The organism is Actinomycetospora chlora (genome assembly GCF_039542135.1).
GTDB classification, from domain to species: domain Bacteria; phylum Actinomycetota; class Actinomycetes; order Mycobacteriales; family Pseudonocardiaceae; genus Actinomycetospora; species Actinomycetospora chlora.
The window spans coordinates 1-115,343 of the sequence record NZ_BAABHO010000005.1 but is presented as its reverse complement, the minus strand read 5'-3'; the positions used below and the strand labels follow the sequence as shown (position 1 = coordinate 115,343).

At 75.6% G+C, this 115,343-nt stretch carries 105 protein-coding genes, 1 pseudogene and 1 riboswitch (1 of these 107 running past the window's edge); of the genes and pseudogenes, 74 read left to right on the top strand and 32 right to left on the bottom strand.

Features of this window, described 5'->3' with window-relative positions:
- Positions 1-1,105, top strand: the 3' portion of a protein-coding gene (locus ABD994_RS04705; protein ID WP_345411270.1) for an MFS transporter. 95 nt of this gene lie to the left of the window's left edge; 1,105 of the gene's 1,200 nt are visible here — the last part of the coding sequence; its start codon lies beyond the left edge, outside the window; the stop codon is at positions 1,103-1,105.
- On the opposite strand, the gene ABD994_RS04700 is transcribed toward ABD994_RS04705, so the two are convergent.
- Both ABD994_RS04700 and ABD994_RS04695 read right to left on the bottom strand, forming a co-directional pair.
- Positions 1,106-1,759 (bottom strand): response regulator, encoded by a 654-nt coding sequence (locus tag ABD994_RS04700; protein ID WP_345411269.1) that lies wholly within the window; start codon positions 1,757-1,759, stop codon positions 1,106-1,108.
- Complete coding sequence (locus ABD994_RS04695) at positions 1,756-2,961, bottom strand: sensor histidine kinase (RefSeq protein WP_345411268.1); 1,206 nt, start codon at positions 2,959-2,961, stop codon at positions 1,756-1,758. The genes ABD994_RS04700 and ABD994_RS04695 overlap by 4 nt, the downstream gene beginning before the upstream one ends.
- 145 nt (positions 2,962-3,106) lie before the next feature.
- Here ABD994_RS04695 and ABD994_RS04690 point away from each other — a divergent pair, with 145 nt between their 5' ends.
- Positions 3,107-3,595 carry a hypothetical protein gene (locus ABD994_RS04690; RefSeq protein WP_345411267.1) on the top strand — a complete coding sequence of 163 codons (489 nt, stop codon included), beginning with the start codon at positions 3,107-3,109 and terminating at the stop codon, positions 3,593-3,595.
- Here the strand turns inward: ABD994_RS04690 and ABD994_RS04685 are convergent.
- On the bottom strand, positions 3,592-4,302 hold the full coding sequence (locus ABD994_RS04685) for an IclR family transcriptional regulator (protein ID WP_345411266.1): 711 nt from the start codon (positions 4,300-4,302) through the stop codon (positions 3,592-3,594). The two genes, ABD994_RS04690 and ABD994_RS04685, sit on opposite strands and share 4 nt — an antisense overlap.
- Positions 4,299-4,751 carry a hypothetical protein gene (locus ABD994_RS04680; RefSeq protein ID WP_345411265.1) on the bottom strand — a complete coding sequence of 151 codons (453 nt, stop codon included), beginning with the start codon at positions 4,749-4,751 and terminating at the stop codon, positions 4,299-4,301. Before ABD994_RS04680 ends, ABD994_RS04685 begins: the two co-directional genes overlap by 4 nt.
- Positions 4,752-4,824: 73 nt before the next feature.
- Between ABD994_RS04680 and ABD994_RS04675 the strand changes: the two genes are divergently transcribed.
- From ABD994_RS04675 to ABD994_RS04665, 3 genes are all read left to right on the top strand, one after another.
- Positions 4,825-5,919: a mandelate racemase/muconate lactonizing enzyme family protein gene (locus tag ABD994_RS04675; protein ID WP_345411264.1), complete on the top strand. Its 1,095-nt coding sequence runs from the start codon at positions 4,825-4,827 to the stop codon at positions 5,917-5,919.
- A 78-nt stretch (positions 5,920-5,997) separates the two neighbouring features.
- Positions 5,998-7,161, top strand: coding sequence for an iron-containing alcohol dehydrogenase family protein (locus ABD994_RS04670; RefSeq protein WP_345411263.1), 1,164 nt, complete (start codon positions 5,998-6,000; stop codon positions 7,159-7,161).
- Between the two features lie 304 nt (positions 7,162-7,465).
- Positions 7,466-8,623, top strand: a complete 1,158-nt coding sequence (locus ABD994_RS04665; protein WP_425550019.1) for a fatty acid desaturase family protein — start codon at positions 7,466-7,468, stop codon at positions 8,621-8,623.
- A gap of 12 nt (positions 8,624-8,635) precedes the next feature.
- Here ABD994_RS04665 and ABD994_RS04660 read toward each other — a convergent pair whose 3' ends face one another.
- Positions 8,636-9,844 carry a PucR family transcriptional regulator gene (locus ABD994_RS04660; RefSeq protein WP_345411260.1) on the bottom strand — a complete coding sequence of 403 codons (1,209 nt, stop codon included), beginning with the start codon at positions 9,842-9,844 and terminating at the stop codon, positions 8,636-8,638.
- 97 nt (positions 9,845-9,941) lie between these two features.
- On the opposite strand from ABD994_RS04660, the gene ABD994_RS04655 reads away from it, so the two are divergent.
- The 22 genes from ABD994_RS04655 (at position 9,942) to ABD994_RS04550 (ending at position 32,703) form a co-directional block, all read left to right on the top strand.
- Complete coding sequence (locus ABD994_RS04655) at positions 9,942-11,192, top strand: alpha/beta hydrolase fold domain-containing protein (RefSeq protein ID WP_345411259.1); 1,251 nt, start codon at positions 9,942-9,944, stop codon at positions 11,190-11,192.
- A 38-nt stretch (positions 11,193-11,230) separates the two neighbouring features.
- Positions 11,231-13,282: a threonine--tRNA ligase gene (gene thrS / locus ABD994_RS04650; RefSeq protein WP_345411257.1), complete on the top strand. Its 2,052-nt coding sequence runs from the start codon at positions 11,231-11,233 to the stop codon at positions 13,280-13,282.
- Positions 13,282-13,845, top strand: a complete 564-nt coding sequence (locus ABD994_RS04645; protein WP_345411256.1) for an HIT family protein — start codon at positions 13,282-13,284, stop codon at positions 13,843-13,845. Before thrS ends, ABD994_RS04645 begins: the two co-directional genes overlap by 1 nt.
- Positions 13,842-14,504 carry a phosphatidylinositol phosphate synthase gene (pgsA, locus tag ABD994_RS04640; RefSeq protein WP_345411255.1) on the top strand — a complete coding sequence of 221 codons (663 nt, stop codon included), beginning with the start codon at positions 13,842-13,844 and terminating at the stop codon, positions 14,502-14,504. Before ABD994_RS04645 ends, pgsA begins: the two co-directional genes overlap by 4 nt.
- Positions 14,501-15,391, top strand: coding sequence for a phosphatidylinositol mannoside acyltransferase (locus ABD994_RS04635; RefSeq protein ID WP_345411254.1), 891 nt, complete (start codon positions 14,501-14,503; stop codon positions 15,389-15,391). Before pgsA ends, ABD994_RS04635 begins: the two co-directional genes overlap by 4 nt.
- A gap of 469 nt (positions 15,392-15,860) precedes the next feature.
- Positions 15,861-16,532, top strand: coding sequence for a hypothetical protein (locus ABD994_RS04630; RefSeq protein WP_345411253.1), 672 nt, complete (start codon positions 15,861-15,863; stop codon positions 16,530-16,532).
- Positions 16,533-16,542: 10 nt separating this feature from the next.
- On the top strand, positions 16,543-17,748 hold the full coding sequence (locus ABD994_RS04625) for an ROK family transcriptional regulator (RefSeq protein WP_345411252.1): 1,206 nt from the start codon (positions 16,543-16,545) through the stop codon (positions 17,746-17,748).
- A gap of 134 nt (positions 17,749-17,882) precedes the next feature.
- Positions 17,883-18,722, top strand: coding sequence for a trehalose-phosphatase (gene otsB, locus ABD994_RS04620; protein ID WP_345411251.1), 840 nt, complete (start codon positions 17,883-17,885; stop codon positions 18,720-18,722).
- 31 nt (positions 18,723-18,753) lie between these two features.
- A complete protein-coding gene (locus tag ABD994_RS04615; RefSeq protein ID WP_345411250.1) occupies positions 18,754-21,408 on the top strand; it encodes a glycoside hydrolase family 65 protein in 2,655 nt (884 codons plus the stop codon).
- Entirely contained in the window at positions 21,405-22,154 is a 750-nt protein-coding gene (locus ABD994_RS04610; protein WP_345411249.1) for an HAD family hydrolase, read from the top strand. Before ABD994_RS04615 ends, ABD994_RS04610 begins: the two co-directional genes overlap by 4 nt.
- Positions 22,151-23,137 carry an ROK family glucokinase gene (locus tag ABD994_RS04605; RefSeq protein ID WP_345411248.1) on the top strand — a complete coding sequence of 329 codons (987 nt, stop codon included), beginning with the start codon at positions 22,151-22,153 and terminating at the stop codon, positions 23,135-23,137. Before ABD994_RS04610 ends, ABD994_RS04605 begins: the two co-directional genes overlap by 4 nt.
- Positions 23,134-24,597, top strand: a complete 1,464-nt coding sequence (locus tag ABD994_RS04600) for a sugar porter family MFS transporter (protein WP_345411247.1) — start codon at positions 23,134-23,136, stop codon at positions 24,595-24,597. Before ABD994_RS04605 ends, ABD994_RS04600 begins: the two co-directional genes overlap by 4 nt.
- Before the next feature lie 145 nt (positions 24,598-24,742).
- On the top strand, positions 24,743-25,912 hold the full coding sequence (locus ABD994_RS04595) for a glycosyltransferase family 4 protein (protein WP_345411246.1): 1,170 nt from the start codon (positions 24,743-24,745) through the stop codon (positions 25,910-25,912).
- Positions 25,909-26,973, top strand: coding sequence for an NUDIX hydrolase (locus tag ABD994_RS04590; protein ID WP_345411245.1), 1,065 nt, complete (start codon positions 25,909-25,911; stop codon positions 26,971-26,973). Before ABD994_RS04595 ends, ABD994_RS04590 begins: the two co-directional genes overlap by 4 nt.
- 97 nt (positions 26,974-27,070) lie before the next feature.
- On the top strand, positions 27,071-27,973 hold the full coding sequence (gene pdxS, locus ABD994_RS04585) for a pyridoxal 5'-phosphate synthase lyase subunit PdxS (protein ID WP_345411244.1): 903 nt from the start codon (positions 27,071-27,073) through the stop codon (positions 27,971-27,973).
- A 35-nt stretch (positions 27,974-28,008) separates the two neighbouring features.
- Positions 28,009-28,506, top strand: coding sequence for a hypothetical protein (locus tag ABD994_RS04580; RefSeq protein ID WP_345411243.1), 498 nt, complete (start codon positions 28,009-28,011; stop codon positions 28,504-28,506).
- 22 nt (positions 28,507-28,528) lie between these two features.
- A complete protein-coding gene (locus ABD994_RS04575) occupies positions 28,529-28,984 on the top strand; it encodes a hypothetical protein (protein ID WP_345411242.1) in 456 nt (151 codons plus the stop codon).
- A gap of 88 nt (positions 28,985-29,072) precedes the next feature.
- Positions 29,073-29,867, top strand: coding sequence for an SDR family oxidoreductase (locus tag ABD994_RS04570; protein ID WP_425550018.1), 795 nt, complete (start codon positions 29,073-29,075; stop codon positions 29,865-29,867).
- A gap of 16 nt (positions 29,868-29,883) precedes the next feature.
- Positions 29,884-30,504 (top strand): pyridoxal 5'-phosphate synthase glutaminase subunit PdxT, encoded by a 621-nt coding sequence (gene pdxT, locus ABD994_RS04565; protein ID WP_345411240.1) that lies wholly within the window; start codon positions 29,884-29,886, stop codon positions 30,502-30,504.
- A 57-nt stretch (positions 30,505-30,561) separates the two neighbouring features.
- Positions 30,562-31,071, top strand: a complete 510-nt coding sequence (locus ABD994_RS04560; RefSeq protein WP_345411239.1) for an SRPBCC family protein — start codon at positions 30,562-30,564, stop codon at positions 31,069-31,071.
- 10 nt (positions 31,072-31,081) lie between these two features.
- Complete coding sequence (locus ABD994_RS04555) at positions 31,082-32,179, top strand: LLM class flavin-dependent oxidoreductase (protein ID WP_345411238.1); 1,098 nt, start codon at positions 31,082-31,084, stop codon at positions 32,177-32,179.
- Entirely contained in the window at positions 32,176-32,703 is a 528-nt protein-coding gene (locus tag ABD994_RS04550) for a winged helix-turn-helix transcriptional regulator (RefSeq protein WP_345411237.1), read from the top strand. The genes ABD994_RS04555 and ABD994_RS04550 overlap by 4 nt, the downstream gene beginning before the upstream one ends.
- Here the strand turns inward: ABD994_RS04550 and ABD994_RS04545 are convergent, their stop codons facing one another.
- The 3 genes and pseudogenes from ABD994_RS04545 to ABD994_RS04535 form a co-directional block, all read right to left on the bottom strand.
- On the bottom strand, positions 32,704-33,180 hold the full coding sequence (locus tag ABD994_RS04545) for an SRPBCC family protein (protein ID WP_345411236.1): 477 nt from the start codon (positions 33,178-33,180) through the stop codon (positions 32,704-32,706).
- Positions 33,181-33,249: 69 nt separating this feature from the next.
- Positions 33,250-34,629 (bottom strand): PQQ-dependent sugar dehydrogenase, encoded by a 1,380-nt coding sequence (locus ABD994_RS04540; protein ID WP_345411234.1) that lies wholly within the window; start codon positions 34,627-34,629, stop codon positions 33,250-33,252.
- 114 nt (positions 34,630-34,743) lie between these two features.
- Positions 34,744-35,259 (bottom strand): annotated as a pseudogene (locus tag ABD994_RS04535) (PaaI family thioesterase); the annotation flags it as partial.
- Positions 35,260-35,432: 173 nt separating this feature from the next.
- Between ABD994_RS04535 and ABD994_RS04530 the strand changes: the two are divergent.
- From ABD994_RS04530 to ABD994_RS04520, 3 genes are read left to right on the top strand one after another with little or no spacing between them, the layout of a single operon-like run.
- Positions 35,433-36,194, top strand: coding sequence for a YebC/PmpR family DNA-binding transcriptional regulator (locus ABD994_RS04530; RefSeq protein ID WP_345411233.1), 762 nt, complete (start codon positions 35,433-35,435; stop codon positions 36,192-36,194).
- A gap of 3 nt (positions 36,195-36,197) precedes the next feature.
- The gene (locus tag ABD994_RS04525) at positions 36,198-36,704 is read left to right on the top strand and encodes a GNAT family N-acetyltransferase (RefSeq protein WP_345411232.1); all 507 of its coding nucleotides are present in this window, start codon (positions 36,198-36,200) and stop codon (positions 36,702-36,704) included.
- The gene (locus tag ABD994_RS04520) at positions 36,701-37,690 is read left to right on the top strand and encodes an endonuclease/exonuclease/phosphatase family protein (protein ID WP_345411231.1); all 990 of its coding nucleotides are present in this window, start codon (positions 36,701-36,703) and stop codon (positions 37,688-37,690) included. Before ABD994_RS04525 ends, ABD994_RS04520 begins: the two co-directional genes overlap by 4 nt.
- Here ABD994_RS04520 and ABD994_RS04515 read toward each other — a convergent pair.
- Both ABD994_RS04515 and ABD994_RS04510 read right to left on the bottom strand, forming a co-directional pair.
- Positions 37,674-38,756, bottom strand: a complete 1,083-nt coding sequence (locus ABD994_RS04515) for a DNA glycosylase AlkZ-like family protein (protein ID WP_345411230.1) — start codon at positions 38,754-38,756, stop codon at positions 37,674-37,676. The two genes, ABD994_RS04520 and ABD994_RS04515, sit on opposite strands and share 17 nt — an antisense overlap.
- Positions 38,753-39,019 (bottom strand): acylphosphatase, encoded by a 267-nt coding sequence (locus ABD994_RS04510; protein ID WP_345411229.1) that lies wholly within the window; start codon positions 39,017-39,019, stop codon positions 38,753-38,755. Before ABD994_RS04510 ends, ABD994_RS04515 begins: the two co-directional genes overlap by 4 nt.
- Before the next feature lie 35 nt (positions 39,020-39,054).
- On the opposite strand from ABD994_RS04510, the gene ABD994_RS04505 reads away from it, so the two are divergent.
- Positions 39,055-39,672 (top strand): alpha-ketoglutarate-dependent dioxygenase AlkB, encoded by a 618-nt coding sequence (locus ABD994_RS04505; protein WP_345411228.1) that lies wholly within the window; start codon positions 39,055-39,057, stop codon positions 39,670-39,672.
- Here the strand turns inward: ABD994_RS04505 and ABD994_RS04500 are convergent, their stop codons facing one another.
- On the bottom strand, positions 39,673-40,182 hold the full coding sequence (locus ABD994_RS04500; RefSeq protein WP_345411227.1) for a nuclear transport factor 2 family protein: 510 nt from the start codon (positions 40,180-40,182) through the stop codon (positions 39,673-39,675).
- Between the two features lie 170 nt (positions 40,183-40,352).
- Here ABD994_RS04500 and ruvC point away from each other — a divergent pair, with 170 nt between their 5' ends.
- The 9 genes from ruvC to ABD994_RS04455 all read left to right on the top strand — a co-directional run bounded on the left by ruvC (position 40,353) and on the right by ABD994_RS04455 (position 50,557).
- A complete protein-coding gene (gene ruvC, locus ABD994_RS04495) occupies positions 40,353-40,919 on the top strand; it encodes a crossover junction endodeoxyribonuclease RuvC (RefSeq protein ID WP_345411226.1) in 567 nt (188 codons plus the stop codon).
- A gap of 53 nt (positions 40,920-40,972) precedes the next feature.
- On the top strand, positions 40,973-41,749 hold the full coding sequence (locus tag ABD994_RS04490; protein ID WP_345411225.1) for an alpha/beta fold hydrolase: 777 nt from the start codon (positions 40,973-40,975) through the stop codon (positions 41,747-41,749).
- An 85-nt stretch (positions 41,750-41,834) separates the two neighbouring features.
- Complete coding sequence (gene ruvA / locus ABD994_RS04485; protein WP_345411223.1) at positions 41,835-42,443, top strand: Holliday junction branch migration protein RuvA; 609 nt, start codon at positions 41,835-41,837, stop codon at positions 42,441-42,443.
- Positions 42,444-42,493: 50 nt separating this feature from the next.
- Positions 42,494-43,552 (top strand): Holliday junction branch migration DNA helicase RuvB, encoded by a 1,059-nt coding sequence (ruvB, locus tag ABD994_RS04480; protein ID WP_345411357.1) that lies wholly within the window; start codon positions 42,494-42,496, stop codon positions 43,550-43,552.
- A 69-nt stretch (positions 43,553-43,621) separates the two neighbouring features.
- A complete protein-coding gene (yajC, locus tag ABD994_RS04475; RefSeq protein WP_345411221.1) occupies positions 43,622-44,059 on the top strand; it encodes a preprotein translocase subunit YajC in 438 nt (145 codons plus the stop codon).
- Between the two features lie 102 nt (positions 44,060-44,161).
- Complete coding sequence (gene secD / locus ABD994_RS04470) at positions 44,162-45,910, top strand: protein translocase subunit SecD (RefSeq protein WP_345411220.1); 1,749 nt, start codon at positions 44,162-44,164, stop codon at positions 45,908-45,910.
- The gene (gene secF, locus ABD994_RS04465) at positions 45,907-47,319 is read left to right on the top strand and encodes a protein translocase subunit SecF (protein ID WP_425550014.1); all 1,413 of its coding nucleotides are present in this window, start codon (positions 45,907-45,909) and stop codon (positions 47,317-47,319) included. The genes secD and secF overlap by 4 nt, the downstream gene beginning before the upstream one ends.
- Positions 47,316-47,852: an adenine phosphoribosyltransferase gene (locus tag ABD994_RS04460; protein ID WP_345411219.1), complete on the top strand. Its 537-nt coding sequence runs from the start codon at positions 47,316-47,318 to the stop codon at positions 47,850-47,852. The genes secF and ABD994_RS04460 overlap by 4 nt, the downstream gene beginning before the upstream one ends.
- Positions 47,853-48,199: 347 nt before the next feature.
- Positions 48,200-50,557, top strand: coding sequence for a RelA/SpoT family protein (locus tag ABD994_RS04455; RefSeq protein ID WP_345411352.1), 2,358 nt, complete (start codon positions 48,200-48,202; stop codon positions 50,555-50,557).
- Between the two features lie 12 nt (positions 50,558-50,569).
- On the opposite strand, the gene ABD994_RS04450 is transcribed toward ABD994_RS04455, so the two are convergent.
- Positions 50,570-51,853, bottom strand: coding sequence for an AI-2E family transporter (locus ABD994_RS04450; RefSeq protein WP_345411218.1), 1,284 nt, complete (start codon positions 51,851-51,853; stop codon positions 50,570-50,572).
- An 86-nt stretch (positions 51,854-51,939) separates the two neighbouring features.
- On the opposite strand from ABD994_RS04450, the gene pyk reads away from it, so the two are divergent.
- Both pyk and ABD994_RS04440 read left to right on the top strand, forming a co-directional pair.
- Positions 51,940-53,358: a pyruvate kinase gene (gene pyk, locus ABD994_RS04445; protein WP_345411217.1), complete on the top strand. Its 1,419-nt coding sequence runs from the start codon at positions 51,940-51,942 to the stop codon at positions 53,356-53,358.
- A gap of 9 nt (positions 53,359-53,367) precedes the next feature.
- Positions 53,368-54,540: a MalY/PatB family protein gene (locus tag ABD994_RS04440; RefSeq protein WP_345411216.1), complete on the top strand. Its 1,173-nt coding sequence runs from the start codon at positions 53,368-53,370 to the stop codon at positions 54,538-54,540.
- A 40-nt stretch (positions 54,541-54,580) separates the two neighbouring features.
- On the opposite strand, the gene ABD994_RS04435 is transcribed toward ABD994_RS04440, so the two are convergent.
- Entirely contained in the window at positions 54,581-57,529 is a 2,949-nt protein-coding gene (locus ABD994_RS04435; protein WP_345411215.1) for an FAD-binding and (Fe-S)-binding domain-containing protein, read from the bottom strand.
- 71 nt (positions 57,530-57,600) lie between these two features.
- Here ABD994_RS04435 and ABD994_RS04430 point away from each other — a divergent pair, with 71 nt between their 5' ends.
- The 3 genes from ABD994_RS04430 to ABD994_RS04420 are packed head-to-tail and all read left to right on the top strand — an operon-like array spanning position 57,601 to position 59,187.
- Positions 57,601-58,056, top strand: a complete 456-nt coding sequence (locus ABD994_RS04430) for a CoA-binding protein (protein WP_345411214.1) — start codon at positions 57,601-57,603, stop codon at positions 58,054-58,056.
- Positions 58,053-58,565 (top strand): STM3941 family protein, encoded by a 513-nt coding sequence (locus ABD994_RS04425; protein WP_345411212.1) that lies wholly within the window; start codon positions 58,053-58,055, stop codon positions 58,563-58,565. The genes ABD994_RS04430 and ABD994_RS04425 overlap by 4 nt, the downstream gene beginning before the upstream one ends.
- A gap of 10 nt (positions 58,566-58,575) precedes the next feature.
- On the top strand, positions 58,576-59,187 hold the full coding sequence (locus tag ABD994_RS04420) for a protein-L-isoaspartate(D-aspartate) O-methyltransferase (RefSeq protein ID WP_345411210.1): 612 nt from the start codon (positions 58,576-58,578) through the stop codon (positions 59,185-59,187).
- Positions 59,188-59,228: 41 nt separating this feature from the next.
- On the opposite strand, the gene treZ is transcribed toward ABD994_RS04420, so the two are convergent.
- A complete protein-coding gene (gene treZ, locus ABD994_RS04415; RefSeq protein ID WP_345411209.1) occupies positions 59,229-60,950 on the bottom strand; it encodes a malto-oligosyltrehalose trehalohydrolase in 1,722 nt (573 codons plus the stop codon).
- A 129-nt stretch (positions 60,951-61,079) separates the two neighbouring features.
- Here treZ and ABD994_RS04410 point away from each other — a divergent pair, with 129 nt between their 5' ends.
- Positions 61,080-66,152 (top strand): ATP-binding protein, encoded by a 5,073-nt coding sequence (locus ABD994_RS04410; RefSeq protein WP_345411208.1) that lies wholly within the window; start codon positions 61,080-61,082, stop codon positions 66,150-66,152.
- On the opposite strand, the gene ABD994_RS04405 is transcribed toward ABD994_RS04410, so the two are convergent.
- Together ABD994_RS04405 and ABD994_RS04400 are read right to left on the bottom strand one after the other, a co-directional pair.
- Positions 66,149-66,787 (bottom strand): response regulator transcription factor, encoded by a 639-nt coding sequence (locus ABD994_RS04405; RefSeq protein ID WP_345411207.1) that lies wholly within the window; start codon positions 66,785-66,787, stop codon positions 66,149-66,151. The two genes, ABD994_RS04410 and ABD994_RS04405, sit on opposite strands and share 4 nt — an antisense overlap.
- Positions 66,784-68,901: a sensor histidine kinase gene (locus ABD994_RS04400; RefSeq protein ID WP_345411206.1), complete on the bottom strand. Its 2,118-nt coding sequence runs from the start codon at positions 68,899-68,901 to the stop codon at positions 66,784-66,786. The genes ABD994_RS04405 and ABD994_RS04400 overlap by 4 nt, the downstream gene beginning before the upstream one ends.
- A 156-nt stretch (positions 68,902-69,057) precedes the next feature.
- Between ABD994_RS04400 and ABD994_RS04395 the strand changes: the two genes are divergently transcribed.
- From ABD994_RS04395 to ABD994_RS04375, 5 genes are all read left to right on the top strand, one after another.
- A complete protein-coding gene (locus ABD994_RS04395; protein WP_345411205.1) occupies positions 69,058-69,780 on the top strand; it encodes a hypothetical protein in 723 nt (240 codons plus the stop codon).
- A 104-nt stretch (positions 69,781-69,884) separates the two neighbouring features.
- Positions 69,885-70,925, top strand: coding sequence for an aldo/keto reductase (locus ABD994_RS04390; protein WP_345411204.1), 1,041 nt, complete (start codon positions 69,885-69,887; stop codon positions 70,923-70,925).
- Between the two features lie 74 nt (positions 70,926-70,999).
- Positions 71,000-71,776, top strand: a complete 777-nt coding sequence (locus ABD994_RS04385; protein ID WP_345411203.1) for an alpha/beta fold hydrolase — start codon at positions 71,000-71,002, stop codon at positions 71,774-71,776.
- Between the two features lie 83 nt (positions 71,777-71,859).
- Entirely contained in the window at positions 71,860-72,039 is a 180-nt protein-coding gene (locus ABD994_RS04380) for a hypothetical protein (RefSeq protein ID WP_345411202.1), read from the top strand.
- A gap of 7 nt (positions 72,040-72,046) precedes the next feature.
- Positions 72,047-72,937, top strand: a complete 891-nt coding sequence (locus ABD994_RS04375) for a ferric reductase-like transmembrane domain-containing protein (RefSeq protein WP_345411201.1) — start codon at positions 72,047-72,049, stop codon at positions 72,935-72,937.
- A gap of 137 nt (positions 72,938-73,074) precedes the next feature.
- Here ABD994_RS04375 and nhaA read toward each other — a convergent pair whose 3' ends face one another.
- The 3 genes from nhaA to glgX are packed head-to-tail and all read right to left on the bottom strand — an operon-like array spanning position 73,075 to position 79,548.
- Entirely contained in the window at positions 73,075-74,946 is a 1,872-nt protein-coding gene (nhaA, locus tag ABD994_RS04370; RefSeq protein ID WP_345411200.1) for a Na+/H+ antiporter NhaA, read from the bottom strand.
- A gap of 19 nt (positions 74,947-74,965) precedes the next feature.
- Entirely contained in the window at positions 74,966-77,332 is a 2,367-nt protein-coding gene (treY, locus tag ABD994_RS04365) for a malto-oligosyltrehalose synthase (RefSeq protein WP_345411199.1), read from the bottom strand.
- Entirely contained in the window at positions 77,329-79,548 is a 2,220-nt protein-coding gene (gene glgX, locus ABD994_RS04360) for a glycogen debranching protein GlgX (RefSeq protein WP_345411198.1), read from the bottom strand. Before glgX ends, treY begins: the two co-directional genes overlap by 4 nt.
- Positions 79,549-79,690: 142 nt before the next feature.
- On the opposite strand from glgX, the gene ABD994_RS04355 reads away from it, so the two are divergent.
- Genes ABD994_RS04355 through ABD994_RS04335 form a run of 5 tightly spaced genes read left to right on the top strand, consistent with a single transcriptional unit; the run spans position 79,691 to position 84,061 of the window.
- Positions 79,691-80,119 (top strand): HIT family protein, encoded by a 429-nt coding sequence (locus ABD994_RS04355; protein WP_345411197.1) that lies wholly within the window; start codon positions 79,691-79,693, stop codon positions 80,117-80,119.
- Complete coding sequence (locus tag ABD994_RS04350) at positions 80,116-80,742, top strand: histidine phosphatase family protein (RefSeq protein WP_345411196.1); 627 nt, start codon at positions 80,116-80,118, stop codon at positions 80,740-80,742. The genes ABD994_RS04355 and ABD994_RS04350 overlap by 4 nt, the downstream gene beginning before the upstream one ends.
- Complete coding sequence (locus ABD994_RS04345; protein ID WP_345411194.1) at positions 80,739-81,413, top strand: TMEM175 family protein; 675 nt, start codon at positions 80,739-80,741, stop codon at positions 81,411-81,413. The genes ABD994_RS04350 and ABD994_RS04345 overlap by 4 nt, the downstream gene beginning before the upstream one ends.
- 40 nt (positions 81,414-81,453) lie before the next feature.
- Complete coding sequence (locus tag ABD994_RS04340; protein ID WP_345411193.1) at positions 81,454-83,148, top strand: MFS transporter; 1,695 nt, start codon at positions 81,454-81,456, stop codon at positions 83,146-83,148.
- Positions 83,149-83,188: 40 nt separating this feature from the next.
- The gene (locus tag ABD994_RS04335; protein ID WP_345411192.1) at positions 83,189-84,061 is read left to right on the top strand and encodes an SMP-30/gluconolactonase/LRE family protein; all 873 of its coding nucleotides are present in this window, start codon (positions 83,189-83,191) and stop codon (positions 84,059-84,061) included.
- Here the strand turns inward: ABD994_RS04335 and ABD994_RS04330 are convergent.
- Positions 84,049-84,288 (bottom strand): DUF2630 family protein, encoded by a 240-nt coding sequence (locus tag ABD994_RS04330; protein WP_345411191.1) that lies wholly within the window; start codon positions 84,286-84,288, stop codon positions 84,049-84,051. The two genes, ABD994_RS04335 and ABD994_RS04330, sit on opposite strands and share 13 nt — an antisense overlap.
- Before the next feature lie 10 nt (positions 84,289-84,298).
- Positions 84,299-86,494: a bifunctional lysylphosphatidylglycerol flippase/synthetase MprF gene (locus ABD994_RS04325; RefSeq protein WP_345411190.1), complete on the bottom strand. Its 2,196-nt coding sequence runs from the start codon at positions 86,492-86,494 to the stop codon at positions 84,299-84,301.
- A gap of 173 nt (positions 86,495-86,667) precedes the next feature.
- Here ABD994_RS04325 and ABD994_RS04320 point away from each other — a divergent pair, with 173 nt between their 5' ends.
- The 5 genes from ABD994_RS04320 (at position 86,668) to ABD994_RS04300 (ending at position 92,007) form a co-directional block, all read left to right on the top strand.
- The gene (locus ABD994_RS04320) at positions 86,668-87,585 is read left to right on the top strand and encodes a cation diffusion facilitator family transporter (RefSeq protein WP_345411189.1); all 918 of its coding nucleotides are present in this window, start codon (positions 86,668-86,670) and stop codon (positions 87,583-87,585) included.
- Positions 87,586-87,623: 38 nt separating this feature from the next.
- Positions 87,624-88,196, top strand: a complete 573-nt coding sequence (locus tag ABD994_RS04315; RefSeq protein WP_345411188.1) for a hypothetical protein — start codon at positions 87,624-87,626, stop codon at positions 88,194-88,196.
- 94 nt (positions 88,197-88,290) lie between these two features.
- Positions 88,291-88,390, top strand: a riboswitch (guanidine-I (ykkC/yxkD leader).
- 50 nt (positions 88,391-88,440) lie between these two features.
- A complete protein-coding gene (locus ABD994_RS04310) occupies positions 88,441-89,601 on the top strand; it encodes an agmatinase family protein (protein WP_345411187.1) in 1,161 nt (386 codons plus the stop codon).
- Positions 89,598-91,082, top strand: coding sequence for a sodium:solute symporter family transporter (locus ABD994_RS04305; protein WP_345411186.1), 1,485 nt, complete (start codon positions 89,598-89,600; stop codon positions 91,080-91,082). The genes ABD994_RS04310 and ABD994_RS04305 overlap by 4 nt, the downstream gene beginning before the upstream one ends.
- A 424-nt stretch (positions 91,083-91,506) precedes the next feature.
- A complete protein-coding gene (locus ABD994_RS04300) occupies positions 91,507-92,007 on the top strand; it encodes a helix-turn-helix transcriptional regulator (protein ID WP_345411185.1) in 501 nt (166 codons plus the stop codon).
- Between the two features lie 53 nt (positions 92,008-92,060).
- Here the strand turns inward: ABD994_RS04300 and ABD994_RS04295 are convergent, their stop codons facing one another.
- From ABD994_RS04295 to ABD994_RS04285, 3 genes are read right to left on the bottom strand one after another with little or no spacing between them, the layout of a single operon-like run.
- Positions 92,061-92,903, bottom strand: coding sequence for an alpha/beta fold hydrolase (locus ABD994_RS04295; protein WP_345411184.1), 843 nt, complete (start codon positions 92,901-92,903; stop codon positions 92,061-92,063).
- Between the two features lie 17 nt (positions 92,904-92,920).
- Positions 92,921-94,516: a Na+/H+ antiporter gene (locus tag ABD994_RS04290; protein ID WP_345411183.1), complete on the bottom strand. Its 1,596-nt coding sequence runs from the start codon at positions 94,514-94,516 to the stop codon at positions 92,921-92,923.
- Positions 94,517-94,525: 9 nt separating this feature from the next.
- Positions 94,526-95,770 carry an APC family permease gene (locus ABD994_RS04285; RefSeq protein ID WP_345411182.1) on the bottom strand — a complete coding sequence of 415 codons (1,245 nt, stop codon included), beginning with the start codon at positions 95,768-95,770 and terminating at the stop codon, positions 94,526-94,528.
- A gap of 80 nt (positions 95,771-95,850) precedes the next feature.
- Between ABD994_RS04285 and ABD994_RS04280 the strand changes: the two genes are divergently transcribed.
- Positions 95,851-96,801 (top strand): cation diffusion facilitator family transporter, encoded by a 951-nt coding sequence (locus ABD994_RS04280; RefSeq protein WP_345411181.1) that lies wholly within the window; start codon positions 95,851-95,853, stop codon positions 96,799-96,801.
- Here the strand turns inward: ABD994_RS04280 and ABD994_RS04275 are convergent, their stop codons facing one another.
- Positions 96,802-97,764: a GlxA family transcriptional regulator gene (locus ABD994_RS04275; RefSeq protein WP_345411180.1), complete on the bottom strand. Its 963-nt coding sequence runs from the start codon at positions 97,762-97,764 to the stop codon at positions 96,802-96,804.
- 110 nt (positions 97,765-97,874) lie between these two features.
- Between ABD994_RS04275 and ABD994_RS04270 the strand changes: the two genes are divergently transcribed.
- From ABD994_RS04270 to ABD994_RS04240, 7 genes are all read left to right on the top strand, one after another.
- Positions 97,875-98,447, top strand: a complete 573-nt coding sequence (locus tag ABD994_RS04270; protein ID WP_345411179.1) for a hypothetical protein — start codon at positions 97,875-97,877, stop codon at positions 98,445-98,447.
- Positions 98,448-98,540: 93 nt separating this feature from the next.
- Positions 98,541-98,843 (top strand): urease subunit gamma, encoded by a 303-nt coding sequence (locus tag ABD994_RS04265; protein ID WP_345411178.1) that lies wholly within the window; start codon positions 98,541-98,543, stop codon positions 98,841-98,843.
- The gene (locus tag ABD994_RS04260) at positions 98,840-100,912 is read left to right on the top strand and encodes an urease subunit alpha (RefSeq protein WP_345411177.1); all 2,073 of its coding nucleotides are present in this window, start codon (positions 98,840-98,842) and stop codon (positions 100,910-100,912) included. Before ABD994_RS04265 ends, ABD994_RS04260 begins: the two co-directional genes overlap by 4 nt.
- Positions 100,912-101,385 carry a methylated-DNA--[protein]-cysteine S-methyltransferase gene (locus ABD994_RS04255; protein ID WP_345411176.1) on the top strand — a complete coding sequence of 158 codons (474 nt, stop codon included), beginning with the start codon at positions 100,912-100,914 and terminating at the stop codon, positions 101,383-101,385. The genes ABD994_RS04260 and ABD994_RS04255 overlap by 1 nt, the downstream gene beginning before the upstream one ends.
- Positions 101,382-102,110: an urease accessory protein UreF gene (locus ABD994_RS04250; RefSeq protein ID WP_345411175.1), complete on the top strand. Its 729-nt coding sequence runs from the start codon at positions 101,382-101,384 to the stop codon at positions 102,108-102,110. The genes ABD994_RS04255 and ABD994_RS04250 overlap by 4 nt, the downstream gene beginning before the upstream one ends.
- Position 102,111: 1 nt before the next feature.
- Positions 102,112-102,774, top strand: a complete 663-nt coding sequence (gene ureG / locus ABD994_RS04245; RefSeq protein WP_345411350.1) for an urease accessory protein UreG — start codon at positions 102,112-102,114, stop codon at positions 102,772-102,774.
- Positions 102,732-103,508, top strand: coding sequence for an urease accessory protein UreD (locus ABD994_RS04240; RefSeq protein ID WP_345411174.1), 777 nt, complete (start codon positions 102,732-102,734; stop codon positions 103,506-103,508). The genes ureG and ABD994_RS04240 overlap by 43 nt, the downstream gene beginning before the upstream one ends.
- Here the strand turns inward: ABD994_RS04240 and ABD994_RS04235 are convergent.
- The gene (locus ABD994_RS04235; RefSeq protein ID WP_345411173.1) at positions 103,463-104,776 is read right to left on the bottom strand and encodes an ICP22 family protein; all 1,314 of its coding nucleotides are present in this window, start codon (positions 104,774-104,776) and stop codon (positions 103,463-103,465) included. The two genes, ABD994_RS04240 and ABD994_RS04235, sit on opposite strands and share 46 nt — an antisense overlap.
- Before the next feature lie 85 nt (positions 104,777-104,861).
- Positions 104,862-105,179 (bottom strand): hypothetical protein, encoded by a 318-nt coding sequence (locus tag ABD994_RS04230; RefSeq protein WP_345411171.1) that lies wholly within the window; start codon positions 105,177-105,179, stop codon positions 104,862-104,864.
- Between the two features lie 8 nt (positions 105,180-105,187).
- On the opposite strand from ABD994_RS04230, the gene ABD994_RS04225 reads away from it, so the two are divergent.
- Positions 105,188-105,988 (top strand): (2Fe-2S)-binding protein, encoded by an 801-nt coding sequence (locus tag ABD994_RS04225; protein ID WP_345411170.1) that lies wholly within the window; start codon positions 105,188-105,190, stop codon positions 105,986-105,988.
- Here the strand turns inward: ABD994_RS04225 and ABD994_RS04220 are convergent.
- Positions 105,985-106,719: a M50 family metallopeptidase gene (locus tag ABD994_RS04220; protein ID WP_345411169.1), complete on the bottom strand. Its 735-nt coding sequence runs from the start codon at positions 106,717-106,719 to the stop codon at positions 105,985-105,987. The two genes, ABD994_RS04225 and ABD994_RS04220, sit on opposite strands and share 4 nt — an antisense overlap.
- 103 nt (positions 106,720-106,822) lie before the next feature.
- Here ABD994_RS04220 and ABD994_RS04215 point away from each other — a divergent pair, with 103 nt between their 5' ends.
- Positions 106,823-108,274, top strand: coding sequence for an MFS transporter (locus tag ABD994_RS04215; protein ID WP_425550017.1), 1,452 nt, complete (start codon positions 106,823-106,825; stop codon positions 108,272-108,274).
- Positions 108,275-108,347: 73 nt separating this feature from the next.
- On the opposite strand, the gene ABD994_RS04210 is transcribed toward ABD994_RS04215, so the two are convergent.
- From ABD994_RS04210 to ABD994_RS04200, 3 genes are read right to left on the bottom strand one after another with little or no spacing between them, the layout of a single operon-like run.
- The gene (locus ABD994_RS04210; protein ID WP_345411167.1) at positions 108,348-109,358 is read right to left on the bottom strand and encodes an aminotransferase class V-fold PLP-dependent enzyme; all 1,011 of its coding nucleotides are present in this window, start codon (positions 109,356-109,358) and stop codon (positions 108,348-108,350) included.
- Positions 109,359-109,374: 16 nt separating this feature from the next.
- Positions 109,375-109,821, bottom strand: coding sequence for a DUF4396 domain-containing protein (locus ABD994_RS04205; protein WP_345411166.1), 447 nt, complete (start codon positions 109,819-109,821; stop codon positions 109,375-109,377).
- Positions 109,808-112,129 carry a heavy metal translocating P-type ATPase gene (locus tag ABD994_RS04200; RefSeq protein WP_345411165.1) on the bottom strand — a complete coding sequence of 774 codons (2,322 nt, stop codon included), beginning with the start codon at positions 112,127-112,129 and terminating at the stop codon, positions 109,808-109,810. Before ABD994_RS04200 ends, ABD994_RS04205 begins: the two co-directional genes overlap by 14 nt.
- Positions 112,130-112,846: 717 nt before the next feature.
- On the opposite strand from ABD994_RS04200, the gene ABD994_RS04195 reads away from it, so the two are divergent.
- Entirely contained in the window at positions 112,847-113,707 is an 861-nt protein-coding gene (locus ABD994_RS04195) for a serine hydrolase (RefSeq protein ID WP_345411164.1), read from the top strand.
- A 59-nt stretch (positions 113,708-113,766) separates the two neighbouring features.
- Complete coding sequence (locus tag ABD994_RS04190) at positions 113,767-114,048, top strand: metal-sensitive transcriptional regulator (RefSeq protein ID WP_345411346.1); 282 nt, start codon at positions 113,767-113,769, stop codon at positions 114,046-114,048.
- Between the two features lie 3 nt (positions 114,049-114,051).
- On the opposite strand, the gene ABD994_RS04185 is transcribed toward ABD994_RS04190, so the two are convergent.
- Positions 114,052-114,426 carry a hypothetical protein gene (locus tag ABD994_RS04185; RefSeq protein WP_345411163.1) on the bottom strand — a complete coding sequence of 125 codons (375 nt, stop codon included), beginning with the start codon at positions 114,424-114,426 and terminating at the stop codon, positions 114,052-114,054.
- Between the two features lie 346 nt (positions 114,427-114,772).
- Between ABD994_RS04185 and ABD994_RS04180 the strand changes: the two genes are divergently transcribed.
- A partial coding sequence (locus ABD994_RS04180) for a DUF222 domain-containing protein (protein WP_345411162.1) occupies positions 114,773-115,343 on the top strand: 571 nt, incomplete at its 3' end.

Below are 115,343 nucleotides of genomic sequence, written 5' to 3'. Positions count from 1 at the left end.
CGCCGCGGTGGCCAACATCTACTACGCGCAGCCGCTGCTGCACACGATCGGCGAGGCCTTCGGCGTCGGCGACGGCACCGCCGGGCTGCTGGTGACCGCGTCGCAGGTCGGGTACGCGACGGCGCTGGCGCTGCTGGTGCCCCTCGGCGACCTGCTCGAGCGGCGGCGCCTGGTCTCCGTGCTGCTCGCCGCGTCGGCCGTGTCGCTCGCGCTGGCCGCCGGCGCGCCGTCGTTCGCGCTGCTCGCGGCCGCGGTGGCGCTGGTCGGGGTGACGTCGGCGGTGGCGCAGATCGCCGTGCCGCTCGCCGCGTCGCTGGCGGGCGACCACGAGCGGGGCCGGGTGGTCGGCACCGTCATGAGCGGGCTCCTGCTCGGCATCCTCGGCGCCCGCACGATCGCGGGCTTCGTCGCCGAGGTCGGCGGGTGGCGCTGGGTGTTCGGCGTGGCGGCCGGGGTGATGGTGCTGCTCGCCGTCGTCGTGCGGTTCGGGCTGCCCCGCATCACACCCACCGAGTCGACGACCTACCCGCGGCTGCTGCGCTCGGTGCTCGGCCTCGTGCGCCGCGAGCCCGAGCTGCGCCGCCGGATGGCGCTCGCCGCGGTCGGCATGGGCTGCTTCACGATCCTGTGGACGGCGATCGACTTCCTGCTCTCCGCGCCCCCGTACGGCTACGGCCCGGCGATCGTGGGCCTGTTCGGGCTCGCGGGCCTCGCCGGCGCGGCGATGGCGCCGCTGGCCGGGCGCCTCGCCGACCGGGGTCACGGCACGGTCGTCGTCACGGTCGGGCTGGTCGTGCTGCTGGCGAGCTGGGCGCTGCTCGGGCTCGGTGGGGCGTCGATCGTCGCGCTGATCGCGGGCGTCGTCGTGCTCGACCTCGCCCAGCAGAGCCTGCAGATCAGCCACCAGAGCGTGATCTACGCGCTGGCCCCGCAGGCCCGCAGCCGCGTCACGACGGCGTTCGTCACCTCGGCGTTCCTGGGCGGCACGCTCGCCTCGGCCGCGGTGTCGCTCGTCTACCCGGCGTGGGGCTGGACGGGCGTCTGCGTCCTCGGTGCCGCCGTCGCGGTGCTCGGCCTCGGGATCTGGTTCCTCCCGCGCACCTGATCACCGCGCGATGCCGTGCCGCCAGGCCCACGCGACGAGGGCCGGGCGCCCGTCGACGCCGAGCTTGGAGATCAGGTGGTTGACGTGCGTCTTCACCGTCGCCTCGCTGACCACCAGCCGGGTGGCGGTCTGCTGGTTGGACAGGCCCTGGGCGACGAGGCGCAGCACGTCGACCTCGCGGGCGGTGAGGCCGTCGGCGATCCCCGCGGACGGGTCCGGCGGTGCCGCCGCCGGCGCCCCCGCCAGCTCGACGAGCCGGCGCTGGACGGACGCGTCGAGCACCGAGCCCCCGGCCGCGACGGTCCGGATCGCGGCGACGAGGGCCTCGCCGGTGGTGTCCTTGGTCAGGTAGCCCGCCGCGCCCGCGCGCAGGGCCGGCAGGACGGCGTCGTCGTCGGCGTAGGTGGTGAGCACGAGGACGCGCACCTCGGGGGCCCCGGCCCGCACCGCCGCGGTGACCCCGGCGCCGTCCAGGCCCGGCATCCGCAGGTCGACCAGCGCCACGTCGGGGCGCACGGCGAGCACGAGCGACACGGCCTGCGTGCCGTCGGCCGCCGCGCCCACGACGTCGAGGTCGTCGGCGGCGCCGAGGAGCAGCGCGAGCCCGTCGCGGACGACGGCCTGGTCGTCGGCCAGCACCACGCGGACGGTCACGGCACCCGCTCCGGGGCCAGCACCCGCAGGGTGACCTGCCAGCCGGACCCGTCGTGCCCGGAGTCGAGGGAGCCGCCCAGCAGCGCGGCCCGCTCGGCCAGGCCCGCGAGCCCCTGACCGCCGCCGACGTCCGCCGGCCCGGTGGCGCCGGCAGCCCGGCCCTCGTCGGCCACCCGCACGACCAGGCCGTCCCGGGCGTCGACGGTCACCGCCGCCGTGGCGCCCGGGGCGTGGCGCCCGGCGTTGGTCAGGCCCTCCCGCACCGTCGCGACCGCCGCCTCCCGCCACGGCGCCGGGCAGGCGTCGAGGTCGCCGTGCACGGTCAGGCTCGCGCCGTGCTCGCGGGCCAGGCGCTCGACGTCGGCCGCGGACGCGTGCGGCGCCCGCAGCGCGGCGACGGCCTCCTTGGCCTCGGCCAGGCCGGTGCGGGCGAGGTCGGCGGCGCGGTCGACCTGGGCGATCACCGGGTCGTCCTCGGCGGAGCGCCGGGCCAGCACCGCCCGGATGCCCTGCAGGTGCAGCGAGAGCCCGGAGAGGGTGTGGGCGAGGACGTCGTGCAGGTCGCGGGCGATGCGGGCCCGCTCCTCGGCCGCCGACGACGCGGCCGCCGCGGCGATCTCGGCGCCGCGCAGCGCGTCCCGCTCGGCGAGCAGGGCGACGACGCGGACGTGCTCGCGGTGGAACTCCGCCCGGCTCCACGCGCGGGACGCCAGCAGCGGCACCCCGACGGCCGCCAGCAGCGCCCACGGGCTCGCGGACACGGCGAGGACCACGGCGGCGACCAGCACCGTCAGGACGGCGGCGAACAGGGCGACGACGCGCCGGTCGCCGACCAGCCGGGCGATCATGGTGGCCGCCACGAAGGCCGACGCGTACCCGAGCCCGCGCGGCTCGACGAGGACGGCGGCGAGCCCGCTCAGGGCGGTGACGGCCAGCAGGGCGACCCGCCGCGCGGCGCCGCGTCCGGAGACGACGTCCGGGTCGCGGTCGGCGGCCACCGCCGTCACCGCGCCGGCCAGGACGAGCCCCGCGGCGCCCAGCGCGGCGCCGGTCAGCGGCCACAGCGACGCGGCCGCGAGCAGCAGCCACATCAGCGGCCGCGCCCCGCGCCGCCACCCGCTGCCGTCCGCCGGGGCCGGCACCCCGACGGTCGGCAGCCCGCGCGGCACCGTGCCCGCGACCGGCTCTCCCCGTGGCTCCACCCCGCCGAGTCTGGCCCCGCCGGCGCCCGCGCACACCCGTCCTCCACCCCGTCTCCACCCGCGGGTGGACGCCCGCGCCCACCCGCGGGGGCGACCGTCGACGCCGTCGGCCGGCGACCCCGCCGGCCCGGGAGGGAGGACGGGGATGGACGGGACGCTCTCGGCGGTCATCGGGATCGCGGTGCTGGTGTGGGTGGTCGTCAACCAGGTGCGGGCCCGGCCGCTGAGCGCGCGCCGGATGCGGATCGCCGGGATCCTCGGGGTGGTCGGCCTCGTGCAGCTGGTCGGCGCGGCCGCCGCGGGACCGGTGCCGGCGCTCGGCTGGGTGCTGCTGCTGGCCGGGCTGGCGATCGGCGCGCTGCTCGGGGGCATCCGCGCCGGGACGGTCCGGCTCTGGGTACGCGACGGCGTCGTCTGGACCCAGGGGCACGCGGCGACGGCGGCGCTCTGGGTCGTCGGGATCGCCGCGCACGTCGGTCTGGACCTGCTGGCCCGGGCCGTCGCGCCCGGTTCGGCGACGATCGACGGCGCGAGCGTCCTGCTCTTCGTGGCCGTCAGCCTGGGTGTCCAGGGCGTCGTCACCGCCCGGCGGGCCGCAGTGCTGACCGGCGACCGTCCGACGGTCCGGGTCTAGGCGCCCAGGAGCGCGGAGAGGTCCGACGCGGAGGCCGCGGTGGCCGCCGCGTGGGCCTGCAGGTGGGGACGCAGCCGCGCGGCCGGCCCGGACACGGTCAGGGCCGCGACGACGCCGCCGTGGAACCCGCGGACCGGGGCGGCGGCGCCGGCGAGGGCCGGGTCGAACTCGCCGTCGACCACCGCGTACCCGGCGTCCCGCACGGCGGCGAGCAGGCCCGCGTCGGCGCCGACGGCGCGGGCCGCGGCGCCGTCGCGCTCGGCGCGCAGGACGCGGCCCGCGGACGTCGTCGCGGCCGGGATCACGACGACGTCGAACCGCGCGCGCAGCGCCCCGCCGCCGGCCGCGGCGGTCAGCAGCGTCGCCACCCGCAGGCCGTGCAGGCGGCAGAGGTGGGCGTCCTCGCCGGTGCGGGCGGCCAGCGCGACGAGCGCCGGGCCGGCGGAGCGCACGAGCCGGGCCTCGGTGGTGCCGGCGGCGAGGGCGTAGAGGCGCCAGCCCAGGGCGTAGCGCCGGGAGCGGTCGTCGCGCTCGACGAGCCCCTCGGCCTCCAGCGCCGCGAGCGCCCGGGAGACCTGGCTCGTCCCGCGGCCGGTCAGCGCGGCCAGCCGGCCGACCCCGAGCCCCGCGGCCCGCGCCTCGGGCGTGGCCAGGGCGGAGAGCAGGTCGGCGTCGCGGCGCAGCCCCGCCGAGCGCGGCCCGCTCACGCGGCGAGCCCGATCATCACCAGCGCCACGGCCCCGCCCAGCGTCCACGCCGCCGTGCGCCACCAGTTCGTCCGCACCAGCCGGGCGTGCACCGCGGGGTCGAAGCCCCGGGCCAGCCGCTGGTGGCACGGCACCGAGACGCCCACCGTCACCGCCACCGTCGCGGCCCCGCACAGCCCGGCGACGAGCGCGGCCCCCAGCGGCACCCCGTCCGGGCGCCACACCAGCAGCACCGCGCACGTCAGGCCCTGCACCGCCCACGGCCCGCCGACGAGCCATCCCATGAGCCGGGTGTGGCGGGCGTGGACGGCGATCCAGTCCGGACCCACCATCTGCGCGAACCCGGGGTAGACGAGCAGCTGGATCACCCAGACCAGCCCCGTGCAGTACCACACGGCGGCCGCGTGGACCCCGAGCAGCAGCTCGCCCACCAGCGGATTTGCGCTCACCGCACCGATTCTTGCCGAGGTCGGGCCCGCGCGCCTTCACTGGCCGTCGTCCACCGTCGAGAGCCGGGACACCGTGAAGATCACCGACATCCGCCTCGAGCACCGCGAGACCGTGCTCGACCCGCCGTGCCGCGCGGCCTGGGACCCCGAGCCGCGCGGCCGCTTCGCCGCCACGATCGTCCACGTCGAGACCGACGAGGGCGTCGTCGGCGTCGGCTCCGGCGACACGATGGCCGGCTTCGACGCGTACCGCGAGCTCTTCCTCGGCACCGACCCGCTGGCCACCGAGCTCCAGGTGCGCCGCATCGAGTCCGTCGGCTTCCACGCCGGGCGCTTCTGGCCCCTCGAGGCCGCGCTCTGGGACGTGGTGGGCCAGGTCGCCGGCCTGCCGGTGGCGACGCTGTTCGGCGGCGTCACCGACCGCCTGCCCGTCTACGCCTCCTGGTGCTCGGAGCAGCCGCCGCAGCGCCGCGCCGACGACGCGGTCCGGCTGGTGGAGCAGGGCATCCGGGCGGTCAAGGTGCGGGCCCACCCGCGGCGGCTCGACCAGGGCGTCGCCACGGTCGCGGCGATGCGCGCGGCGGTCGGCGACCGGCTCGACATCATGGTCGACCTCAACCAGGCCTGGCGGATGCCCGGCGACGTCACCGAGCCGCTCGAGCTCGCCGCGGTCCGCCGCGTGGTGCGCCGGCTGGCCGAGTACGACGTCGCGTGGGTCGAGGAGCCGCTGCCCTACGCCGACGCCGAGGGCCACCGCCTGCTGCGCGCCGACAACCCGGGCCTGCGGATCGCGGCGGGGGAGATGCTCGACTCGCTGCCCGCGACCCTCGCGCTGCTCGAGGCCGACGCGCTGGACGTCTACCAGGCCGACGTCGTGCTCGCCCTGGGCATGACCCGCGCCCGCCAGCTCGCCGAGGCCGCCCGCGCCCGCCACCGGCGCTTCACCCCGCACACCTGGACGAACGGTCTCGGGCTGCTCGCGAACCTGCACGTCGCGGCCGGTGTCGGCGCCGGGCCCTACCTGGAGTTCCCCGACGACCCGGCCGGCGGCTGGACCCCGGAGCGCCGCGACTTCCTGCTCGCCGAGCCGCTCCGTCCCGACCCGGACGGCATGCTGGTCGTGCCCGACGCCCCCGGCCTGGGCGCCGTGCTCGCCGACCGGCCCTAGAACGGCGGTCCCGGCTCCTGTCCCCCCGGGAGCCGGGACCGTCACCCACCCTCCACCCACCCCTCAGGGAGCGCGGGCATGACCACGACGGACACCGGGACCCCGTGCGCCGGCGTGGCCGCCGGCACCTTCCTCTCCGGCCCCGGGCCGGTCGTGGACTTCGGGCCCGGCGCGGTGGCCCGAATTCCCGGCCACCTGGCCGACCAGGGGGCGCGGCGCGTGCTGGTGGTCACCGACCGCGGCCTCCGCGCCGCCGGCGTGGTGGACGCGGTCCTCGCGCCGGTGCGCGCCGCAGGGGTCGCGGTCGAGGTGTTCGACGACGTGCGCGGCAACCCGGCCGTCGACGTCGTCGAGCGCGGCGCGGGGCACGCCCGCGACCTGGGGATGGACGCCGTGCTCGCCCTCGGCGGCGGGTCGAGCCTGGACGCGGCCAAGGGCATCGCCCTGCTCGCGCCGACGCCCGGGGCGCGCGCCGACGGCACCGGCACCCCGCCGGTCGCGGGGCTGCCCGTGGTCGCCGTGCCCACCACGGCCGGAACCGGGGCCGAGACCAACGGGTTCGGCGTGCTCGAGGACCCGGCGACGCGGCAGAAGGTCTACTGCGGCGACGCGAGCGTCGTGCCGCGCGTCGCCGTCCTCGACCCGGAGCTGACCCACGGGCTGCCCGCGGCCCCGACGGCGGCCACCGGCGTCGACGCGCTCGTGCACGGCCTGGAGTCGCTGGCCTCCCGGGGCCGCGACCCGGTCTCGGAGGCGTTCGCCGCCGAGGCCGTCCGGCGGGCCTGGGCGTGGTTGCCGACGGCGGTGGGGGACGGGAGCAACCCCCGGGCGCGGGCGGAGATGCTCGTCGCCGCGCACCTGGCCGGGCAGGCGCTCACGCGCAGCGGGCTGGGCCTCGTGCACGGGCTCGCGCACAGCCTGAGCCTGCACACCGGCGCGGTCCACGGCGTCGCGCTGGCCGCGGTGCTGCCCGAGGTCGTCGGCTGGTCCCTCGACGCGGATCCGGCCGGGTGGGCGCGGGCGGCCGAGGCCGCCGGGCTGCCCGGCGCGTCCGCCCTGCCCGAGGCCCTCGCCGGCGTGCTCGACGCCGTCGGCACCCGGGTCTCGGTGGCCGACCTCGGGGCGGTCCCCGCCCAGCACGAGGCCCTCGCGCGGACGGCGCTCGCCGACCCCGTCACCCGCAACGCCCCGCGGCACCCGTCGTCGGTCGACGAGGTCGTGGCCCTGCTCGGGCGCTGCTGAGGGCCTTACCTGAGCGTCCGATGTGAACCGTCGGGCCCCGGCGTCCGGATTTTTGGTTGTGCAACAGGTTTGGCCGCGGAGTCCTCGCTGCGCGCGTAGAGCCGCCCCGAGGCCGGTACCTACCGTCGGGAGCGTGATCGACCCGTGGGCCCGCACCACCCGGCCCGTGGCCCGCCGCTCCCCCCGGACTCCCACAGGAGGCCCTGTGACCGTTCTCGACGAGACCATCCCCGACCACGTCACGCGCATCAACGAGGCGAAGACGCCGACGGGACCCGGCCGCCCGGGTGCCAGCACCGCGCACATCACCCCGTCGACCGAGCACCTCTCCGTCGAGGACATCGAGCGGCTCGGGGCCGAGCTCGACGCCATCCGCGAGCGCGTCATGTCCTCGCTCGGCGAGGACGACGCCCGCTACATCCGTCGCGTCATCCGCGCGCAGCGGGGCCTCGACGCCGTCGGTCGCATCCTGCTGCTCGGCGCGCTGTTCCCGCCGGCCTTCCTGGCGGGCACCGCGTCGCTCGCGCTGGCCAAGATCCTCGAGAACATGGAGATCGGCCACAACGTCCTGCACGGCCAGTGGGACTGGATGCGCGACCCGGAGATCAACTCCACCACGTGGGAGTGGGACCACGTCTCCACCGCGCGCAGCTGGCAGCAGACGCACAACTACCTGCACCACACGTACACGAACGTCCACGGCAAGGACCGCGACATCGGCTACAACGTGCTCCGGGTCGACCCGGAGCAGGAGTGGAAGCCGATCTACCTGTTCCAGACGATCACCAACGCCGGCCTCGCCATGATCTTCGAGTGGGGCATCGCGGCGTTCGACCTCGAGCTGGACCAGATCCAGCGGGGCGAGGCGACCTGGGCCGACAAGCTCCCCGAGCTCAAGAAGATGGGGCGCAAGGCCGGCAAGCAGGCCCTGAAGGACTTCGTCATCTTCCCGGCGCTCTCCGGGCCGTCGTTCGTCCCCAACCTCGTGGGCAACGTGCTGGCCAACATCGTGCGCAACATCTGGTCCCACGCCGTGATCTTCTGCGGGCACTTCCCGGTCGAGGTGGAGACCTTCGACGAGGAGCGGCTGGAGAACGAGTCGCAGGCCGAGTGGTACGTCCGGCAGATGCTGGGCTCGGCGAACATCGAGGGCTCGGTCCTGCTGCACGTCATGACCGGGAACCTGTCGCACCAGATCGAGCACCACCTGTTCCCGGACATGCCCTCGCGGCGCTACCGCACCATCGCGCCCGAGATCCGCGACCTCTGCCGGCGCTACGGCCTGCCGTACCACTCGGGGCCGATGTGGAAGCAGTACGGCGGCGTGCTCGCCAAGATCGCGCGGCTGTCGTTCCCGGGCGGGCACCAGCGCACCATGAAGCAACGGCTCAAGGCGCTGCCGCTCGGCCGCCGCCGCGCCGAGTCGGTGGGCGCCCGCCGGGACGCGGCCCTGGCGGCCTGACAGCCCGAGCGCTCAGCCCTCCGCGAGGCCCGGTCCGCCGGCGCGGAGGGCGAGCGCGACCTCCAGGCGGCCCACCGGGTCGTCGAGGACGCCCGCGAAGGCCTCCTTGAGGCGCGCGAGCCGGTAGCGCACGGTCTGCGGGTGGACGTGCAGGCGCGTGGCCGCCTCGGCGATGTCGCCGTGGGCGTCGAGCCAGGCCGTCAGCGTGCTCACGGCACGGTCGCGCGCCGCGGCCGTCATGCGCCGCAGCGGCTCGAGACGTTGGGCCACGAGGTCGGCGGTGAGCGTGACGTCCGCGTGCAGCAGCAGGGCGAGCAGGTGGTCGTCGGCGCGGACCAGGCCCTCGCCCGGCACGTGCCCCTCGAGGTGCAGGGCGTACGCGGCGCGGGCCCGCGTGACGGTGCGGGCCACCTGGTCCGTGCCCACGGCCGGGCCGAGCACCCCGCTGGTGCCCCGCAGGGCGTCGGCGAGGGCGTCGAGACGGCCGGGACCCTCGGGGTCGGGCACGAAGACGATCCCGAGACGGTCGACCACCGACGCCGCCACGTCCGGCGGCAGCCGACGGCAGACGATCCCCAGCGACTCCTCCGGGAGCACCAGCGCGGCGAGCGCCCGCGGAGCCGGCCACCCGACCTCGCGCGCGAGCGCCTCGACCTCCGCGGCCTCCGGCGGCGGGGTGCGGCACAGGCGCTCGACCAGCGCGTGCTGGCGGGCCTGGCGGGAGCCCGCGGCGAGCGACTGCTCGTAGGCGTAGCCGGACACCGACGCGGCCGCGAGCTGCTCGATGTAGGCGAACAGCGCCTCGGCGAGGCGGAAGATGGCGTCGGGCTCGAGCTCGTAGTCGTCGCTCGCGGCCGCGATGCGCCGCCACAGCACCCGCGACCCGATGCGGTAGGCGCTCTGCAGGGCGTCCATCGTGCGGCCGTGGCGGTGCTCGACGCGGCCGAGCTCGAAGTAGACGGCGGTGTCGGGCAGCGCGTCGTCGGTACCGAGCAGGTCGAGGAACTGGTCGAGCGCCACCGACACGCCCAGCCGGATCCGGCGGCCGAACTCGCCGTCCATGGACAGCGAGTACTCGGCGACCTCCGCCCGGACCGTCGCGATGATCTCGTCGCCGGCGTCGAGCACGACCGGCCGCAGCCGCAGCCGCGCCTTCTCCGGCACCTCGGCCCACGGATGACGGCGCGAGGCCCCGCTGGCTGCGCACCCACCGTCGCTCACGGGTCCAGTGTCGCAGGATCGCGGGCGGGCGCCAGGCTCGGCGTGACGCGGCCCCCGTCACGCACACCCGCGATCCGGCGGGGACGACAATGATCGCGTGACCAGGTCCTCGCGGCGGTGGCTGCCCCCGTGGGCGAGGGCCCCCGGCGCGCGGACGTCGCTGGCCGTCGGGACGCTGGGGCTGCTCGTGGCCGGGTCGGGGCTGCGGCCGCTGACCCGGCGCTGGCCGGCCGCGGTGCTCGGCAGCCTGCTCTCCTCGACGGCCACCGAGACGCCGCGGGCCACCGCCCTCGTGCTGGGTACCGGCGCGGCGGTGGCCGTGCGCCGCGGCGCGGCGCGCCACCCGGCCGGCCGGGTCGGTCTCGGGGCGGGGGCACTCGCGCTGGCCGTGCTCCTCGGGCTCGACCGCGGGGCCCGGGCGGACGCCGCGGGCCTCGAGGACGCCCTGCGCGCCGAGCTCGGCCCGGTGGAGCTGCCCGCCCGCGGCCGCGTGGTCGGGTCGCTGCTCGCGCGCCGCCGCTACGCCTCGGCCCGTGACGTGCCCTACGGGCCCGACCCCGTCGCCAACCTGCTCGACGTCTGGCGCGATCCCCGCCTGCCCGACGACGCCCGGGCCCCGGTGCTGCTGCAGATCCACGGGGGCGCGTGGTCGTCGGGGAGCAAGGCCGCCGACGCCCACCCGCTGATGGCGGCGATGGTCCGGCGCGGCTGGGTGTGCCTGTCGGTCGACTACCGGCTGGGCCCCGCCGAGCGCTGGCCGGCCCAGATCGTCGACGTCAAGCGGGCCCTGGCGTGGACCCGCGCGCACGTCGCCGAGTACGGCGGCGACCCGGCGCGCATCGCCATCACCGGCGGCTCGTCCGGCGCGCACCTCGCGGCGCTCGCGGCGCTGACGCCGGGGGCGTGGCAACCGGGGTTCGCCGACGCCGACACCTCCGTCGCCGCCGCCGTCTGCCTCTACGGCATCTACGACCTCACCACCGACGACGGCAGCGGCACCCTCGACGAGCTGCTCGCCGAGACGCTCATGCCCACCCCGCTGGGCGAGGACTCCCACCCTTACGTCGCCGCGTCCCCGTCGGCGCGGGTGCACGCGGGCGCGCCGCCGTTCATGGTGCTGCACGGCACCGGCGACGCGATCGTCGTGCCCGCTCAGAGCCGGGCGTTCGTCGCGCGGCTGCGCGCGGTGTCGCGGGCGCCCGTGGTGCACGCCGAGCTCGCCCACGCCCAGCACGGCTTCGATCTCGTGCCGACGGCCCGCACGCTGGTCACGGTGCGGGCGGTCGCGGCCTTCCTGGAGACGGTCGTGGGAGGCGGGGTCGGCCGGGGCCCCCGCGCCGATCGTTAGGCTCGTGGGACCACTGCTCGACCCCGGGAGTCACCGTCGTGTCCTCGCTCGCCGCGCCCCACCCCACCGCCCGCGTCAGCGTCCGGGTGACGGCGGGCACCACCGCGGGCCAGGCGGTGCGCGAGGCCGGACTCCCGTCGTCCGGTCCCGAGGCGGTCGTCGTGGTCCGCGACGCCGACGGCGGGCTGCGCGACCTGTCCTGGGCGCCGGACACCGACGTCGAGGTCACGCCCGTGGCGGCCGACACCGAGGCCGGGCGCTCGGTGATCCGCCACTCGGCCGCGCACGTGCTCGCCCAGGCGGTGCAGCAGCTGTTCCCCGAGGCCAAGCTGGGCATCGGCCCGCCGATCACCGACGGCTTCTACTACGACTTCGCGGTCGACCGGCCGTTCACGCCCGAGGACCTCGAGGCCCTCGAGAAGGCGATGCGCAAGATCATCAAGGCGAAGCAGCGCTTCGTGCGCCGCGAGTACGCCTCGCTGGACGACGCGCGCGCCGAGCTGGCGTCCGAGCCGTTCAAGCTGGAGCTCGTCGACCTGAAGGGGACGGTCGACACCAGCGAGGTCATGGAGGTCGGCGAGGGCGACCTCACGGCCTACGACAACGTGCACGCCCACACCGGCGAGCGCGTGTGGGGCGACCTGTGCCGCGGCCCGCACATCCCCACCACCGGCTACATCCCGGCCTTCACGATCCTGCGCTCGTCCGCGGCGTACTGGCGGGGCGACCAGCGCAACGCCGCGCTCCAGCGCATCTACGGCACGGCGTGGGAGAGCCAGGAGGCCCAGGACGCCTACCTCGAGCGGGTCGCCGAGGCCGAGCGCCGCGACCACCGCCGCCTGGGTGCCGAGCTCGACCTGTTCAGCTTCCCCGACGAGATCGGCTCGGGGCTCGCGGTGTTCCACCCCAAGGGCGGGATCATCCGCAAGGAGCTCGAGGACTACAGCCGCCAGCGCCACGCCGAGGCGGGCTACGAGTTCGTCAACACCCCGCACGCCACCAAGGGCGAGCTCTTCCAGGTCTCCGGTCACCTCGACTGGTACCGCGAGGGCATGTTCCCCGCGATGCACCTCGACGCGGAGTACGACGACGCCGGCGAGCTGAAGCGCCAGGGCGTCGACTACTTCCTCAAGCCGATGAACTGCCCGATGCACAACCTGATCTTCCGGTCGCGTGGGCGGTCCTACCGGGAGCTGCCGCTGCGGCTCTTCGAGTTCGGCACCGTGTACCGCTACGAGAAGTCCGGCGTGGTGCACGGGCTCACGCGCGCCCGCGGCTTCACCCAGGACGACGCGCACATCTACTGCACGCGCGACCAGATGCGCGGCGAGATCCGTTCGCTGCTGCAGTTCGTGCTCGACCTGCTGCGTGACTACGGGCTGGACGACTTCTACCTCGAGCTCTCCACCCGCAACCCGGAGAAGTCGATCGGCTCCGACGAGGCGTGGGAGGAGGCCACCGAGGTCCTGCGCGAGGTGGCCGAGGGCGCGGGGCTCGACCTCGTGCTCGACCCGGGCGGCGCCGCGTTCTACGCGCCGAAGATCTCGGTACAGGCCAAGGACGCCATCGGGCGCACCTGGCAGATGTCGACCATCCAGGTCGACCTCATGCTCCCGGACCGCTTCGAGCTGGAGTACACCGCGCCGGACGGCTCCCGCCAGCGACCGGTCATGATCCACCGCGCGCTCTTCGGGTCGATCGAGCGCTTCTTCGGCGTCCTCACCGAGCACTACGCGGGGGCGTTCCCGGCGTGGCTCTCGCCGGTGCAGGTCGTGGGCATCCCGGTCTCGGGGGACCAGAGCGAGTACGTCGCGGGCATCGCGGCCCGCCTGCGCGCCGAGGGCCTGCGCGTCGAGGTCGACGACTCCGACGACCGGATGCAGAAGAAGATCCGCAACCACACGCTCCAGAAGGTGCCGTTCCTGCTGCTGGCCGGGGGCAAGGACGCCGACGCCGGCGCCGTCTCGTTCCGGTTCCGCGACGGCTCGCAGCGCAACGGGGTGCCGGTCGACGACGCCGTGACGGCGCTGGTCGACTGGGTGCGGCGCCGGGAGAACGCCTCGCCCGACGCGGAGAAGTTCACGCCCTGATGTCCGAGGACGTCACGAGGGACGCGCAGGACCTCGACGAGCTCTGGGGTGCCGGGACCCCGGACGGCTTCCGGCGCCTCTGGGCGCCGCACCGCATGGCCTACATCGCGGGGGAGCAGGGCACCGGCCAGGTCGAGGGCGGCGGCTGCCCTCTGTGCCGGATCCCGACCCTCGACGACGCCGACGGTCTCGTGCTGCACCGGGGCGAGCGCGTGTACGCGGTGCTCAACCTGCACCCGTACAACCCCGGGCACCTCATGGTCGTGCCGTACCGCCACGTGGCGGGGCTCGACGAGCTCGACACCGAGGAGTCCGCCGAGCTCGTCGGCGTCACCCAGCAGGCGGTGCGGGCGCTGCGCACGGTCGCCGCGCCCCACGGCTTCAACGTCGGCATCAACCTGGGTCACGTCGCCGGCGGCTCGCTCGCCGACCACCTGCACCAGCACGTCGTGCCCCGGTGGGGCGGCGACGCCAACTTCATCACGGTCATCGGCCAGACGAAGGTCATCCCGCAGCTGCTGGCGGAGACCCGCGGCCGGCTCGCGGAGGCGTGGGGCACGTGATCAACGAGTGGGCCCGGGCGGCGATGAGGGGCGGGATCGAGCCGACCGCCGCCTGGCTGGTCCGGCGCGGGGTGCACCCGGACGTCGTGACGGTCGCCGGCACCGTCGCGTCGACGGCCTCGGCGCTGCTGCTCATCCCCACCGGGCACCTGTTCGCGGCGTCGCTGGTCGTGTGGGCCTTCGCGATGCTCGACGTGCTCGACGGCGCCATGGCCCGCGCGCGGGGGGTGAAGAGCCCGTTCGGCGGGGTGCTCGACTCCGTCGGCGACCGCCTCGTCGACGGCGCCGTCTTCGCCGCCATCGCCTGGTGGGCGTTCTCGGTGGACCGGCCGCTGCTCGCCGCCCTCGCCCTGGTCTGCCTCGTCGCGGGGCAGCTGATCTCCTACATCAAGGCGCGCGCCGAGGCCGCGGGCCTGCGCGCCGACGGCGGCATCGTCGAGCGGGCCGAGCGGCTCATCCTGGGCCTCGGGGGCTGCGGGCTCACCGGGCTCGGGGTCCCGTACGCCCTGGACGTAGCGCTCTGGCTGCTGACGGTCGGCTCGCTGGTCACCGTCGGGCAGCGGGTGCTGGCCGTGTGGCGCAGCGCCCGCGACCAGTACGGCGCGGCCACCGGCGTCACCGACCAGGCCCCGACCGACCACCCGGAGGCCGCCGGGTGACGACCACCGCGGAGCGGGCGGGCGATCTCGGCTACGCGGCGGGCTGGCGCCTCGTGCGCGCCGTCCCCGCACCGCTGGCGCGCTGGGCCTTCGACCACGGCGCCGACCTGGCCGCGCGCCGCGGCGGCCCGGGGGTGCGGCGGCTGCGCGGCAACCTCGCCCGCGTCCGTCCGGACGCGGACGCCGACGAGCTCGACGCCCTCACCGCCGCCGGCCTGCGCTCCTACGCGCGCTACTGGCGCGAGGCGTTCCGCCTGCCCGCCCTGGACCACGAGGCGATCGTGCGCCGTCCCGTCGTGGAGGGCCGGGAGCACCTCGACGCCGCCCTGGCCACCGGCCGCGGCGCGGTCGTGGCGCTGACCCACTCGGGCAACTGGGACATGGCCGGGCTCTGGCTCGTCGCCCACTCCGGGCGCTTCACCACCGTGGCCGAGCGGCTGAAGCCCGAGTCGCTCTACGAGCGCTTCGTGGCCTACCGGGAGTCGCTCGGCATGGAGATCCTGCCGATGACCGGCGGCGAGGCCCCGGTCCGCGGCCTCGTCCGGGCCCTGCGCGCGGGACGTGTGGTGTGCCTCGTGGCCGACCGCGACCTCTCCGCCCACGGGGTCCCGGTGACCTTCTTCGGCGCGCCGTCCTCCATGCCGCCGGGCCCGGCGGCCCTCGCCGCCGCCACGGGCGCCGCCCTGCTCCCGGTGGGGCTGTGGTTCACCGACGACCCCGTCGAGGGCGAGGGCTGGGGCTTCCGCATCCACCCGCCGGTGCCCGTCCCCGACCGCGCCGCGATCCCCGCCGCGACCCAGCGCCTCGCCGACACCTTCGCCGCCGACATCACCGAGCACCCCACCGACTGGCACATGCTCCAGCGCGTCTTCCGCGACGACCCCTGACACCTCTCCAGAACGATCTCCCCACCGTGCCGCGAGCGCGAGGACGCTGGCGGCACGCCCGGGAGATCGAACCGGCGAGCTGCCCGAGGGTGGAACCGTCGGCGGTCGGGCTGCGTCGAAACCCGCATGGAGCTCGATCAACCGTTCCGCGGGTCCGAGGCCGTGGCCCGCGGGATCGTGAGCAAGGCCCGGCTGCGCGGGCCGGAGTTCGTGTCCCTCGGGCACGACGTGTACATCGCGGCCGGCACCGTGGTGGACCTGCCGGGCGAGGCGCGCGCCGCGGTGCTGCGCCACCCCGACGGGGTGGTCACGGGCACCACGGCGGCCGCGCTGCTCGGCGCGACGGAGGCGGTGGCCGACGTGGGCGGGACCGGGGCTCCCGTCGAGCTCCTCGTGCCCGGCGCCGGGATCCGTTTCGCGCGGCGGCGTCGTCGTGCGCCGGGCCGCGTTCCCGCCGGACGAGGTGGTGATGGCACCGGGCGGAGGACCCCTGCCGCTGACCTCGCCGGCCCGGACGATCGTCGAGGTCGCGCGCCGCCTGAGCACCGTCGACGCCGTGGTCGTCGCCGACGCGCTGTGCCGGCGCGCCGGCGTCGGGCCCGCCGACGTCGTCGCGCTCGCCGACCGGCACAGGGGGGAGCGGGGGATGGCGCGGGTGCGGGCGGCCGCGGCGCTGATCGACCCGCGGTCGGACACCCCGCGGCGCACCCGGGTGCGGATCGGCGTCCGCCTCGCGCGGCTCGCGCCCCCGCAGGCCGCCGTGCTCGTCCGGGCGCCCGGCACCGGGGAGGTCCTCGGCGCGCTCGACCTGGCGTGGCCGGACCGGCGGGCCGGGGCGCTCGTCGACCGCCACCCCGAGATCGCCTGGTACTGCGCCGAGGCGCTCGGTGCGCGGGGCTGGGACGTCGTCTGCCTCGGGGGCCAGGGGGCCGACACCGTCGAGCACGTCGTGTCGCGGGTCGCCGCCCTGCTGGCACGGGTGGCCCGCCGGGAGTGGCGCGACGTGCCCGATCTGCGGGGCCGTGTCCCGCGGCGTCCGGCTGCTCCGCGGACGTACCCCGCGGCGGGTGCTCCGGCCGTTGCCGGTGCCCGTTCGACCGTTCGACGGATGGGTGACGTGGACCACACACGGGCGAGTTAGTATTCATCGCATGAACACGGCGGTGCGTCCCGGCTCGCCGGCCGGGCTGCGCGACGCCAACCGGCGACGGGTGCTGGACACCGTCCGGGAGGCCGGGGCGCCGACCCAGGCGGAGATCGCCGCGAGCACCGGCCTCGCCCCCGCCACCGTGTCCAACATCGTGCGCGACCTCGGTGCGGCGGGGCTGCTGGAGGCGGGCGACGAGGTCCGGGGCGGGCGGCGCGTGCGGGCGGTGCGGCTGGTCCGCGGGGCCGGGCTGGTCGCGGGCATCGACTTCGGGCACCGGCACGTGCGGGTCGCGCTGGCCGACCTCGCCGACCCCGCGGCCGCGGCCGGGCACGCCGACCCGCCCGCGTGCACCGAGGTGCGGGCCGACCTCGGCGAGGAGCACGGCGTCGACGACGGCCTGGCAACGGCGGCCCGGATGCTCGACGAGGTGGTCGCCCGCGCCGGTGTGCGGCGGGCGGCGCTGCGCGGTGCGGTGGTGGGCCTGCCGGCGCCGCTGGACGTCGCCACCGGGGTGGTCGGGGCGTCCGGGGTGCTGCCCGGGTGGGTGGGCGTCCCGGTGGCCGGCCGGGTCACCGAGCACCTCGGCGTGCCGAGCTGGGTGGACAACGACGCGACGCTCGGCACCCTCGCCGAGCAGCGGTGGGGCGCGCTGCGGGGCGTCGACGACGGCCTGTTCCTCAAGCTCTCGGACGGTGTCGGCGCCGGGATGGTGCTGGCGGGGCGCCTCTACCGCGGACCGGACGGGACGGCCGGGGAGATCGGCCACGTCGCCGTCGACCCGGGGGACCGGTTCGCCGCGGTCTGCCGCTGCGGGCACCGCGGCTGCCTGGAGACGCTGGTGTCGACGCGCACGGTGACCGCGATGCTCGAGCCCCTGCTCGGCGGCCCGCCCACCGTCGCCGACGTCGTCGCCCGCGCCCAGGAGGGCCACGCCCCGGCCCGGCGGGTGCTCGCCGACACCGGCCACCACGTCGGCGCCGCCCTCGCCGGCCTGTGCACGGTGCTCACCCCGCGGCGGATCGTCGTCGGCGGGGAGCTCGCCCAGGCCGGCGACCTCCTGCTCGCCCCGCTGCACGCCGCGCTCGAGGCCGCGGCGCTGCCCGGCACGACCCGCACGGCGACCGTCGTGACGGCCGGGCTCGCCGAGCACGCCCCCGTCCTCGGGGCCCTCGCCCTGGCCTTCGACCGGTGTGCCCTGCGGACCTGAGGTCCACCTGGCGCGCGTACCCCGCGCGCGAGAAGATCACGTCGTTGTGTTCATCCGTTGACGACGTTCGGACGCCGCCTTAGCCTGTGGCTCGCATCACACGACAACGGCGCCCGGAGATGCGGAGGCCCCTGGTGACCGTTCCCCCCGCGACCACGACGGCGGACCGGTTGCCGCACGCCCTCGACGCCGCCGCGGTGGCCGAGCGGCTCGCCGGCCGGCGCCCCGCGGTCTTCCTCGACTACGACGGGGTGCTCACCCCGATCGTCCCGCGGCCCGAGGACGCGATCATGACCGACGACATGCGCGGCATCGTCCACGCGCTCGCCGGCCGCTGCCCGGTCTGCGTGGTCTCCGGGCGCGACCGCGGGGTCGTCGCCGAGCTCATGGGCCTCGACGACCTGATCATCGCGGGCAGCCACGGCTTCGACATCCACGACCCGCAGCGCGGCGTCATCGAGCACGAGGCCTCGCGCGGGTGGGAGGACCTCGTCGCCGAGATCACGCGCCGGGTGACCGACGGCGCCGCGGAGATCGAGGGCACCCAGGTCGAGCCCAAGCACGCCTCGGTCGCCCTGCACGACCGCCACGTCGCCGACGCGGACCGGCCGCGGGTCGAGGCGCTGGTCGAGGCTGTCCTGGCCGAGCACCCGGGGCAGCTGCGCGTGACCCCGGGCAAGTTCGTCCACGAGATCCAGCCGAAGATCGACTGGAACAAGGGCAAGGCCGTCGACCACCTCATCGACGTCCTGGACCTCGACCACCCGGACGTCGTGCCGATCTACCTCGGCGACGACATCACCGACGAGGACGCGTTCCGGGCACTCGCGGCGCGCGGTGGTGATCACCGCGAGCCCGGTCTGGGCATCCTCGTGATCGACCCGGCCGACGCCGCGGCCCGGGAGACCGCGGCGACCGCCGTCCTGTCCACCGTCGACGAGGTCGGCCGCTTCCTCGACGGTCTCGCCCGATGACCCCGACACACCCAGGAGTACGGAGCACCCCGTGACAGCGACCGACACGGTCCCCGACCCGACCTCCGACGCCGGCGACGTCCTGCCCGGCGGCGCCGTCGCCGGCGACTTCACGCTGACCTGGACCGGTCTCGAGCCCGACGACGAGGGCCTGCGCGAGGCCCTCACCAGCACCGGCAACGGCTACTTCTGCACCCGCGGCGCGGCCGAGTGGGAGGACACCGACGCGCCGAGGCACTACGCCGGCACCTACGCCCACGGCGCCTACAACCGCGAGACGACGATCCTGGGCGGGCGCCCGGTGCTCAACGAGGACCTCGTCAACCTGCCGAACTGGCTGGTCCTCAAGCTGCGGATCGAGGGCGAGGAGGCCATCCGCCTCGACAACGTCGAGGTGCTGGACTACCGCCACTCCTACGACATCCGCACGGCGACCGTCAGCCGCGAGTTCCGCTTCCGCGACCGCGCGGGCCGGGAGACGACCCTGCGCAGCCGGCGCTTCGTGTCGATGGCCCACAGCCACCAGGCGGCGATGGAGTGGACGGTCACCGCCGAGAACTGGACGGGCCGGATCGGGATCGTCTCGGCCATCGACGGCCGCGTCGACAACACCATGGTCGCCCGCTACCGCGACCTCGAGGGCCGCCACCTCGATCCCGTCACGCCGCGCACGTTCGGTCCCGAGATCATCGCGCTCAAGGTGCGGACCCGGCAGTCGAACCTCTACGTCTCCGAGGCCGCCCGCACCCGGGTCTACCGGGCCCGCGGCCGCGGCTGGGAGAAGGTCGAACCCGCCCGCACGCTCCACCAGATGAACGACTACATCCAGCAGGTCCTCGACCTCGACCTCACCGAGGGCGAGACCGTGCGGGTCGAGAAGATCGTGTCGTTCTTCACCAGCCACGACAACGCGATCACCGAGACGCTCACCGCCGCGGGCCGCCACGTCGAGCGCTACCCGGACTTCGCCGGCTGCTACGACGAGCACCTCGCCGCCTGGGACGAGTACTGGGACGTCGCCGACGTCGAGGTGCCGCACGAGCCGCGCATCCAGCTCCTGCTGCGCTTCCACATGGCGCACGTGCTGCAGGTCTGCTCGCGGCACACCGCCCGCCACGACGCCGGGGTCCCCGCCCGCGGGCTGAACGGCGAGGCCTACCGCGGCCACGTCTTCTGGGACGAGCTCTACGTCTACCCGTTCCTCAACTACCGGCTGCCCGAGATCACGCGCGGCCTGCTGATGTACCGCTACCGCCGCCTCGCCGAGGCCCGCGCGGCGGCGGAGGAGTCGGGCTACCGCGGCGCGATGTTCCCGTGGCAGTCGGGCAGCGACGGCACCGAGGAGACGCAGGTCGTCCACCTCAACCCGCTGTCGGGCCAGTGGGACCCCGACCACTCGCACAACCAGCGCCACGTCAACGCGGCGATCTTCTACAACGTCTGGCAGTACTACCAGGCCACCGACGACCTCGAGTTCCTGCGCGACTACGGCGCCGAGCTGATGCTCGAGATCGCGAGGTTCTGGGCGTCGATCGCCCACAAGAACACGAACACCGGGCGCTACGAGATCCACGGCGTGATGGGGCCCGACGAGTTCCACGAGCGCTATCCCGGCGCCGAGGACGGCGGGCTGCGCAACAACGCCTACACCAACGTCATGGTCGCGTGGATCTGCGCGACCGCGCCGAAGGTCCTCGCGCTGCTGCCCAAGAGCCGCCGCCGCGTGCTGCGCAGCCGTCTCGGGATCACCGACGACGAGATCGCGCGCTGGTCGGAGATGGCCACGTCGATGGTCGTGCCGACCCACCGTGACGCCGACGGCAAGCCGGTGATCACCCAGTTCGAGGGCTACGAGTCCCTCGAGGAGCTCGACTGGGAGGGCTACCGGTCGCGCCACAGGAACATCCAGCGCATGGACCGCATCCTCAAAGCCGAGGGTGACGACCCGGACCGCTACAAGCTCGCCAAGCAGGCCGACGCGGTCATGCTGTTCTTCCTGTTCTCCGACGGCGAGCTGCGCGAGATCCTCTCGCGGCTGGGCTACGACGCCATCGCCGGCGACGACGACCTCGCCCGCCGGACCATCGCCTACTACGACCGGCGCACCTCGCACGGCTCGACGCTCTCGCTCGTCGCGCACGCCGCGGTGCTGGCCGGCATCGACCCCGAGAGCTCCTGGGAGCGCTTCCTCGTCGCCGTCGAGTCCGACATCGGCGACGTGCAGGGCGGCACGACCAAGGAGGGCATCCACATGGGGGTCATGTCGGGGACCCTCGACCTGCTCCAGCGCGCCTACCTCGGCGTCGGCGCCCGCGACGGGGTGCTGAGCTTCGCGCCGCGCCTCACGCTGCGGCTCGACGGGCTCGCGCTCTCGCTGGTCTTCCAGGGCACGACGCTGCGCGTGCACGTCGCCGACGGGTCCCTGACCGTCGCGGTCCAGACCGAGGGCTTCAGCCACCCCGTGCGGATCGGCCTGGGCGACGAGGTCCGCGAGCTCGGCGCGGGCCAGGAGTGGACGGTCCCGCTCGGCCGCGACGGGCGCGTCACGGACGGGTCCGGCGCGGCGGTGTCGGCGGCGGTGACGCCGCCGGCCGCGACGGACGGCGCGACGGGCGGGAACGGCGACGGGCCCCTGCAGGGGTCGGCCACCAGCGGCGAGCACGACCACGGAGGGAACGGCGCATGAGCGGGTTCAAGGGAGCGATCTTCGACGTCGACGGCGTCCTCGTCGACTCGCCCCACGAGGAGGCCTGGCGCGAGTCGTTGCGCGAGCTCATGGAGGGCCCGTGGTCCGACATCGTCGCGCAGACCAGCTACGCGCCGGAGAAGTTCACCCCGGCGCTCTACCACGAGCGCATGTCGGGCAAGCCGCGCAAGGCCGGCGCCACCGCGGCGCTCGAGTACTTCGGGGTCCCCGACATCGACCGCCGCGTGCAGGAGTACGGCGAGTACAAGCAGGAGATGATCGTGAGATTGATCTCCGAGGGAAGGTTCTCGGCCTACGACGACGCTGTGCGGTTCGTGCTGAAGGTCAAGGACTCGGGCATCCCGGTCGCGGCCGCGTCCTCCTCGAAGAACGCCAAGATGTTCCTCGAGAAGATCGACCTCTCGCGCTTCGGCGGGTCCGGCAACCTGCACCAGGTCTTCGACGTGGACGTGTCCGGCCGCGACTTCGCGCAGGGCAAGCCGCACCCCGAGATCTTCCTGACCGCGGCGAAGGAGCTGGGCGTCGACCCGGCCGACGCGTTCGTCTGCGAGGACGCGACCAACGGCATCCAGGCGGCGAAGGCCGGCGGCTTCGGCGGGCTCGGCGTCTCGCGCGCCGACGACGTCGAGGCGCTGCGGGCCGAGGGGGCCGACCTCGTCGTCACGTCGATGGACACCGTCGACGTCGACGCCCTGTCGCGGCACGAACTGGTGGAACAGCGGTGACGGGGGAGGGCGAGCTGACCGTCGGCGTCGACGTCGGCGGCACCAAGATCGCGGCCGGCGTCGTCGACGAGGCCGGCAAGCTGCTGGCCTCGACGCGGCGCGAGACGCCGGCGACGGACACCCACCTCGTGCTCGAGGCCATCGGGGACGCCGTCCGGGAGCTGCGCAGCCACCACGCGATCGCCGGGGTGGGCATCGGCGCCGCCGGGTTCGTCGACTCCGGGCGCGCCAAGGTCCTCTTCGCGCCCAACCTCGCGTGGCGCGACGAGGACCTGCGCGACGAGCTCTCGGGCCGCCTCGACATCCCGGTGGTCGTGGAGAACGACGCCAACGCCGTGGCCTGGGCCGAGTCGCGCTTCGGTGCGGGCCGCGACCACGACGACCTCGTCGCGATCACGATCGGCACCGGCGTCGGCGGCGGGATCATCACCAATGGTCGGCTGCTGCGCGGCGGCTTCGGCGTGGCCGCGGAGATCGGCCACATCACGATGGTGCCGTACGGGCGCCGCTGCGGCTGCGGGCTGCAGGGGTGCTGGGAGCAGTACGGCTCCGGGCGCGCACTGCTGACCGAGGCCCTGGAGATCGCCCGCCACTCGCCGGCCTTCGCGGCCGGCCTGATCTCGGCCGCCGGCGGGGACCCGAACGCGATCACCGGTGAGCTGGTGACCACGTGCGCCCAGCAGGGCGACGTCGCCGCGCTGCACTGCTACGACGAGATCGGCCGCTGGATCGGCCTCGGACTCGCGCAGCTCGCGGCCGTGCTCGACCCGACGCTGTTCGTCATCGGCGGCGGGGTCTCCGCCGCCGGCGAGCTGCTGCGCAGCCGGGTCGAGGAGACCTTCCGCGCGAACCTCACCGGACGCGGGCACCGGCCCGTCGCCGAGGTGCGGCTCGCCGAGTTGGGATGGGAGTCCGGCATGGTCGGCGCGGCCGACCTGGCGCGGACGAGTCATGACAGTGCCGTTCCGGGGAGTGACCGATGACCAGCGAACCAGGATCCACACCGGGATCCACACCGGGGCAGCCCGGATCCAGGGAGAAGACGACCGCCCAGGCGATCCTGATCTCCATCGTCGCCGCGGTCGGCGGCTTCCTCTTCGGCTTCGACTCGAGCGTCATCAACGGCGCGGTCAAGGCCATCAACTCGCAGTTCGGCCTGGAGAACAGCCCGCTGCTGTCCGGCTTCGCCGTCGCCGTCGCGCTGCTCGGCTCGGCGGTGGGCGCGTGGTTCGCCGGGCCGGCGGCCGACCGCTACGGCCGCGTGCGCGTCATGCTGATCGCCGCCGTCGCGTTCGCCGTCAGCTCGGTCCTGTCCGGCCTGGCGTTCGCGGTCTGGGACCTGATCCTCTGGCGGTTCATCGCCGGCATCGGCATCGGCATCGCCTCGGTCATCGCCCCGGCGTACATCGCCGAGATCGCCCCCGCCCGCATCCGCGGCTCGCTGGCCTCGCTGCAGCAGATGGCGATCGTGCTCGGCATCTTCGTCGCCCTGCTCTCGGACGCCCTGCTGCAGTACAGCGCCGGCGGTGCGGCCAACGAGCTCTTCCTCGGCGCCGAGGCGTGGCGCTGGATGTTCATCGTCGGTGTCATCCCGTCGGTGATCTACGGCCTCCTCGCGCTGCGCATCCCGGAGTCGCCGCGCTACCTCGTGGCCAAGGGCCGGCTCGACGAGGCCGGCGTGGTGCTGGGCCGGGTCCTCGGGACCTCGGCCGACGCCGTCCAGCACAAGGTCCAGGAGATCGCCGAGAGCCTGCGCCGGGAGGACAAGCCGAGCCTGCGTGACCTCCGCGGTCACGCCGCGGGGCTGCGCCCGATCGTCTGGGTCGGCATCCTGCTGTCGGTCTTCCAGCAGTTCGTCGGCATCAACGTCATCTTCTACTACTCGACGACGCTCTGGCAGGCGGTCGGCTTCTCCGAGAACGACTCGTTCATCGCGTCGGTCATCAACGCGCTGATCAACGTCGTCTCGACGATCGTCGCGATCATCATCGTCGACCGGGTCGGCCGGAAGCCGATGCTGCTCGGTGGCTCGGCCGGCATGGTCGTGACGCTCGCCGTCATGGCCGTCGCGTTCTCGCAGTCCGTGCTCACGGTCGGCGCGGACGGCAAGGAGAGCCCGAGCCTGCCCGGTGTGTGGGGGCCGGTCGCCCTCGTCGCGGCCAACCTCTACGTGGTCTCCTTCGCGGTCACCTGGGGACCCGTCGTGTGGGTGCTGCTCGGGGAGATCTTCCCGAACTGGCTGCGGGCCGCCGCCCTGGCCGTCGCCGCGGCGGCGCAGTGGATCGCGAACTTCATCGTGACCGTGTCGTTCCAGGCCCTGGCGGACCTGAGCCTCACCTTCGCGTACGGCCTGTACGCCCTCATGGCCCTGTTGTCCTTCTTCTTCGTCATGCGGTTCGTGCAGGAGACGAAGGGCAAGGAGCTCGAGGAGATGGTCGGCTGATCCGACCCTCTGCCGGGACGAACGCGCCGTTCGCTGCGTCGGGAGCAGCGAACGGCGCGTTCGTGTCCCGGGGTCGGGCGCCGTTCGGCCGAACGCCCGCCGCCGCACGGGGAGCGCACGCGCCCTCAGTACGCTGGCCCGCGCCATGCGCATCGGGATCGTCTGTCCGTACTCGCTGGACGTCGCGGGCGGGGTCCAGGCGCACGTCCTCGACCTCGCGCGGGCACTGACGGGTCTCGGGCACCACGTCGACGTGCTCGCGCCGGCGGGGCGCGACACCCCGGTGCCGGCCGGGGTGACGCGGGCCGGGAAGGCCGTCGGCGTCCCGTACAACGGTTCGGTCGCGCGGCTGACGTTCGGGCCGGTCTCGCTCGCACGTGTGCGGCGCTGGTTGCGCGACGGCCACTTCGACGTCCTGCACGTCCACGAGCCGACCGCGCCGAGCCTGTCGTTCCTCGCGCTGGTCGTCGCCGAGGGGCCCGTGGTGGCGACGTTCCACACCTCCACCCCCCGCTCGCGCACGATGACGTTCTTCGAGCCGGTGCTGCGCCCGCTGCTCGAGCGCGTGACGGCGCGGATCGCGGTGTCCCCGCTGGCGCGCCAGGTCTACGTCGAGCACCTCGGCGGCGACGCCGTCGAGATCCCCAACGGCGTGGACGTCGCGGCCTTCGCCGGGGCCGCGCCGCTCCCCGGCTACTCCCGCCACGGCGACGGGGCGACGGTCGGCTTCGTCGGGCGCTACAACGAGCCGCGCAAGGGGATGCCGCTGCTGCTCGAGGCGCTGCGCCCGCTGGCCGCGCGGCGGGCGGACCTGCGGCTGCTGGTGGTCGGCCGGGGCGACGAGGACGAGCTGCGGGAGACCGCGGGCCCGGAACTCGCCGGCCGCATCGAGCTGCTCGGCGCCGTCGACGAGCCCACGAAGGCGTCGATGCTGGCGTCGGTCGACCTGCTCGCCACCCCCAACACCGGCGGCGAGAGCTTCGGGGTGGTGCTGGCCGAGGGCATGGCGGCCGGGGCGCCGGTGGTCGCCAGCGACATCGACGCGTTCCGCCGGGTGCTCGGCGAGCCGCCGGCCGGGGTGACGGTGACCAGCGGCGACGCGGGCGCGTGGGGCGCCGCGATCGCCGCCCTGCTCGACGACCCCGCCCGCCGCGAGGCCCTGCGCGGCGCGGGCGGCGAGCGCGTCGCCGCGTTCGACTGGTCGGTGGTGGCGGCGGCGGTGCTGCGCGTCTACGAGGTCGCGGTCGCCGCCGACCCGCGACGGGTGGGGGCCGGCGGGACGCTCTCCGCCCCGGGCCTACGGTCGTCCCCGTGACGCTCCTGGGCCCCTCCGGTGTCCTGTTGATCATCGTCGTCACCGCGGTCGTGCTGCTGGTGGTCGTCACCGCGGCGGTCATGGTGGCGCGGGCCCGCCGCCTGGACCGCCTGCACGTGCGCACCGACGCCGCGACGGCCGCGCTCGCGGCGGTGCTCGACCGGCGGGCGGCGGTCGTCCGCGCGAGCGCCGCGACGGCCGGCCCCGTGGCGCTGGCCGACGCCGACCGGCGGGCCCTGCGCGCGGCCGCCCGCGCCGCCGCGGCCGGCGGCTCGGCCGGTGGCTCGACGGGCGGGCACGTCCCCGACCTCGAGCGCGAGGCCGCCGAGAACGACCTGACCCGCGCGCTCGCGCCGCTCGACACCGCCGCGCTGCCCGCCGACCTCGCCGCCGAGCTCGCCGACGCGAACGCGCGGGTGTCGGTGGCCCGGCGCGTCCACAACGACGCCGTGCGGGACACCCGGGCGCTGCGCGGTCGGCGGATGGTGCGCTGGCTGCACCTCGCGGGCACCGCGCCGGTGCCGCGCTACTTCGAGATCGCCGAGCCCGGCCCGGACGGCGTCCACGCCGCGGCCCCGGCCGTGCGCTCGGCGCAGGACGCGGTCCGGGTGGTCGTCGTCGACGGGGACCGCCGGGTGCTGCTGTTCGAGGGCGTCGACCCGGCGCGGCCCGCCGAGTCGTTCTGGTTCGCCCCGGGCGGCGGCATCGCGGCGGGGGAGGAGCCGGTGGACGCCGTCGTCCGCACCCTGCGGGAGGAGACCGGCCTGACCGTCGAGCCCGGCAGCGTCCGGGGCCCGCTGTGGGTGCGCGAGGTCGTGTTCGAGGCCGGCGGCGTCACGTACGCCGGCCGGGAGCTGTTCCACGCCGTGCCGGTGCCCTCCGGCGACGTCGACACCAGCGGCTTCACCGAGCACGAGTCGCGCACCGTGCGCGGGCACCGCTGGTGGACCCCGGCCGAGCTCGCCGTGACGCTCGACGTCGTGCACCCGCACCAGCTGCCCGACCTGCTCGCCGACCCCCACGCCCTCGAGCCCGGCACGGTCCCGCTCGCGATCCACTGACCGGCCCGGACGTGCACCGCGTCACGGCAGCCGACCCCGTCGCGGTCGTACGATCGTCGGTGGACGTCGACGTCGTACGCATCCGGAGGACCACACCGTGACCAGGCCCGAGCCCGTCCCCGCCACCGGCACCGGAGGGGTCAAGCGCGGCCTCGCCGACATGCTCAAGGGCGGCGTGATCATGGACGTGGTCACGCCCGAGCAGGCGAAGGTCGCCGAGGACGCCGGCGCCGTCGCCGTCATGGCCCTCGAGCGCGTGCCCGCGGACATCCGCGCCCAGGGCGGCGTGGCCCGCATGTCGGACCCGGACATGGTCGCCGGCATCGTCGAGGCGGTCTCGATCCCCGTCATGGCCAAGGCCCGCATCGGGCACTTCGTCGAGGCGCAGGTGCTGCAGTCGATCGGCGTCGACTACGTCGACGAGTCCGAGGTGCTCACGCCCGCCGACGAGGCCCACCACATCGACAAGTGGGCGTTCACCGTCCCCTTCGTCTGCGGTGCGACCAACCTCGGCGAGGCGCTGCGGCGCATCGGCGAGGGCGCGGCGATGATCCGCTCCAAGGGTGAGGCCGGCACGGGCAACGTCGTCGAGGCCACGCGGCACATGCGCGCGATCCGCTCGGAGATCCGGGCGCTGTCGCGGATGGACGCCCAGGAGCTCTACGCGGCGGCCAAGGAGCTGCGCGCGCCGGTGGCGCTCGTGCAGGAGGTCGCCGAGGCCGGGCGCCTGCCGGTGGTGCTGTTCACCGCGGGCGGCATCGCCACCCCGGCCGACGCCGCGATGATGATGCAGCTGGGCGCCGAGGGCGTGTTCGTGGGCTCGGGCATCTTCAAGTCCGGCGACCCGGCCCGCCGCGCCGAGGCGATCGTGCGGGCCACGACGTTCCACGACGACCCCGACGTCATCGCCAAGGTCTCGGCGGGGCTCGGCGAGGCGATGGTCGGGCGCACGACGGCCGACATGCCCGAGCACGAGCGGCTCGCCACGCGCGGGTGGTGAGCGGCGGTCGCGGGGCCGCGTGGGACCATCGGTCCGTGAGTGCTGCCGATCCCGAGGCGCGCACCGAACAGCTCCGCGCCGTCGAGCCCACCCCGGCACCCCCGGTGCCCCCGCGCCCGCGCCGCCGGCCCGCCGACGACGCTCCCGAGGTCGAGGAGCCGGCGCAGCGCAACGGCATGGGCCTGCCGGCCCTGGTGCTCGGTCTGCTCGCCGCGGCGACGTGCTGGACGGGCTGGGCGGGCGTCGTCCTGGGCCTGCCCGCGATCGTCGCGGGCTACCTCGGCGCGCGGCGCGCGTTCCACAACCTGGCCACCGACGGCGCGTCGTCCCTCGGCGGCCTCGTCACCGGCCTGATCGGGCTCGTGGTGGGCGCGATCGTCGTGTGGCCGACGCTGTTCGGCACCGGGCAGTTCGGCGACGGCCTGACGCTCGACCAGTGCATGGCCCAGTCGACGTCCGCGCGCGAGATGCACATGTGCAAGTCGCAGCACCTGCAGGAGTTCAACCAGCGCTACCCGAACGCGGCGGAGTAGCGGTCGGTGGCACGATGCCGCCATGACGTCCGCCTCACCTCCGGCCCGCCAGGGCGCCGACCCGCGTGAGCGCGACGGCGGGCTCGGCACCGGCGCTCTCGCCCTCGGTCTCGTCGCCACCGGCACGGGCCTGACCGCCGCGCTGTGGTCGGGGATGGACTGGCTCGCCTGGACGGCCCTCGTGCTGGGGCTCCTCGGCCTGGTGGTCGGCTTCATCGGCGCGCGCCGCGCGTTCCACGATCCGCACCGCAACGGCGCCATGTCGCTCAGCGGGTTCGTCCTCGCCCTGATCGGGCTGATCATCGGGGCCTGGCTGGTCGTGCCGGCGCTGCTCGGCATCGGCACGTTCGGCGAGGGCCTCACGCTCGACGAGTGCATGGCGCAGGCGCAGGGCCAGCACGAGGAGCGGATGTGCGCCTCCCAGCACATCGACGAGTACCGCGCCCGCTACGGCGACCCGGGCGGCAGCGGGGGTTAGCCGGACCGGTGCATGCCCGGCGCCCCGATCGGTGACCCCCGGGGGCGTGACGGGACACCAGCAGGAGCACCCCGGGTTCGAGCACCGGATGACCCCGCCCGCCGACTGCGGCGAGGAGAGCTACCGCGGTAGCGGCCGGCTCGCCGGCAAGGTCGCGCTGATCACCGGCGGGGACAGCGGCATCGGCCGGGCCGTCGCGATCGCGTTCGCCCGGGAGGGTGCCGACGTCGCGTTCGGGCACCTGCCGGCCGAGGAGGCCGACGGCAAGGAGGTCGAGCGCCTGGTCGGCGAGGCCGGGCGGACCGCCGTGCGCCTGCCCGGCGACCTCACCGACCCGCAGGCGTGCCGCGACCTCGTCGCCCGCACCGTCGAGGCGTTCGGCCGGATCGACGTGCTGGTCAACAACGCCGCGTTCCAGATGGTCCGCGCGCGCCTGGAGGACGTGCCCGACGAGGAGTGGGACCGCACGGTCGCGACCAACCTCGACGCGCTGTTCCACGTGACGAAGGCGGCGCTGCCGCACATGGGGCCGGGCGGGTCGATCGTCAACACGACGTCGGTGAACTCCGACAACCCGCCGCCCGGGCTCATCGCCTACGACGCCACGAAGGCCGGCATCGCGAACTTCACCGCCGCCCTCGCCCGGCAGTACGGCGACCGCGGCATCCGGGCGAACAGCGTCGCCCCGGGCCCGATCTGGACGCCGCTCATCCCGGCGACGATGCCTGCCGAGGACGTCGCGGGGTTCGGTCAGGACACCCCGCTGGGCCGGCCCGGCCAGCCCGTCGAGCTCGCGCCGGTCTACGTCATGCTCGCCTCCGACGAGGCCAGCTACGTCTCCGGTGCCCGGATCGCGGTCACGGGCGGGACGCCGATCCTGTGATTCCTACACTGGAGGCGTGAGCACCCCCGTCGGCGTCCTGGCCCTGCAGGGCAACGTCCCCGAGCACCTCGACGCGCTGCGCGCCTGCGGCGCGGAGGCGCGCCCGGTGCGCCGGCCCTCGGAGCTCGCCGACGTGGCGGGCCTGGTGCTGCCGGGCGGGGAGTCGACGACGCTGTCGAAGCTGCTCGAGGCCGTCGAGCTGCTGGAGCCGCTGCGCGAGCGCCTGCGTGCCGGGATGCCGGCGTTCGGCTCCTGCGCGGGCATGATCCTGCTCGCCCGCGAGGCCATCGACGGCCGCCCGGACCAGCACCAGCTCGGCGCGCTCGACATCACCGTGCGCCGCAACGCCTTCGGCCGCCAGGTGCAGTCGTTCGAGGCCGACCTCGCCGTCACCGGCGTGGCCGGCGGGCCCGTGCGCGCGGTGTTCATCCGGGCGCCGTGGGTGGAGTCGACCGGGCGCGGCGTCGAGGTGCTCGCGCGCGTCCCGGGCTCGGTGCGGGGCGAGGCGTCGGGCAAGGTCGTCGCCGTCCGCCAGGGCGCGGTGATGGCCACGGCGTTCCACCCCGAGCAGACCGGCGACGCCCGCCTGCACGACCTGTTCCTGCGCCGCGTGCGGGAGTACGCGGCCGCGAGCTGATCCCTCTGCACGCAGGTCTGGGTGTCGGGAGTGGACCCAGGTCGGTACGCTGCGGCGATGCGCTACGCCGATGGCCCCACCGTCGAGGCCGCCGTCCACGTCGACGCGCCGCCGGCGCGGGTGTGGCCGCTCGTGTGCGACATCCACCTCGTCGCCGAGACCTCCGAGGAGTTGCAGGAGGCGCACTGGCTCCCGGCCCCGGAGGGTCCCGGGGACGGCGCGACGCCCGCCGTCGGGCACCGCTTCCGGGGACGGAACTCCCATCCGAAGGCGGGGGAGTGGGAGACGGTCTCGACGGTCGTCGAGTGCGACGAGGAGCGCCGCTTCGCCTGGGCGGTGATGGACACCGAGAACCCCACGGCGCTGTGGCGCTTCACCCTCACCCCGGCCGACGGCGGTACGGAGCTGCGGCAGTGGGTCCGCATGGGACCGGGCCGGTCGAACCTGAACGCGGCCATCGAGCGCATGCCCGACAAGGAGGAGCGCATCGTCGCCGGTCGCTGCCGGGAGTGGCAGCAGAGCATCGAGCGGACCCTGGCCGGGATCAAGGAGCGCGCCGAGTCGTGAGGCGGAGCTGATGCGCACCGCGACCACCGTCGAGGCGTCCGGGGCGCCGTGGGGCGAGACGGTCGACCTCGTCGTCGAGGCCGAGCGTCTCGGGCTCGACGTGTGCTGGGTGGCCGAGGCCTGGGGTTCCGACGCGCCGTCGCCGCTGGGCTTCCTCGCCGCGCGCACCGAGCGGATGCTGCTCGGCTCGGGTGTCGTGCAGGTCGGCACGCGCACGCCGGCGCTGATCGCGCAGACCGCGCTGACGCTGCAGGCGATGTCGGAGGGCCGCTTCCTGCTGGGCCTGGGCAGCTCCGGCCCGCAGGTGGTCGAGGGGCTGCACGGCGTCCCGTTCGCCCACCCGCTCGGGCGGATGCGCGAGACCGTCGAGGTCGTGCGGCGGGTGATGGCGGGGGAGAAGGTCACCTACGACGGCCGCCACGTGGTGCTGCCGCTGCCCGGCGGCGAGGCGCGCCCGATGCGGGTGTCGGTGACGGCCGAGGAGCCCGTCCCGATCTACCTCGCAACGCTCTCGCCGCGGATGCTGCGGCTCACCGGCGAGGTCGCGGACGGCTGGCTGGGCACGAGTTTCGTCCCCGAGGGCGCCGCCGCCTCCCTCGAGCCGCTCGCCGCCGGGGCCGCGGCGGCCGGGCGGCGGCTCGCCGACCTCGACCTCTGCCAGGGCGCCGAGGTCGCGTTCGCCCGGGACCCCGACGAGCTCGCGGCGATGCTCGACGCGCGCCGCGCGGGCCTGGCGTTCAGCCTCGGCGGGATGGGCTCGGCGAGCCGGAACTTCTACCACGACGCCTACGCCCGCCAGGGCTTCGCCGACGTGGCCGCCGAGGTGCGCTCGCTCTGGCAGGAGGGGCGCCGCGACGCCGCGGCGCAGGCCGTCCCGCGGGCGATGGTCGCGGCCACGACGCTGATCGGCACCGAGGACGGTGTCCGCGAGCGCCTGCGGGCGTGGCGCGACGCCGGGATCACCACGGTGCGGCTCTACCCGGCGGGCGCCGACCTCTCCGAGCGGTTGGACACGCTGGGGCGGGCGATCGAGCTGGTCCGCGACACGGAGCGTCAAGGGGAGCACGCCGATGGGGGAGCTGGAGCCATCGGGGACGGTGTGGGATGACCGAGGCCCTGCGCTGGCGCGACCTCGACAGCAGCACGTGCTCCATCGCCCGCACGATGGCCGTGCTCGGCGAGCCGTGGACGGTGCTCGTGGTGCGCGACCTGCTGCACGGCGTGCGCCGGTTCGACGACCTCGTCGCGCACCTCGGGATCGCGCGGACGGTGCTGACCCGCCGGCTGGCCGTGCTCGCGGAGAACGGGCTGGTGGAGACCGCGGAGTACCGCGAGCCGGGCCGCCGGACGCGGCGGGAGTACCGGCCCACCGCGGCGTGCCTCGAGCTGCGGCCGGCGCTCATGGCGCTGATGGCGTGGGGCGACCGCCACCGCGGTGACGGCGACGGCCCGCCCGTGGTGGTGCGCCACGAGGGCTGCGGGGAGCCGGTCGAGCTGGTGGCGGAGTGCGCCGCGGGTCACCGCCTCGGCACGCAGGACCGGGTGCGCAGCACGCCGGGGCCGGGGGCGCGGGTCTCGGGCACGCAGCGGAGCGGAGCTGCCCCGGCGGCGCGGCCCGCACCCCCGGAGTGATCACTGTGCGGCGTCGGCGACCTTGTCGATCGTCTGCGCCATCTGCTCCTCGGTGACCATCGGGAAGAAGCCGCGGAACTGGTCGTCCTCGACGCCGCTCCAGTCGTAGACCTGCGTGACCTCGGTGCCGTTGCCCGACGGCTCGAGCCGCCAGGTCCAGGTGTGACCCTTGGCGGTGACGTCGCCGAGCTTGTCGGTGTAGCCGTCCAGCGGGTGCAGCTGCGGCGCCCAGCCGATCTCGCGGTCCTGCTCGTAGGCCGTCACGGTGTTGAGCATCTGGTAGTCGCCCAGCGCGTCCTGGCGCATGTTCATGACGAACTGGTCGCCGACGCCGCTGACGGTCGCGTTGCCGTCGACGCCCTGGAGCATCCCGGCGCCGTCGAACTCGTGGTGACGCCCGGGCTCCGCGAGGATCGCGAAGATCCGGTCGGGCTTCGCGTCGACGGTCCGGGTGACGGTCACGCTGTCGTCGCTCATGGGTCCCTCCGCTGGGTCAGGTGTCGCCCGTCACGTGCCCGGCGCACCGATCCACCAAACGGTTGGGCCCTATCGGCCGGGCGGCGCCAGCCGGTAGACGGCGTCGGCGCCGTCGTCGCTGACGTAGACCGCGCCGTCGGGACCCTGGACGGCGGCCACGGGGCGTCCCCAGCGCGACCCGTCGGGACCCTGGAAGCCGCCGACGAGGGTGCGCTGGCCGTCGAGCGTGCCGCCCCGCCACGAGTAGAAGGACACCTCGGGGGCGCGCGGGGTCTGGCGGTTCCACGACCCGTGCACGCCGACGAGCGCGCCCTGGCCGTAGGGCGCCGGGAGCGTGCCGAACGCGAGCCCCAGCGGGGCCGAGTGGGCCCCCATGGTCTGCTCGATCGGCGTGAGCGACCGGCAGTCGAGGGCGCGTCCGTCGGCGTTGGTCTCGGCGTCGGCGACGAAGGGGACGTCGGACGGGTCGATCGCGCTGTTCGGCACGCCGGGGTTCACGTCCGGGTCCGGGTTGCAGTACGGCCAGCCGACGTCGCGGCCCGGGTAGAGCCGGGCGAGCTCCTCGGGCGGGTGGTCGTCGACGTAGTCGGGGATGACGCGCCCGCGCGCCGAGCCGTCGTCGTCGCCGTAGGGGCGGTCGTACGGGAACGGGATGTTGTCGCGGTTGTTGACCGCGGTCCAGACGGCGCCGTCGGGGGCGATCGCGAGGCCGGTGCCGTTGCGCACGCCGCGGGCGTACGGCTCGGCGGGCCCGCCGCCCGGCGGCACCCGCAGGATCGACGCCCGTTGCGGCGTCGACTCGCGGTCCTGCGGGGAGACGTTGCCGGTGGAGCCCACCGACACGTACACCGAGCCGTCGGGGCCGACCGCGACGCTCTTGAGGGCGTGCGCGTACGCGCCGCGCAGGTCCGGGCTGCGGGCATCGGGCAGGTCCTCGACGATCGTCGTCGGGTCGCCGAGGGTCCCGCCGGAGTACGGGTAGGAGCGCACGGCGTTGCTCTCGGCGACGTAGAGGGTCGAGCCGACGAAGGTCAGGCCGTGGGGCTGGGTCAGGCCGCTGACCAGCGTCGTGCTGGTGGGGCCGGACGGGCCGGGGACGAGGCGGACGACCTCGCCGGACCCCGGGCGCGAGACCAGCAGCGCGCCGTCGGGGGCGAACGCCTCGAGCCGCGCGCCGGGGACGCGGGCCCACACGGCGATCGACCAGCCGCGGGGGACGAGGGCCTGCCGGGCCACGTCGAACGGCTCGGCGGTCATGCCCGCCGGCACCGTGACCGGCGTCGGGACCAGGCCCTCGGTGGCGGCGCCCGAGGGTGCCGGGCCCTCCCCGCCGGTGGGGCCGGCGGACGCCGTGCGGGCCGGGTCGGGGGGCCCGGTGGGCGGTCCGGGCGGTGGGTCGGCGGCCCCGCCGCACGCGGCGGCGAGCGCGAGGAGCGCCGCGGCCGCCACCGTCAGCAGGGATCGGCTCCGTCTCCCGCCAGCCATGCCGCCTCTTCGCCTCGACGCCGGGGACCGCGGCCAGCGCACCACACCGCGACGATCACCGCTCGCCCGGGCCCCGGATCACCCGCGCAGGATCAAACAGCTCGACGTCGCCTCGGCGACCAGCCGCCCGGCCCCGTCGACGAGCTCCGCGCGGGCCAGCGCGGTGCTCCGGCCGGCGTGCACGACGTACCCGGTGGCCCGGCTCGTGCCGGAGTCCGCGGTGAGGCGGCGCAGGAACTTCACGTTGAGGTCGAGGCTCGTGTAGGCGACGTCGGCCTCGAGCGTCGAGTGCACGGCGCACCCGGCGGCCGAGTCGAGCAGCGTGGCGTAGATCCCGCCGTGCACCGAGCCGATCGGGTTGTAGTGGTACTCGGCGGGCTCGACGGTGAACACGACGCGGCCGGGCTCGACGGACTCCACCGCCGCGCCCACGAGCGTCATGATCGGCGGCGGCGGGAGCGTCCCGTCGGCCATGGCCCGCAGGAAGTCCAGGCCGCTGCGGCCGGTCGCGGCGGCCGCGAGGTCGCGCGGGTCGGACCAGTGGTGGGTGCGCTCGCGCGTCGTGGTGTCCACGGGGCTCCTCGGGCCGGGCTGGGTATCTGATCGGGACCCAGATGTCCCCGCACCGTACCGTCCCGTCCGCCGTCGGGGGACCTCGGTAGACTGGACCGTCGGAAGCGTGCGCGGCGGACACCGCCACCAGCGCCGGCCGGGGTGCGGCCACGACCATCCCGGGAGCGGTGCGTGCGAGACGAAGGGCGGGAACGATGAGCGGCCACTCCAAGTGGGCGACCACCAAGCACAAGAAGGCCGCGATCGATGCGAAGCGCGGCAAGATGTTCGCCAAGCTGATCAAGAACATCGAGGTCGCGGCGCGCACCGGCGGCGGCGACCCCGCGGCCAACCCCACGCTCTACGACGCCATCCAGAAGGCGAAGAAGACGTCGGTGCCCAACGACAACATCGACCGCGCCGTCAAGCGCGGCTCGGGTGCCGAGGCCGGGGGCGCCGAGTACCAGGCCATCACCTACGAGGGCTACGCCCCGGGCGGCGTCGCGGTGCTCGTCGAGTGTCTCACCGACAACAAGAACCGCGCCGCCGGCGAGGTCCGCACGGCGATGAACCGCAACGGCGGCGCCATGGCCGACCCGGGCTCCGTGGCGTACCTGTTCAACCGCAAGGGCGTCATCATCGTCCCGAAGGCGCAGGGCGGCGGCGAGCTCGCCGAGGACGACGTGCTGCTCGCGGTGCTCGAGGCCGGCGCCGAGGAGGTCAACGACTACGGCGAGAGCTTCGAGGTGCTCACCGACCCGTCGGACCTCGTCGCGGTGCGCAGCGCGCTGCAGGACGCGGGCCTGGACTACGACTCGTCCGAGGTCTCGTTCGTGCCGACGATGAACGTCGAGGTCGACGCGGACGGCGCGCGGAAGGTCCTGCGGATCATCGACGCGCTCGAGGACTCCGACGACGTCCAGAACGTCTACTCGAACTTCGACGCCTCCGACGAGGTCATGGCCGAGGTCGGCTGACGGATGTCGCCCGCGCCGTGCGTCGTGGCCGTGCTGGGCGCGGCCGACGCGGGCGAGGCCCTGACCGTCCAGTACGCGGCGTACCTCTCGGAGGCCCGCCGCTACGGCACCACCGAGATCCCGCCGCTGCGCGAGTCGGTCGCCGAGCTCGCGGCCGATCTCCAGCGCCCCGACGTGCGCGCGTTCGGCGCGTGGACCGGGCCGCGGCTGATCGGGTCGGTGCGGCTGCGCGGCTGTGACACCGGCGGGGGGGTCGGCACCGGCACCGGGTGCGTCGAGCTCGCCCGCTACTCCGTCGCCCCGGACGCCCAGGGGCACGGCGTCGGCCGCGCCCTGATGGAGCGGGCCCACGCCGAGCTGGCCGCGGGCGACGTGACGTGGCTGGTCACCGGCGCGCGCAGCGACGAGAACCTGCGGCTCTACCGCCGCGCGGGCTACGAGGAGACCGGGCGCCTGACCGACAGCGCGGGCGTCGAGCTCCTGCGGATGGAGCGGCTGGCCCCGCGGTGAGGTCCCGTGCCCTGAGCGGCCTGGCGTGGCTCGCCGCGATCGCCGTCGCCGGGTGGGCCGTGCTCTGGCTGTGGGCGCCGTCGTGGTCGCAGACGGTGTTCGTGCTGCTGCCGCTGACCCCGCCGGTGACGGCCGTGGCGGTGCTGGTGGCGGCGGTGACCCTGCTGCTGCGCCGCTGGGCCGCGGGGGCGCTCGCCCTCGCCGCGGCGGTCGTGCTCGCCGCCGTCGTCGTCCCGCGCGCGGTGCCCGACGGCGACCCGGTGCTGCGCCCCGGCCCGACCACCGGGCCGGTCGTGGTGGCCACGGTGAACATGCAGTTCGGGCGGGCGGACCCCGCGGCGATCGTCGCGCTGGTGCGGGAGCAGCGCGTCGACGTCCTCGGCCTGCAGGAGGTCACGCCCGGGGCCGAGGAGGCCCTCGACGCGGCCGGTCTGGGCACCGAGCTGCCCTTCCGCGCGTCGATGGCGCGCGAGGGCGCGGGCGGCACCGCGCTCGCCGCCCGCCACCCGCTGGCGCCGTCGGGGCTGGTGCTCCGGCCCGGGGTGTTCACGCAGGTCACGGCCCGGGTGATGGCCCCGCCGGGGCCCGTCGACGTCGTCGTCGCGCACCCGGCCGCGCCGGTGTTCCGCGGCGACCCCGAGGGCTGGGCCCGCGAGATCCGCGACCTGCCCGCCCCGGCGTCCCTCGACGGCCCGCCCCGGCTGGTCATCGGGGACCTCAACGCCACGCTCGACCACCGGCCGCTGCGGGAGTACCTCGCCACCGGGTGGCGGGACGCCGCGGGCGAGCGGGGCGCGGCGCTGGACGGCACCTGGCCCACGGACGCGCCCGTGCCGCCGTTCGCGGCCATCGACCACGTCCTGCTGTCCGGGCCGGCGTCGGCCGTCGCGGTGGCGACCCACCGCGTGCCGTCGACCGACCACGAGGGGCTCGTGGTGACCGTGCTCGTCCCGCGGCCGGGGACGGTCGTCAGCCCGGGCGCCTGAGGACCCGGCGCCAGACGGCCCGCTCGCCGTCGAGGTCGCCGAGCGTCCCGTCGAACGGCGAGACGGTGCCGTCCTCGAGGTCCCACGTGCCCACGACACGGCCGTCGTCGACCACCACCGGCGCGATCCAGCCGGCCGTGCGGCTGACGTCGCGGCGGCGGTCGGGCGGGACGACGTCGGGGTCGGCGGTGCCCGCGCCGAGCACGTACGGGTCGAACGGGCCGAGCAGCCGCAGGCCGACCGGCGCCGCGGCCGCCAGGTCGTCGAGGTCCTCGGTACGGGCGTGGCGGGTCTCGCCGTCGACCTCGACGCGGGTGAGCGTCCCGTCGGCGACCAGCGCGTCGAACCAGCCCCGCAGCCGCGCCTTCCTCGTCCCGCCGCGCAGCAGCCAGGCGTCGAACGCCTCGGGGGTGGCCGGGCCGTGCGCGGCGAGGAAGGCCGGGATCACCGTGCGGGCGGCGGTGTCGGGGTCGGGGAGCCCGGGCCAGCCGGGCAGCGCGCGGGCCGGGCTGGTGAACGTCACGCGCCGGCCGTCGGGCGGGCCGTGGCAGAGCAGCCCCTGCCAGGCCAGCGGCTTGAGCACGGTCCCCCAGCCGGAGCCCAGCGCGCCGGACAGGTCGACGTGGCCGCTGTGCGCGACCAGGGCGGCGCCGAGCTCCTCGCGGGTCAGCGGCTCGCCGGCGAGCGCCTCGACCACCGCCGTCTCCAGGGCCCGCATCTGCTCGGCGGTGGCGAACTCGCGCTGCCAGGAGCCCTTGTCCCACGAGCGGGCCGAGGCCAGCAGCGCGAGCAGGGCCGGGGCCTGGTCGGCGGCCAGCAGGTGCAGCGTGCCGCGCGCGGCCCACGTGCGCACGAGCGTGCCCGCCGCGAGCGCCGCGTCGACGGCCCCGTCGTCGGCCGTGCCCGTCGCGGTGCGGGAGGCGACGGCCTGCGCCGCCGCCGACGGGACCTGGGCCTGGACGCCGAGCAGCCGGCGGGCGATCCCGACCGGACCGTCCCCGTCGCGGTCGGCGAGGAACTGGCGGCGCAGACGGAACCGCCGGACCTGGGCGGTCGTGGGGTTCACGCCTGGTCGAACGACCGCAGCCCCTGCGGCTCGGTCTCGGTGACGTCGACGCCGTCGACCCGCGCCTGGGGGGAGCCCTCGCGAGCCCACGCGACCATCATCTCGACGGCCTGGTCGTCACCCTCGACGACCATCTCGACGGTGCCGTCGTCGCGGTTGCGCACCCACCCCGCGACGCCGAGGTCGCCCGCGGTGTCCTGCGCGCTCTGGCGGTAGAAGACGCCCTGCACGTGCCCGTGGACGACGAGGTGCCTGCTCTGCATCGCGCTCCTCCTCGAACGTGTGTTCTACTGGATCGGTGACCGCCGCGTGGACGCCCTCGCTCTTCGGGGGCGACGAGGCGCAGCCCCCGGCGGTGGATCCGGCGGTCGTCCCGCGTCGCATCGTGCTGGACGAGCGCTCGTGGGTCGACCTGGCCCCGGACTGGCTCGCGGGCGCCGACGCGTGGTTCGACGCGATCGTGGCCGACGCGCCGTGGGGTCAGCGGCGCCGCCGGATGTACGACCAGGACGTGATGGAGCCCCGGTTGACGTGCGGCTGGCGCATCGATGAGGCGCCGGACCCCATGCCGGCCGTCGCCGCCGCGCTCTCGGAGCGCTACGGCGTCCGGTTCGACCGCGTGGGGTGCAACTTCTACCGCCACGGCGACGACTCGGTGGCCTGGCACGGCGATCGCGTGCGGTTCACCCACGCCGCCCCGATCGTCGCGATCGTGTCGCTGGGGGCGCCGCGGCGCTTCGGGCTGCGGCCGGTGGGCGGGGGCGCCTCGACGCGGCTGACGGTCGCGGGCGGCGACCTCCTGGTCATGGGCGGGCGCTGCCAGCACGACTGGCAGCACACCGTGCCCAAGTGGCCCGGTGCCGGCCCGCGCGTCAGCGTCACGTTCCGGCACGACGACCCGGGCCCGCGGCCGTAGCTAGATCGGGATCTCGCTGGTGTCGCCATCGGGTCGCGGGCCGTGCAGCCGGCGGTCCTCCTCGGCGATCCGCAGGTCGTTGATGCTCGCCTCGCGGCGGCGCATGAGGCCGTTCTCGGCGAACTCCCAGTTCTCGTTGCCGTAGCTGCGCCACCACTGGCCGGCGGCGTCGCGACACTCGTACTGGAAGCGCACGGCGATGCGGTGGCCGCCGAAGGTCCACAGCGACTTGCGCAGCACGTAGTCGCGCTCGCGCTCCCACTTGCGGGTCAGGAAGTCGACGACCTCCGCGCGCCCGGTGACCCACTCGTCGCGGTTCCGCCACACGGTGTCGAGCGTGTACGCCAGTGCGACCTTCTGGGGGTCGCGGGTGTTCCACGCGTTCTCGGCGGCGAGGACCTTCGCCCGCGCCGACTCCTCGTCGAACGGCGGGAACGGCGGTCGGGGCTCCTCGGTCGGGCTGCTCACGGGTTCGCTCCTCCTCACGCGCGGGCGGGTCGCGATCAGCATGCCGAGTCGGACGTCCGCGCGGGGCGCCGGGTGATCAGGTCGCCCCCACGGTCACGGGGGAGATCGACAGCGACCGTGGGGGCGGGGTGACCACCACCGCAGGCCCGGGACACGCCGGGGGAGGGGGACGACGGCCTGAACGGGGCCGGGCGCCGCGTAGCGTCCCGGCCATGCGGGTGCTGGGCGTCGACCCCGGGCTGACGCGCTGCGGCCTCGGCGTCGTCGAGGGCAGCGGCGGGCGGGCCGTGCGCGCGCTGGCCGTCGACGTGGTCCGCACCCCGCCCGAGGACGCGGTCGCCGACCGGCTCGGCGCCGTCGCCGACGCCGTCGAGGCGTGGATCGCCCGGCACCGGCCCGACGTCGTGGCCGTCGAGCGGGTCTTCGCCCAGCACAACGTGCGCACGGTGATGGGGACGGCGCAGGTCGGCGGGGTGGTCGCGCTGATCGCGGGCCGCGCCGGGCTGCCGGTCGCGTTCCACACGCCGAGCGAGGTCAAGGCGGCCGTCACGGGCTCGGGGCGGGCGGGCAAGGAGCAGGTGACGGCCATGGTCACGCGGGTGCTGGCGCTGGAGACGGCGCCGCGTCCCGCCGACGCCGCCGACGCCCTCGCGCTCGCGGTCTGCCACTGCTGGCGCGCCCCGATGATCGCGCGCATGGCCGAGGCGGAGGCGCGCGCCGCGGAGGTGGCCAAGCGCCACCGCGCGCGTCTCAAGGCCGCCCAGAAGGCCGCCCGCTGAGCCGCACCGAGCACGTCACCTCCGCCGACGGCACGCGGATCGCCGTCGAGTCGGTGGGGCAGGGCCCGCCGCTGGTGATCACGACCGGCGCGCTGCAGGGTCGGGCGAGCGTCCGGGTGCTGGCGGCGGCGCTCGCCGACCGGGCGACCGTCCACGTCTGGGACCGGCGTGGACGCGGCGACAGCGGGGGCACGCCCGACCCCGCGGTCGACCCCCTCGGGCCGGGCGGCGACGCGCTCGTGGCCGCGGAGGTGGCCGACCTGGCCGCCGTCACCGCCGCGGCCACCGACCGGGCGGGCGGCACCCCGGGGCACTACGCCCACTCCGCCGGGGCGGCGCTCGCCCTCGAGGCGGTGATGCGCGGCGTGCCGGCCGCGCGCGTCGTGGCCCACGAGCCGCCGTGGCGCCTTCCCGGCCCGCCCGCCGATCCCCGGGACGCGCTGGCCGCGGTCACCCTCGCCGCCCTGCGCGACGGCCGCCCGGGCGACGCGGCCGCGACCTTCCTCGGCGGCTTCCCGGCCGCCGCGCCGGCTCCCGTGGAGCGGCTGCGCACCACCCCCTTCTGGGCCGGCACGGTCGCGCTCGCGCCCTCGCTGCCCCACGACGTCGCGCTCGTCGTGCGCGACGTCCTGCCCGCCGATCGGCTCGCCCACCTCGCCGTCCCGCTGCTCGCCCTCGACGGCGGGGCGAGCCCCGCGTGGGTGCGCGACGCCGTGGCCGCGCTCGCCGCGGCCGTGCCGGGTGCGCGGCACCGCACCCTGCCCGGCCAGGAGCACTTCGTGGTCCCGTCCGTGCTGGCGCCGGTGCTCGCGGAGTTCCTGCTCGGGTGACGGGGCGCGGCGGTCCCCGGGGTCGTCGGGGGTGGCCGGTAGCCTTCGAACGCGTGTTCGCTCGGAGCGACGGGAGGGTCGTGCGGTGATCTCGTCGGTGCGCGGGGAGGTGCTGTCGCTCGGGCTGGACCACGCCGTCGTGGAGGTCGGCGGCGTCGGGCTGGCCGTGCAGGCCACGCCGTCGACGCTCGCCCGGCTGCGCCGCGGCCAGCCCGCCCGGCTCGACACCGCGCTGGTGGTGCGGGAGGACTCGCTGACGCTCTTCGGGTTCGCCGACGCGGCCGAGCGCGAGATGTTCCTGCTGCTGCAGACGGTCTCGGGGGTGGGGCCGCGGGTCGCGCTGGCCACGCTCGCGGTGCTCGACCCGGCGGCGCTGAGCCACGCGCTGGCCGACGGCAACCTCACGACGCTCATGAGCGTGCCGGGCATCGGGCGCAAGGGCGCCGAGCGCCTGGTGGTCGAGCTGCGGGACAAGGTGGCCCCGCCCGGCGCGGCGGACGCCGCCGACGGCGCGGCGCCCACCAGCCCGGTCGCGGCCGGCACGCTGCGCGACCAGGTGGTCGAGGCGCTGGTCGGGCTCGGCTTCGCCGCCAAGCCCGCGGAGAAGGCCGTGGACGAGGTGCTGGGCGCCGACGGGTCCGCCGACTCGTCGGCGGTGCTGCGGGCCGCGCTGTCGAGGCTGGGGCCGCGGTGAACGGAGACGAAGCGCAGCGGAGCTCGACCCGGGACGCTGCGGACGATCCCCTGACCGAGGACCTCGAGCGCGCGCTGGCGAGCACGGCCGGCGACGGCGAGTCCGACCTCGAGAACCGCCTGCGGCCGGCCCGGCTCGAGGAGTTCATCGGCCAGCCGCGGGTGCGCGAGCAGCTCGACCTCGTGCTCCAGGGCGCGATGCGCCGCGGGCGCCCGCCGGACCACGTGCTGCTCTCCGGCCCACCCGGCCTGGGCAAGACGAGCCTCGCGATGATCATCGGGCACGAGCTCGGCAGCGCCGTGCGCATCACGTCCGGCCCGGCGCTGGAGCGGGCGGGCGACCTCGCGGCGATGCTGTCCAACCTCGTCGAGGGCGACGTCCTGTTCATCGACGAGATCCACCGCATGGCCCGGCCGGCGGAGGAGATGCTCTACCTCGCGATGGAGGACTTCCGGGTCGACGTCGTCGTCGGCAAGGGGCCCGGGGCCACGTCGATCCCGCTGGACGTCGCACCGTTCACGCTGGTCGGGGCCACGACGCGGGCCGGGGCCCTGACGGGCCCGCTGCGCGACCGGTTCGGCTTCACCGGCCACATGGAGTTCTACGAGCCGTCCGATCTCGAGCTGGTGCTGCGCCGCAGCGCGCTGATCCTCGACGTCGACCTGCGCCCGGACGGCGGCCGCGAGATCGCCGGGCGCTCGCGCGGCACGCCCCGCATCGCGAACCGCCTGCTGCGCCGCGTGCGCGACTACGCGGAGGTCCGCGCCGACGGGGCGGTGACCCGCGACGTCGCCCGCGCCGCCCTGGCGGTCTACGACGTCGACGAGCTCGGGCTCGACCGGCTGGACCGCGCCGTGCTCGGCGCCCTCGTGCGCTCGTTCGGCGGCGGCCCGGTCGGCGTCTCCACGCTGGCGGTCGCGGTGGGGGAGGAGCCGGGCACGGTCGAGGAGGTCTGCGAGCCCTACCTCGTGCGCGCCGGGATGCTCGCCCGCACCCCGCGCGGCCGGGTCGCGACGCCCGCCGCGTGGCGCCACCTCGGGCAGGAGCCGCCGGACGCGGGGTCCGACCAGCGGGACGACGAGCGGGGCCAGGGGACCCTGTTCGGCTGAGCTGGCAGACTCGGAATCGGACACACGCGGGGCGCTCCACGGTCGCGCCCGCCCGGTGAACGGAGAACGATGGACCTGATCTTCCCGCTGCTCATCCTGCTCATGATCGGGCTGGTGTTCTTCTCCAGCCGGCAGCGCAAGAAGCAGGAGGCCCAGCAGCAGAGCCTGCAGAACGCCCTGAACGTGGGCGACGTCGTCGTCATGACCTCCGGCATCAGCGGCACCGTGGTCGATGTCGACGACGAGCGCACCATCGACGTCGAGATCGCGCCCGACGTCGTCACCACCTGGCTGCGCGCCGCGGTGCGCGAGAAGCTCGTGGGCGAGGAGAACGTCGTCGAGCCCGAGGAGATCGAGGACGCGGACGTCGTGCCGCAGTCGTCGGTGCCCACCGAGTCGACGCCGGTCGTCGACGCCGGCACGAACGGGTCGGGCACGGCGAAGGCGGACATCGCGGCGGACAACGCGGACACCTCGTCCGACTCCGCCGCGCGCCGCACGTCCTGACCCCTCGAGGGGCGGGGCGGCGCCGGGAGCGCCGGACCCGGCGCACTACCCTCGGGTCCAACCCCTCGGCCGACCCCTCACGACCTCCTGGAGCAACGCAGCGTGGCCCCTCCGACCGTCCGCTTCCGGCCCGGGCGCTACCTCGCCGCCTTCGTGGTGATCGTGGCCGCGCTCTACGGCCTGGTGTTCTTCACGGGGGACGGGTCGCCGACGCCGAAGCTCGGCATCGACCTGCAGGGCGGGACGCGGGTGACGCTCACGGCGCGCACCGAGACCGGGGCGCCGCCGACCACCGACCAGCTCAACCTGGCGCGCCAGATCATCGACCAGCGCGTCAACGGGCTCGGCGTCAGCGGCGCCGAGGTGGTGCAGGACGGCAACAACCTCGTCATCACCGTCCCGGGCACGGGCGGCGACCAGGCGCGCTCGCTGGGCCAGACGGCGCGGCTGTACTTCCGCCCGGTGATCGGCGGGCCGATCCCGGCCGGGCCCCAGCAGCCGGGCCAGCCCGGTCAGCCCGGTCAGCCGGGTCAGGAGAGCGCGCCGCCCGGACAGTCCGGCACCGGCGCCGGGACGCCCGGCCAGACGCCGGGGGGCCAGAGCGCGCCCATCGGTCCGCGCCAGCAGCCGCCGCCCACGCCCCCGCCCGGCGGTGACGGCGGCGGGACGTCGCAGGACCCGCGCCAGGCGCAGGCCATCGCCGAGGCGAAGGCGACGCGCCAGAGCGAGGACCCTGCGGTGCAGGAGCAGGCCGCCCTGGCGCTGAACTGCCAGGTCGAGGACCCGCTGCGCGGCTACGACGACCCGGGCAAGCCGCTCGTCGCGTGCAACCGCGAGGGCACCGAGAAGTACCTGCTCGGTCCGTCGATCCTCTCGGGCACCGACGTCGCCAGCGCGACGCCCAACCCGAACCCGCAGGGCGTCGGCTGGGTGATCAACCTGGCCTTCAAGGGCGGCCAGCCGGCGACGACGTGGGCGGACTACACCAGCGCCAACGTCAACAACTCCAACGCGGTCGTGCTCGACTCGCAGGTGGTCTCGGCGCTGCGCATCGTGCAGCCCCTGCTCGACGGCAACGCCCAGATCTCGGGCAACTTCAACCAGGGCTCGGCCACCGACTTCGCCAACGTCCTGCGCTACGGCTCGCTGCCGCTGTCGTTCGACACCTCCGAGGCGCAGACGGTGTCGGCGACGCTCGGGCTCGCGTCCCTGGAGGCCGGGCTCATCGCCGGCATCGTCGGGCTGGCGCTGGTGTTCGTGTACTCGCTGTTCTACTACCGCGCCCTCGGCGTGCTGACGATCCTGTCGCTGATCCTGTCCGGGCTGGTCGTCTACGCCGTGCTCGTGCTGCTCGGGCGCGGGATCGGCTTCACGCTCGACCTCGCCGGCGTCGCCGGGTTCATCGTCGCGATCGGCATCACGGCCGACTCGTTCGTGATCTTCTTCGAACGCATCAAGGACGAGGTGCGCGAGGGCCGGAGCTTCCGGTCCGCGGTGCCACGGGGCTGGATCCGGGCCAGACGCACGATCCTGTCCGGCGACGCGGTCAGCTTCCTCGCGGCGGTGGTGCTGTACGTGCTCGCCGTCGGCCAGGTCAAGGGCTTCGCCTTCACCCTGGGCATGTCCACCGTCCTCGACCTCGTCGTGGTGTTCCTCGTGACGCACCCCCTGCTCGCCCTGGCGTCGAACTCGCGCCTGTTCTCCAGCCCCGCCTGGTCCGGTCTCGGCGAGGTGGTGCGCGACGTGCCCGGCCCGCAACGGGGCTCCGGGCCGCCGAAGGCCGGGGCGCGACGCGCGCCCGCGAGCCGGGCCGGCGCCGGGTCCGCGCGCACCCGTGGGGGTGCCCGGTGACCCGCCCGACCGGTCGCCGCGCCGCGGGACGCCGCCGCGCCGAGGACCGTGCCGACGACCGTGTGGACGAGCTCGACGACGAGGTGCTCGACACCGAGGACGCGGCCGACGACCCGGAGCTCGACGCCGACGTCGACCCCGACGACGCCCCCGAGGACGAGGACGCCGCTCCCCGGCGGGGCGCCGCCCGCCGGACCCGCCGCCCGAGCCGGCTCGACGCCCTGTACCGCGGCAACGGTGGGCTGGACATCGTCGGCCGGGCGAAGACCTGGTACCTGGTGTTCGGCATCGCGGTGCTCATCTGCGTGCTGTCGATGGTGTTCCGCGGCTTCAACTTCGGCATCGACTTCGAGGGCGGCACCAGCGTCCAGATGCCCGCCGCCGGGGCGAACGGCCCGATCGTCACCGAGCAGGTCGAGCAGACCTACGACCAGGCGCTGGGCTTCCCGGCGACGTCGGTGCAGTCGGCCGGCCAGGGCACGTCGGCGACGATCATCATCCGGTCGGAGCGTCTGGACATCGGGCAGGTCGTGGCCCTGCGCCAGGCCCTGTTCGACCGGTTCCAGCCCCTGGGCACCACCGGCACCCCCGACCCGCAGGCGATCTCCGACAGCGCCGTGAGCGCCAGCTGGGGTGGCGAGATCACCCGCCAGGCGATCATCGCGCTCGCGGTGTTCCTCGTGCTCGTCACGATCTACCTGTCGTTCTACTTCGAACGCCGGATGGCGTTCGCGGCGCTGATCGCGCTGGCCAACGACATCATCATCACCGCCGGCGTGTACTCCCTGGTCGGCTTCGAGGTCTCGCCCGCCACGGTCATCGGCCTGCTGACGATCCTGGGCTTCTCGCTCTACGACACCGTCGTCGTGTTCGACAAGGTCCGCGAGAACACCCGCGGCCTGCTCGGGCTCACGCGGCGCACCTACGCCGAGGCCGCGAACCTCGCGGTCAACCAGACGCTGATGCGCTCGCTCAACACCTCGCTCATCGCGGCGCTGCCGCTGATCGGGCTGTTCGTGGTGGGCGTCGTGCTCCTCGGCGTCGGCGTGCTCGGCGACCTCGCGCTCGTGCAGCTCGTCGGCACGATCGTCGGCGCGGCCTCGTCGGTGCTGCTCGCGACGCCGATCGTCGTCGACCTCGCGATGCGCGACCGCCGGTGGAAGCAGCAGGCGCAGAAGGTCGAGGCGCGGCGTGCCAAGACGGCCCGCCGGGCCGCCGGCGACGACACCGCCGCGGAGAACGGCACGAGCGGGCCGGCCACCGACGTGCTGGACACCCGCGAGGTGGCGGCGGCGGGGGCGGGCCGGTCCGGGGGCACCCCGCCGACCGGGCGCGGCGCGTCCGCCCCGCGCCCGGGCGCCCGCCCCGCGGGCAAGACGAGCCGGCCGTCGGGCAAGCGGCGCCGGTGAGCGTCCCGACCCCGGCGGCCGACCTCGAGCGGGTCACCGGCCTGCTGCGCGACGTCCCGGACTTCCCGTCGCCCGGCATCCGCTTCTGGGACCTCAGCGCCCTGCTCGCGGACGGCGGCGGCCTGGCCGCCACCACGCGCCTGCTCGCCTCGGCCGCCGACGACGCCGACGTCGTCGTGGGCATCGAGGCGCGCGGGTTCCTGCTCGGCGCGGCGGTGGCGCACGCGCTGGGCGTCGGGGTCGTGGCCGTGCGCAAGCAGGGCAAGCTGCCGATGGTGGCGGCCACGCGGTCCTACGACCTCGAGTACGGCTCGGCGACGCTCGAGCTGCCCGCCGAGGTGCTGCGGCCCGGGGCGCGGGCGCTGCTCGTCGACGACGTGCTGGCCACCGGCGGCACCGCGGCGGCCGCGGCCGAGCTCGTCGAGGGCGCCGGTGCGCAGGTCGCGGCGGTCGCGGTCGTGCTCGAGCTGCCGGCGCTGCACGGGCGCGAGCGGCTCGACGGGCACCCCGTGCACGCGCTGCTGGCGCGCTGAGCGACCGCTCGTCCGCTCCCCGCGCGGTGGCTGACGGCCGCCGGACCGCCCGTCGCGACACGATCTCCGGCGCGATCCCGTCACCCACGCAGACCGATGGTGGGCGACCGATCGCCCGATCGGCCCCCGACCGTCCGGACACGCCGGTCCGCCGGGGATACCCTGGATGGATTCCGGACGTGCCGCGGGTGCCGGCCCGTCGCCCGTCCGGGAGGGAGGGACGACGCGTGAGCCAGGACGTCAGCCCGGACGTCGCCGCGGGCGCACCTCGCGCGGCCGAGGTCGCCCCCGAGGTCGCCCCCGGGACCGCCCCGACGGCCACCGGCGAAGCCTCCCGCGACGACGCCGTGCTCGACGCCGCGGGGCTCTCGCCGGCGCCGCCGGTGAGCGCCACGCGCCCGCCGTCGGCCACCCGCCGGGTCCGCGCCCGCATCGCGCGGCGCATCACCGCCCAGCGCTCGGGCGCGGTCAAGCCGGTGCTCGAGCCGCTCGCCGCGGTGCACCGCGAGCTGCACCCGTCGGCGGACATGGCGACGCTGCAGCGGGCGTACGACACCGCGGAGCGCTTCCACGACGGCCAGATGCGCAAGAGCGGCGACCCCTACATCACCCACCCGCTGGCCGTCGCGACGATCCTCGGCGAGCTGGGCATGGACACCACGACGCTGGTCGCGGCCCTGCTGCACGACACCGTCGAGGACACCGACTACGCGCTGGACAAGCTCTCGGCCGACTTCGGGGCCGAGGTGGCGCACCTCGTCGACGGCGTCACCAAGCTGGACAAGGTCCAGCTCGGGGCGGCCGCCGAGGCCGAGACCATCCGCAAGATGGTCGTCGCGATGGCGCGCGACCCGCGGGTGCTCGTCATCAAGCTGGCCGACCGGCTGCACAACATGCGCACGATGCGCTTCCTCAAGCCGGAGAAGCAGGCCAAGAAGGCCCGCGAGACCCTCGAGGTGCTCGCGCCGCTGGCCCACCGGCTGGGGATGTCGACGGTCAAGTGGGAGCTCGAGGACCTCGCGTTCGCGATCCTGCACCCCAAGCGCTACGACGAGATCGTCCGCCTCGTCGCCGACCGCGCGCCCAGCCGCGACACCTACCTGCGCAGCGTCATCGACGAGGTGTCCGGCCAGCTCACCGAGGCGCGGGTGAAGGCCGAGGTGCTCGGGCGCCCGAAGCACTACTACTCGATCTACCAGAAGATGATCGTCAAGGGGAAGGACTTCGACGACATTCACGACCTGGTGGGCGTGCGCGTGCTCGTCGAGGACGTCCGCGACTGCTACGCGGCGATGGGCATGGTCCACGCCCTGTGGCAGCCGATGCCCGGCCGGTTCAAGGACTACATCGCCCAGCCCCGGTTCGGGGTGTACCAGTCGCTGCACACCACCGTGATCGGGCCGGACGGGCAGCCGCTCGAGGTGCAGATCCGTACCCACGAGATGCACCGCACCGCCGAGTACGGCATCGCGGCGCACTGGCGCTACAAGGAGACGAAGGGCGCCCACGGCTCCAAGGGCGGGTCCCACGGCGGCTCGGCCGGCGACGGCACCCTCGAGCTCGACGAGATGGCCTGGATGCGCCAGCTGCTCGACTGGCAGCGGGAGGCCGCGGACCCGGGCGAGTTCCTGGAGTCCCTGCGCTACGACCTCGCCACCCGCGAGATCTTCGTGTTCACGCCCAAGGGCGACGTCATCACGCTGCCCAGCGGCTCCACGCCGGTCGACCTCGCCTACGCCGTGCACACCGAGGTCGGCAACAAGTGCATCGGCAGCCGCGTCAACGGCCGCCTGGTGGCCCTCGAGCGCGAGCTCGAGAACGGCGAGGTCGTCGAGATCTTCACCTCGAAGGCCGAGGGCGCCGGGCCGTCGCGCGACTGGCTGTCGTTCGTCGCCTCGCCGCGGGCCAAGCAGAAGATCAAGCAGTGGTTCGCCAAGGAGCGGCGCGAGGAGGCCATCGAGGGCGGCAAGGAGGCCATCACCCGCGAGGCCCGCCGCACCGGCCTGCCCCTGCAGCGCCTCGTCTCGGCCGACTCGATGGCCGCCCTCGCCCACGAGCTGCGCTACCAGGACGTCTCCGCGCTCTACGCCGCGGTGGGCGAGCACCACGTCTCGGCCCGCCACGTCGTGCAGCGCCTTGTGGCCCTGCTCGGCGGCGTCGAGCAGAACGAGGAGGACCTCGCCGACCGGGCCACGCCGTCGACGGTCCAGCGCCGCCGCGGTACGGGCGACGTGGGCGTGGTGCTCGACGACATGGAGAGCGGAGTCGACGGCGGCCAAACTGACGTGTGGATCAAGCTCGCCCGGTGCTGCACGCCGGTGCCCGGCGACGGGATCCTCGGCTTCGTCACCCGCGGCGGTGGGGTCAGCGTCCACCGCACTGACTGCACCAACGCCGACGAGCTGCGCAGCGAGCCCGAGCGGCTGGTCAACGTCCACTGGGCGTCCTCGTCCAGCGCGCTGTTCCTCGTCGCGATCCAGGCCGAGGCGCTCGACCGGCACCGCCTGCTCTCCGACATCACCAAGGTGCTGGCCGACGAGAAGGTCAACATCCTGTCCGCGTCGGTCACCACCAGCCGCGACCGCGTGGCGGTCAGCCGGTTCTCCTTCGAGATGGGCGACCCCAAGCACCTCGGCCACGTGCTCAAGGCGGTCCGCAACGTCGAGGGCGTCTACGACGTCTACCGGGTCACCTCGGCGAGCTGACCGGCCCCGCGGTCAGTCCCGGCGGCGGGACAGGGCGTCGACGGCGCGCCCGACGACGTGGCGGGGCGGCTGTGCCTCGGGGTGCCAGTCGGGGCGGGCCGAGCGCGGGTCGAGGGCGTCGACCGTCTCGGGGTCCATCGGCGGTCCGTCCGAGGGCCGGGTGAGCGAGCGGACCCCGGCGTCGACGACGGTGACGAGCGGGACCGCGAGCAGGGCCCCGGCGATGCCGGCGAGGACGAGGCCGCAGGCGATCGGCAGGACGACCGCGAGCGGGTGGAGCTTGATCGACCGCCCGAGCAGCAGGGGCTGGAGGATGTAGCCCTCGAGGTTCTGCACGAGCAGGAGCAGCAGGGCGACGAGCAGGGCGTCGGTGATCCCGCCGCTGACCAGCGCGACGAGCACGGCGACGACGCCGGACACGACGGCGCCGAGGGTCGGCACGAAGGCGCCGAAGAAGATCAGCGCGGCCAGCGGGACGGGCAGCGGCACCCCGATCAGCCACAGGCCCACGCCCGCGGTGATGGCGTCGGCGGCGGCCACCAGGATGGTCGCGCGGGTGTAGCCCACGAGCGACGCGAACGCCCGGCGCCCGGCGACGTCGGCGCGGTTGCGCGCCTGGCGGGGGATCGCCTTGAGCACGAAGCGCCAGACCGTGCCGCCGTCGTAGACGAAGAAGATCAGGGTGAACAGCGCCAGCAGCAGCTCGGTGAACGCCTCGCCGAGGGTGCTCACCGCGCCGAGCGCGCTGCCGGCCAGCGTCGCCTGGCTGGACTGCAGCGTGGACAGGACCTGGTTGCCGATCGCGGTGAACTGCTCGTTGTTCAGCCCCAGCGGGCCGGTGCGCAGCCACTCCTGGATGCCGGCGACGCTCGCCACCAGCTGCGACGACAGCTCCGGGAGGCCGGACACGAACGCCAGGCCGACGCCGTAGAAGACGCCGCCGACGATCGCGACCCCGCCGACGATGACGATCACGGTGGCCAGCGCGTGGGGCAGCCAGCGCACGCGGGACAGGGCGTGCGCGGACGGGGCGAGCAGTGACGCCGCGATGAGCGCGAGCACGACCGGCAGCACCACGGCCCCGAGCAGGCCGAGCACGTAGACGATGACCGCGACCGCGAGGGCGAGCAGCAGGAGCCGCCACGACAGCGCGGTGGCGACCTCGAGCCCGGCGGGGATCTCCCAGCGCTTGCGCCGCGGGAGGACGACGCCGCGGCCCGCGTCGGGCGCGTCGGCGTCCCCCAGGGGTCCGGCTGCCCCGTCACCGGGGCTGTCCGGGACGCCGAGTGCTGTCACCCCCGCACCGTAGCCCGGTGTGCCACACGGCGTTCGTTGTCGGTGGATCGCTGCTGGATCGGTGCAGAGGCGACTACGATGGCCGCGTGAGCCGACGAGCCAAGATCGTGTGCACGCTGGGGCCGGCGACGTCCTCACCGCAGGCCATCCGCGACCTCGTCCGCGCCGGGATGGACGTCGCCCGCCTCAACTTCAGCCACGGCAGCCACGCCGAGCACGAGCGCACCTACCGCCTGGTCCGCGAGGCGGCCGACGCGGAGGGGCGCGCGGTCGGGATCCTCGCCGACCTGCAGGGCCCGAAGATCCGCCTCGGGCGGTTCGCCGACGGCCCGCAGGTGTGGGCCACCGGCGAGACGGTGCGGATCACCACCGAGGACGTCGCGGGCACCCACGACCGCGTCTCCACCACCTACGCGGGCCTCGCCGACGACGTCCGGCCCGGCGAGTCGCTGCTGGTCGACGACGGCAACGTCGCGCTCGAGGTGGTCGACGTCGAGGGCCGCGACGTCGTCGCGCGGGTGGTCGAGGGCGGGCGCGTCTCCGACAACAAGGGCATCTCGCTGCCCAACACCGCGGTGTCGGTGCCGGCGATGAGCGACAAGGACGAGGCCGACCTGCGCTTCGCGCTCGGCCTGCGGGTCGACGTCGTCGCGCTGTCGTTCGTGCGCTCGCCCGCCGACGCCGAGCTCGTCCACAAGATCATGGACGAGCACGACTGCCGCCTGCCGGTGATCGCCAAGCTCGAGAAGCCCGAGGCCGTCGACGCGCTGGAGGCGATCGTCCTGGCCTTCGACGCGATCATGGTCGCGCGCGGCGACCTGGGCGTCGAGCTCGCGCTCGAGGACGTGCCGCTGGTGCAGAAGCGCGCGGTGCAGATCGCGCGGGAGAACGCGAAGCCGGTGGTCGTCGCCACGCAGATGCTCGAGTCGATGATCCACAACTTCCGTCCGACCCGGGCCGAGGCGTCCGACGTCGCCAACGCGGTGCTCGACGGCGCCGACGCGGTGATGCTCTCGGGGGAGACCAGCGTCGGCGAGTACCCGATCGAGACGGTCGAGACGATGTCGCGGATCGTCTCCGCCGTGGAGGTCGGGCCGGCGTCGGTGCCGCCGATCCAGCACGTGCCGCGCACGCAGCGCGGCGTCGTCACCACGGCCGCCCGCGACATCGGCGAGCGCCTCAACGCCCGCGCGCTGGTGGCCTTCACGCGCACCGGCGACACCGTGCGCCGGCTGGCCCGCCTGCACACCCGGCTGCCGGTGCTGGCGTTCACGCCGGTGCCCGCCATCCGCAGCCAGCTCGCGCTGAGCTGGGGCGTCGAGACGTTCCTCGTGCCGTGGGCGGAGACCACCGACGCGATGATCCGCCAGGTCGACGCCTCGCTGCTCGAGATCGGCCGCTTCGCCGCGGGCGAGCTCGTCGTCATCGTGTCGGGCTCGCCGCCGGGCACCGCGGGCAAGACCAACCTGCTGCGCGTGCACAAGATCGGCGAGGACGCCCGCTAGCGTCGAGGGGTGACCGCGACGAGCCACCGCTTCGACGCCCTGACCGCCGAGCACATGCGGGCCGGGGGCAGCTGGAAGTGGTCGACGCCCGGGGAGTCGCACGGCCGCGGGCTGATCGGCGCGTTCGTCGCCGAGATGGACTTCCCGGTGGCCGACGCCGTCGCCGACGCGGTGCGTCGCGCCGCGGACGCGTCGCAGCTGGGGTACCTGCCCGACGACTGGGCGGCCGACATGGCCGACGCCTGCTCGGCCTTCTGGGGCGAGCGCTTCGGCTGGGCGCCGGACCCGGCGTGGGTGCGCCCGGTGCCCGACGTGCTGACCGCGTTCACCGCCACCGTCCGGCACTTCACGCGCCCGGGCAGCGCCGTCGTGCTGCCCACGCCGGCGTACATGCCGTTCCTGACCGTGCCGGGGATGCTCGACCGCGAGCTCGTGCAGGTCCCGATGCCGCGGTCGGACGGCCGCCTCGTGCTCGACCTCGACGCGATCGACCGGGCGTTCGCCGACGGCGCGGGCCTGCTGGTGCTGACCAACCCCCACAACCCCACCGGCCGGGTGTTCGACGACGCCGAGCTCGCCGCCCTCACCGAGGTCGTGGCCCGCCACGGGGCACGGGTGTTCGCCGACGAGATCCACGCGCCGCTGACGTTCGGGGGCGCGCGGCACCGCCCGTACGCGGCGTCGTCATCGGTGGCGGCCGGGCACACCGTCACGGCGACCTCGGCGTCGAAGGCCTGGAACACCCCGGGCCTCAAGTGCGGGCAGGTGATCCTGTCGAACGCGGCCGACGCGGAGCACTGGGCCGCCACCGGCTACCTCGCCGAGCACGGCACCGCGACGCCCGGCGTGCTCGCAACGACCGCGGCCTACCGCGACGCCCGCGGCTGGCTCGACGAGGTGCTCGCCTACCTAGACGGCAACCGCGCCCTGCTCGCCGGCGCCGACCTGCCCGGCCTGGACGTCACCGTCCCCGACGGCACGTACCTGGCGTGGCTCGACGGCCGCGGGCTGGCCCTCGACGAGCCGCCCTCGGCATTCCTGCAGCGCGAGGCGGGGGTCGTCCTCACCGACGGCGCGGCGTGCGGCGAGGCCGGCCGCGGCGGGATGCGGCTCAACCTCGCCATGTCCCGCCCCGTCCTCACCGAGGCCCTCACCCGGATCCGCACCGCCCTACGTGCGTGATCTTCCGAGCTATAGCTCGGAAGATCACGCACGTGGGTGGTCACCAGGGGAGGGGCTCGTCGTCGGGGAGGCCGGAGGCGAGGAGGGAGGCGAGGTGGTCGCCCCGGCGCTCGGAGAGCTGGTCGATCTGGGTGCGGCAGGAGAAGCCGTCGGCGACGACCGCGGTCCCGGCGCCGGCGGACCGCACGCGGGGGAGCAGCACCTGCTCGGCGCACGCCACCGACACCTCGTAGTGGCCCTGCTCGAAGCCGAAGTTGCCGGCCAGCCCGCAGCAGCCCGAGTCCAGCACCTCGACCTCGGCGCCGGCGCGCGCCAGCACCGCGGTCTCGGCGCCGTAGCCGCCGGTCGCGTGCTGGTGGCAGTGCTGCTGCACGATGACGTCCCGCCCGGCGAGCCCCGGCGGCGTCCAGTCCGGGGCCCGCTCGGCGAGCAGCCGTCCCAGCGTCGTCGTCGCCCCGGCGATCGCGTCGGCCCGCGGCCCGGGCAGCAGGTTGGGGGCGTCGTCGGTGAACACCGCCGTGCAGCTCGGCTCCAGCCCCACGATCGGCATCCCCGCCCGCACCGCCGGCGCCAGCGCGTCGAGCGTGCGGCCCAGGACGCGGGCGGCGACGTCGAGCTGGCCGGTGGTCACCCACGTCAGCCCGCAGCACAGCTCCCTGTCCGGCAGCCGCACCCGGAAGCCGGCCGCCTCCAGCACCCGGACCGCGTCGGCGCCGGCGCGGGGGTGCAGGAACTCGGTGAACGTGTCGGGCCACAGGAGCACCTCGCCGCGCTCACCGCTGCCCCGCGGCCCGCGCTCCCGGTACCAGTGCGAGAACCGCGGCGTCGCGAACGCCGGGATGCTGCGGCGCTCGTCGATGCCGCCGGCCCGCTTGAGCAGCCCCGCGAGCCGTGACGCCGTCAGCCGGTTGACCAGCGGCGCCACGGGCGAGGCGACGCGCGCGAGCGCGGGCAGCCAGCCCATCGACAGGTGCGACCGGGGGCGCCGGTGCTGGCGCCCCTCGTAGTGGTGGTGGAGGAACTCGGCCTTGTAGGTGGCCATGTCGACGTTGACCGGGCAGTCCGACAGGCAGCCCTTGCACGCCAGGCACAGGTCGAGGGCGTCGCGGACCTCGGTCGAGCGCCAGCCGTCGCGGATCGGGGAGTCGGCGTGGCCGCGCAGCATCTCCCACAGCAGGCGCGCGCGGCCGCGGGTGGAGTGGTGCTCCTCGCCGGTGACGCGGTACGACGGGCACATCACGTCCCCGTCGGTGCGCCGGCAGCGCCCCACCCCGATGCAGCGCTCGACGGCGCGGGTGAAGCGGCCGTCGTCCGACGGGTAGGCGAACGCGGACGCGGGGTCGTCGGGGGCGTAGTCGGCGCCGACGTGCAGGTGCTCGTCGAGCCGGTAGGGGTGGACGACCTTCCCGGGGTTCATGCGGTTGCGCGGATCGAACAGCGCCTTCACCGACTCGAAGGCCGCCACCAGCTCGGGGCCGTACATGCGCACGAGCAGCTCGCCGCGCGACTGGCCGTCGCCGTGCTCGCCCGAGAGCGACCCGCCGTAGCGCACGCAGAGGTCGGCCGAGCGCTCCATGAACGAGCGGTAGTCGGCGATCCCGGCCGGGGAACCGAGGTCGAACGGGATGCGGGTGTGGATGCAGCCGTGCCCGAAGTGGCCGTAGATCGCGGTGCCCTCGGTGAACCCGTACTCCTCGACGAGCGCGACCCAGTCGGCCATGTAGTCCGCGAGCCGGTCGGTGGGCAGGGCGGCGTCCTCCCAGCCCTCGTAGTTGTCCCGCCCGGTGCGCGGGTCGCGCGCGGAGACGGGCAGGGCCGACTCCCGGATCGCGAACAGCTCGGCCTGCTCGGCGGGATCGGTGACGGTGAGGACCGAGCAGGTGCCCTCCAGCTCCGCGGCGAGGGCGCGGGCGCGCTCCCGCGCCCGGTCGGCGTCGTCGTCGCGCATCTGGGCCATCAGCCAGCTGTGCCCGGCGGGCATGGCGGCCATCGCCCGCTGGTGGAAGCCGCGGGCGCGCTCGAACTCGACGATGTTGCGGTCGATGCACTCCAGGAAGTGCGGGGTGTGCGGCAGGATCTCCTCGACGCTGCGGGCGGCGGCCACGACGTCGTCGAAGCCGAGCACCACCAGCGCGGTGTGGGGCGCCTCGGTGACGAGGTCGAGCTCGGCGTGCAGCACCGTGACCAGCGTCGACTCCGACCCGACGAGCGCCTTGGCGACGTCGAAGCCGTGCCCGTCGGCGTCCGGGCCGGGCACGAGGTCGTCGAGGTTGTAGCCCGAGACGCGGCGGGGGATGTCCGGAAAGCGCTGCGCGACGAGCTCCGCGTGGTCCTGCGCGATCGCCCGCAGACCGCGGTAGATCTCCGCCCGCCGCCCGCCCGCGGCCTGGATCGCGTCGTACTCCGCGGCGGTGGTCGGGCCCACCCACATCCGCAGCCCGTCGTGGGTGAGGACCTCGAGGCGGCGGACGTTGTCGGCGACCTTCCCGAAGGTCTGTGCCGTGGACCCGCAGGAGTTGTTGCCGATCATCCCGCCGATCGTGCAGCTGACGTGCGTCGCGGGCTTGGGGCCGTAGATCAGCCGGCCGGGCAGGGCGGCGTTGAGGTCGTCGAGCTTGATGCCCGGCTCGACGACGCAGGTGCGGGCGTCCTCGTCGACGGCCACGATCCGCGTGCAGTACTTCGACCAGTCGATCACCACCGCCGCGTTGCAGCACTGTCCGGCGAGGCTCGTCCCGCCGCCGCGGGAGAGCACGGGCACCTCGTGCTCGCGGCACACGGCCAGCGCCGCCACCCCCGCGTCGATCGAGCGGGGGACGACGACGCCGATGGGCACCTGCCGGTAGTTCGAGGCGTCCACGGCGTAGGCGGCGCGGGAGCCGGCGTCGAACCGGACCTCGCCGTCGACCCGTGCCCGCAGCTCCGCGGCGAGGGCCTCCTCCGGGGTCTGCGGGCGGGTGCGGGGTGAGGGCAGATCCACCGTGGCCACGCACCGACCCTGGGCGGCGCGACGGGCCCGCGCAACCCAGCCGCGCCAGCAGGTGCGGGAGGATGGGCGGCGTGGAGCCGGGAGACGCAGCGGAGCGGAGCTCGACCCTCGGCGTGGACGACGCCGCGGTGGGTGCGCTGCTGGGGAAGGTCCAGCGCGTGGCGGTGGTCGGCGTCTCCGACCGCTTCACCCGCCCGAGCTTCCGCATCGCGGCCTACCTCCTCGACCGCACCGCGTGGACGGTCGACCTCGTCAACCCGCACGTCGTGGAGACCCTCGGCCGGCTCTGCGCCCCCACCCTCGCCGACGTCCCGGCGCCCGACCTCGTCGTCGTGTTCCGCGCCCCGGCGGCCTGGGACGCGGTGGTGGACGACGCCGCCGCGGTCGGGGCCGCCGCCGTGTGGCTCCCGTCCGGGGTGGCCGACGCCGACACCACCGCCCGCACCGTCGCCCGGGCCCGGGCCGCCGGGCTGACCGCCGTCGCCGACCGCGACGTCCGCGCCGAGCACCGGCGGTGGTGCGCGTGAGCGCCGTGGTCCGGGAGCCGGACCGTCTCGAGATCCGGGCCAACCGCACGGCCCCGGCCGTCACGCTGGCGACCGGCGTCGTCGGCGTCGCCGCCGGGCTGTGGCTCCTGGCCTCCGGCGGGACCGCGAACGTCGTCCTCGGGGTGGTGCTCCTGCTGTTCTTCGGGGTCGGCGCGGTGCGCGGCGCCGTGCGCCTGGTCCGCGGGCGTCCCCTGCTCGTCGCCACCCGCGAGGGGGTCGACGACGGCGGGTCGATCGTCGTCGCCGGGTTCCTGCCCTGGTCGGAGGTCGGCGCCATCGACGTCCTGCCCGCGCGGGGCGGCGGGATGCTCGTCATCGGCGTTCGCGACCCGGAGGCGGTGCTGGCGCGCACCACCCCGCAGCGGGCGAAGGTCGGCCGCGCCCAGGCGGGACGGCTGGGGAGCCCGGTGGTGCTCCCGCCGGCGGTGCTGCCCGTGCCGGCTCAGGAGCTCGCCGACGACCTCGAGCGGCTGCGTCCGGATTCGTGAGCCCGGACCCGTGAGCGTGCACGACCGGCGCCGCCGCGCGATGGTCGCCCGGCTGCGCCGCGAGGGCATCCGCGACGAGCGCGTCCTCGCTGCCATGGCCGCCGTCCCGCGGCACCGGTTCGTCCCCGCGCACCGCGTGGACGAGGCCTACGGGCCGGGCCCGCTGCCGATCTCCTGCGGGCAGACGATCTCGGCGCCGGCCATGGTGGCCGCGATGGCGTCCCTGCTGGACCTGACCGGCACCGAGCGGGTGCTCGAGGTCGGGGCGGGCAGCGGCTACGCGGCCGCGGTGCTGTCGCGGCTGGCCCGGGAGGTCGTGACGATCGAGTACCACCCGTCGCTGGCCGCCGGGGCGCGGGCCGCGCTCGCCGCCACCGGTCACGACGTCGAGGTCCGCCACGGCGACGGCCGGCTCGGTGCGCCGGACCGGGCGCCGTTCGACGCGGTCGTCGTGGCCGCGATGGCCGAGGGCGAGGTGCCCCCGGCCCTGCTCGAGCAGCTCACGGACGACGGCGTGCTCGTCTGCCCGGTCGGCCACGGTCGCGCGGGCACGCTCGTCCGACGCCGCCGCGACGGGCGGGAGGAGTGCGTCATGCCCGTCTCGTTCGTCCCGCTGCTCTGACCGGCCTACGTGCGTGATCTTCCGTGCTATCGCACGGAAGATCACGCACGTACGAGGGCGAAGGACTCCGGGGCGAGGGTCAGGGTGGTGGCGGCGGTGTCGACGCCGGCCGGGGCGTAGAGCACCTCGCCCGCCGCGACGGGCAGGGTCGCCGGGGCCGCGCCGAGGTTGACCGCCAGGCGCAGGGTCCCGCGGTGCACGACGAGCGTGCGCGCGTCGGCGTCGTGGTCGACGCGGACCGGGTCCAGGTGCGGGTCGGTCAGCTCGGGCTCGGCGCGGCGCAGCGCGATCAGCGTCCGGTAGACCTCGAGCAGCGCGGCGTGCGGCTCGCGGGACGGCTCGGACCAGTCGAGCTTCGAGGCCTCGAAGGTGGCGTCGGCCGTCGGGTCGGGGACCTCCTCGGCGCCCCACCCGTGCTCGGCGAACTCCTTCGTCCGGCCCTCGCGCACGGCGGTCTGCAGCTCCGGGTCGGAGAACCCGACGAAGAATGCCCACGGCGTGCGGGCGCCCCACTCCTCGCCCATGAACACCATCGGCGTGTACGGCGAGCAGAACACCAGCGCGGCGCCGCAGGCCAGCAGGCCCGGCGACACCGACGCGGAGAGCCGGTCGCCGGACGCGCGGTTGCCGACCTGGTCGTGGTCCTGCAGGTAGGCCAGGAACCGGTGGCCGGGGGTGCGCAGCAGGTCGACCGGACGCCCGTGGAGCCGCCCGCGGAACGTCGACCACGTCCCGGCGTGGTGGAACGGGTGGTGCAGCACCTCGGCCAGGGCCGACAGCGCGCCGAAGTCCACGTAGTAGCCCTGGGTCTCGCCGGTGAGGGTGGAGTGCAGGGCGTGGTGGATGTCGTCGCACCACTGCGCGTCCAGCCCGTACCCGCCGGCCTCGCGCGACGTGATCAACCGGGGGTCGTTGAGGTCGGACTCCGCGATCAGCGTCAGCGGGCGGCGCAGGTGGGCCGACAGCGACGCGACGTGGTCGGCCATCTCCTCGAGCAGGTGGGTCGCGCGGGCGTCGCGCAGGGCGTGCACGGCGTCGAGGCGCAGGGCGTCGACGCCGTAGTCACGCAGCCACATCGTGACGTTGTCGAGGATGTAGGCCCGCACGGTGTCCGAGCCCGGCCCGTCGAGGTTCAGCGACGGTCCCCAGACGTTCTCGCCGAGGAAGTAGGGCCCGAAGCGGTCGAGGTAGGCCCCGGACGGCCCGAGGTGGTTGTAGACGACGTCGAGGACGACCCCCAGGCCGCGCGCGTGGCAGGCGTCGACGAAGCGCCGGAACGCCGCGGGCCCGCCGTAGTTCTCGGTGACCGCGTACCAGAGGACGCCGTCGTAGCCCCAGCCGCGCGTCCCGTCGAAGGCGTTGACCGGCAGGACCTCGACGAAGTCCACGCCGAGCTCGACGAGGTGGTCGAGGCGCTCCTCGGCGCCGGCGAACGTGCCGTCCGGGGTGAAGGTCCCGACGTGCATCTCGTAGATCACCGACCCGGGCAGCGACCGCCCGGTCCAGGCGGCGTCGGCGGGGGAGGGCTCGACCTCCACCAGCCGCGAGGCGGCGTGGACGCCGTGGGGCTGCCACCGCGACCGGGGGTCGGGCAGCGGGTCGCCGCCGTCGAGGGCGAAGGCGTAGTCCGTGCCCGGACCGGCGTCGGGCACGGTGACGTGCCACCACCCGTCAGCACCCGCGGTCATCGCCTCGGTGCGGTCGGTGAGGACCAGCACCACCGACGTGCTCTCGGGCGCCCAGACCGCGAAGTCATAGCTCACGGGCCCGATCGTTCCCGACGGACCGCCCGCGCATGCGTGCCGCCCGCCCGCAATGATGGGGCCGGGTCGGTGGCGTCCACCACGGGGGCGCCGGGCCGGCCGGGGACGAGGGCGGCACAGGAGCGAGCGATGGGCACGGGACCCGATCCCGACGCGCGCGAGCTGTTCGCGGGCGGCGGGCAGGTCGGCGCGGACATGGCCGCGGTCGACTGGGCCGCGACGCCGCTCGGCGAGCCCGCGGGCTGGCCGACGCCGCTGCGCACCGTCGTCCGGATGCTCCTGACCTCCCGGTTCTCCATGTGGATGGCGTGGGGCCCCGAGCTCACGGTGATCTACAACGACGCGTACTGGCGCGACACGCTCCAGTCGAAGCACCCGTGGGCGCTGGGGCGGCCGGCGCGCGAGGTGTGGCACGAGGTGTGGGACGCGGCGGGGTCGCGCATCGGCACGGTCCTCGACACCGGCGTCGCCACCTGGGACGAGGACCTGCTGCTCTTCCTCGAGCGCAGCGGCTACCCGGAGGAGACCTACCACACGTTCTCCTACAGCCCGCTGGCCGACACCGACGGTGTCGTCGCCGGGATGCTCTGCGTGGTCACCGAGAACACCGACCGCGTCATCGGCGACCGCCGGATGGCGACGCTGCGCGACCTCGCGACGGCCATGGGCCCGGCCCGGTCCCACGACGACGTCCTCGTCGCGGTGGAGCAGACCCTCGCCGGCAACGACCGCGACGTGCCGTTCGGGCTGCTCTACCTGTTCGACGCGGACCGCGGGGAGGCGCGTCTCGCCGCCGCCGCGGGCGTCGCGCCCGGCTCGCCGGTCGCCCCGCCGGTGGTCGCTCCCGGAGCCGGGCCGTGGCCGCTCGGCGACGTCCGCGGGGACGCGCCGGTCCTGGTCGAGGACCTGGCCGGCCGCGTCGGTGGGGAGCTGCCGCGGGGTGCGTGGGACCGGGGCCCCACCGAGGCCGCCCTCGTGCCCCTGGCCGGCGCCGCCGGCGCGGAGGGCCTCACCGGCGTCCTCGTCGTCGGGATGAACCCCCACCGCCGCTACGACGAGCGCGCCGCGAGCTTCCTGCAGCTGCTCGGGGGCCAGATCACCGCCGGCCTCGCGCACGCCGACGGGTACGAGGCCGAGCGCCGCCGCGCGGAGGCGCTCGCCGAGCTCGACCGCGCGAAGACCGACTTCTTCTCCAACGTCAGCCACGAGTTCCGCACGCCGCTGACGCTGATCATGGGCCCTGTCGAGGACCTGCGGGCTGCCGGGGACGTCGAGCCCGAGCGGGTCCGCGCGGAGCTCGAGATGGTGCACCGCAACGGGCAGCGGCTCGGCCGCATGGTCAACAGCCTGCTCGACTTCTCCCGCCTCGAGGCCGGCCGCCGCGAGACCCACCCCGTGCCCCTCGACCTCGGCCCGGTCACCGAGGAGCTCGCCGGCGTGTTCCGCTCGGCCATGGCCCGCGCGGGGCTCGACTACGTCGTCGACTGCCCGCCGCTGCACCGCCCGGTCCTGCTCGACCGCGACGCGTGGGAGAAGGTCGTCCTCAACCTGCTCTCCAACGCCCTCAAGTTCACCCTCGACGGGAGCGTCACGGTGACGGTGGAGGCCGTCGACGACGCCGCGGTGCTCCGGGTGGCCGACACCGGGGTGGGGGTGCCCGCCGACCAGCTGCCGCGCCTCTTCGAGCGTTTCCACCGGGTGCAGAGCGCCCGCGCGCGCTCCGGGGAGGGCAGCGGCATCGGGCTGGCGCTGGTGCGCGAGCTCGTCGTCCTGCACGGCGGCGAGGTCGCGGCGCGCAGCGAGCCCGGCGCCGGGACGACGATGACGGTGACGCTGCCGTTCGCGCCGGCCGGCGTCGCCGCGGGGACGCCCGACGACGCCGAGCCCGTCGACGGTCCGTCCCCCGACGCGGCCTCGTTCGTCGCCGAGGCGCTGCGGTGGCTGCCCGACGACGAGCCCCCCACGGCCGCCGGGGCCGGCGACCCGGCGCCGCCGGACGAGGTCCCGGACCTCCCGCCGCGCGCGGTGGAGCGCGGCCGGGTCCTGGTGGTCGACGACAACGCCGACATGCGGAGCTACCTGCGCCGCCTGCTCGCCCCGCGGCACGACGTGCGGGTGGCCGCCGACGGCGAGCAGGCGCTGCGCGCGGCGCTCGCCGACCCGCCGGACCTCGTCGTCTCCGACGTCATGATGCCCGGCGTCGACGGCCTCGAGCTGCTGGAGACGCTGCGCGCCGACGAGCGCACCGCGCGCGTCCCGGTGCTGCTGCTCTCGGCGCGCGCCGGGCAGGAGGCCGCGCTCGCGGGCCTCGCCGCGCAGGCCGACGACTACCTGGTCAAGCCGTTCGCCGCGCCGGAGCTGCGGGCCCGCGTCGACGCGCACCTGCAGCTCGGCCGCGCCCGCCGCCGGGCCGAGGCCCGGTTCACGGCGATGGCCGACCTCGCGCCCGCGCTGATCTGGGTGGCCGACGCCGACGGCGCCCGCACGTTCCACAACGCGGGCTGGCGGCGCTTCACCGGGCGCGACGCGGCGCAGGAGAGCGGTGACGGCTGGCGCAACGGCGTCCACCCGGACGACCGGGAGCACCACCGCACGGTCACCGCGGCGGCGATGGCCGACGGCGGCGGGTGGGAGGTCGACTACCGGCTGCGCCGCGCCGACGGCGCCTACCACCGCGTCGTGGAGCAGGCCGTCCCGCTGCCGGGGGAGGGCGGGCCGTCGGGGTGGGTGGGCAGCTGCGTCGACGTCAACGCCCGCGCCCTGGAGGCCGAGCGGCAGCGGCTGCTCGCCCGCGTCGGCGCCGAGCTCGACGCCCGGCCGGACGTCGCGGCCCGCCTGGAGCGCCTGCTGCACCTGCTCGTCGAGGTGCGGCTCGCGGCGCGCGCCGTCGCCCGTCCCGTCGACGAGGAGGGCCGCCCGGGCGCGGGGCGGGTGGCCGAACGGGCCCACGACGGCGGCGTGGGTCCGGCCGCGGTCCGCCCCGGCCGCCCGCTGCCCGCCGAGCCGCTGGGGGAGAGCGAGCGGGCGGCCCTGGCCGGGGCCTCCGCGGTCACCGCGGACGGGGTGCTGTCGCTGCCGTTGACGGTGCGCGACCGGCCGGTCGCGGTGCTCTCGCTCGAGCGCGACCCCGAGAGCCCGGCGTGGAGCGACGAGGACCGCGACCTCGTCGCCGAGATCGGTGGCCGCGCCGCGCTGGCCCTGGACAACGCCCTGCTGCTGGCCGAGGAGCGCTCGGTCGCGGCCCGGCTGCAGCTGCTGCAGCGCGCGACGAGCGAGCTCTCGGCGGCGGCCACCCCGGTCGAGGTCGCCGACGTCACCGTGGAGCACCTGCGCGCGCTGTTCGGGCCGAGCGCCCGCGTCGCGGTGTTCGAGTACGAGCCGCGGACCGGCACGCTCGCGCCGCTCGCCGCCCACAACATCGACCCGCCGGTGGTGGCGGCCCACCAGGAGTCCCCGACGCTGGTGGGCGAAGCGGTCGGCCGGGCCGAGGCGTTGTGGCTGACCGGCGACGGCGCGGGGGACCGGGACGACCCGCTGCGCGCGCTGATGGCGGACGCCGGGGTCCGCGGCGCGATGGCGCTGCCGCTCGTGGCCGCGGGCACCACCGTCGGCGCGCTCGGCATCGGCCTGCTCGACCGCGACCGGGTGTCGCGCACCGAGCGGATCACCCTCGACGCGCTCGCCGAGCCCTGCGCGATGGCGCTCGACCGGGCGCGGCTCTACCGCGGCGAGCACCAGATCGCCGAGACGCTGCAGCGCAGCCTGCTGCCGCAGGCCCTGCCCGCGCTCGACGGGGTCGCCCTGGCGGTGCGGTACCTGCCGGGCGCGGTGGGGACCCAGGCCGGCGGCGACTGGTACGACGTCGTCGAGCTCGACGAGCACCGCGTCGCCATCGCCGTCGGCGACGTCGTCGGCCAGGGCACGGCGGCCGCGGCGGTCATGGGCCAGCTGCGGACGGCCCTGTCGGGCTACCTCCTCGCCGGCCACGGCCCCGCCGACGCCCTCGGGCTGCTCGACGGCCTGACCTCCCGCATCCCCGGCTCGCGGGCCTCGACGGCGATGTGCCTGACGCTCGACACCCGCACCGGCGAGCTGCGCTGGGCGCGGGCCGGGCACCTGCCGGCCCTGCTCGTCGAGGGCCCGGACGACCGGGGAGCCGCGGCGGTGCGCTACCTCGACGACCCCGCGGGTCACGGGCCCCTGCTCGGCCTGCCGCCCGGGCACCGCGACCACGGCGAGGCCGTCACCACCCTCGCGGGCGGTGCCGTTCTGCTGCTCTACACCGACGGCCTCGTCGAGCGTCGCGGTGAGTCGCTCGACGAGGGCTTCGCGCGGCTCCGGGAGGCGGTCGAGCGCCACCACGCAGCGCCGCCCGGGCCGCTCGCGGGCGCCCTGCTGCGCGACCTCGGGCCCCGCGACGACGATGTCGCGCTCGTCGTCGCGCGCCTCTCGCCGCCCCCGCTGGAGCTGACCCTGCGGGCGCGCCCCGACTCGCTGGCCCTGCTGCGCCGCCACGTCTCCCGCTGGTCGCGCGCGGCCGGGCTCCCGGAGGTCGTCTACGAGGACCTCCAGCTCGCCCTCGGGGAGGCCGCCACCAACGGCGTCGAGCACGCCTACCGCGACGCGGTCGACGACACCGGCGAGGTCGAGGTCCGGGTCGCGCGCTGCGGCGACGGCTCGGTCGAGGCGTCCGTGCGCGACCGCGGCACATGGCGCCCGATCCCGGACGACCCCGGCTACCGCGGGCGGGGCCTGACGATCGTCCGCGAGCTGACGGTGGACGCGTCGGTGACACCGCGCGGGGGCGGGGGCACGGAGGTCCGCTTCCGGGTGGTGCCCACCGAGCCCGAGGAGCCGGCCGCCGCGGCGGGGCCGGCCGCCGCGGAACCGGCCGCACCCGGGGCCACGGCCGGCCTCGACGTCGTCGACGACGACGGGACCCGCCGCCTCGTGCTGCACGGCGACCTCGACCTCGCGGCCGTCGCCACCTGCCGCGACGAGCTGGTGGCCGCGGTCGACGGGCCGGCGCGCGTGGAGATCGACCTGCGCGGCGTCGGGCACCTGGCGAGTGCCGGGATCGGGCTCGTCCTCGAGGTCGTGGAGGCCGTCCGCGCCCGCGGGGGCGAGGCCACGCTGCGCACCGCACCGGGCACCCCCGCGGCGCGCGTGCTGGCGCTGGCCCTGCCCGGCGAGCGCTCCTAGCTCCGGCCCAGGCCGGCCTCCCGGGCCCGCACGATGGCCTCCGCGCGGTCGGCGACGTGCAGCTTGGTGAAGATCGCCGAGACGACGTTGCGCACGGTCTTGGGGGACAGGAAGAGCGCCGCGGCGATCTGCGGGTTGGCCCGGCCGGCGGCGATGAGGTCGAGGACCTCCCGCTCGCGGGCGGTGAGCTCGGGGAACACGTCGACCGTGGCGGTGCGGGGCGCGAGGAACTCGGTGACCCGCCGGGCCAGCGCCGGGCCGAAGATCGCGTCGCCCTCGGCCACGGCCGTCACGGCGCGGACGATCTCGTCCTTCGTCGCGCCCTTGAGCAGGTAGCCGCGGGCGCCGGCGCGCAGGGCGGCGAAGACGGTCTCGTCCTCCTCGCTCATCGTCAGCACGACCACCCCCACGCCGGGGTCGGCGTCGACGATGCGGCGGGTCGCGGTGATGCCGTCGAGCTCGGGCATCCGCACGTCCATGACGACGACGTCGGGGCGCAGCGCGGCGACGCACTCGACGGCGGCGGCCCCGTCGGTCGCGGTGCCGACCACCTCCAGCCCGTCGACGGTCGCGAGCAGGCCCGCGAGGCCGTCGAGGTAGACGGGGTGGTCGTCGGCGAGCACCACGCGGATCACGGGGCCTCCTGGGGGCGGGTCGGGGTGCACGGCAGCTCGGCGGTGACGACGGTGCCGCCGTCGGGCGGGCAGGCGACGGTGGTGCGGCCGCCCAGCTCGGCAGCGCGCTCGCGCAGCGACAGCGTCCCGACGCCGGCGACGACGTCGGTGCCGATGCCGCGGCCGTCGTCGGTGACGGTGACGACGAGGCGGTCACCGCGCCGGGCCAGGTCCACGGTCGCCCGGGTCGCGGACGCGTGCCGGACGACGTTCGTCATCGCCTCCGACGCGATGCGGAAGGCGGCGACCTCGCAGGCGGCGGTGAGTCCGGCGAGGTCGCCGGGCTCTCCGTGGACGGTGATCTCCAGCCCGTCGCCGGACAGGCGGCGGGCCTGGGCCCGCAGGGCGCCCGAGAGCCCGAGCTCGTCGAGGGCGGGCGGGCGCAGGTCGTGGACCAGGCGCCGGACGTCGGTGAGCAGGGTGCCGACGTCGGCCACGGCCTGGGCGAGGACCTCGTCGGCCCGGCCGGGGTCGCGGGCGGCGAGCCCGCGGGCCGTCTCGATGCGCAACGTCACCGCGCCGAGGCCGGGCCCGAGGCTGTCGTGCAGGTCGCGGCGCAGCCGGCGGCGCTCCTCCTCGCGCGCGGTGACGAGGTCGGCGCGGGCCTGCTGCAGCGACGCCGACAGCGCGCCCGCCCGGGCGGCGCCGGCGGCCTGGCGCAGCAGGTCGCCGAGCAGGCGCTGGTCGGCATCCGAGAGCCGGCGGCCCTCGGCGACGGCGACGCGGCCGATCGTCTCGTCGCGGTAGCGGATGGGGAGCACGGCGGTCGGGTGGTCGGTGCTGCCGTGCTCGACGACGGCACGGGCGCCGTCGGCGCGGTCGATCTCGACCCGCACGTAGGGCAGCCGGAACGCCTCGGCAACCGACCGGGCCAGCGCGGCGAGCTGCTCGCCCGGCGCGACGGCGGTCTCGAGGTGCCCGGCGAGCGTCGCGACCGCGCTGTACGGGTCCTCACGCGAGCCGCGGGTGAGCCGCCGCGCGGCGCGCCACAGGCGGCTGCGCAGCGGCGTGTAGAGCACGGCGACGACCGCCACCGCGAGCAGTGCCGAGTCCCGGCTCCCGAACGCCGCGCCGGCGACGAGCAGGACGAGCCCGTCCACGACGAGCACCCCCAGGCCCAGCGCGACGGCCACGAGCGTGGTGGGCAGCAGGCGCTCGACGTCGTAGAGCCGCTCGCGCACCACCGCGACGACGATCGCCCCGCTCGTCACCGTGACCGCCACGAGCAGGGCGACCGTGGGCCCCGGCTCGGGCAGCAGGAGCGCGACGCCGATCACCAGGGCGTCGACGAGGCCCGCCCACACCAGCCAACGCAGCTGCAGGCGCCGGCGGCCGGTCGCCCGCCGGTGGCGCACGGCCACCACCGCGAACGGCACGACCATGCCGAGCGGGAGCAGGGCGAACGCGACGTCCAGCACGACCGGCCAGAACGGCAGCGGGACCGAGTGCGGGTCGAGGTCGAGCGCGGCGACGCGCGGGCTGAACGCGACGCCGCTGCGGGCCTCGACCACCCACGACGGCACGAGCAGCAGGCTCACCGGCAGCAGCGCCGTCCCGGCGAGGCTCGCCAGCGCCACCGCGCGCCCGCCGCGGCCGCGGGGCAGGCGCCCGTCGGGGAAGAGCAGCAGCACCAGCGGGAGCCCGAGCAGCAGGAACGCGCCGTAGCGGGCGCTCACGGCGTAGGCCAGCGACGTGCCGGGCGCCCCCGGTGTGACGTAGAGGCCCTCGACGAGCCACTGCGCGGCGAGCCCGGTGACCAGCCACGCCGCACCGGTCGCGACGAGCACCCCGCCGACGGGGCGGCCGCGACGGTCGGCCCCGCGGAGCACGATGAGCCCGGCGGCGAGCAGCACCGGTCCGGCGAGGGCCTCGAGGAGCCCGCCGCCCTCGTCGGGCGCCACCACGACGTCGCGGTGGCGCAGCGCCAGCGCGACGATCAGGGCCGTCGCGAGCAGGCCGCCGACGGCGACCACCGCGAGGAGGGCGTCGCGGCGGCCCGGCGCGCGCCCACCCGTCACCGGGGCCGCGGGGGCCGGCGCGGCGCGCGGCGCGCTGTCCTCGGCCGTGGGTCGCACACGGTGATCGTCGCAGGTCGGGGGCTGGCATGTCCCCGGCCCGGCGTCCCGGATGCCGTCCCGGATCCGTGTCCCGGGTGGTCGGGACATCTCCGGGACCGGCGCGGGGCACGCGGCCCTGACGGCCCGGGACGGCGGGCGCGCAGGGTTCTGCCCATGCCACCGGCGAACCGCCGCCGCCCTGTCGACCACCTCATCCGGGAGCCCGCCGTGACGACCGTCCGCACCACCCCCGCCCGTGCCCGCACCGACGCCGCCGCGGCCCACGCCACGACCGAGGCGATCGAGGTCGGTGCCCCGATCAGTGCCCCGATCCGGGAGCCGGGGGGCCCGTCATCGGCCCGGATCCGCCTCGCCGGGGTGGGCCTGGCCCTCGGTGCCGGGGCCGCCGGCGTCACCGCGGTCGCGGCGGGCGCGAACTCCTTCGCCTTCGACATCGGCGGGACGTTCTTCCAGCTCGGGCTGTTCGGCCTGCTGGCCACGATGCTCGCCACCCGGGCCACCGGCACGAGCCGGCTCGCCCGCACGATGATCGTCGTCGAGTTCGTGGTGCTCGGGATCGCCACGGTCCAGTCGCTCTCGACCCTGCCCGCGCAGGGCGGGGAGTGGGGCACGGTCGCCCAGGTCCTCGACCCGTTCTGGCCGCTGTCGATGCTCGGCATGGCGGTCATCGGCGTGAAGGTGGCCGTCGCGGGCCGGTGGCGCGGCGCGCTGCGGGCATGGCCGGTGGTCGCCGAGACCTGGGTGTTCGTCGCGGTGCCGGCCATGGCCCTGCTCGGCTCGCCGATCGGCGACGTCGTGGGCGGCGTGCACTTCCTCGTCGGGTACGGCGTCCTCGGCGCGCTGCTCGCCCTGCGCCCCGACCTGGCCTGCCGCTGACCCCCGGTTCTGGCCGAAGGGCACCCTCGCTCGGATGGATCGAGCGATGGTGCCCTTCGCTCGTGTCACGTTCCGGGGAGCCCGACCGCGGGCAATCGACGGGCATGGAGTACCGCACTCTCGGACGGTCGGGACTGAAGGTCTCGACGATGACCATGGGCACGATGACGTTCGGCGGGAAGGGCGGCTTCGCGACGCTCGGCGACACCGACGTCGAGGGCGCCACCCGCCAGATCGACCTGTGCGTCGACCACGGCGTGAACCTCGTCGACACCGCGGACATGTACTCCGCCGGCGTGTCCGAGGAGATCGTCGGCGAGGCGACGAAGAACCACCGCGACGACCTGCTCATCGCCACCAAGTGCCGCTTCCCGATGAGCGACGACCCCAACGACGCCGGCGCCTCGCGCCAGCACATCATCCGCAGCGTCGAGAACAGCCTGCGCCGCCTGCAGACCGAGCACATCGACCTGTTCCAGCTGCACGGCTGGGACGGCGTCACGCCGCTGGAGGAGACCCTCGAGGCCCTCGACACGCTCGTGCGCAAGGGGAAGATCCGCTACGTCGGCTGCTCGAACTACTCGGCCTGGCACATCATGAAGGCCCTGGCCGTCTCGGAGCGCGAGGAGCTGCAGCGCTTCGTCTCCCAGCAGATCCACTACACGCTGCAGGCCCGGGAGGCGGAGAACGAGCTGGTCCCGGTGTCGATCGACCAGGGCCTCGGCATCCTCGTGTGGAGCCCGATCGCCGGCGGCCTGCTCTCCGGCAAGTTCCGCCGCGGCCAGGACGACCCGGAGACGTCGCGCCACCTCGGCGAGTGGTCGGAGCCGCCGGTGCACGACCGCGAGCGCCTCTACGACATCGTCGAGGTCGCCGCCGAGGTCGCCGACGCGCACGGCGTCTCGGTCGCCCAGGTGGCCAACGCCTGGCTGCTGCACAAGCCCGGGGTGACGTCGCTCGTCATCGGCGCCCGCACCGAGGAGCAGCTCGCCGACAACCTCGGCGCCGCCGAGCTGGCCCTCACCGACGACGAGGTCGCCCGGCTCGACGAGGTCAGCGCGACCCCGCTGCTCTACCCCTACTGGCACCAGAAGAACACGATCACCGACCGGCTCTCGCCGGCCGACGCGACGCTGCTGGGCTGACCACCCTGGTGGCGCCCCCGGGCATCCGCGACACTGACCGCGGGGGCCCGGGGGAGTGGTCGGACGTGCTGCACGTGAGGTCGCCGGACGGGACCGCGATCGCCCTGGAACGGATCACCGAGGGCCCGCGTCCCCTCGTGACCCTGGCCGGCGCCACGGCGGGCCGGGCGAACTGGGCCGAGGCGGCCCGGCCGCTCGACGGGCGCTTCGCCGTGTGGCTGGCCGATCGGCGCGGCAAGGGGGACTCGGGGGACACCGAGCCCTACGCGTTCGAGCGCGAGCACGAGGACCTGTTCGCGATCGCGGAGTCCTTCGCCGAGCCGGTGGCGTTCGCCGCCCACTCCTCGGGGGCGGTGTGTCTGCTCGGCGCGGCCGCCCGCGGTCTGCCGGCCGCGCACCTGGTGGTCTACGAACCGCCCTGGCCGCTGCCGGGCCGCCGGAGCGACGGTCCGGCCCTCGACGCCATGGAGGCCCGGCTCGCGGCGGGCGACCCCGAGGGCTGCCTCGAGACCGGCCTCCTGCGGTTGGTCGAGGCCCCGCCCGCGGCGGTGGCGGGCATGAAGCAGACGCCGTCGTGGCCCCAGCGGGTGGCGCACGCCCACACCTGGCCCCGCGAGGGCCGCGAGCTGGGTCGCATGCCCGAGGGCACCGACGTGCTGCGGGACGTCCGGGTGCCGACGCTGATGCTGCTCGGGGAGCTCAGCGCGGGACACCTGCGCGCCTCCACCGAGGCCGTCGCCGCGGCCCTGCCGGACGCCGTCGTCGTCGAGCTGCCCGGGCAGGGGCACGCGGCGCTGCAGACCGCTCCGGCGATGGTGGGGGACGTCCTGGCGCGACACCTCCCCGACTGAGCGACCCCTGACCCGGATCACACTGCGCGATCGTCCATCCTGGGAGCGACCACCCGAGGGGGTCGACGCGGAGGGAGACGCCGGTGCCCCGTCGCCGCACGGCCAAGGCCGCGCAGCACGAGCAGAACAAACGCATGATCGTCGAGCTGACCGCGTGGATCACCGTGGCCGCGGCGGTGCTCGTCGTGGCCCTGCACGCCGGCATCTCCGCGACGTCGACCGCCGCCGACGTCCCCCGCGTCACGACCGCCGAGTACCGCTGAGCGGACCGTGATCGAGCTCTGGAACATCTCGCGGGCGCTCGGCCTGGCCGCGCTCCTGCTCATGGGCGTCGTCCTCGCGCTCGGGGCCCTGCACAACACGTCGCTGAGCCGCCTCGCCGGGCAGGCGCTGCCGCGGTTCGTGCTCGTGGCCCTGCACCGCAACCTGTCGCTGATCACGGTCGTGTTCGTCGCGCTGCACGTGGTCACGGTGCTGGTCACGCCGTACCTGCCGCTGCACTGGTACCACGTCGTCGTCCCCGGCACGGCGTCGTTCAACCCGTGGCCGGTCGGCCTCGGAGCCGTCGCCCTGGACCTGCTGCTCGCGGTGGTGATCTCGTCGAGCCTGCGGCGCTTCCTGTCCAAGCGCGTGTGGCTCGTCGTGCACTGGACGTCGTACGTGTGCTTCCCGGTGGCCGTCGCCCACGCCGTCGCGAACGCCTCGTTCCGCGGCGGGACGTGGTGGACGCTCGTCGTCCCGGTGCTCGCCACCGCCGTCGTCGTCTGGGCCCTGCTCTACCGGCGCAGTGCTCGCCGGCGCGCCGCGCTCCCGCTCGCCGACCGGGGCCGCACCGACCCGGCCGAGGCCCGCCGGGCGGCCGACCACGCCACCGGCTCCCAGCCGGTCGTCACCCCGCCACCGGCCCCGGACGCAGCGAACGCGCCGTTCGCTGCGCACGAAGAAGCGAACGCGCCGTTCGTTGCGCAGGGCGGAGGGGAGCCGGCGCCCGCGCCGAGACCGGCGGTGCAGGAGATACGCGTGGTGTCGCGGTCGGCGCCCGCCCACGGGCGGCACGCCGCCGAGCCGGACGACGAGACCGCCGACGCCGACGCGCCGACCGAGACCCTCGCCGGCCCCGAGGCCCCGACCGTCGCCCTCCCGCCGCGCCGCCGACGCTGACCTACTGGCTGGTATCGCTCGCTCAGCGAGCGATACCAGCCAGTAACCCGCTGCCGGGGGTCGGAGCCCACCCGCGAACGGGGAGTTCGGACGCCTAGACGCAGCGAACCGCCCGTTCGCTGCGTTCCAGGTGGGGGTCAGCGCGCGTCGACCGTCTCCTCGCGCATGCGCTCGAGGGTCGCGATGAGGGTGGCGGCGTCGTAGGGGCCGACGTGGCGCTGGGGGACGGCGTCGCCGACGCCCAGGTAGAAGGTCGGCGTGCCCGGGAGGTCGGAGCTGCGGGCGTCGATCTCGTCGTCCGCGACGTGGTTCTGCGGGCGCCCGTCGTGCAGGGCGTCCTCGATCCGGTCGACGTCGACGCCGAGGTCGGCGCAGTACTGCAGGAGGTCGTCGCGGTCGAGGGCCTCGGCGTGCGCGAAGAACGAGTCGTGGACGTCCCAGAAGCGGCCCTGCTCGGCCGCGGCCTCGGCGACCTCGGCGGCGATGCGGGCGTTCGGGTGGACGTCGTCGAGCGGGAGGTGCCGGAACACGTAGCGCATGTCGTCGCCGAAGTGCTCGCGGACCTGGCGGATGCTGCCCGTGGCCTTGCCGCAGAACGGGCACTCGAAGTCGCCGTACTCGACGATCGTCAGCGGCGCGTCCACCGGCCCGCGGACGTGGTCGCGGTGGGGGTCGACGGCGCGCAGCAGGTCGCGCGACGGCTCGTCGGGCAGCGACGACCGGCCCGCCCGGAACACCACGGCGCCCAGGCCGAGCGCGATCAGCGACGCCGCGAGGACACCGACGCGGGCCTCGTCGGCGAGCACGGGGTCGGGCAGGGCGAGGTCGACGATGAACAGCGAGATCGTGAACCCGATGCCCGACAGCGCCGCGCCGCCCGCGACCTGGGGCATCCGCAGCCCCGGCGCGAGGCTGCCCGGACGCACCCGGGCGAGCAGGGCCGTCGCGCCGGTGATGCCCACGAACTTGCCGAGCACCAGCCCGAGCACGACGCCCCACGTCAGCGGCGAGGTGGCGGCGGCCCGCAGCGTCTCGCCGGTGAGCGGGACGCCCGCGTTGGCCAGCGCGAACACCGGCACGATGATGAACGCGGTGTAGGGCTGCCAGAGCCGCATGAGGCGTTCGTTCACCGACACCGCGCGCTCGAGCCCCAGCCGGGCGTTGCGGGCGTACTCCGGACTGGGCGACTGGCGGAACGCCCGGGTCAGCGCCGCGGCCCGCTCCACCTCGCGGCGCTTGGGCGGGTAGACCGGCAGCAGCAGCGCGATGAGCACCCCGGCGAGCGTCGCGTGCACGCCGGACTCGTGGAACGCCACCCACGTGACCACCGAGACCACGAGGTACGCACCACCCCGCCACACCCGCAGGCGCCGCAGCTGCCACACCGCCAGCAGGCCGACGATCGCCACCACCAGCGGGACGACGTGCAGCTCGTCGGTGTAGACGAGCGCGATGATCGCCAGCGCCCCGACGTCGTCGGCGACGGCCAGGGTCAGCAGGAAGATCCGCAGACGCTCGGCGCGGGGCGGGCCGACCACCGCGAGCGCCCCGAGCAGGAACGCCGTGTCGGTGGAGATCACGACGCCCCACGCGCTCGCCGCCTCGCCGGACGGGTTGAGCAGCAGGAACAGCACCGCGGGCAGGGCCAGCCCCGCGAGGGCGGCCGCGAGCGGGACCGCCGCCTTCGACCGGTCGCGCAGCTCGCCGAGGGCGAACTCCCGCTTGACCTCCAGCCCCACGACGAAGAAGAACATCGCCATGAGGCCGTCGTTGACCCAGTGCTGCAGGTCGAGGTCGATCGAGGCGTCGCCGACCGAGATCGCGAGGCTGGTGTGCCAGAACGCGTCGTAGGTCCACCCCCACGGGGAGTTCGCCCACAAGAGCGCCACCACGGTGGCGCCGAGGACGAACAGCGCGGCGAGCGACTCGCTGGCGTCACCCCGCCGGGCCGCGGCGATGCGCTCGAGCACGCCGTGCCAGCGGGGCCGGCTGTCCGTCACGTCGGCCATGCCCGAATCCAAGCAGGGGTCAGGCGGGGCGGACCAGCAGCGCGACCGGGTAGCGGTCGAGAACACTCCCCAGCGCCGGCGCCGACCCCTCGACGGGCCGTCCGGTGACGACGTCGGTCCAGTCGTCGGCGCCGCCGGGCAGCGGGAGCACGGTGTCGTGCCAGCCGCCGGCCGCGGCCAGGCCGACCGGCAGCCGGGTGGCGACGGCGACGAGGCGCTCCCGGCCGGACGGGCCACCGCGCGCGAACGCCACCGCGTGCTCGGCGGCCGGCCCCGACGCGGGCAGCGGGACGTAGCCGGTGAACAGCTCCGGCCGGAACCGGCGCAGGCGCAGCGCCGCCGACACCACCGCGAGCTTGGTGGCGGCGACCTCGTCGGCGTCGTCGGCGCCGGTCGCGGGCGTCCACCCGGCGTCGAGGCGCTCGAGCAGCCGGCGGCGGAGCGCGAAGTCGACCGGGCGGCGGTTGTCCGGGTCGACCAGCGAGTACTCGAAGAGCTCGGTGCCCTGGTAGACGTCGGGGATGCCGGGACCGGCGAGCTGGAGCAGCTTCTGGCCCAGGGCGTTCGAGCGGCCGTGCGCGTCGATCTGCGCCACGAAGGCCTCGATCTCCGCGACCGCCTCGGCGTCGCCCAGCACCTGTGCCGGCCAGGCCGCGACGGCCTCGTCGACCTCGGGCGCCGCAGGCACCTGACTCATGGGGACGTGCGCGGTGACGAGCTTGGCCTCCTTCGAGGCCTTGGTCAGGTAGCCCGCGAGCCGCTCGGCCGAGATCGGCCAGGCGCCGAGCACCGACTGCCACGCGAGGAGCTCCAGCGACGCCGAGGGCAGCGGGTGCCGCGCCGAGGCCGTGCGCAGGAAGGCCCCCCACTCGGCGGTGAGCTCGCTGAGGACGGCGAGCCGGGCCCGGACGTCCTCGGAGCGCTTGGTGTCGTGCGTCGAGAGCGTGGTCATCGTCGCCGGGGTGGACGCCGCGCGGTCGCCGGCCTTCGCGTGGAACTCCGCGGGCGTGACCCCGAAGCGGTCCGGCGCCCCGCCCACCTCGTTGAGCGCGACGAAGCGGTTCCACCGGTAGAACGTGGTGTCCTCCACGCCCTTGGCCGTGACCATGCCGCTGGTCTGCTCCACCCGCTGGGCGAGCAGCCCGTCCGGCTCCGCGGTCATCGCCGCGTGGATCGCGCGGACCGTGTCGGCGAGCTCCGGGCGGGCCGTCGCCGCCGTGTCGACCGCGCGGTCGAGCGCGTCGCGGCCCTCGGGCAGGTAGGAGCGGTAGACCGGGAACGAGCACAGGAGCTCGGCGACGGCGTCGCGCACTTTTCCCTCGTCGGGGTTGGAGCCCCCGCCCGGCACGAGCGCGGCGATGCGCCGGACCTCGGCCACGAGGATCTCGTCGGTGACGAGGCGGCGGGCGGCGTGCTCGGTGACCGACAGCCCCTCGCGCGCCCCGGTGTGCTGGGCCGCCACGGCGTCGACGAGCGCCTCGCCCCGCGGGTCGACGAACAGGCCCTGCACCTCGCGCAGCGCCTCGTAGCCCGTGGTGCCGTCCACCGGCCAGGAGCGGGGGAGGGCCTCGTCGGGGCCGAGGATCTTCTCCACCAGCAGCCACGCCTCGTCCCCGAGACCGGCCCGCAGGCGCCGCAGGTACGCCCCGGGCGCGGACAGGCCGTCCGGGTGGTCGATGCGCAGGCCGTCCAGCTCGCCCGCGGCGCGCCAGCGCAGCACCTCGGCGTGGGTGGCGTCGAAGACCGCCGGGTCGTCGACGCGGACCGCCGCGAGGTCGGACACGTCGAAGAACCGCCGGTAGGTCAGCTCGGCGTTGCCGCGGCGCCAGTGCACCAGCTCGTAGTGCTGGCGGTCGTGCACCTCCTGGGCCGTGCCGTCGTCGCCGGTGCCCGGCGCCACCGGGTAGCGGTGCTCGTAGTAGTGCAGCTCCGAGCGGTCGTCGGACAGCGTCAGCGCGGCGGCGTCCTCGGGGGAGCCCAGCACCGGGATCAGGATCCGGCGCGAGAGGTCGACGTCGTACCAGGAGGCGTAGGGCGACTCCGGCCCCTCGCGCAGCAGCGACCACCACGACGGGTTGGCCTCGGGCACCGCGACGCCCATGTGGTTGGGCACCAGGTCGACCAGCACGCCCAGGCCGGCCGCCCGCAGCGCCGCGACCAGCTCGCGCCGGCCCGCGTCGCCCCCGAGTTGGTCGTTGGCACGGGTCGGGTCGACGACGTCGTAGCCGTGCATCGAGCCGGGCGAGGCCTCGAGGATCGGCGAGCAGTACAGCGCCCCGACGCCGAGGTCGTCGAGGTAGCCGACCAGCTCGCGCGCCGCCGCGAACGGCTGCTCGGGCGAGAGCTGCAGCCGGTAGGTGGACGGGGGGATCGCGGAGGAGGTCACTGCCCCTCCGCCAGGTCCGTGCGCTGCAGCAGCAGCACCGAGCGCGAGGTGACCCGCAGGACGTCGCCGCCGACGTGGTCGGGCAGGCCGTCCGACAGCGGCGGGGTGTTCCAGGTCTGCGTGGTGCGGGCGGTGCCCACCACGACCTCCCCGGTGGTGGTGTCCAGGACGCTCGTCCAGCGGTGGGGGTAGCCCTGGCCGGGCAGCGTGACGTCGACGTCCTCGTGGTGGGCGTTGAAGATCAGCATGAAGCTGTCGTCGACCACCCGCTGGCCGCGCGCGTCGCTCTCCAGGATGCCGTCGCCGTTGAGGAACACCGTCAGCACGGCCGCCTCGCCGGACTCCCAGTCCTGGTCGCTCATCTCCTCGCCCGAGGAGGTGAACCAGGCGATGTCGCGCTGGATCTCGTCGGTGGGGGCCCCGACCGCCGGCCGGATGGGCCGGCCGTTGAAGAAGCGGCGGCGGCGGAACACCGGGTGCGACGCCCGCAACTCGGAGACCCTGCTCGTGTAGTCCATGAGCTCCGAGTCGGCCTTCTCCGGCGACCACTCCATCCAGGAGATCTCGGAGTCCTGGCAGTAGCCGTTGTTGTTGCCGTACTGGGTGCGCCCGATCTCGTCGCCGTGCAGCAGCATCGGCACGCCCTGGGACAGGAACAGCGTGGCCAGGAAGTTGCGGCGCTGGCGCTGGCGCAGCTCGTTGACCGCCGCGTCGTCGGTGGGCCCCTCGACGCCGTGGTTCCAGGAGTTGTTGTCGTCGGCGCCGTCGCGCCCGTCCTCGCCGTTGGCCTCGTTGTGCTTCTCGTTGTACGAGACGAGGTCGTTGAGCGTGAAGCCGTCGTGCGCGGTGACGAAGTTGACCGACGCGTAGGGGCGCCGGCCGTCGTCCTGGTAGAGGTCCGACGAGCCGGTGAGCCGGGCGGCGAACTCGCCCAGCGTGCCCGGCGTGCCGCGCCAGAAGTCGCGCACGGTGTCGCGGTACTTGCCGTTCCACTCGGTCCAGCCGGGCGGGAAGTTGCCCACCTGGTAGCCGCCCGGCCCGACGTCCCACGGCTCGGCGATGAGCTTGACCTGCGAGATCACCGGGTCCTGCTGCACGAGGTCGAAGAACGTGGAGAGCCGGTCGACGTCGTAGAACTCGCGGGCCAGGGTGGAGGCGAGGTCGAACCGGAAGCCGTCGACGTGCATCTCGGTGACCCAGTAGCGCAGGGAGTCCATGATCAGCTGCAGCGTGTGCGGCTGGCGGACGTTGAGGGAGTTCCCGGTGCCCGTGTAGTCCATGTAGTACTGCGGCTGGTCGTCGACGAGGCGGTAGTAGGCCTGGTTGTCGATGCCGCGCATCGAGAGCGTCGGGCCCTGGTGGTTGCCCTCGGCGGTGTGGTTGTAGACGACGTCGAGGATCACCTCGATGCCCGCGGCGTGCAGGTCGCGCACCATCGCCTTGAACTCCTGCACGTGCGCGCCCGGCGCCGGGCTGCCGGTGATGCCGACGCTCGCGTAGCCGAAGTGCGGGGCGAAGAAGGCGATCGTGTTGTAGCCCCAGTAGTTGCGCAGGCCGCGCTGCACGAGCGCGTCGTCGTGCACGAACTGGTGCACCGGCATGAGCTCGATGGCGGTGATGCCGAGGCGCTGGAGGTGGGCGATGACCGCCGGGTGGGCGACGCCCGAGTAGGTGCCCCGCATCTCCTCGGGGACCTCGGGGTGCAGGTACGTCAGGCCCTTGACGTGGGCCTCGTAGACCACGGTGTCGTGGTACGGCGTGCGCGGCGGCCGGTCGTCGTGCCAGTCGAAGAACGGGTTGATCACCACGGACTTCGGCACGTGCTGCGCCGAGTCGTCGTGGTTGACCTCGTCGTGGTCGTCGAAGTGGTAGCCGAACAGGGCCTCGTCCCACGCGTAGGTGGTGCCCAGCGTGCCGTCGAGGGCCTTCGCGTACGGGTCGATGAGCAGCTTGTGGCTGTTCGCCCGCAGGCCCTGCTCGGGCTCGTACGGGCCCTCGACGCGGTAGCCGTAGCGCTGGCCCGGGACGACCCCGGGCAGGTAGCCGTGCCACACGAAGCCGTCGCGTTCGGGCAGCGCGACGCAGTGCTCCCGGCCGTCGGCGTCGAACAGGCACAGCGTCACCGCGTCGGCGACCTCGCTGAAGACCGCGAAGTTGGTGCCGGCCCCGTCGTAGGTCGCGCCCAAGGGATAGGACGTGCCGGGCCAGGGCTGCATCGGGCTTCCTCCGGGAGGTGGGGAGTCGGACGTCCGGGGACGTCCCGGGACGGGAGACGGCACGGGGAGGGGAGTGCCCGATGCTCGCTCCGAGGATACGGGTCGGGCCCGACAGCCCGGCCCGATCGTTACGATCCCGGCCGTGGCCACCGTCTTCACCAAGATCATCAACGGCGAACTGCCCGGACGCTTCGTCTGGTCGGACGAGCAGGTGGTCGCCTTCCTCTCGATCAACCCGCTCGGGCCGGGCCACGTGCTGGTCGTGCCCCGCGAGGAGGTCGACCAGTGGCTGGACGCGCCCGACGGGCTGTTCGACCACGTCATGGGCGTGGCCCGCGCGGTCGGGTCGGTGATCCGCGACACGTGGTCGCCCCCGCGCGTGGCGCTCATGGTCGCCGGGTTCGAGGTGCCGCACCTGCACGTGCACGTCCACCCCGCCTGGGGGCTCGAGGCGTTCGACTTCTCGCAGGCCGCGACCGACCCCGACCCGGCCGAGATGGACCGGCACGCCGAGTCGATCCGCGCCGGGCTGCGGGCCGCCGGCCACGGGTCCGCGGTGCCGGAGGCGTGACCCAGCTGGTGCTGGTCCGCCACGGCGAGCCGCTCGCGGCCACCGTGGAGCCCGGCGCCGCCGACGAGGGGGCCGGGGCCGACCCGGCGCTCTCCGAGCGCGGACGGGAGCAGGCCGACCGGTTCGCGACGTGGCTGGCCGCCACACCCGACCGCGCGGACGTCGCGGAGGTGGTCACGTCCACCATGCGGCGCTCCCGGGAGACGGCCGCCCCCGCCGTGCGGCTGCTGGGGCTGCCCGAGCCGGTGGCCGTCGAGGACCTCTGCGAGTTCGACCGCGGGCGCGCGAGCTACCGGCCGGTGCACCTGCGCGACGAGGGCGACGCGGACTGGCAGAGCATCCGCTCCGGCCGCTTCCCCGACTACGTCGACGGGCCGGCCTTCACCGCCCGCGTGGTCGCGGCGCTCGACGCCGTCGCGGAGCGTCAGGACCCGCGGGCCACGGCCGTCGTCGTCTGTCACGCCGGCGTCATCAACACCTACGTCGCTGCGATCCTCGGCATCGCGCGGCCGCTGACCTTCCCGCTGCACCACACCTCGGTGACCCGGGTGCTGGTCTCCCGGTCGGGGACGCGGCGGGTCAGCTCGGTCAACGAGACCCAGCACGTGGCGGGGATGTTGTGACCGGGGATGCCGACAGCGGGGGCGACGGGACGGGGGACGCACCGACGCCGGGCGGCGGCTGGCTCGGCCCCGAGCGCCTGCTCGCCTTCAGCGACGGCGTCGTCGCCATCGCGCTGACGCTGCTGATCCTGCCGCTGGCCGAGCTCGTGCCCGAGGCCGAGGAGCCCACCCGCTCCGGGTGGGTGATCATCACCGACAACCTCGCGCCGATCGGCAGCTTCGTGCTCAGCTTCGTCGTCATCGCGCGGTTCTGGGCCGCGCACCACCGCGTGTTCGACGCCGCGCGGCGCGTCAGCCCGGCGCTCGTGTGGGTCAACACGGCCTGGCTGTTCACGGTCGTCGTGCTGCCGTTCCCCACCGAGATGGTCGGGGCGTTCGAGGACGACCCCTTCACGCTGCGCTTCTACGTGCTGACGCTGTTCGTCAGCAGCGCGCTCCTGTCGGTGATGACGGTGATGGTCCGGCGCTCGCTGGTCACCCACGGGCACGGTGCGCCCCGCCACGTCGAGACCGGGAGCACGGCCTCGCTCTTCCTCGTCGTCTTCGTCGTGACGCTCGTGGCGCCGCAGTGGGGGTACTACCCGCTGCTGCTCCTCTTCGCGACCGGTCCTGTCGAGCGGCTCCTGGGGCCCGTGATCGAACGCCGGCTGAACCGGGGGAGGCCGGGCTGATGGTCTTGTCCGCCGGTCCGCGGTGCACGACGCTCGGCCCATGACCACGTCGGCGACCTCGCGCGCCGGGTCGCGCACCGTCCTCGCGGCGATGACCCTCGCCAACGCGATGATCCTCGTCGACCAGACCGCGGTCCCGCTGGCGCTGCCCGACATCGCCCAGGACTTCGGCGTCAGCTCGCTGCTCGTGCAGTGGGTGCTCACGGCGAGCCTGCTGCCGCTGGCGGGGCTGCTCGTGCTCGGCGGGCGCCTGGGCGACCTGTTCGGGCGGCGGCGGGTGTTCCTGCTCGGCGCCGTGGTGTTCGCCGGCGCCTCGGCGGTCGGGGGCGCGGCCCCGTCGTTCCCGGTGCTGCTCGCCGCGCGGGTGCTCCAGGGGGCCGGCGGCGCGCTCATGCTGCCCGCGACCGTCGCCATCCTCTCCGCCGCCTTCGACCCCCGGGACCGCGGCCGGGCGCTGGGCACGATGGGCGGCATCGCGGCCACGGCCGGCGCGCTCGGCCCCACCGTCGGCGGCCTCCTGACCTCCGCGCTGAGCTGGCGCGCGGTGCTGCTGATCAACCTCCCGCTCCTGGTCGTGACGGTGTGGGCCACGCTGCGCGCGGTCCCGCCGGACGGCCCGCGGCGCCAGGGGGTGCACGTCGACCTGCCCGGAGCGGCGCTGCTCGGCCTGGTCCTCGTCGGGCTCGTGTTCGGCCTCGCGCAGACGACCACCGACGGCTGGACCGCGCCCGACGTCGTCGTCTCGCTGGTGGTGGCCGTCGTCGCCGCCGTGCTGTTCGTCCGCCGCGAGCGGCGGATCGACGACCCGCTGCTCGACCTGCGGCTCCTCGGGCGCAGCCGGGACTACCGCGGGGCGACGATCGCGCAGGGCCTCGCCGGGATGGCCGAGATGGGTCTGGGCCTGATCCTGCCGCTCGCGCTGGTGCTCAACCTGCAGATGGACCCCGCCCTGGCGGGTCTCGCGCTGCTCTCCACGACCGTCCCGATGGTCGTCGTCGCCCCGCTGGTGGGTCGCTGGTACGACGGCGCCGGGGGACGCCCGCCGCTGGTGGTCGGGTTCGCGCTGCTCGCGGTGTCGGGGGTGCTGCTCGCCCTCGGCATGCCCACGAACGACTTCTGGTGGCTGCTGCCCGGTCTCGTCATCTACGGCGTCGGGCTCGCCATCGTGCTGACGGTCAACGACCCGGTCAGCCTCGACACCGTCCCCGAGCACGACCACGGGCAGGCCTCGGGGGTGTCCGCGACCGCCGAGCAGGGCGGCGGCGCCGTGGGCATCGCCCTGCTGTACGCCCTGCTTCACCTGACCTACCTGACGTCGCTGTTCGACGGCGTGGCGGAGCGCGGTCTGCCGCCGCTGACCCCGGAGCGCGGCGCCGAGCTGCGCGACGCCCTGGCCCAGGCCCAGCAGACCGGTCTCCAGGCGCGGACGTTCGACCCGGGCGTCGCCGAGTACCTCGAGGTGGCACGCCACGCGTCCGACCAGGGCTACGTCGCGGCCTTCCTGGCGGTGACCGTCCTGTCGGTGATCGGTGTCGTCACCTCGGCCTGGCTCGTGCGCCGCCCCCCGGCGCCGGACACCGCGATCGCGGACGCGGAGGTCCCGGAGTCCGCGTGGGGCGCCGAGCCCGACCAGCCCGGCGCGGACCTGCTCGGGACCCCGGAGGACCGGCCGGACCGGCACCTCGTGCGGCCCGCCCGGCTGCCCGCCGCGAAGGACCGGAAGACGTCCGGCTGACGGTGCTGTCGATTCGGGGCCGTGCCGTTCGTGGTGGGGCATGACCGAGCACACGATCGACCACCTGCCCACCCCGCGCCCGCTGCTGACGGACCTGGTGATGGTGGAGTCCGCCCGCTGGCACGACGGGCGCCTGTGGTTCGCGCACTGGGGCGCGGGCGAGGTGGTGGCCGTCGACCTCGACGGGCACGCCGAGGTGGTGGCGCCCGGCCCCCGCCGGATGGGCTGGGCGATCGACTGGCTGCCCGACGGGCGGCTGGTGACGACCGGCGGGTCCGTCACGCGTCGCGAACCCGACGGCACGACGACGACGCTGCGCGGACACGGCGCCAACGAGGTGGTCGTCGACCCGCGGGGCCGGGTCTACGTGTGCGGCGCCGACTTCGACTTCGCCGGCGGCGCGGCGCCGACCCCCGGCTGGATCGACCTCGTCGGCCCGGACGGGACGTCCCGCCGGGTGGCGGAGGACATCGCCTTCCCCAACGGCATGGTGGTCACCCCGGACGGCGGCACCCTCGTGGTCGCCGAGTCGTTCGCCGGACGGCTGACCGCCTTCACCATCGCCGACGACGGCGGCCTGCACGGCCGCCGCGTGTGGGCCGACGGCCTCGGCCCCGACGGCATCGCGATGGACCCCGACGGCGGGATCTGGGCCCAGACCGCGGATACCTTCGCCCACAGCGGCGACCCGGACGCGCCGGGCGGCGCCGTCGTCCGGGTGCTCGACGGCGGCCGGGTCACCCACCGCGTCGAGACCGAGCTGCCCTGCTTCGCGTGCGCGCTCGGCGGCCCCGGAGGGCGGCACCTGTTCCTGCTCTGCAACGAGTTCGAGGGCGTCGACCAGCTGGCGGCCGTGCAGGCCCGGCGCTCGGCCCGGGTGCTGGTGACGGAGCTGCCGCCCTACTGCAGGTAGTCGTGCACCTGCTTCGCCGTCGCCTCGCCCGGGTCACCACCGAAGTCGCGGCCCGCGCGGCGCCGGCGCAGGGCGTCCCAGCACTGGTCGAGCTGGTCCTCGATCTGCGCCAGGCGGGCGCGGTCGTCCTCGGTGATCGCCTCGCCGTGCGCCCGCAGGCGGTGCTCCTCGTCGACCAGGGAGTGGATCGTCGTCAGGGTCTCGTCGGCGGCCGGCTGCTCAGACATACCGCTGAGCCTAACCACGCACGAGGGCGACGAGATCGCGCACGCGGGCGTCGGGCAGGTAGGCCCGGCCGATGCCGACCCCGACGCGCGGGAGGTCGGCCTCGTCGCGGTAGACGAGGAACATCGGGGAGTACCGCGGCTGGAACTTGGCCTTGAACGTGTGCAGCGAGCGGAAGCCGTAGTAGGGCTCCATCAGCTCGCCCATCCGGTCGAGGACGCGGTCGAGCACGTGCTCGCCCTCGACCTCGTCCCCGGCGCGGGCCAGCGGCGCCCCCGACAGCGACAGGAACCGCGCGCCCTCGGCCTGGAACGTCAGGGCCGCCGACGCGATGAGGTACTCCACGACGGCGCGGAACCCCTCCTGCCGGCGGCGCATGACGTCGAGGGTCCAGCCGACGACGACGTCGTCCGGTCCGTAGACGGGCAGCCACGACGTCACCCCGTGCACCGTGCCCTCGGTGTCGACGGCGAGCCCGGTGCGCACCTCCGGGTCGAGGGCCTCCTCGACACCGCCGAGCGTGAAGCCCATCTCGGGCAGGCCCTTGTCGCCGACCCACTCCTCGGAGATCGCCCGGACCTGGGCGACGATCGCGCGCGGCTCCTCGCCGAGGTGCACCATGCGGTGCTCGATCCCCGCCTTGCCCGCCCGGTTGAAGGCGCTGCGGACGTTCTGCCAGGGCTTGCCCTTGAACTCGAGGCCCTCGAGGTCGACCAGGGTGTCCTCGGCGACCTGCAGGGCGCGCCAGCCGTCGGCGCGCGCGGCGTCGGCCAGTGCCTCGGTGGTGGAGAACAGGCACGGCACCCAGCCCGAGCGCTCGGCCAGGGCCCGGAACTCCTCGAGCGCGGCGGTCCGCTGATCCGGGGCGACGATCGGGTCGCCGAGCGCCACTGCGACGCCGGCGTGCACGCGGTAGGCGGTGACCCCGCCCTGGTCGTCCCGGACGCCCTCCGCCCCGTGGACCAGGTAGCGGTTCTCGGGCCACGTGGTCATCCACGAGATCGTCGACCCGCCGAACCGGTGCAGCGCCTCCCGGGCGGCGTCCGGTCCGCTCGCGGCCGCGGCGCCGCGCCGACGCAGCCGCCGCCGGGACGGGACGGCGAACGCGTGGCGGCCCGCCACCAGCCACACCAGCAGGCCCGACCACAGCACGGCGTTGGGCACGAACACCGCGAGCCCGACGAGCTCCACCTGGTCCATCTGGTCGGTGAGCTGCGCGTAGACGACGACGGCGACGACGACCACCGCGAGCAGCAGGTAGAACGCGCCGAGGACGAGGCCCGCGACCCACGCGATCCGGCGCCCGCGGCGGAGCCCCTCGGCCAGCAGCAGCGAGATCACGACCGAGACAATGGTCTCGGTCGCCGTCGAGTCCGACGCGGTGTCGCCCAGCGGCCCGACCACCGGGACAACGAGCGTCAGCACCCGGATGACGGCGATGACGACGAGGCCCGCCGCGGCCACCAGGCGGAACTCGCGCCGGCCGGGCCGGCCCGCCGGCGTCCCGCCCGTGCCCGCGATCCGCCGGCCCAGGGGGAGAGCCACCGCCAGCGCGAGCACGTGGGCGACGTCGGCGAGGTGGCCCAGGAAGAGCAGCCCGACAGCGACGACCCCGACGAGCACGAGCCGCAGCCGCAGGCGCCACGGCGCGGCGAGCGTCGCCGAGCCGACGGCGAGCACCGCGAGCACCCCGGTGGTCACGCCGCCGGTCAGGGCCCCGGCCAGCGCGACCGCCCACGCCCAGCCGGTGGCGGCGAGGAGCGCGACGAGCCCGACGGCGGCGAGCAGCGCGGCGACCTGCGCGGCGACCAGCACCGCGGCCGTCCGCACGGAGCCGAGGCGGCCCTCCGCCCAGCCGACCCCGGCCACGGCCAGGACCAGCCCCAGGACCGCGGCGACCGGGTGGGTGCCGGTCAGGGGTGCGGTCAGGGGCGTCCACCAGTGCCCGGCGGCCAGCGCCGGGACGCCGGTGGCGACCCACGACCCCCACGCCCGGTCGGCCAGCGGGCTCCAGAACGCCCCGGTGGCGATCCCGGTGACGAGCAGCAGGAGGGCGGTGACGGTGGTGACCGGCCGCCAGCGGGCGATCCCGGCGGCGCGCTCCCGGACGACCTGCAGGCGCCGGTCGGGGGCGCCCTCGCCCTCCGCGATGCCGTCCGGGTCCTGCTCGACCGGGTCCGTCGGCTCGGGCGGGGCGGTCGCCGTCATGCGTTCTCCTGGCCTGTCGCGAGCTGCACTGTCACGGTGCGCTGTCGGGCGACTGCGCGGTGCGGCTGAACGGGTGAGCTTCGCGAGGAGTGTCCGTCGTGCTCCGGCGCTTGACAATCCTCTGGGTGATCGACGCTCTCGACGCGGGCGTCCGGGTTCGCGATCATCGGCGTGTGGACGGTGCCGAGGGGGAGTCGCGGGACCGGCGCCTGCTGCTGCTCTCGGTGTGGGCGTCGGCCGGCTTCGCCGTGCTGTCGTCGGTGTGGGGCCTGCTCAGCGGTTCCGCGATGATCGTCTTCGACGGGCTGTACTCCTTCGCGAGCATCGGGCTCTCGGTGCTCGCCGTGCTCGCGCTGCGCACCGCCCGCCGGGGGGCCGACGACCGCTACCCCTGGGGCCGCGAGGTCTGGGAGCCGCTGACCGTCGTGGTCAAGGCCGTCGCGCTCGCCGCGCTGTGCGTCTACGCCGTCGTCGGGGCCGTCGCCGACCTGCTCGCCGGCGGCCGGGAGGTCTCCACCGGCTGGGCGCTGCTCTACGCCGTGATCGCGACCGCGGCGGGGATCGCGGTCACCGTCGCCATGCGCCGCGGCGGGCGCTCGGATCTGGTGCGCGCCGAGGCGGCCGAGTGGCTGGGGGACACCCTGCTCTCGGTCGGGGTGCTCGTGGGGTTCGTCGTCGCGGCGGTGCTGGTGGCGTCCGGGCGCCCGGACGCCGCCGCCTACGTCGACCCGGCGATGGTCGTCATCGTGTCGCTCGCGTTCCTGCGCGTGCCGGCCCGGCTGGTCACCGGCGGGATGCGGGAGATCCTCTCGATGGCCCCGCCGCCGGAGACGCAGGCCGAGCTCGAGGCGGCGGTGGCGGCGGTGCGCGAGCGGTACGGGATCGCCGAGTCGTTCCTGCGGGCCTCCAAGGTGGGGGGCCGCGTCGACGTGGAGGTGGACTTCGTGGTGGGGGAGGGATCGTCGGTGCACACGGTGGCCGACGGCGACGTCGTCCGGCAGGCGCTGCACGACCGTCTCGCCGAGCAGGGGCACGGGCACGAACGCTCGGTCGTCGTCGCGTTCACGACCGACCGGCGGTGGGCGCTGTGAGGGGGGCACTGTGAGGGGGGCACTGTGAGGGGGACGCTGTGAGCCGCGCGGTCGTGGTGCACCTGCGCCGGCCCGAGGACATGGTGAGCGTGGACCCGGCGGCGCTCTACGACGACGCCGACGCGCGCTCCGTCCCGGGCGCCGACGAGATCCTCGACGAGCTGCTGGCGCGCGGACGCCCCGGCCGCCACGACCGGGTCGTCGTCACGCTGCCGCGGGCGACGGCCGGCGCGGACCCCGCGGCCACGGCGGCGCACCTCCAGGCCGTGCTGCGGCGGTGGTGCACCCGGCGCAACGAGCGCAACGAGCGGGAGGGCGCGGTGCTCTGGCGGCAGGGCCTGAACTCCCTGCGCCCCGGCATCCCGCTCTTCCTCGTCGGCCTGCTGTTCTCCACGGGCTTCCTCGAGCCCGACGTCCCCGAGGTGTGGCAGGACCTCCTCGGCAACGGCGTCTTCCTCGTCATCGCCTGGGTCGGGCTCTGGTACCCGCTCGACCTGTTCTTCTTCGCCCGGCTGCCGCTGCGCCGCGAGCACCGCGTGCTCGACGCGCTGCTGGCGATGCCGCTCGAGGTGCGGGTCCGGGAGGCGCCGGAGGCTGTGCCGGAGGGGTGAGGACACCGGATCGTCACGGCCGGCGACGTCGCCGCAACGTCGCCGACCCGTCCGGGCAACACACGTCGCCTTCACTCGTCGACGACTCACACCGGTGAGGCGCGTCTAGGGTTCCGCTCGCGACCGCGAGGCCTGGTCCGAGAGACGCAGGCGCCGTCCGCGGTGCTCCACGGCGGGACAAAAGCCCGGGAGATGACCGACGACCGGTCGTCTCCGCGGCGACCGGCGGCCCCGGGAGTCGCCCGTGCAGCTCGCCCCGCCCGTCCCCGCCCCCCACGCCGGAACGCCCCGCAAGGCCCCCCGCCACGGTCCCGAGGCCGCCCGCGCGGTGGAGATCGAGGCGACGCTCGGCCACGCCGGTCGCGACGCCGAGATCGCCCGCGGCCTGCAGATGGGGCTCGAAGCTGCCGACTCGGTGGTCGACCGCACGATCCCGCTGTTCTCCCGCGGCGAGCTGCCGCACTTCGCCGGCATCCCGACGTTCATGAAGGCGCCGTTCGTCGAGGACGTCCGGCGCTGCGGCGAGTACGACGTCGCGATCCTCGGCGCCCCGTTCGACGGCGGCACCACCTACCGCCCCGGCACGCGGTTCGGGCCCAAGGGCATCCGCGACATCTCGCTGCTCTACGGCACGTACTCGTTCGAGCTCGGCGTCGACCTGCGCGAGTCGATCACGATGTGCGACGTCGGGGACGTCTTCACGATCCCGGCGAACATCGAGAAGACGTTCGACCAGATCACCAAGGCGGTCAGCCACGTTCACGCGTCGGGCGCGTTCCCCGTCGTGCTCGGCGGCGACCACTCCATCGGCTACCCGACCAGCCGGGGCGTCGCCGAGAACCTCGGCGACGGCAAGCTCGGGATCATCCACTTCGACCGCCACGTCGACACCCAGGAGACCGACCTCGACGAGCGGATGCACACGACGCCGTGGTTCCACGCCACGGACCTGCCGAACGTGCCGCCGGAGAACCTCGTGCAGATCGGGATCGGCGGCTGGCAGGCGCCGCGCCCGGGCGTGGAGGTCGGCCGCGACCGCGGCACGACGATCATGACGGTCACCGACTGCGTCGAGATGGGCATCGAGGCCGCCGCCGAGCGGGCCCTCGAGGTGGCGTGGGACGGCGCCGACGCGGTGTGGCTCTCGTTCGACGTCGACTGCCTCGACGCCGCGTTCGTGCCCGGCACCGGCTGGCCCGAGCCCGGCGGCTTCCTGCCCCGCGAGGTCCTCAAGTTCATCCAGCTCATCGCCGGCGCCCGGCCGCTGGCCGGGATCGAGATCGTCGAGTGCTCCCCGCCCTACGACAACGCCGAGATCACCGCGCTGATCGCCTGCCGCGTCATCTGCGACACGCTCGGGTGCCTGGTGCGCTCGGGCCACCTCCCTCGGAAGGCCGCGTCATGATCATCCTCGGGGTGGCCGTCGGGGTCGTGCTCGTCGTCGCGGTCGGGCTCGTCGTGGCCCGCCGGGTGGACGGCGACTCGACCAACTTCCTGGTCGCCGGCCGCTCGCTCATGCTGCCGCTGTCGGCGGCGGGGCTCATGGGCCAGGCCGTCGACTCGAACGCGACGCTGGGCAACATGGACCTGAGCTTCTCGCTCGGGTTCTGGGCGGGCGCGAGCCTGCCGCTGGGCCTGTCGCTCTGCCTGCTGATCACGGGCATCTTCTTCGCGGCCCGGATGAACGCGATGGGCCTGTTCACGCTGCCCGACTTCTACCGGCAGATCTACGGCCGCGGCGTCGAGGTCACGGCGTCGGTGCTGATGATCGCGAGCTTCTGCATCCTGCTCGCGGGCAACCTCGTGGCCGGCGGCTACCTCTTCGAACGGTTCCTCGGCACGTCCTACACCGGCGGCGTGCTCGTCATCGTCGGCGTCGTCCTCGCCTACACGATCACCGGCGGGATGTTCTCCGACGCCTACACCGCGCTGGTCCAGATGGTCATCACGGTGGTCGGGTCGGTGTCGCTGCTGGTGTGGACCGCGCTGCACTTCGGGCTCTCGGCCGCGCCGGGTACCGGGCCGTTCGACCTCGAGCAGCTCACGAGCGCCTCGGCCGGCGCGCCGATCAACTGGGCGACGCTCATCTCGCTGGGGATCGGCGACATCGTCGCCATCGACTTCATGCAGCGGATCTTCTCGGCGCGCTCGCCGCGGACGGCGCGGAACGCGTGCTTCACCGGCGCCGTCCTGACCGCGGCCGTGGGCATCTGCTACGCGCTGGTGGCGCTCGCGGTCGGGACGGTGCTCGGCCCCGATGCCGAGACGCCGATCCTGTTCACGCTGCTCGGCCGCTTCGCCCCGGTGTGGCTCGCGATCCTCGTGCTCTCGGCGATCGTCGCGGCGTCCTGCTCGACGGCCAACGGCGTGATCCTCGGGACGGCGTCGGTCGCGGTGCGCAACATCCGCGGGCTGCGCGACCCCGGCATCGGCACGGGGTCGGGGCGGACCGACCCGCTGCTGCGGGCGGTGCGCGCGACGATGCTGCCGATGGTGCTCCTCGCGGTGCTGATCGCCCTGCGGGTGCCGCAGACGGGCATCCTGCTCACGCTCGCGTTCGACCTGCTGCTGGCGTGCCTGCTCGTGCCCTTCGTCGCCGGGCACTGGTGGCCCCGGCGGGCGACCGCCGCGGCCGCCGTCACGGCGATCGTCGTCGGTCTCGTGGTCCGCCTGACCCTGTTCGTGCTCACCCCGACGATCTTCGGGGCGGAGAACACCCTGCTCTACGTCCCGAACGACCTCGTCGGCGCGGGCTTCGACGGCTACCCGACCTTCCTCGGGTTCGCGGCGTCGCTCCTGGCGTTCGTCGTCGTCGCCCTGCTGCGCCCGGCCCGCGAACCGGTCGTCCTGACCCGCCGGGAGGACCTCGCGACCGTCGGCGGCTGAGCACGGCCCGCCCGCCGGGCCGGGCCGACGCTGCGGCACCGGGGTGACAGCAGCCGCCGCACGGGTGACGTCCGGTAGCCCCGGCTGTCGCTGCGGGTGGACCCTTCCGCGCACGCGGACGAGGGGGCCGGGTCGTGGACACAGCCACGCGGGAGGGCGAGTGGCTGGAACTCGTCGCCGACCTCGTGGCCCGGCCGTGGACGTCCTGGCCCACCGAGCGGGTCGTGCAGGGGCTGGTGGCGACGTTCGGTGCCCCCGCCGGCTCGTACTACGGGCAGGACGCCACGGGCGCGGTGGAGCAACGGCAGTGGCCGGCGGACTTCCACCCGGGCCGCCGCTCCGAGATCGAGCGCTGGACCCTGGAGGAGGCGCCGCGGATCCATCCCCTGCTGCGCTGTACCGGGCGACCGGACGCACGGACGTCATGCAGGTGGACGACGTGCCCGACCGGTTCGCCGACCGCGGGGTGCACGAGCGCTGGCGCGCCGCGTGCACCGAGGTCCTCGACGGCAGCATCGTCAGCCAGGTCTCGGTGCCGCTGTACCTGGGTCCGCAGGGTCACCGGGCGTTCCTCGTGGGCCGGGTCGACCCGTTCACGGCCGCGGAGATGGCGTCCCTGCGCCGCCTGCAGCGGGTGTTCGTCGGCCTCGACCGGCAGATCGCGGCGCACGCCGCCTGGGCCGCGCGCACCGGCGTCCACGCCGTGCCCACCGCCGAGGCGGCCGGTCTGACGCCGCGGGAGAGCGCGGTGCTCGACCTCCTCGCCGCCGGACTCACGGCCCGCGCCATCGCGCGTCGCCTGGCCGTGGGGGAGCGGACGGTCCAGAAGCACCTGCAGCGGGTCTACGCCAAGCTCGGGGTGGCCGACCGCCTCGCCGCGGTCCAACGCGCGCAGCTCGTGGGCCTGCTTCCCGCGCCTCCGTAGTTCCTGCCCTGTCGGGGCCGTCACCGGCGGTGCGCAGCTCGGGATCCGTCTCCTCACGACCGAGGTGTGACGGCGTCCTCCAGCGCGGCGGCGAAGGCCGCCGGCTCCTCGACGTAGCCGAGGTGCCCGCCGGGCACCGTGGTGACCCCGATCCCGAGCCGGGCGGCGAGCACGGCGGCCGGGCGGCTCGGCAACTGGTCCTCGGCGCGGGAGGTGGCGCCGACCGCGAGGACGAGGCGGTCCACGTGGCGGGCCAGGGCGTCGAGGTCGAGGTCGTGGCGGGGGTACGGGCCGTACTCGTGGTCGAACCAGAACGCCGCGTTGGCCGGCCACCGCTCGCGCATCGCGGCGAGCGCCGGGGGGACCTCGCGGGACGTCTCCGGCGGTGCGGTCGGGCCGCGCAGCCCCACCGCCGCGGCGAACGCCGCCATCGCCGGCACCACGCCCTCGGTCCGGTAGACGGCGTGCACCTCGGCGAAGCGCTGCCGCCACGCCCCGGCATCGTCGAGGAGCTCGGTGAGGGGCGGCTCGTGGGCGACCGCCCGCGCGACGAGGTCGGGGCGGCGCACCAGCAGCTCGAGCGCGACGACCGCCCCGGAGCTGGTGCCGACGACCGTCGCCGGGCCGCCGTGGCGCTCGATCAGCGCCGCCGCGTCGTCGACGTCGGCGGCGAGCTTGTCGTCGAGCCGGCCGGCCGGGCCGTCGTCGACCGGGCTGCGGACGAACCCCCGCCGGACCCAGGTGACCACGGTCCACCGCGCGGCGAGGAGGTCGGCCAGCGGGTCGAACACCGTCGGGTCGCCGTTGCCGCCCACCACCAGGAGGACCAGCGGCCCGGACCCGCGGGACTCGGTGTGCAGCCGCGCTCCTCCGACGGCGACGTTCTCCTGCTCCACCCCGCCCACCGTAGGGGTCAGCGGTTGAGCATCGCTTCCTCGTAGTCGAGCTCGCGGAGCATGTCGCGCAGGATGCCCTCGTCGATGCGGCCCATGTCGCGGAAGCGGACGAAGGTCGCGCGCTCGGCCGTGAGCATCTCGCGGCGCAGGCGCGCGAACACCATCGACGGCGCCTCGCCGATCTCCTCGTCGGGACGCCCGAGGCGCTCCCAGGCGCTGTTGGAGCGGTGCTCGGCCCAGGTCCGCAGCTGCTCGGCGACGTGCTGGGGCGTGGCGTCGTCGGTGAGCTCGTCGAGGCGGTTGATCGCCGCCTCGGCGGCGGCCTGCTTCACCGCGGCCTCGTCGAGGACGTCGCGCTGCCCGCCCTTGTCGCGCACGTGCAGGCGCTGGATCAGCGTCGGCAGGGTCAGGCCCTGCAGCAGCAGTGTGCCGACGGTGATCACGAAGGCGGCGAACACGACGACGTCCCGGCCCGGCATGCCCGGGCTCGTCGCGTCGCCCACGGGGATGGCGAAGGCGGCGGCCAGCGTGACCACCCCGCGCATGCCCGCCCAGGAGATGATGAACGGTCCCCGCCAGGGCAGGGCGTTGCCGGCCCGGCGCACGCGTGGGATCAGCCGTGGGGCGTAGATCGTCGGGAAGACGAAGACGAAGCGGGCCAGGATCGTGACCAGCAGCAGGGCGAGCGAGACGAGCAGGATGCGGCCGACGTCGGTGCCCAGCCCGCTGACGACGACGCGCAGCTGCAGCCCGATGAGCGCGAACACCAACGCCTCGAGCAGCGTGTCGAGCGCCTTCCACACGGCCTGGTCCTGCAGGCGGGTGGCGTAGCCGGCCTCGGTGGACTTGTGCCCGAGGTAGAGGCCCGCGACGACGACGGCGAGCACGCCGGACGTGTGCACCTCCTCGGCCAGCAGGTAGATCACGAACGGCACGAGCAGCCCGACCGAGCTCTCCAGCACGCCGTCCTGCAGCCGCATCCGCACCCGGTGCAGCAGCCAGCCCGCCGCGCCGCCGATGGCGACGCCGCCCACCGCCGCGAGGGCGAACTCGCCGAGCCCCTCGAGGACGGTCGGCCAGGTGCTGACCGTGCCGGTGGCCAGCGCGGCGGCGAGCAGGACGCGGAACAGCGTCAGGGCGGTGGCGTCGTTGAGCAGGCTCTCGCCCTCGAGGATGGCCATGATGCGCCGCTGCAGCCCGAGCCGGCGCCCGATCGACGCCGCGGCGACGGCGTCCGGCGGGGCGACGACGGCGCCGAGCACGAGCGCGCTGGTCAGGGGGAGCTCCGGCAGGAGCAGCCACGCCGCGATGCCCACCGCGGCCGTGCTAAACACGACGAGCCCGACCGCGAGCTGGCTGATCCGCTTGATGTTCTCCCGCAGCCGCAGCGTCGAGCTCTCCAGCGCCGCGGAGTAGAGCAGCGGGGGCAGCACGAGGAACAGCACGAGGTCCGGGTCGAGGGGCACCTCGGGCACCCCGGGCACGAACGAGATCGCCAGCCCGACGACGACCAGCACCAGGGGCGCCGAGAACGAGAAGCGGCGCGCCACCGCGGTCACCGCGATGGCCACCACGAAGACGAGGAGCAGCACCCGCGGGTCGGCCTCGGTCACGCGCCCACTCTAGGACCGGGCCCGGACCCGCACGGCCCGGTAGATCACCCCGACCGCGGCCACGACGAGGCCGGCGAGCACCGAGCCCGGCGGCAGGGTGACCACGAGGACCACGCACCCCGGCGCGCCCAGCGCCTGCAGCCACCGCGGGAAACGCCGGTGCCCGGCGTGCTGGGTGGCGGCCGCGATGTTGGCGACCAGGTAGTAGAGCAGCACCCCGAACGACGAGAAGCCGATGACGCCCCGCAGGTCGGTGGTCAGCACCAGGACGGCGACGACGACCGCGAGCGCGATCTCGGCGCGGTGGGGGACCCGGTGGCGCGGGTGGACCGCGGCGAGCCACCCGGGCAGGTCGTCGCCGCGGGCCATGGCCAGCGTCGTGCGCCCGACGCCGGCCACCAGCGAGAGCAGGGCGCCGAGGGCCGCGGCGGACGCCCCGACCGCCGCGACGGGCACCGCCCACGACGCACCGGCCGCCGCGGCGGCGTCGGCCAGGGGCGCGCGCGACGCGGCGAGGCGGGCCGGCCCGAGGACGGTCAGCAGGGTGACGGCGACGACCGCGTAGACGGCGACCGCGCCGGCCAGCGCGAGCACGACGGCCCGCGGGATGGTGCGCCGCGGGTCGCGGACCTCCTCGCCGAGGGTGGCGATGCGGGCGTAGCCGGCGAACGCGAAGAACAGCAGCCCCGCGGACTGCAGGACGCCGTAGACGCCGGGCGTGGTCGCCACGGCCGCGGCCGGCCCCGGCCGGGCGCCGGTGAGCGCCGCGGCGACGACCACCGCGAGCGCGGCGAGCACGACCGCGACGAGGATCCGGGTCAGCCGTGCGGTGCGGGTGATGCCCCGGCAGTTGACGGCGGCGAGCACCAGGACCGCGACGACGGCGACGGGCCGCTGCCAGGCCGGCGGGACGGTGTAGGCGGCGAAGGTCAGCGCCATGGCCGCGCAGCTCGCCGTCTTGCCCACCACGAAGCCCCAGCCCGCGACGAAGCCCCACCAGGGCCCGAGCCGCTCGCGGCCGTAGACGTAGGTGCCGCCCGACGTGGGGTACTGCGCGGCGAGCTGGGCCGACGACGTGGCGTTGGCGTACGCCACGACCGCGGCGATCCCGAGGCCGACCAGCAGCCCGCCGCCGGCGGCCGCCGCGGCCGGGGCGAACGCGGCGAAGACCCCGGCGCCGATCATCGAGCCGAGCCCGATCACGACCGCGTCGAACGGTCCGAGGCGGCGGGCCAGCCCGGCCTGGTCGCTCACGGGCTGCATCATCGCGGCGACGGCGAGTCGCAGGCCACTCCCGATGTCACATGCGAAAGCGTGCATGTATGGTCGGCCCCGTGGGACACGGTCACGGGCACGGCCACGCCGGCGGGGACGACCGCCGGCGTCTCGGCCTCGCGCTCGGCACCACCGCGCTCGTGCTGGTGGTGGGCGCGGTCGGTGCGGTCGTCACCGGGTCGCTGGCGCTGCTCGCCGACCTGGGCCACGTCGGCACCGACGTCGTGGCGCTGGGCACCGCGCTCGTCGCCTCCGCCCTCGCCGCCCGCCCGCCGAGCCGGCGGCGCACCTTCGGTCTCGGGCGCGCCGAGGTCCTCGGCGCCGCCCTCAACGCCGTCCTGCTGCTCGGGGTGACCGTCTGGGTCGCGATCGAGGCGGTGGAGCGCCTGGTCACGCCCACCGCGGTGCCCGGCGTCGGCCTGCTCGTCTACGGCCTGGTCGGGCTGCTGGGCAACGTCGTGGCGCTCGTGGTGCTCCGTCGCGGCAGCGGCGGGATGAACGTCCGCGGAGCGGCGCTGCACGTGCTCGGCGACGCGCTGGGCTCGGTCGCGGTGCTGGTGGCGGCCGTGGTGACCCTGTCCACCGGCTGGGTCTACGCCGACACCGTCGCCTCGCTCGTCATCGTCGCGATCCTGCTGCCCCGCACGGTCGCGCTGCTGCGCGAGACGGGGCACGTGCTGCTCGAGGGCACGCCGGCAGGCATCGACGTCGACGAGGTGCACGACGTGCTGCTCGGCGTCGAGGGGGTGGCCGAGGTGCACGACCTGCACGTCTGGGCCATCAACGACCGCAGCCCCGCCGTCTCGGCCCACCTCGTGATCTCCGACGCGGGCTGCGCGACGGCCGACTGCGGCGAGCACGGCGTGCTCGACCGCGCGACGGTGCTGCTGCGCGACCGCTTCGGGCTGCACCACTCGACGCTGCAGATCGAGGCCGTCGAGCACGCCGACCACGAGCAGGCCTGCGAGCCCCCGCGGCCGCTGCCGGCCGCGAACCCGGCGATCGGCTGATCAGGACGCCGCCGCGAACGCGCGGCGGTGCTCCGAGGGCGTCCGGCCGTAGGCGGCCAGGAACGCCGTGCGCATCGTCTCGGTGGACCGGAACCCGCAGCGCGCCGCCACCCGCGCCAGCGGCACGTCGGTGCCGGCCAGCAGGGCCGCGGCGGCCTCGGTGCGGGTGCGCCGCACGTGCTCGGCGGGCGTGTGCCCGAGGTCGGCACGGAAGAGCCGCGTCAGGTGGCGCTCGCTGACCCGGGCGAGCCGCGCGAGGGCCGCGGTCCCGAGGTCGGCGTCGAGGTGGTCGGCCACGTGCTCGACGACGCGCCGGACGACGTCGTCGGTCGGCGCCGGGGCGGCGACGTGGACGCTCACCTGGGCCTGCGTGCCGGGCCGCTGGAGGTAGGTCACCAGGGCCTGTGCGACGGTCCGCGCGAGCGCCGGCCCGTGGTCCTCGGCGACGAAGGCCAGGGTCAGATCCAGCGCGCTGGTGACCCCGGCCGACGTCGCGACCCGGCCGTCGCGGACGAAGATCGGGCCGGGGTCGACCGTGACGGTCGGGTGCTCGCGGGCGAGATCGGCCGCGAAGCGCCAGTGGGTGGTGGCCCGCCGCCCGTCGAGCAGGCCGGCGGCCGCGAGCACGCTCGCCCCGGTGCAGACCGACGCCACGCGGCCCGCGCCGCGGGCGAGGCGGCGCACGTGGGCGACGAGGGCGGCGTCCCGCGCCGCGGCGCGGCTGCCCAGGCCACCGACCACGACGAGCGTGTCGACCGGCGCGGTGTGGTGCTCGATCGCGCCGTGCGCCTCGAGCCGCAGACCCGGCCGGCAGGTGACCGTGCGGCCGCCGGGGGTGAGCAGGCGCACCGCGTAGCCGGGCATCGCCCCGAGCTCGGTCGCCGTCGCCAGCGTCGTCGTGACGCAGGCCAGGTCGAGCAGCTCGGCGTCGGGGTAGCCGACGACGACCGTCCGGTGCTCCACGGTGCCGACCCTAGCCGCCGCCGGGTCCGTCCGGACCAGCTCCGCAGGATTCCGGACACGCACGCCCCGATACCCCCCATGGGTATGCGCACGGGCCCAGGCTCGCGGCCGTGACCACGCGACCGCACCCCGCCCCCACCCGCTCCCGGCTCGCCGCGCTCGCCCGCCGGTGGCCCGTCGCCGTCGGCCTCCTCGCCGCCGCGGCGTTCCTGCTCGCCGGCCCGCTGGGGCCGGCGGACGTCGCCATCGGCGTCCTCGTCGCCGTCGCGGCCTACCTCGCCGGCGTCGCCACCGGACGGCCGTGGATGGCCTGGGTGTGGTGCGCGGTCGGCACCGCCCTCGTCGTCGCGGCCCGGCTGGCCGCGGTCTCGCCGGTGCTCGTCAACGGTGTCGCCGCGGTCGTGCTCGTCGTGCTCGGGGTCGCGCGCGGCGTCGCCCGCCCCGCCCTGCTCCGGCAGACCGCGGGGCTCGTGCTCTACGGCGGGCTCGTCCTCGTGGCGCTCGCGCTGCCGCCCACCGCGGGCCTCGTCCTGGCCGCGCTCACCCTCGCCGGGCACGGGGCGTGGGACGTCTGGCACCTGCGCCGCCACCGCGGGGACGTCTCGCCGTCGCTGGCCGAGGCGTGCGTCGCGCTGGACGTGCCCGCGGCGGCCGGCGTGCTCGTCCTCGCCGTCCTCGTGTGAGCCGGGCGTGGGCGCGCAAATCAACATCCCGGTAACACGCGGCGCCTAGCGTGCGCAGCGCCGCTGTCCCCCCGCCGTGCCGGAGGTCGTCCCGTGCTGCTGTCGCCCCACGAGCAGGAGAAGCTCCTGGTGCACGTCGCCGCGGGCCTCGCCCGCGAGCGCCGGGGTAGGGGGCTGAAGCTCAACCACCCGGAGGCGGTGGCGCTCCTGACCTCCTGGATCCTCGAGGGGGCGCGGGACGGGCGCAGCGTCGCCGACCTCATGAGCGACGGGCAGCACGTGCTCACCCGCGACGACGTCATGGACGGGGTGCCGGCGATGCTGCCGACGGTCGCGGTCGAGGCGACGTTCCCGGACGGCACCAAGCTCGTCACCGTGCACGACCCGATCGCGTGAGCGGCCCCCACATCCCGGGCGAGGTCCTGCACGGCGACGGGGACCTGACGTGGGGCGAGGGCGTGGAGACGCTCGCCCTCGTGGTCGCCAACACCGGTGACCGGCCGATCCAGGTCGGCTCGCACGCCCACTTCGCCGCGGCCAACCCCGCACTGGCGTTCGACCGCGAGGCCGCCGCGGGCATGCGCCTGGCCGTGCCGGCGGGGACGTCGGTGCGGTTCGAGCCCGGCGTGGAGAAGGAGGTCGAGCTCGTCGCGCTCGGCGGGACCGGGACGGTGCCGGGGATCCGGCTCGACGTCGACGACCCGGCGGGACGCCGCAGCGGCGCCGCGGGCACGGGCTGGCGCGTGACCCGGGAGAGCTCCGCCGACCTGTTCGGGCCGACCACCGGCGACCGCGTCCGGCTCGCCGACACCGACCTGGTGATCCGGGTCGAGGCCGACCGCAGCCGCGGGCCCCGCGGCGGCGACGAGGCCGTGTTCGGCGGGGGCAAGGTCATCCGCGAGTCGATGGGCCAGTCGCGGGCACCGCGGGCCGACGGCGCGCCGGACCTCGTGATCACCGGCGCGCTCGTGCTCGACCACTGGGGCGTCGTGAAGGCCGACGTGGGCGTGCGCGACGGGCGCATCGTCGGCCTGGGCAAGGCCGGCAACCCGGACACGATGGACGGCGTCGACCCGGAGCTCGTCATCGGCCCGTCCACGGAGATCCTCGCCGGCAACGGGCTGGTGCTCACCGCCGGCGGCGTCGACTGCCACGTCCACCTCATCAGCCCGCAGCAGCTGCCCGAGGCCCTCGGGTCCGGGGTGACGACGCTGATCGGCGGCGGCACCGGCCCGGCCGAGGGCACCAAGGCGACGACGGTGACGCCCGGGGCGTGGTGGCTCGCGCGGATGTTCGAGGCGCTGGACACCGTGCCGCTGAACATCGCGCTGCTCGGCAAGGGCAACACCGTCGGCGTCGACGCCCTGCACGAGCAGGTCACCGCCGGGGCGTCCGGGTTCAAGGTGCACGAGGACTGGGGCGCGACGCCCGCGGCGATCGACGCCGCGCTGCGCGTGGCCGACCAGACCGGGGTGCAGGTCGCGCTGCACACCGACACGCTCAACGAGGCCGGCTACGTCGCCGACACCCTCGCCGCGATCGCGGGCCGGGGCATCCACGCGTACCACACGGAGGGCGCCGGCGGCGGGCACGCACCCGACATCATCACCGTCGCCGGGCAGCCCCACGTGCTGCCCAGCTCGACGAACCCGACCCGCCCGCACACCGTGAACACCGTCGACGAGCACCTCGACATGCTCATGGTCTGCCACCACCTCAACCCGTCGGTGCCCGAGGACCTGGCGTTCGCCGAGTCGCGCATCCGGGCCTCGACGATCGCCGCCGAGGACCTGCTGCACGACCTCGGGGCCATCTCGATGATCGGGTCGGACTCGCAGGCGATGGGCCGGATCGGCGAGGTCGTGATGCGGACCTGGCAGACGGCGCACGCGGCGAAGCGGCGCTGGGGCCCGCTCGCCGGGGACCCCTCCGGTCCGGGCGGCGACGACAACCTGCGTGCCCGGCGCTACGTCGCGAAGTACACGATCTGCCCGGCGGTCGCGCACGGGCTGGCGGGCGAGGTGGGGTCGGTCGAGGTCGGCAAGCTCGCCGACCTCGTGCTGTGGGATCCGGCGTTCTTCGGCGTGCGCCCGCAGGTGGTGCTCAAGGGCGGCATGATCGCCTGGGGGCGGATGGGCGACGCCAACGCCTCGATCCCGACGCCGCAGCCCGAGCTGTCGCGACCGATGTTCGGGGCGTCGCCGCGGGCCGCGGCGGCGACGTCGGTGCACTTCGTGACCGAGCACGCGCTGACCGCGGGGCTGCCCGACCGCGTCGACGTCGGGCGTCGGTTCGTCCCGATCGCCGACACCCGCCGCGTCACGAAGGCCGACCTGCCGCGCAACGACGCGACGCCCGACATCACCGTCGAACCCGACACGTTCACCGTCCGCGTCGACGGCGAGATGGTCGAGGCCGACCCGGTGCGCGAGCTGCCGATGGCGCAGCGGTACTTCTTGTTCTGATGGTGTCCCACACGGTGGTCGACAGCCCGCTCGGGCCGCTGACGCTGCGCGCGCACGACGGGGTGCTCTCGGGCCTCTACCTGGACGGGCACCGCCGCGGGCCGGACGCGTCGGCGCTCGGGGAGCCCGACGAGGACGGCCTGCCCGCGGTGCGCGAGCAGCTCGCCGCGTACTTCGCCGGCGAGCTCCGCGCGTTCGACGTGCCGCTCGACCTGCGCGGCACCGCCTTCCAGCAGCGGGTCTGGGCGGCGCTGCGGGAGATCCCGTACGGGGAGACGCGCACCTACGGCGAGCTCGCCGCGTCGCTGGGCGCGCCGACCGCGTCGCGGGCGGTGGGGCTGGCCAACGGCCGCAACCCGATCAGCATCGTCGTGCCGTGCCACCGCGTCGTGGGGGCGAGCGGGTCGCTCACCGGCTACGCCGGGGGCGTCGAGCGCAAGCGGGCGCTGCTCGACCTCGAGGCCCGCGCGTGACCGGGCTGCTGCTGCTCGCCGACTCGCGGCTGCCGACCGGGGGCCACGCCCACTCCGGCGGGGTGGAGGAGGCCGTGCGCCGCGGCGACGTGCGCGGGCCCGCCGACCTCGAGCGCTTCCTCGCCGCCCGCGTCCCCACCGCCGGCCTCGTCACCGCGTCCTTCGCGGCGGCGGCGTGCGCCCGTGTGGTGGAGCGAGGGTCACCCGCGCGCCGCGAGACGGAGCGAGGGACGCCCTCGCGCCCGTCCGGCGACCCGGGGTGGGCGCCGTGGGAGGCGGCCCTGGACGCGCGGACGCCGGTGGCGGCGCTGCGGGAGGTCTCGCGGACCCAGGGGCGGGCGTTGCTGCGGACGGTGCGCGCGGTGTGGCCGGACGCCCCCGTCGACGCGCTGGGGGCGCGCCCGCACCAGGCGCTGGTGCTCGGCGTCGCGACGGCGGCGGCCAGCGGCGGCGCGGGCGACGCCGCCTCGCTGGCCGTGCACCACCTCGTCGGGCAGGCCACGTCGGCCGCGGTGCGGCTGCTGGGCCTCGACCCGCTCGCCCTCGCCGCCGTCCACGCCCGCGCGCTGGCGGCCGCCGCACCGGTCGTCGTGCACGCCGCCGACGCCGGTGCGGAGGCCGTCGCCGCCGGCGACCCCGACCTGCTGCCCGCCGCGACCACCCCGCGTCCCGAGGTGCTCGCCGTCGTCCACGCCCGAGCCGAGGGGGCCCTCTTTGCGTCATGAGCTGCACGACACCGACCTGTCCGGCGGCGCGGCCCACGTGCCCCACCGCCACGACCGCGCCGTGCGGATCGGGATCGGCGGCCCGGTCGGCTGCGGCAAGACGGCGCTGACCGCCGCGCTGTGCCGGGTGCTGCGCGACGAGCTCTCGCTCGCCGTCGTCACCAACGACATCTACACGACCGAGGACGCCGACTTCCTGCGCCGCGAGGCCGTCCTCGACCCCGAGCGGATCGTCGCCGTGCGCACCGGCTGCTGCCCGCACACCGCGATCCGCGACGACATCACCGCCAACCTCGACGCCGTCGAGGACCTCACCGCGCGCTTCGACCCCGACCTCGTGCTCGTCGAGTCCGGCGGCGACAACCTCACCGCCACCTTCAGCTACGGCCTGGTCGACCGGCAGATCTTCGTCGTCGACACCGCCGGCGGCGACGACGTCCCCCGCAAGGGCGGCCCGGGCGTCGCCGGGGCCGACCTGCTGGTGATCAACAAGGTCGACCTCGCCCCGCTCGTCGGCGCCGACACCGACCGGATGGCCGCCGACGCCGCCCGCGTCCGGGCGGGCCGCCCGACGGTGCTGACGTCCGTGCGCACCCGCCCCGACGTGGCCGAGATCGCCGCGTGGGTCCGGGCCCGGGTCGCGGCCCGCGCCGCCGCGGCGTGACGCCGGCCCGGCTCGAGGTCCGCGACGGCCGCGTCACGTGGTCCTCGCGGCCGCCGGTCGTGCTGCGCCGCACCGGGGCGTCGCGGGTGCACGTCGTGCAGGTCGGCGGGGGCCCGCTGGGCGGTGACGCGCTGGCTCTCGACGTCGTCGTCGGCGCCGGTCAGCTCCTCGAGCTGTGCAGCGCCGCCGCCACCGTCGTGCAGCCGGGTCGCACGCCCGGCGCCGCGGCCACGTTCGTCGTGACGGCGTCCGTCGAGACACGCGCGACGCTGGTGTGGCGGCCGGAGCCGACGGTGGTCACCGACGGCGCGGTGTGGGCGCCGCGCCTGAGCCTCCGGCTCGCCGAGGGCGCGGCGGCCAGCGTCGTGGAGCAGGTCGTGCTCGGGCGGGCCGGGCAGCGGGGCGGCCGGGTGGCGAGCACGCTCGACGTGCGGGTCGGGGACCGCCCGCTGCTCGTCACCACGACGCACCTCGACGGTGCCGATCCCGCCCTCACCGGGCCCGGCGGCACCGCCGGCGCGCGCTCGGTCGGCACGGTGCTGACGGCGGGCAGCACCGGCGGCCCCGGGACCGACGAGGACGGCGGGGACGACGGGGACGCCGTCTGGGCCCGGACCCCGCTGGCGGGCCCCGGCACGCTGCTCACCGCGCTGGGCACGCCCCGCGCCGTCGCGGGCGTGCTCGCTGATCAGTGTCCCTCGGTCGACCCGGCCCGGGAGACGCCGGCCTCCTGACCCGCGCCCTGGGCGGCCTCGCCGTCAGGGTCGAACCAGGGGTGGCCGCCGGGGGGCGGGGTGGGGCCCGCGCTGGTCGAGGAGGAGGCGGGCGACGACGTCGGCGACGAGGCCGTGGTGGGCGCCGACGGCGTCGTGACCGCGGTCGCCTCGTCGTCCGCTGGGTCGTCCGCCGGGTCGGGATCGGCGGTGGTCTCCGCGGTGGTGTCCCCGGTGGCCTCCGCGGTGGCCTCGGTGCCCGCGTCGGCCTGCTCGCCCGCCGCGGGGACGTCAGCCGGGTCCTCGACCGGGTCCTCGCGGTCCTCGGGGTCCTCGGCCGCGTCCTCGGCCGCGTCGTCGTCGGTCTCGTCGGACGCCGCAGGCTCGGCGTCGGCGGCGGGCTCGCCGGCCTCGTCGGCCGGGGTCTCGCCGTCGTCACCGGCCCCGTCGACGCCCTCCAGGTAGCCCGGGTACTCGGTGCCGTCCTCGGGGTGCTCGGCGTCGTCGCCCGGCGCCGGCGAACCGTCGCCCTGCAGGTAGCCGGGGTACCGGTCGTCCCCGGCGCCGGGCCCCGCGGCGACGGGCTCGGCCTCCGGCTCGGTGCCGTCGTCCGGGACCGCCTCGTCGGGCGCCTCCCCGGCCGGCCCGTCGGCGGACTCGTCGGCGGGCTCGGGCCGGGCCGCGGGGAACGTCTCGGTGGGGGCGTGGTCGTCGCCGGCGGGCTGGTCGGCGGGGGACGGGAACGGCCCCGACACCGATCCCGAGCCGTAGGGCGGGGTGCCGTGCGGCGGGACGGCGAACGACGGCCGCGACCCCGCGGCGGCGAGGCCCGCCCCGGCGCCCACGGCGGCACCGCCCGCGGCGGCGGCGCCGGCGCCCACCGGCAGCAGCACGGTGCCCTCCTCGGCCACGACCTGGTCGCCGCTCTCGTCGAGCAGCGCGTGCCGTCCGGTCGGCGTGCGGTCGTCGCGGCGGGCCGGCAGGCGCCGGAACAGCGCGATGAGGATGAGCGTCCAGGAGAGGATCTGCAGGAAGATCGCCGCGAGGCCCAGCGCGCGCGCCACCGCCTCGAGGGTGGGCGGCGCGAGGCCGAGGACGCCGAGGTTCGCCTCGGCGATGAGGTAGGCCGGGATGAGCAGCGCGACCAGCTGCAGGGCCAGCCCCGCGACGGCCGGGCCCGACACCTCGGGCTGCACGCGGCGGCGCATGACGGCCAGGACGAGGCCCACGATGACCGGCACGCCCGCCGGCAGGAAGGCCGCGGCGAGACGGAAACCGTAGTCGGACATGCCGAGGAACCTAACGGAACGGCGCCGAACGACGGAGGACCGACCTCCCGTCGGGGGGCGGGGGTCGCGCACCGTGATCAGCACCTCAGGGCAGGACCTCGGGGTCGGTCAGGTCGAGATCCGCGAAGCCGAGCTGCCGGGCCACCTCCCGCGCCTGGTCGGCGGTGATCGCGTCGCCCGACCCCGTGCCGGTCCACATCAGTCCCTCGGGCTGGGTGCTGGCGTGCCACCGCCCGTCGACGCCGAGGCGGGCGCCCCGGCGCGGACCCCGCCCGCGCAGGTCGTAGCGCAGCAGCACCGGCCCGAGCGTGCCGGCGCGGTCCACCCAGAACGAGAACCGGCTCGGCCGGCCGCGCCGGCTCGATCCTCCCGGGGTGCTCGCGGCGCTCACCTCCGCCAGCATGGGTCCTCGTGAGCGGGGAGACGACCGGCAGTCGGACCAACGTCGTCACACCGCGTGCTGCTCCCGACGAGCAGGTCCGGGCGGCCCTCGCGGACGCCGACGCCGTCGGCGGCTTCTTCGCGATCTCGACGCGCGCGGCCGAGGGGGCCGACCCGTCGTGGCGCCCGCTGGCGGAGCTGCTGGCCGTGCCCGCCGCCGGGCCGGACCCGGTGGGGGAGCGGCTCGCGCAGGTCGCCGACGGTCTCGGCGCCGACCGGCGGGTCGCGGCGTCGCTGCTCGGGCAGTCGCTGGCGTCACGGTCGGTGTCGGTGCTGCTCGCCGCGGCCGTCGCCGGTGTGCTGCCCGACCTGTCACCGACGAATGTCCTGCACGCGCGCCCGTGGGCCGGCGGCCCGGTCCCGTTGTGGGCCGACCCGGACCGGCTGACCGGCACCGCGCTCGGCCCGCCCGACGACCCGGCGACCGCGGGCGCGCTCGCCCGGGCCCTCGCCGAGGACCACCTCGCCCCGCTCGTGGCGGCGCTGCGGACCCGCGCGTCGGTGTCCGCGCGCGTGCTGTGGGGCAACGCGGCGGGGGCGCTGGGCGGCGCCGTCCGCGTGCTCGGCGAGGCCCGACCCGACCGCCACGCCGCCGCGCTCGCCCTCGCCCGCGGGGTGCTCGCGCAGGAGCCGTTCGCCGGGCTGGGGGAGTTCGTCGACGACCCCGCGCACCCGAGCGGCCTCGGCTTCGCCCGCACCACCTGCTGCCTGTACTACCGCGTCCCGGGCGGCGGGATGTGCGGCGACTGCGTGCTGCGACACCGCCGCTAGACCGGCGGCCACACCACCAGCAGCCGCCCCGCCCCGAGCAGCGAGAACACGCCCACCAGCGCGAACAGCGCCACCCAGAGGCCCCCGGGAACGCCGGTGAGGCGCTCGAGCTGGTCGGCGTCGGAGTCCGGCGCCCGGCGGCGGGCCCGCTTGCGCTGCACCTCGAGCACCGTGCGCAGCCCACCGATGATGAGGAACCACGTCACGAAGCAGGCGAAGCCGTACTGGACGTTTGCCGAGCCGTAGACCGCGACGACGACGAAGACCGCCCCGGTCAGCGCGACGGAGAGCACCCCGTAGGCGTTCCGGATGAGGATCAGCGTCGCCAGCAGCAGCACGACCGCGATGACGAGCATCGCCGAGATCGCGTCGGCGGCGACCAGCGCGGCCGCCCCCACCCCGAGCAGCGGTGGCGTCGCGTAGCCCGCCGCGGCCGTCGCGACCATGCCCGGCCCGTCGCGGCGGCCCTTGGAGACGGTCACCCCGGAGGTGTCGGAGTGCAGCAGGATGCGGGTCAGCGTGCGGCCGGAGCAGACGGCGACCAGGGCGTGCCCGCCCTCGTGGGCGATGGTCACGACGTTGCGGGCCAGCCGCCACGTGCCGTGGACGCCGACCACCACGAGCGCCACGAGACCGCCCAGGATCACCAGCGTCGCCTGCGTCTGGCCGCCGGTGAGCTGGTCGAGGCCGTCGAAGGGCAGCCCGAGGGAGGTGGGGAGGCGGGTCGTCACGATGGGGGCACGGTAACGGGGACGCCGGGCCGGGATGTCGCCGCGCCGGTGCGACGGTCATGCTGGGCGGGTGACCGACACCGCGCCCGCCGAGGCGGTCCGGATGGGGACCGCCCGGGGCCGCTGGATCCTGCTGACGACGGTGCTCGGTTCGGGCCTGGCGATGCTCGACTCGACGGTGGTGAACATCGCCCTCGAGCGCATCGGGTCGGACTTCGACGCGAGCTTCGCCGCCCTGCAGTGGACGATCAACGGCTACACGCTCACGCTCGCCGGGCTGATCCTGCTCGGCGGCTCGCTGGGCGACCGCTTCGGCCGGCGCCGGATCTTCGTCATCGGCGTCGTGTGGTTCGCCGTCGCGTCCGCGCTGTGCGGGCTCGCCCCGTCGATCGAGTTCCTCATCGCCGGGCGGGCGCTGCAGGGCGTGGGCGGCGCGCTGCTGACACCGGGCAGCCTCGCGCTGATCTCCGCGGCGTTCCACGGCGAGGACCGCGCGGCCGCCATCGGGGCGTGGTCGGGCCTCGGCGGTGTCGCCGGCGCGGTCGGGCCGTTCCTCGGCGGCTGGCTGGTCGAGTGGACCTGGCGCGCGGTCTTCCTCATCAACCTGCCGGTGGCCGCGGTCGTCGTGGTCGTCGCGCTGCGCCACGTGCCCGAGTCGCGGGACCCCCAGGCGGTGCAGCACCTCGACGTGCCCGGGACGGTGCTGGCCGTGGCCGGGCTTGGTGCGCTGACGTGGGCCCTGACGGCCGCGGGCGAGGGAGGGTCGGCGACCTCGGCGACCGTCTCGGGCACGGTCGGGGTGCTCGCGCTGCTGGCGTTCGTGCTGGTGGAGCGGCGCTCGCGGGCCCCGCTGGTGCCCGGCGAGCTCTTCGCCAACCCCCGCTTCACGGGCACCAACATCATCACGCTGCTCGTCTACGGCGCGCTGGGCGTGAACTTCCTGCTCGTCGTGCTCCAGCTGCAGGTCGTGGCCGGCTTCAGCCCGCTCGCGGCCGGCACGGCGACGCTGCCGATCACCGTGATCATGCTGCTGCTCTCGGCGCGGTCCGGGCGCCTGGCCCAGCGCATCGGGCCCCGGTGGCCGATGACCATCGGGCTGCTGCTCGCCGCCGCCGCGATGCTGCTGCTGCGCCGGATCGGGCCGGACGCGTCGTACTTCGTCGACGTGCTGCCGCCGGTCGTGCTCTTCGGCCTCGGGCTGGCGGGCACCGTCGCCCCGCTCACCGCGACCGTCCTCGACTCCGCCGACGACCGCCACGTCGGCATCGCCTCCGGGGTCAACAACGCCATCGCGCGCGCCGCGGGCCTGCTCGCCGTCGCGCTCATCCCGGCCGTCGCCGGCATCTCGGGGCAGGACTACACCGACCCGGTGTCGTTCGCCGCGGGCTACGCCAACGCCATGGCCATCGCGGCGGGCCTGCTGGCGGTCGGGGCCGTGCTCTCGGCGGTCCTGCTGCGCCCGCGCCGAACGGCCGAGCCGGCCCCCGCCCGGTTCCGCACCGAGGACTGCCCCCACTGCGGGATCAGCGCGCCCCAGCAGTACCCCCGCGACTGAGGCGGTTACTGGCTGGTATCGCTCGCTCAGCGAGCGATACCAGCCAGTAACCGGCGGTCAAGGTCCGCGCGGGTCAGGCCAGCGCGTCGAGGACGGCGTCGGCGTCGGCCTCGGTGTTGTGCAGGTGGAACCCCACCCGGGCGGCGCCGTGGCGGACCGCGGCCCGCACGCCCGCGGCGGCGAGGCGCTCGGCGGCCCCGTCGCGGCGCACGGCGACGATGGCGGAGTCGCCGCGAGGCAGGTCCAGGCCCGCGCGCAGGCGGTTGGCCAGCCCCACCGCGTGGTCGTGGACGGCGGTGGCGTCGAGCGAGGCGATCCAGGGCAGGGCGACCGCCGCGCCGACGTGGGCGAGCCAGACGGGGGAGAGGTCGAACCGGCGGGCGTCGTCGTGCAGCCGCAGCGGCAGGCCGTAGATCGCGTCCCAGCCCCCGGCGTACCAGCCGGACTGGGCGGGCACGAGCCGCGCCGCGAGTCGCTCCGAGACCGCCATCCACGCCGCCCCGCGTGGGGAGAGCAGCCACTTGTAGCCACCGGCGACGACCGCGTCGGCCCAGGCGAGGTCGGCCGGCAGCCAGCCCAGGGACTGCGTGGCGTCGAGCACGACGAGGGTGTCCGGCCCGACCTCGGCGCGCAGGGCCGCCAGGTCGAGCAGGGCGCCGTCGGCGGAGGCGACGACGCTGACCGCGACGACGTCGGCGCCCGCGGCGCGCTCCGGGAGCTCCTCCAGCGGCACCTCGCCCACGTCGTGGCCCGCGGCCGCGAACGGGAAGGTCACGCTGGTGAACTCCCGCTCGGCCGTGAGCACCCGCGCGCCGGCGGGCAGCGACGCCGCCACCAGGCCCAGCAGCCCGGAGACCGCGCTGCCCAGCACCACCGACGACGCCGGCACCCCGACCAGCGAGGCGAACGCCTCGCGTCCGGTGGCGACGTGGGCGTCGAACTCCGGCGGCTCCGCCGCACCCCGCCCCCAGCCGGTCACGGCGTCCGCCACCGCGTCGACCACCGGCGCCGGCGGCACCCCGATCGACGGGGTGTTCAGGTAGACGCCGTCGACGGCGAAGGTCGTCCCGAAGGCGGAGCGCATGTCCCAGTAGTACGCGTCAGTGGTAGGCGTGCGCGACGGCGTGTCCCTGTCCGCGGCCGATCATCCAGCGGTTGACCGGCGTCGTCACCACGAACGCGATGGCCAGGGAGACCGCCAGCGACGCCCAGAACAGCACGGTGTCCAGGCCGGCGTCCATGGCGCCCGGCACGACGAGGATGACGCCGTTGTCGACGATCTCCATCACCGCGATCGAGACGGTGTCGGCGGCCAGGGCGACCCGCACCGCGGTACGCAGCCCGGCACCGGAGCGCAGCACGCCGCGCATGGTCAGCGCGTAGCCGAAGACGAACGCCAGCACGATCGACAGGACGACGGTGACCAGGTTCGACAGCGACGCCGCCGTGCCGATCACCATCCCCGCGACCTCGCCGATCGCACAGCCGGTCAGGCAGTGCGCCGTGGCCTGCGCGGCCGCGGACCAGGGGACGTCACGCCAGCTCATCGGACCCCTCGAGGGACGCCGGACGGAACCGCCGCAGGCGCAGGCTGTTGGCCACGACGAACACGCTCGAGAACGCCATCGCCGCGCCGGCGATCATCGGGTTGAGCAGGCCGAGCGCGGCCAGCGGCAGCGCGGCGACGTTGTAGGCGAAGGCCCAGAACAGGTTGCCGCGGATGGTGCCCAGCGTCCGGCGGGCCAGGCGCAGGGCGTCGGGGACGACGCGCAGGTCGCCGCGCACGAGGGTCAGGTCTCCGGCCTCGATGGCGGCGTCGGAGCCGGTGCCCATGGCGAGCCCGAGGTCGGCGCGCGCGAGCGCCGCCGCGTCGTTGACCCCGTCGCCCACCATCGCGACCACCGCCCCGGACTCCTGCAGCCGGGCGACCTCGTCGGCCTTCTGCTCGGGCAGCACCCCGGCCACCACGGTGGGGATGCCGACCTCGGCGGCCACCGTGCGCGCGACGGTCTCGTGGTCGCCGGTGAGCAGCACGGTGCGCAGGCCCATCGCGTGGAGGGCCGCGACGGCGTCGGCCGCGCCCTCGCGGACGGTGTCGGCGACGGCCAGCACGCCACGGGGCTGCGGGACCTCGTCCCTCTCGGCCCACGCGACGACGACCGGCGTCGACCCGCCCTGCTCGACCCGGGCGACCGCCGCCGCGAGCTCCTCGCCGACCGGGATCCCGAGCTCGTCGAGCAGGCGGACGCGCCCGACGGCCAGCGCGCGGCCCTCGACGGTGCCGGTGACGCCCAGGCCGTCGCGGGCGGTGACGTCGACGGCGGCGGGCAGGTCCCCGAGCCGCTCGCGGGCGGCGTCGGCCACCGCGCGGGCCACCGGGTGGGCCAGCGCGTCCTCGAGCGCGCCGGCGCGGCGGAGCAGGTCGGCCTCGTCGACCTCGTCCAGCGCCGTCAGGCCGGTGAGCGCCATCGCGCCGGTGGTCACCGTGCCGGTCTTGTCGAGGACGATCGTGTCCACCCGCCGCGTCGACTCCAGCACCTCGGGCCCGCGCAGCAGGATGCCGAGCTGCGCGCCGCGCCCGGTGCCGACCATGAGTGCGGTCGGCGTCGCGAGGCCCAGCGCGCACGGGCAGGCGATGATGAGGACCGCGACGGCGGCGGTGAACGCGGCCGTCGCGCCGGCCCCGGCCAGCAGCCACACCGCGAGCGTGCCGAGCGCGAGCACCACGACGGCCGGGACGAACACCGCGGACACGCGGTCGGCCAGGCGCTGCACCTCGGCCTTGCCGTTCTGGGCCTCGGCCACGCGACGGGCGATCCGGGCCAGGCGGGTGTCGGCGCCCACCGCCGTCGCGCGCACCACGAGCCGGCCACCCACGGCCACCGTCGCGCCGCTGACGGCGTCGCCGGGCCCGACGTCGACCGGGACGGACTCGCCGGTCATCGCGCTGGCGTCGATCGCGGCCCGGCCCTCGACGACGACACCGTCGGTGGCGACCGTCTCGCCGGGGCGCACGACGAACTCGTCGCCGAGCGCCAGCGACTCGACCGGGATCCGCTCCTCGCGCCCGTCGCGGCGCACGGCGACGTCCTTGGCCCCCAGGTCGAGCAGGGACCGCAGGGCGTCGCCGGCCCGGCGGCGGGAGCGGGCCTCGAAGAACCGTCCGGCCAGCACGAACGTCGTGACGGCCGAGGCCGCCTCGAGGTAGATCGCGTCCGGGCCCCCGGCCGCGGTGAGGGACAGCGCGTGGGTCATGCCCGGCATCCCCGCGCCGCCGAGGAACAGCGCGTAGAACGACCAGCCGAGCGCGGCCAGCGTGCCCACCGACACGAGCGTGTCCATGGTCGCGGCGCCGTGGCGCAGGTTGGTCCAGGCGGCGCGGTGGAAGTCCTGCCCGCCCCACACGACCACCGGGGCGGCGAGGATCGCCGAGAGCCACTGCCAGTTGGTGAACTGCCAGGCCGGGACCATGGCGAGCACGACCACGGGGATCGTGAGCGCGAGGCTGACGATCAGCCGGCGGCGCAGGACGTCGGCCGGGTCGTCGGCGGCGGGGGTGCCGTCCCCCGGGCTCGCGGGCGTCGGCACGCGCGCCCCGTACCCGAGCTTCTCGACCGTGGCGACGATCTCGTCGACGTCCGGGGTCGTGCCGTCGCGGTCGACCCAGGCCGTGCTCGTCGCGAGGTTCACCCCGGCGGTGACCCCGTCCAGCTTGTTGAGGCGGCGCTCGATGCGGGCGGCGCACGAGGCGCAGGTCATCCCCGTGATGGCGAGCTCGACGCGCCCGGTGCCGGGCGACACCCCACCGGTGGCGCCGGTCGGCGTGCGCGGGGACGACGCGGGCGGTGCGGTCATCGGGCCTCCCTCTCTCCTCCCCGTTGGTACCCCTGGGGGGTATGACTGTCAAACCGCCGGTGGGCGTGGCCGGTGGGTGGGCGTCGCTCACGGACGGCGAGGTGGTGTGATGCTTTCGTGACCTCCCCCCGGCCGCCGCGGCCGGGGCCGGACGGACCACGGGGACATCCCGGTCCACCCGGCCCTCCGCCACCCCCGCGCCACCGCGCGCCGGGTGCCGGTGGCGCCGGGGGTCCGGCGCCGTCGGGCGGGGGGGTCGGGCTGCTCACGGCGCCTCCGCCGCCCCCGCCGACCGGTGGCTACCCGGGACAACGCCGCGTACCCGTCCCGCCCCTGGTACCCGTCCCGCCGCCGGCCGCCCCACCGGGTCCGGCCCGCCGTGCCGGTGCGCCGCCCGCACCTCCGGCCCCCGCCCGACCGGCGCCCCCGGCCCCCCGGACCGGCACGACCCCCACCGCGGCCGCCCCCGCGCCGTCCCGTCCGGCGCCGACCGGGGCCACCCGGACCAGCACCGTCCGCACCCCTCGCGTCGACGAGCAGGCCCCGGCGCGGCGGTCGGCCCCGGCCGAGCGGACGCGCCGGACCGAGATCGCCCCGGCACCCCGCACCGAGACCCGCCGCGCGACCCCGAGCCGCGCCGCCGCCCGGCAGGCGCCCGGGAAGCCGCGGCGTCGCGGGCTGCCGCTGGGCCTCGGCGCCGCCGCCGTCGGCGCGGTGATGGCCGGGACGCTGGCGACCGTCGAGACGCTGACCGGCGCGAGCGCCGGACCCCTGGCCGAGTCGGCCCGGGCGCTGAACCTGCCCAGCACCACCACCGAGGCGATCGCCCCGCCCGTCGCGCCTGCCGCCCCGCGCGTCGACCTCGCCGCCGCCGTCTCGGCCGCCGAGGACACCGGCAACCGCGGCGACATCAACATGGGTGTCGCCGTCGGGGACGTCGCGACCGGCGAGGTCGCGCCCGGCTCCGACCCGGACGGGACCTTCTACACCGCCTCGCTGGCCAAGCTCTTCGTCGCCGTCGACCTGGTCCAGCGCCAGCGCGCCGGCGAGCTGCGCCTCGGCGACCGCGACCTGCGCCTCCTGCGCGCCGCGCTCACGGTCTCGAGCGACGAGGCCATGAACGCCCTGTGGACCCAGTACGACGGCCCCGGCGCGATCACCCGCGTCACGCGGGCGCTCGACATGGACGACACGTCGCCGCCGGAGGACACGTCGCAGTGGGGCGAGGTGCTGACCACCCCGCGCGACATGGTCAAGCTCCTGCGCCACATCCAGGTCGACCTGCCCGCCCCCGACCGCGACCTCATCCTCGGGAACATGTCCCAGGCCCAGCGGACCGCCGGCGACGGCTTCGACCAGGGCTTCGGCTTCCTCGACGGCTCGCGGGTGCCGGTCAAGCAGGGCTGGCTGTGCTGCCTGGGCTCGCGGGCCAACCTGCACTCGGTCGCGGTGCTCGACGGCCGGTTCCTCGTCGCGGTGATGACCGACGAGCCGCCCGGCTACGGGCCCGCGCGGCAGGCCGTCGACGCGGCGGCGCAGACCGTGCGCCGGGACCTCGGGCCCGCGCGCGCCGGGTAGCCTGGCGGGGCACCTCGGGCGCGGGGAGGGTCACGGTGACGGAGCAGGCCGGCGAGCACGTGCACGGGTACGCCGACAACAAGGACGACCACCTGCGGCGGCTGCGCCGCATCGAGGGCCAGGTCCGCGGCATCGCGCGGATGATCGAGGACGACAAGTACTGCATCGACGTCCTCACCCAGGTGTCCGCGGCGACGCGGGCGCTGCAGAACGTCGCGCTCGGCCTGCTCGAGGAGCACATGAGCGGCTGCGTCGTCGACGCCGCGAAGGCGGGCGACGCCGAGGCCGCCGAGAAGGTCCAGGAGGCCTCGGCGGCCATCGCCCGCCTCGTGCGGTCGTAGCGACTAGGCCGGCGCCGTCCGGGTGCCCTCGACCCGGGCGCGGAGCTCGGCGGCCAGCGACTCGACCCCGCCGAACCGCCGGTCGACCACCAGCTGGCCCAGCATCGCCAGCAGCACCGAGGGCCACTCGACGAGCCCGAGGATGCCCGCGCCCACGTAGAGGCCGTAGAGCAGCAGGCTCGACGCCTCGGGGGTGTGCGCCCGCACCCACATCCTGACGGCCTCCTCGTCGCCGCGGTCCAGCGCGGCGAGGAGGTCCGGCGCCTGCTCGGGCTCGGGCGCGACCTCGGGGGGCAGCGGTGCCGTGTGCGTCACCGACCCGGCGGGCACGGCCGCGAGGTGCGCGCGGGTGGCGGGCTGGGTGGTGCCGTCGGCCATGGGGTGTCCTCCGAGGGGCGGCGTGGTGGACGCGGGCTGTCGTCCCGGGCGTACCCACCCTAGGCGGCCGACCCGTCGGTGGCGGGTGATCTCGTGCCTCTCCGCCTCGACGCAGGGGGCTCACGCGAGGGCCGGCAGGTTCTCCACCAGCGCCTCCGGCGCGGCCGGGTCGACCCGTCACCGAGCGGAGGCCCGGCGAGCCGCGCGTGCAGGTCGAAGGCCTGGCAAGGACGACCGTTCCGTCGTGCCCCCGGCACCGGGGGCCGTCGAGGCCGGTGGAGATTCGTACCGCCAGGTCTTCCCGATCGGCCCGTCGTTGTCGGGGGTCCCATCTACATTCGAACACATGAGCGAACGCGGGGTCGGGGTGGTGGAGCGGGAGCTGCTCGACCGGGCCCGCGACGCCGAGATCGCCCGGCGGCGGGACCACTACCGGCGCCTGGAGCTGGTGGCCGAGCTGGACCGGCAGGGCGTGGCGGCCTGCACAGGGGATCGCGGGGTCGACCGGTTGTTGCAGGTGCAGTGGAACCTGGACAAGGCGCAGGTCCAGCGGCTGGTGGACGAGGCCGCGGACCTGATCGCGCGCCGCTCGCTGCAGGGGGAGCCGTTGCCGCCACGGTTGCCCTGCGCAGCGGCGGTGGCCGCGGAGGGGGCGATCGGTCCGGAGCACATCGTGGTGATCCGCCGGACGATGGCGCGGCTGGACCGGGTCGACGGGCTCGACCCCGAGGACTGGGTCGAGGCGGAGCGGTCGCTGGCCGAGCAGGCCGTGCTGCTGCCGCCGGCCGCGCTGACGAAGTACGCCGCGGCGGTGCTGGCCCGGCTGGATCCGGATGGTGTGGCGCCGCCGGAGGGAGAGGACCGCTGCGACGAGCTGCACGTGGTGCGCCGCCGCGACGGGCGGCTGGACTTCAAGG

What these genes read in the sequence shown, in the direction of transcription:
- ABD994_RS04625 (WP_345411252.1), top strand. Translation starts at nt 16,543, where the DNA reads ATGAACACGGCGGTGCGTCCCGGCTCGCCGGCCGGGCTGCGCGACGCC.
- ABD994_RS04235 (WP_345411173.1), bottom strand. Translation starts at nt 104,776, where the DNA reads ATGTCCGACTACGGTTTCCGTCTCGCCGCGGCCTTCCTGCCGGCGGGC.
- ABD994_RS04600 (WP_345411247.1), top strand. Translation starts at nt 23,134, where the DNA reads ATGACCAGCGAACCAGGATCCACACCGGGATCCACACCGGGGCAGCCC.
- ABD994_RS04210 (WP_345411167.1), bottom strand. Translation starts at nt 109,358, where the DNA reads ATGCGCTCCGCCTTCGGGACGACCTTCGCCGTCGACGGCGTCTACCTG.
- ABD994_RS04510 (WP_345411229.1), bottom strand. Translation starts at nt 39,019, where the DNA reads ATGCAGAGCAGGCACCTCGTCGTCCACGGGCACGTGCAGGGCGTCTTC.
- ABD994_RS04340 (WP_345411193.1), top strand. Translation starts at nt 81,454, where the DNA reads ATGACCACGTCGGCGACCTCGCGCGCCGGGTCGCGCACCGTCCTCGCG.
- ABD994_RS04215 (WP_425550017.1), top strand. Translation starts at nt 106,823, where the DNA reads ATGGGGACCGCCCGGGGCCGCTGGATCCTGCTGACGACGGTGCTCGGT.
- ABD994_RS04230 (WP_345411171.1), bottom strand. Translation starts at nt 105,179, where the DNA reads ATGCTGGCGGAGGTGAGCGCCGCGAGCACCCCGGGAGGATCGAGCCGG.
- ABD994_RS04305 (WP_345411186.1), top strand. Translation starts at nt 89,598, where the DNA reads ATGATCATCCTCGGGGTGGCCGTCGGGGTCGTGCTCGTCGTCGCGGTC.
- ABD994_RS04645 (WP_345411256.1), top strand. Translation starts at nt 13,282, where the DNA reads ATGTCCGAGGACGTCACGAGGGACGCGCAGGACCTCGACGAGCTCTGG.
- ABD994_RS04545 (WP_345411236.1), bottom strand. Translation starts at nt 33,180, where the DNA reads ATGAGCGACGACAGCGTGACCGTCACCCGGACCGTCGACGCGAAGCCC.
- ABD994_RS04325 (WP_345411190.1), bottom strand. Translation starts at nt 86,494, where the DNA reads ATGACGGCGACCGCCCCGCCCGAGCCGACGGACCCGGTCGAGCAGGAC.
- ABD994_RS04330 (WP_345411191.1), bottom strand. Translation starts at nt 84,288, where the DNA reads ATGTCTGAGCAGCCGGCCGCCGACGAGACCCTGACGACGATCCACTCC.
- ABD994_RS04335 (WP_345411192.1), top strand. Translation starts at nt 83,189, where the DNA reads ATGACCGAGCACACGATCGACCACCTGCCCACCCCGCGCCCGCTGCTG.
- ABD994_RS04300 (WP_345411185.1), top strand. Translation starts at nt 91,507, where the DNA reads ATGCAGGTGGACGACGTGCCCGACCGGTTCGCCGACCGCGGGGTGCAC.
- ABD994_RS04410 (WP_345411208.1), top strand. Translation starts at nt 61,080, where the DNA reads ATGGGCACGGGACCCGATCCCGACGCGCGCGAGCTGTTCGCGGGCGGC.
- ABD994_RS04575 (WP_345411242.1), top strand. Translation starts at nt 28,529, where the DNA reads ATGACGTCCGCCTCACCTCCGGCCCGCCAGGGCGCCGACCCGCGTGAG.
- ABD994_RS04395 (WP_345411205.1), top strand. Translation starts at nt 69,058, where the DNA reads ATGCCACCGGCGAACCGCCGCCGCCCTGTCGACCACCTCATCCGGGAG.
- yajC (WP_345411221.1), top strand. Translation starts at nt 43,622, where the DNA reads ATGGACCTGATCTTCCCGCTGCTCATCCTGCTCATGATCGGGCTGGTG.
- ABD994_RS04255 (WP_345411176.1), top strand. Translation starts at nt 100,912, where the DNA reads ATGGTGTCCCACACGGTGGTCGACAGCCCGCTCGGGCCGCTGACGCTG.
- ABD994_RS04390 (WP_345411204.1), top strand. Translation starts at nt 69,885, where the DNA reads ATGGAGTACCGCACTCTCGGACGGTCGGGACTGAAGGTCTCGACGATG.
- ABD994_RS04610 (WP_345411249.1), top strand. Translation starts at nt 21,405, where the DNA reads ATGAGCGGGTTCAAGGGAGCGATCTTCGACGTCGACGGCGTCCTCGTC.
- ABD994_RS04205 (WP_345411166.1), bottom strand. Translation starts at nt 109,821, where the DNA reads ATGAGCTGGCGTGACGTCCCCTGGTCCGCGGCCGCGCAGGCCACGGCG.
- ABD994_RS04200 (WP_345411165.1), bottom strand. Translation starts at nt 112,129, where the DNA reads ATGACCGCACCGCCCGCGTCGTCCCCGCGCACGCCGACCGGCGCCACC.
- ABD994_RS04550 (WP_345411237.1), top strand. Translation starts at nt 32,176, where the DNA reads ATGACCGAGGCCCTGCGCTGGCGCGACCTCGACAGCAGCACGTGCTCC.
- ABD994_RS04560 (WP_345411239.1), top strand. Translation starts at nt 30,562, where the DNA reads ATGCGCTACGCCGATGGCCCCACCGTCGAGGCCGCCGTCCACGTCGAC.
- ABD994_RS04570 (WP_425550018.1), top strand. Translation starts at nt 29,073, where the DNA reads ATGACCCCGCCCGCCGACTGCGGCGAGGAGAGCTACCGCGGTAGCGGC.
- ABD994_RS04530 (WP_345411233.1), top strand. Translation starts at nt 35,433, where the DNA reads ATGAGCGGCCACTCCAAGTGGGCGACCACCAAGCACAAGAAGGCCGCG.
- ABD994_RS04185 (WP_345411163.1), bottom strand. Translation starts at nt 114,426, where the DNA reads ATGGCCGACGGCACCACCCAGCCCGCCACCCGCGCGCACCTCGCGGCC.
- ABD994_RS04525 (WP_345411232.1), top strand. Translation starts at nt 36,198, where the DNA reads ATGTCGCCCGCGCCGTGCGTCGTGGCCGTGCTGGGCGCGGCCGACGCG.
- ABD994_RS04690 (WP_345411267.1), top strand. Translation starts at nt 3,107, where the DNA reads ATGGACGGGACGCTCTCGGCGGTCATCGGGATCGCGGTGCTGGTGTGG.
- ABD994_RS04500 (WP_345411227.1), bottom strand. Translation starts at nt 40,182, where the DNA reads ATGCTGATCGCGACCCGCCCGCGCGTGAGGAGGAGCGAACCCGTGAGC.
- ABD994_RS04195 (WP_345411164.1), top strand. Translation starts at nt 112,847, where the DNA reads ATGGCCGGGACGCTGGCGACCGTCGAGACGCTGACCGGCGCGAGCGCC.
- ABD994_RS04670 (WP_345411263.1), top strand. Translation starts at nt 5,998, where the DNA reads ATGACCACGACGGACACCGGGACCCCGTGCGCCGGCGTGGCCGCCGGC.
- glgX (WP_345411198.1), bottom strand. Translation starts at nt 79,548, where the DNA reads ATGCAGCCCTGGCCCGGCACGTCCTATCCCTTGGGCGCGACCTACGAC.
- ABD994_RS04555 (WP_345411238.1), top strand. Translation starts at nt 31,082, where the DNA reads ATGCGCACCGCGACCACCGTCGAGGCGTCCGGGGCGCCGTGGGGCGAG.
- ABD994_RS04630 (WP_345411253.1), top strand. Translation starts at nt 15,861, where the DNA reads ATGGCACCGGGCGGAGGACCCCTGCCGCTGACCTCGCCGGCCCGGACG.
- nhaA (WP_345411200.1), bottom strand. Translation starts at nt 74,946, where the DNA reads ATGGCCGACGTGACGGACAGCCGGCCCCGCTGGCACGGCGTGCTCGAG.
- ruvC (WP_345411226.1), top strand. Translation starts at nt 40,353, where the DNA reads ATGCGGGTGCTGGGCGTCGACCCCGGGCTGACGCGCTGCGGCCTCGGC.
- ABD994_RS04595 (WP_345411246.1), top strand. Translation starts at nt 24,743, where the DNA reads ATGCGCATCGGGATCGTCTGTCCGTACTCGCTGGACGTCGCGGGCGGG.